The sequence below is a fragment of the Rhizobium sp. PK7-22 genome (genome assembly GCF_056530405.1).
Map to the genome: position 1 here is coordinate 167606 of NZ_CP096513.1, position 113434 is coordinate 281039.

The 113434-nt window shown below is 59.3% G+C and carries 106 protein-coding genes and 2 pseudogenes; 54 read left to right on the forward strand and 54 right to left on the reverse strand.

Translation table 11 applies throughout. The features are described 5' to 3' along the window. Positions 1-777: 777 nt before the first annotated feature. The 6 genes from M1E10_RS00915 to M1E10_RS00940 form a co-directional block, all read right to left on the reverse strand. The gene (locus M1E10_RS00915) at positions 778-1005 is read right to left on the reverse strand and encodes a hypothetical protein (protein WP_499173143.1); all 228 of its coding nucleotides are present in this window, start codon (positions 1003-1005) and stop codon (positions 778-780) included. 77 nt (positions 1006-1082) lie between these two features. Then, a complete protein-coding gene (locus tag M1E10_RS00920; protein WP_499173144.1) occupies positions 1083-1421 on the reverse strand; it encodes a hypothetical protein in 339 nt (112 codons plus the stop codon). A 209-nt stretch (positions 1422-1630) separates the two neighbouring features. Next, complete coding sequence (locus tag M1E10_RS00925) at positions 1631-1981, reverse strand: hypothetical protein (RefSeq protein WP_499173145.1); 351 nt, start codon at positions 1979-1981, stop codon at positions 1631-1633. Positions 1982-2268: 287 nt separating this feature from the next. Continuing rightward, positions 2269-2625, reverse strand: coding sequence for a DNA-binding transcriptional response regulator (locus M1E10_RS00930; RefSeq protein WP_499173146.1), 357 nt, complete (start codon positions 2623-2625; stop codon positions 2269-2271). 97 nt (positions 2626-2722) lie between these two features. Next, on the reverse strand, positions 2723-3022 hold the full coding sequence (locus M1E10_RS00935) for a hypothetical protein (protein WP_499173147.1): 300 nt from the start codon (positions 3020-3022) through the stop codon (positions 2723-2725). Between the two features lie 90 nt (positions 3023-3112). Beyond that, positions 3113-4075: a PAS domain-containing protein gene (locus M1E10_RS00940; RefSeq protein ID WP_499173148.1), complete on the reverse strand. Its 963-nt coding sequence runs from the start codon at positions 4073-4075 to the stop codon at positions 3113-3115. 994 nt (positions 4076-5069) lie between these two features. Between M1E10_RS00940 and M1E10_RS00945 the strand changes: the two genes are divergently transcribed. The 3 genes from M1E10_RS00945 to ligD all read left to right on the forward strand — a co-directional run bounded on the left by M1E10_RS00945 (position 5070) and on the right by ligD (position 7303). Further along, entirely contained in the window at positions 5070-5339 is a 270-nt protein-coding gene (locus M1E10_RS00945; protein WP_499173149.1) for a hypothetical protein, read from the forward strand. 108 nt (positions 5340-5447) lie between these two features. Further along, positions 5448-5723, forward strand: a complete 276-nt coding sequence (locus M1E10_RS00950) for a DUF6894 family protein (protein WP_499173150.1) — start codon at positions 5448-5450, stop codon at positions 5721-5723. A gap of 533 nt (positions 5724-6256) precedes the next feature. Further along, the gene (ligD, locus tag M1E10_RS00955; RefSeq protein WP_499173151.1) at positions 6257-7303 is read left to right on the forward strand and encodes an ATP-dependent DNA ligase; all 1047 of its coding nucleotides are present in this window, start codon (positions 6257-6259) and stop codon (positions 7301-7303) included. A gap of 1155 nt (positions 7304-8458) precedes the next feature. Here ligD and M1E10_RS00960 read toward each other — a convergent pair. Beyond that, the gene (locus M1E10_RS00960) at positions 8459-8785 is read right to left on the reverse strand and encodes a hypothetical protein (protein ID WP_499173152.1); all 327 of its coding nucleotides are present in this window, start codon (positions 8783-8785) and stop codon (positions 8459-8461) included. Next, on the reverse strand, positions 8785-9027 hold the full coding sequence (locus tag M1E10_RS00965; RefSeq protein ID WP_499173153.1) for a hypothetical protein: 243 nt from the start codon (positions 9025-9027) through the stop codon (positions 8785-8787). The genes M1E10_RS00960 and M1E10_RS00965 overlap by 1 nt, the downstream gene beginning before the upstream one ends. Positions 9028-9396: 369 nt before the next feature. On the opposite strand from M1E10_RS00965, the gene M1E10_RS00970 reads away from it, so the two are divergent. Beyond that, a complete protein-coding gene (locus tag M1E10_RS00970) occupies positions 9397-9927 on the forward strand; it encodes a helix-turn-helix domain-containing protein (protein ID WP_499173154.1) in 531 nt (176 codons plus the stop codon). Positions 9928-10010: 83 nt separating this feature from the next. After that, positions 10011-10673 (forward strand): cyclodeaminase/cyclohydrolase family protein, encoded by a 663-nt coding sequence (locus tag M1E10_RS00975; RefSeq protein ID WP_499173155.1) that lies wholly within the window; start codon positions 10011-10013, stop codon positions 10671-10673. A gap of 50 nt (positions 10674-10723) precedes the next feature. Here M1E10_RS00975 and M1E10_RS00980 read toward each other — a convergent pair whose 3' ends face one another. From M1E10_RS00980 to M1E10_RS01025, 10 genes are all read right to left on the reverse strand, one after another. Next, positions 10724-10990 (reverse strand): hypothetical protein, encoded by a 267-nt coding sequence (locus M1E10_RS00980; RefSeq protein WP_499173156.1) that lies wholly within the window; start codon positions 10988-10990, stop codon positions 10724-10726. Positions 10991-11013: 23 nt separating this feature from the next. Next, on the reverse strand, positions 11014-11697 hold the full coding sequence (locus tag M1E10_RS00985) for a lysophospholipid acyltransferase family protein (protein WP_499173157.1): 684 nt from the start codon (positions 11695-11697) through the stop codon (positions 11014-11016). A gap of 119 nt (positions 11698-11816) precedes the next feature. Further along, positions 11817-12533, reverse strand: coding sequence for an autoinducer binding domain-containing protein (locus tag M1E10_RS00990; protein ID WP_499173158.1), 717 nt, complete (start codon positions 12531-12533; stop codon positions 11817-11819). A gap of 467 nt (positions 12534-13000) precedes the next feature. After that, positions 13001-13414 carry a response regulator gene (locus tag M1E10_RS00995; RefSeq protein WP_499173159.1) on the reverse strand — a complete coding sequence of 138 codons (414 nt, stop codon included), beginning with the start codon at positions 13412-13414 and terminating at the stop codon, positions 13001-13003. Positions 13415-13678: 264 nt separating this feature from the next. Continuing rightward, the gene (locus tag M1E10_RS01000; protein WP_499173160.1) at positions 13679-13843 is read right to left on the reverse strand and encodes a hypothetical protein; all 165 of its coding nucleotides are present in this window, start codon (positions 13841-13843) and stop codon (positions 13679-13681) included. Positions 13844-14223: 380 nt separating this feature from the next. Next, positions 14224-14556, reverse strand: coding sequence for a DMT family transporter (locus M1E10_RS01005; RefSeq protein WP_499173161.1), 333 nt, complete (start codon positions 14554-14556; stop codon positions 14224-14226). Positions 14557-14956: 400 nt separating this feature from the next. Next, positions 14957-15163 carry a hypothetical protein gene (locus M1E10_RS01010; protein ID WP_499173162.1) on the reverse strand — a complete coding sequence of 69 codons (207 nt, stop codon included), beginning with the start codon at positions 15161-15163 and terminating at the stop codon, positions 14957-14959. A 90-nt stretch (positions 15164-15253) separates the two neighbouring features. Then, complete coding sequence (locus M1E10_RS01015) at positions 15254-15490, reverse strand: DUF6894 family protein (protein ID WP_499173163.1); 237 nt, start codon at positions 15488-15490, stop codon at positions 15254-15256. Between the two features lie 82 nt (positions 15491-15572). Continuing rightward, entirely contained in the window at positions 15573-15860 is a 288-nt protein-coding gene (locus tag M1E10_RS01020; RefSeq protein ID WP_499173164.1) for a hypothetical protein, read from the reverse strand. A gap of 197 nt (positions 15861-16057) precedes the next feature. Further along, complete coding sequence (locus M1E10_RS01025; protein ID WP_499173165.1) at positions 16058-18673, reverse strand: PAS domain-containing hybrid sensor histidine kinase/response regulator family protein; 2616 nt, start codon at positions 18671-18673, stop codon at positions 16058-16060. A gap of 413 nt (positions 18674-19086) precedes the next feature. On the opposite strand from M1E10_RS01025, the gene M1E10_RS01030 reads away from it, so the two are divergent. The 5 genes from M1E10_RS01030 (at position 19087) to M1E10_RS01050 (ending at position 27976) form a co-directional block, all read left to right on the forward strand. Beyond that, complete coding sequence (locus tag M1E10_RS01030; protein WP_499173166.1) at positions 19087-20256, forward strand: 2-methylaconitate cis-trans isomerase PrpF family protein; 1170 nt, start codon at positions 19087-19089, stop codon at positions 20254-20256. Between the two features lie 84 nt (positions 20257-20340). Further along, positions 20341-21579 (forward strand): acyl-CoA dehydrogenase family protein, encoded by a 1239-nt coding sequence (locus tag M1E10_RS01035; protein WP_499173167.1) that lies wholly within the window; start codon positions 20341-20343, stop codon positions 21577-21579. 11 nt (positions 21580-21590) lie between these two features. Next, positions 21591-23663, forward strand: a complete 2073-nt coding sequence (locus M1E10_RS01040; protein ID WP_499173168.1) for an acetate--CoA ligase family protein — start codon at positions 21591-21593, stop codon at positions 23661-23663. Further along, a complete protein-coding gene (locus M1E10_RS01045) occupies positions 23627-25726 on the forward strand; it encodes a fatty acid beta-oxidation multifunctional protein (protein ID WP_499173169.1) in 2100 nt (699 codons plus the stop codon). The genes M1E10_RS01040 and M1E10_RS01045 overlap by 37 nt, the downstream gene beginning before the upstream one ends. Positions 25727-25885: 159 nt before the next feature. After that, positions 25886-27976: an acetate--CoA ligase family protein gene (locus M1E10_RS01050; protein WP_499173170.1), complete on the forward strand. Its 2091-nt coding sequence runs from the start codon at positions 25886-25888 to the stop codon at positions 27974-27976. 67 nt (positions 27977-28043) lie between these two features. Here M1E10_RS01050 and M1E10_RS01055 read toward each other — a convergent pair whose 3' ends face one another. Continuing rightward, on the reverse strand, positions 28044-28445 hold the full coding sequence (locus M1E10_RS01055) for a PaaI family thioesterase (protein WP_499173171.1): 402 nt from the start codon (positions 28443-28445) through the stop codon (positions 28044-28046). A gap of 180 nt (positions 28446-28625) precedes the next feature. Between M1E10_RS01055 and M1E10_RS01060 the strand changes: the two genes are divergently transcribed. From M1E10_RS01060 to M1E10_RS01070, 3 genes are all read left to right on the forward strand, one after another. Beyond that, positions 28626-29075, forward strand: coding sequence for a tripartite tricarboxylate transporter TctB family protein (locus tag M1E10_RS01060; protein WP_499173172.1), 450 nt, complete (start codon positions 28626-28628; stop codon positions 29073-29075). Next, positions 29075-30601 carry a tripartite tricarboxylate transporter permease gene (locus M1E10_RS01065; RefSeq protein ID WP_499173173.1) on the forward strand — a complete coding sequence of 509 codons (1527 nt, stop codon included), beginning with the start codon at positions 29075-29077 and terminating at the stop codon, positions 30599-30601. Before M1E10_RS01060 ends, M1E10_RS01065 begins: the two co-directional genes overlap by 1 nt. A 64-nt stretch (positions 30602-30665) precedes the next feature. Next, a complete protein-coding gene (locus M1E10_RS01070) occupies positions 30666-31619 on the forward strand; it encodes a Bug family tripartite tricarboxylate transporter substrate binding protein (protein ID WP_499173174.1) in 954 nt (317 codons plus the stop codon). 64 nt (positions 31620-31683) lie between these two features. On the opposite strand, the gene M1E10_RS01075 is transcribed toward M1E10_RS01070, so the two are convergent. Genes M1E10_RS01075 through M1E10_RS01090 form a run of 4 tightly spaced genes read right to left on the reverse strand, consistent with a single transcriptional unit; the run spans position 31684 to position 35152 of the window. Continuing rightward, positions 31684-32235 (reverse strand): carboxymuconolactone decarboxylase family protein, encoded by a 552-nt coding sequence (locus M1E10_RS01075; protein WP_499173175.1) that lies wholly within the window; start codon positions 32233-32235, stop codon positions 31684-31686. An 8-nt stretch (positions 32236-32243) separates the two neighbouring features. Beyond that, positions 32244-33242 carry a D-2-hydroxyacid dehydrogenase family protein gene (locus M1E10_RS01080; RefSeq protein ID WP_499173176.1) on the reverse strand — a complete coding sequence of 333 codons (999 nt, stop codon included), beginning with the start codon at positions 33240-33242 and terminating at the stop codon, positions 32244-32246. Between the two features lie 16 nt (positions 33243-33258). Then, a complete protein-coding gene (locus M1E10_RS01085) occupies positions 33259-34296 on the reverse strand; it encodes an AbrB family transcriptional regulator (protein ID WP_499173177.1) in 1038 nt (345 codons plus the stop codon). Positions 34297-34354: 58 nt separating this feature from the next. Next, positions 34355-35152, reverse strand: a complete 798-nt coding sequence (locus tag M1E10_RS01090) for an SDR family NAD(P)-dependent oxidoreductase (protein ID WP_499173178.1) — start codon at positions 35150-35152, stop codon at positions 34355-34357. 183 nt (positions 35153-35335) lie between these two features. Between M1E10_RS01090 and M1E10_RS01095 the strand changes: the two genes are divergently transcribed. The 5 genes from M1E10_RS01095 to M1E10_RS01115 all read left to right on the forward strand — a co-directional run bounded on the left by M1E10_RS01095 (position 35336) and on the right by M1E10_RS01115 (position 40778). Continuing rightward, positions 35336-36265 carry a LysR family transcriptional regulator gene (locus tag M1E10_RS01095; RefSeq protein WP_499173179.1) on the forward strand — a complete coding sequence of 310 codons (930 nt, stop codon included), beginning with the start codon at positions 35336-35338 and terminating at the stop codon, positions 36263-36265. Between the two features lie 115 nt (positions 36266-36380). Beyond that, positions 36381-37172, forward strand: coding sequence for an SDR family NAD(P)-dependent oxidoreductase (locus tag M1E10_RS01100; protein ID WP_499173180.1), 792 nt, complete (start codon positions 36381-36383; stop codon positions 37170-37172). A 146-nt stretch (positions 37173-37318) separates the two neighbouring features. Next, positions 37319-38662, forward strand: a complete 1344-nt coding sequence (locus M1E10_RS01105; RefSeq protein ID WP_499173181.1) for an MmgE/PrpD family protein — start codon at positions 37319-37321, stop codon at positions 38660-38662. 36 nt (positions 38663-38698) lie between these two features. Beyond that, on the forward strand, positions 38699-39511 hold the full coding sequence (locus M1E10_RS01110) for an enoyl-CoA hydratase/isomerase family protein (protein ID WP_499173182.1): 813 nt from the start codon (positions 38699-38701) through the stop codon (positions 39509-39511). A gap of 85 nt (positions 39512-39596) precedes the next feature. Next, the gene (locus M1E10_RS01115; RefSeq protein WP_499173183.1) at positions 39597-40778 is read left to right on the forward strand and encodes a CaiB/BaiF CoA transferase family protein; all 1182 of its coding nucleotides are present in this window, start codon (positions 39597-39599) and stop codon (positions 40776-40778) included. An 11-nt stretch (positions 40779-40789) separates the two neighbouring features. Here the strand turns inward: M1E10_RS01115 and M1E10_RS01120 are convergent, their stop codons facing one another. Beyond that, complete coding sequence (locus tag M1E10_RS01120) at positions 40790-41773, reverse strand: NAD(P)H-quinone oxidoreductase (protein ID WP_499173184.1); 984 nt, start codon at positions 41771-41773, stop codon at positions 40790-40792. Positions 41774-42044: 271 nt separating this feature from the next. On the opposite strand from M1E10_RS01120, the gene M1E10_RS01125 reads away from it, so the two are divergent. The 3 genes from M1E10_RS01125 to M1E10_RS01135 all read left to right on the forward strand — a co-directional run bounded on the left by M1E10_RS01125 (position 42045) and on the right by M1E10_RS01135 (position 45503). Beyond that, positions 42045-43694 (forward strand): thiamine pyrophosphate-binding protein, encoded by a 1650-nt coding sequence (locus M1E10_RS01125; RefSeq protein ID WP_499173185.1) that lies wholly within the window; start codon positions 42045-42047, stop codon positions 43692-43694. A 59-nt stretch (positions 43695-43753) separates the two neighbouring features. Then, the gene (locus tag M1E10_RS01130; protein WP_499173186.1) at positions 43754-44704 is read left to right on the forward strand and encodes a Bug family tripartite tricarboxylate transporter substrate binding protein; all 951 of its coding nucleotides are present in this window, start codon (positions 43754-43756) and stop codon (positions 44702-44704) included. Positions 44705-44777: 73 nt separating this feature from the next. Then, positions 44778-45503, forward strand: a complete 726-nt coding sequence (locus M1E10_RS01135; protein WP_499173187.1) for an RraA family protein — start codon at positions 44778-44780, stop codon at positions 45501-45503. A gap of 32 nt (positions 45504-45535) precedes the next feature. Here M1E10_RS01135 and M1E10_RS01140 read toward each other — a convergent pair whose 3' ends face one another. Beyond that, a complete protein-coding gene (locus tag M1E10_RS01140; RefSeq protein ID WP_499173188.1) occupies positions 45536-46420 on the reverse strand; it encodes an IclR family transcriptional regulator in 885 nt (294 codons plus the stop codon). Between the two features lie 32 nt (positions 46421-46452). Here M1E10_RS01140 and M1E10_RS01145 point away from each other — a divergent pair, with 32 nt between their 5' ends. The 8 genes from M1E10_RS01145 (at position 46453) to M1E10_RS01180 (ending at position 55587) form a co-directional block, all read left to right on the forward strand. Continuing rightward, positions 46453-47637: an acyl-CoA dehydrogenase family protein gene (locus tag M1E10_RS01145; protein WP_499173189.1), complete on the forward strand. Its 1185-nt coding sequence runs from the start codon at positions 46453-46455 to the stop codon at positions 47635-47637. Position 47638: 1 nt separating this feature from the next. After that, a complete protein-coding gene (locus tag M1E10_RS01150; protein WP_499173190.1) occupies positions 47639-48412 on the forward strand; it encodes an enoyl-CoA hydratase/isomerase family protein in 774 nt (257 codons plus the stop codon). Position 48413: 1 nt separating this feature from the next. Further along, positions 48414-49607 (forward strand): CaiB/BaiF CoA transferase family protein, encoded by a 1194-nt coding sequence (locus tag M1E10_RS01155; RefSeq protein ID WP_499173191.1) that lies wholly within the window; start codon positions 48414-48416, stop codon positions 49605-49607. After that, positions 49607-50731: a thiolase family protein gene (locus M1E10_RS01160; protein WP_499173192.1), complete on the forward strand. Its 1125-nt coding sequence runs from the start codon at positions 49607-49609 to the stop codon at positions 50729-50731. Before M1E10_RS01155 ends, M1E10_RS01160 begins: the two co-directional genes overlap by 1 nt. Then, positions 50728-51135: a Zn-ribbon domain-containing OB-fold protein gene (locus M1E10_RS01165; RefSeq protein ID WP_499173193.1), complete on the forward strand. Its 408-nt coding sequence runs from the start codon at positions 50728-50730 to the stop codon at positions 51133-51135. Before M1E10_RS01160 ends, M1E10_RS01165 begins: the two co-directional genes overlap by 4 nt. Before the next feature lie 75 nt (positions 51136-51210). Continuing rightward, on the forward strand, positions 51211-51657 hold the full coding sequence (locus M1E10_RS01170) for a tripartite tricarboxylate transporter TctB family protein (protein ID WP_499173194.1): 447 nt from the start codon (positions 51211-51213) through the stop codon (positions 51655-51657). Continuing rightward, positions 51657-53156, forward strand: coding sequence for a tripartite tricarboxylate transporter permease (locus tag M1E10_RS01175; protein WP_499173195.1), 1500 nt, complete (start codon positions 51657-51659; stop codon positions 53154-53156). The genes M1E10_RS01170 and M1E10_RS01175 overlap by 1 nt, the downstream gene beginning before the upstream one ends. Positions 53157-53466: 310 nt before the next feature. Further along, entirely contained in the window at positions 53467-55587 is a 2121-nt protein-coding gene (locus M1E10_RS01180) for a putative bifunctional diguanylate cyclase/phosphodiesterase (protein ID WP_499173196.1), read from the forward strand. A gap of 655 nt (positions 55588-56242) precedes the next feature. On the opposite strand, the gene M1E10_RS01185 is transcribed toward M1E10_RS01180, so the two are convergent. From M1E10_RS01185 to M1E10_RS01200, 4 genes are all read right to left on the reverse strand, one after another. Further along, on the reverse strand, positions 56243-56533 hold the full coding sequence (locus M1E10_RS01185) for a hypothetical protein (RefSeq protein ID WP_499173197.1): 291 nt from the start codon (positions 56531-56533) through the stop codon (positions 56243-56245). A 189-nt stretch (positions 56534-56722) separates the two neighbouring features. Then, positions 56723-57652 (reverse strand): amino acid ABC transporter substrate-binding protein, encoded by a 930-nt coding sequence (locus M1E10_RS01190; protein WP_499173198.1) that lies wholly within the window; start codon positions 57650-57652, stop codon positions 56723-56725. A 12-nt stretch (positions 57653-57664) separates the two neighbouring features. Then, positions 57665-58597: an amino acid ABC transporter substrate-binding protein gene (locus M1E10_RS01195; RefSeq protein ID WP_499173199.1), complete on the reverse strand. Its 933-nt coding sequence runs from the start codon at positions 58595-58597 to the stop codon at positions 57665-57667. 10 nt (positions 58598-58607) lie between these two features. Next, complete coding sequence (locus M1E10_RS01200) at positions 58608-60650, reverse strand: putative bifunctional diguanylate cyclase/phosphodiesterase (protein WP_499173200.1); 2043 nt, start codon at positions 60648-60650, stop codon at positions 58608-58610. A 636-nt stretch (positions 60651-61286) separates the two neighbouring features. Here M1E10_RS01200 and M1E10_RS01205 point away from each other — a divergent pair. The 3 genes from M1E10_RS01205 to M1E10_RS01215 all read left to right on the forward strand — a co-directional run bounded on the left by M1E10_RS01205 (position 61287) and on the right by M1E10_RS01215 (position 65930). Next, positions 61287-61943, forward strand: a complete 657-nt coding sequence (locus tag M1E10_RS01205) for a hypothetical protein (protein ID WP_499173201.1) — start codon at positions 61287-61289, stop codon at positions 61941-61943. Between the two features lie 23 nt (positions 61944-61966). Next, entirely contained in the window at positions 61967-63382 is a 1416-nt protein-coding gene (locus M1E10_RS01210) for an O-antigen ligase family protein (RefSeq protein WP_499173202.1), read from the forward strand. Between the two features lie 265 nt (positions 63383-63647). Next, entirely contained in the window at positions 63648-65930 is a 2283-nt protein-coding gene (locus M1E10_RS01215; RefSeq protein WP_499173203.1) for a tetratricopeptide repeat protein, read from the forward strand. 259 nt (positions 65931-66189) lie between these two features. Here M1E10_RS01215 and M1E10_RS01220 read toward each other — a convergent pair. Continuing rightward, positions 66190-66607: pseudogene (locus tag M1E10_RS01220) on the reverse strand (IS3 family transposase); the annotation flags it as partial. A gap of 66 nt (positions 66608-66673) precedes the next feature. On the opposite strand from M1E10_RS01220, the gene M1E10_RS01225 reads away from it, so the two are divergent. After that, positions 66674-67761 (forward strand): IS3 family transposase gene (locus M1E10_RS01225; protein ID WP_499173204.1). Its coding sequence is split into 2 segments (ribosomal slippage): positions 66674-66929 and positions 66929-67761, totalling 1089 coding nucleotides; the frame shifts between segments, so codons are not numbered across the junction. A 283-nt stretch (positions 67762-68044) separates the two neighbouring features. Here M1E10_RS01225 and M1E10_RS01230 read toward each other — a convergent pair. Next, positions 68045-68836, reverse strand: a complete 792-nt coding sequence (locus M1E10_RS01230) for an SGNH/GDSL hydrolase family protein (RefSeq protein ID WP_499173205.1) — start codon at positions 68834-68836, stop codon at positions 68045-68047. Then, the gene (locus M1E10_RS01235) at positions 68837-70123 is read right to left on the reverse strand and encodes a hypothetical protein (RefSeq protein ID WP_499173206.1); all 1287 of its coding nucleotides are present in this window, start codon (positions 70121-70123) and stop codon (positions 68837-68839) included. It lies immediately after the preceding gene. A gap of 15 nt (positions 70124-70138) precedes the next feature. Here M1E10_RS01235 and M1E10_RS01240 point away from each other — a divergent pair, with 15 nt between their 5' ends. Beyond that, positions 70139-70918, forward strand: a complete 780-nt coding sequence (locus M1E10_RS01240; protein ID WP_499173207.1) for a WecB/TagA/CpsF family glycosyltransferase — start codon at positions 70139-70141, stop codon at positions 70916-70918. Between the two features lie 41 nt (positions 70919-70959). Here M1E10_RS01240 and M1E10_RS01245 read toward each other — a convergent pair whose 3' ends face one another. From M1E10_RS01245 to M1E10_RS01285, 9 genes are all read right to left on the reverse strand, one after another. Beyond that, entirely contained in the window at positions 70960-72171 is a 1212-nt protein-coding gene (locus tag M1E10_RS01245) for an acyltransferase family protein (protein WP_499173208.1), read from the reverse strand. After that, the gene (locus M1E10_RS01250) at positions 72168-73403 is read right to left on the reverse strand and encodes an O-antigen ligase family protein (protein WP_499173209.1); all 1236 of its coding nucleotides are present in this window, start codon (positions 73401-73403) and stop codon (positions 72168-72170) included. The genes M1E10_RS01245 and M1E10_RS01250 overlap by 4 nt, the downstream gene beginning before the upstream one ends. Before the next feature lie 2 nt (positions 73404-73405). Then, on the reverse strand, positions 73406-74587 hold the full coding sequence (locus M1E10_RS01255) for a glycosyltransferase (protein ID WP_499173210.1): 1182 nt from the start codon (positions 74585-74587) through the stop codon (positions 73406-73408). Between the two features lie 4 nt (positions 74588-74591). Continuing rightward, positions 74592-75938 carry a UDP-glucose dehydrogenase family protein gene (locus M1E10_RS01260; protein ID WP_499173211.1) on the reverse strand — a complete coding sequence of 449 codons (1347 nt, stop codon included), beginning with the start codon at positions 75936-75938 and terminating at the stop codon, positions 74592-74594. Continuing rightward, positions 75935-76915: a UDP-glucuronic acid decarboxylase family protein gene (locus M1E10_RS01265; RefSeq protein WP_499173212.1), complete on the reverse strand. Its 981-nt coding sequence runs from the start codon at positions 76913-76915 to the stop codon at positions 75935-75937. The genes M1E10_RS01260 and M1E10_RS01265 overlap by 4 nt, the downstream gene beginning before the upstream one ends. Positions 76916-76951: 36 nt before the next feature. Further along, positions 76952-77665 carry a sugar transferase gene (locus M1E10_RS01270; RefSeq protein WP_499173430.1) on the reverse strand — a complete coding sequence of 238 codons (714 nt, stop codon included), beginning with the start codon at positions 77663-77665 and terminating at the stop codon, positions 76952-76954. Between the two features lie 350 nt (positions 77666-78015). Then, positions 78016-78420, reverse strand: a complete 405-nt coding sequence (locus M1E10_RS01275) for a hypothetical protein (protein WP_499173213.1) — start codon at positions 78418-78420, stop codon at positions 78016-78018. A 253-nt stretch (positions 78421-78673) separates the two neighbouring features. Further along, positions 78674-80803, reverse strand: coding sequence for a GumC family protein (locus M1E10_RS01280; protein WP_499173214.1), 2130 nt, complete (start codon positions 80801-80803; stop codon positions 78674-78676). Between the two features lie 295 nt (positions 80804-81098). After that, positions 81099-81239 carry a hypothetical protein gene (locus tag M1E10_RS01285; RefSeq protein WP_499173215.1) on the reverse strand — a complete coding sequence of 47 codons (141 nt, stop codon included), beginning with the start codon at positions 81237-81239 and terminating at the stop codon, positions 81099-81101. 411 nt (positions 81240-81650) lie between these two features. On the opposite strand from M1E10_RS01285, the gene M1E10_RS01290 reads away from it, so the two are divergent. Both M1E10_RS01290 and M1E10_RS01295 read left to right on the forward strand, forming a co-directional pair. After that, positions 81651-82199, forward strand: coding sequence for a transglutaminase-like domain-containing protein (locus M1E10_RS01290; protein ID WP_499173216.1), 549 nt, complete (start codon positions 81651-81653; stop codon positions 82197-82199). Between the two features lie 322 nt (positions 82200-82521). Continuing rightward, entirely contained in the window at positions 82522-82740 is a 219-nt protein-coding gene (locus M1E10_RS01295; RefSeq protein ID WP_499173217.1) for a hypothetical protein, read from the forward strand. Between the two features lie 78 nt (positions 82741-82818). Here M1E10_RS01295 and M1E10_RS01300 read toward each other — a convergent pair whose 3' ends face one another. Continuing rightward, entirely contained in the window at positions 82819-83130 is a 312-nt protein-coding gene (locus tag M1E10_RS01300) for a WGR domain-containing protein (protein ID WP_499173431.1), read from the reverse strand. Between the two features lie 137 nt (positions 83131-83267). Continuing rightward, positions 83268-84179: a nucleotidyltransferase and HEPN domain-containing protein gene (locus M1E10_RS01305; protein ID WP_499173218.1), complete on the reverse strand. Its 912-nt coding sequence runs from the start codon at positions 84177-84179 to the stop codon at positions 83268-83270. A gap of 259 nt (positions 84180-84438) precedes the next feature. Between M1E10_RS01305 and M1E10_RS01310 the strand changes: the two genes are divergently transcribed. From M1E10_RS01310 to M1E10_RS01330, 5 genes are all read left to right on the forward strand, one after another. Next, a complete protein-coding gene (locus M1E10_RS01310) occupies positions 84439-85230 on the forward strand; it encodes a shikimate dehydrogenase family protein (protein ID WP_499173219.1) in 792 nt (263 codons plus the stop codon). Between the two features lie 10 nt (positions 85231-85240). Continuing rightward, entirely contained in the window at positions 85241-86062 is an 822-nt protein-coding gene (locus tag M1E10_RS01315; RefSeq protein WP_499173220.1) for a sugar phosphate isomerase/epimerase family protein, read from the forward strand. Between the two features lie 136 nt (positions 86063-86198). Next, complete coding sequence (locus tag M1E10_RS01320; RefSeq protein ID WP_499173221.1) at positions 86199-87998, forward strand: FAD-dependent oxidoreductase; 1800 nt, start codon at positions 86199-86201, stop codon at positions 87996-87998. Continuing rightward, positions 87988-89742 carry an FAD-dependent oxidoreductase gene (locus tag M1E10_RS01325; RefSeq protein ID WP_499173222.1) on the forward strand — a complete coding sequence of 585 codons (1755 nt, stop codon included), beginning with the start codon at positions 87988-87990 and terminating at the stop codon, positions 89740-89742. Before M1E10_RS01320 ends, M1E10_RS01325 begins: the two co-directional genes overlap by 11 nt. Next, positions 89729-90340 carry an NIPSNAP family protein gene (locus tag M1E10_RS01330; protein ID WP_499173223.1) on the forward strand — a complete coding sequence of 204 codons (612 nt, stop codon included), beginning with the start codon at positions 89729-89731 and terminating at the stop codon, positions 90338-90340. Before M1E10_RS01325 ends, M1E10_RS01330 begins: the two co-directional genes overlap by 14 nt. Before the next feature lie 119 nt (positions 90341-90459). Here the strand turns inward: M1E10_RS01330 and M1E10_RS01335 are convergent, their stop codons facing one another. The 3 genes from M1E10_RS01335 to M1E10_RS01345 all read right to left on the reverse strand — a co-directional run bounded on the left by M1E10_RS01335 (position 90460) and on the right by M1E10_RS01345 (position 92928). Then, positions 90460-91278: an IclR family transcriptional regulator gene (locus M1E10_RS01335; protein WP_499173224.1), complete on the reverse strand. Its 819-nt coding sequence runs from the start codon at positions 91276-91278 to the stop codon at positions 90460-90462. Between the two features lie 85 nt (positions 91279-91363). After that, positions 91364-91933: an NIPSNAP family protein gene (locus tag M1E10_RS01340; protein ID WP_499173225.1), complete on the reverse strand. Its 570-nt coding sequence runs from the start codon at positions 91931-91933 to the stop codon at positions 91364-91366. A gap of 95 nt (positions 91934-92028) precedes the next feature. Next, entirely contained in the window at positions 92029-92928 is a 900-nt protein-coding gene (locus tag M1E10_RS01345; RefSeq protein ID WP_499173226.1) for a helix-turn-helix domain-containing protein, read from the reverse strand. Positions 92929-93047: 119 nt separating this feature from the next. On the opposite strand from M1E10_RS01345, the gene M1E10_RS01350 reads away from it, so the two are divergent. The 3 genes from M1E10_RS01350 to M1E10_RS01360 are packed head-to-tail and all read left to right on the forward strand — an operon-like array spanning position 93048 to position 96263. After that, positions 93048-94739 (forward strand): FAD-dependent oxidoreductase, encoded by a 1692-nt coding sequence (locus M1E10_RS01350; RefSeq protein ID WP_499173227.1) that lies wholly within the window; start codon positions 93048-93050, stop codon positions 94737-94739. Next, entirely contained in the window at positions 94736-95515 is a 780-nt protein-coding gene (locus M1E10_RS01355; RefSeq protein ID WP_499173228.1) for an SDR family NAD(P)-dependent oxidoreductase, read from the forward strand. The genes M1E10_RS01350 and M1E10_RS01355 overlap by 4 nt, the downstream gene beginning before the upstream one ends. Then, positions 95508-96263, forward strand: a complete 756-nt coding sequence (locus tag M1E10_RS01360) for an SDR family NAD(P)-dependent oxidoreductase (protein WP_499173229.1) — start codon at positions 95508-95510, stop codon at positions 96261-96263. Before M1E10_RS01355 ends, M1E10_RS01360 begins: the two co-directional genes overlap by 8 nt. A gap of 99 nt (positions 96264-96362) precedes the next feature. Here M1E10_RS01360 and M1E10_RS01365 read toward each other — a convergent pair whose 3' ends face one another. The 6 genes from M1E10_RS01365 to M1E10_RS01390 all read right to left on the reverse strand — a co-directional run bounded on the left by M1E10_RS01365 (position 96363) and on the right by M1E10_RS01390 (position 102120). Beyond that, positions 96363-97085 carry an ABC transporter ATP-binding protein gene (locus M1E10_RS01365; RefSeq protein ID WP_499173230.1) on the reverse strand — a complete coding sequence of 241 codons (723 nt, stop codon included), beginning with the start codon at positions 97083-97085 and terminating at the stop codon, positions 96363-96365. Position 97086: 1 nt separating this feature from the next. Then, a complete protein-coding gene (locus M1E10_RS01370) occupies positions 97087-97854 on the reverse strand; it encodes an ABC transporter ATP-binding protein (RefSeq protein WP_499173231.1) in 768 nt (255 codons plus the stop codon). After that, positions 97851-98825, reverse strand: a complete 975-nt coding sequence (locus tag M1E10_RS01375) for a branched-chain amino acid ABC transporter permease (protein WP_499173232.1) — start codon at positions 98823-98825, stop codon at positions 97851-97853. Before M1E10_RS01375 ends, M1E10_RS01370 begins: the two co-directional genes overlap by 4 nt. Then, the gene (locus M1E10_RS01380) at positions 98822-99700 is read right to left on the reverse strand and encodes a branched-chain amino acid ABC transporter permease (protein ID WP_499173233.1); all 879 of its coding nucleotides are present in this window, start codon (positions 99698-99700) and stop codon (positions 98822-98824) included. The genes M1E10_RS01375 and M1E10_RS01380 overlap by 4 nt, the downstream gene beginning before the upstream one ends. Before the next feature lie 100 nt (positions 99701-99800). Continuing rightward, a complete protein-coding gene (locus tag M1E10_RS01385) occupies positions 99801-100928 on the reverse strand; it encodes a type 1 periplasmic-binding domain-containing protein (protein ID WP_499173234.1) in 1128 nt (375 codons plus the stop codon). Between the two features lie 292 nt (positions 100929-101220). Then, positions 101221-102120 carry an NAD-dependent epimerase/dehydratase family protein gene (locus M1E10_RS01390; protein ID WP_499173235.1) on the reverse strand — a complete coding sequence of 300 codons (900 nt, stop codon included), beginning with the start codon at positions 102118-102120 and terminating at the stop codon, positions 101221-101223. Positions 102121-102339: 219 nt separating this feature from the next. Here M1E10_RS01390 and M1E10_RS01395 point away from each other — a divergent pair, with 219 nt between their 5' ends. Next, positions 102340-103413 (forward strand): Gfo/Idh/MocA family protein, encoded by a 1074-nt coding sequence (locus tag M1E10_RS01395; protein WP_499173236.1) that lies wholly within the window; start codon positions 102340-102342, stop codon positions 103411-103413. Between the two features lie 106 nt (positions 103414-103519). Here the strand turns inward: M1E10_RS01395 and M1E10_RS01400 are convergent, their stop codons facing one another. Continuing rightward, a complete protein-coding gene (locus tag M1E10_RS01400; RefSeq protein WP_499173237.1) occupies positions 103520-104785 on the reverse strand; it encodes an FAD-dependent oxidoreductase in 1266 nt (421 codons plus the stop codon). A gap of 184 nt (positions 104786-104969) precedes the next feature. Between M1E10_RS01400 and M1E10_RS01405 the strand changes: the two genes are divergently transcribed. The 9 genes and pseudogenes from M1E10_RS01405 to M1E10_RS01445 all read left to right on the forward strand — a co-directional run bounded on the left by M1E10_RS01405 (position 104970) and on the right by M1E10_RS01445 (position 112373). Next, complete coding sequence (locus tag M1E10_RS01405) at positions 104970-105890, forward strand: LysR family transcriptional regulator (protein ID WP_499173238.1); 921 nt, start codon at positions 104970-104972, stop codon at positions 105888-105890. A gap of 12 nt (positions 105891-105902) precedes the next feature. Then, positions 105903-106811: an alpha/beta hydrolase gene (locus M1E10_RS01410; protein WP_499173239.1), complete on the forward strand. Its 909-nt coding sequence runs from the start codon at positions 105903-105905 to the stop codon at positions 106809-106811. Next, positions 106801-107748: a LysR family transcriptional regulator gene (locus M1E10_RS01415; RefSeq protein WP_499173240.1), complete on the forward strand. Its 948-nt coding sequence runs from the start codon at positions 106801-106803 to the stop codon at positions 107746-107748. The genes M1E10_RS01410 and M1E10_RS01415 overlap by 11 nt, the downstream gene beginning before the upstream one ends. Positions 107749-107894: 146 nt before the next feature. Next, entirely contained in the window at positions 107895-108917 is a 1023-nt protein-coding gene (locus M1E10_RS01420; RefSeq protein WP_499173241.1) for an ABC transporter substrate-binding protein, read from the forward strand. 52 nt (positions 108918-108969) lie between these two features. Continuing rightward, the gene (locus tag M1E10_RS01425) at positions 108970-109737 is read left to right on the forward strand and encodes an ABC transporter ATP-binding protein (RefSeq protein ID WP_499173242.1); all 768 of its coding nucleotides are present in this window, start codon (positions 108970-108972) and stop codon (positions 109735-109737) included. Beyond that, complete coding sequence (locus tag M1E10_RS01430; RefSeq protein ID WP_499173243.1) at positions 109730-110581, forward strand: ABC transporter permease; 852 nt, start codon at positions 109730-109732, stop codon at positions 110579-110581. Before M1E10_RS01425 ends, M1E10_RS01430 begins: the two co-directional genes overlap by 8 nt. 95 nt (positions 110582-110676) lie before the next feature. After that, a pseudogene (locus M1E10_RS01435) lies at positions 110677-111012 on the forward strand (alcohol dehydrogenase catalytic domain-containing protein); the annotation flags it as partial. Positions 111013-111036: 24 nt separating this feature from the next. Then, the gene (locus M1E10_RS01440) at positions 111037-111645 is read left to right on the forward strand and encodes a zinc-binding dehydrogenase (RefSeq protein WP_499173432.1); all 609 of its coding nucleotides are present in this window, start codon (positions 111037-111039) and stop codon (positions 111643-111645) included. Further along, positions 111642-112373: a hypothetical protein gene (locus M1E10_RS01445; RefSeq protein WP_499173244.1), complete on the forward strand. Its 732-nt coding sequence runs from the start codon at positions 111642-111644 to the stop codon at positions 112371-112373. The genes M1E10_RS01440 and M1E10_RS01445 overlap by 4 nt, the downstream gene beginning before the upstream one ends. A 152-nt stretch (positions 112374-112525) precedes the next feature. On the opposite strand, the gene M1E10_RS01450 is transcribed toward M1E10_RS01445, so the two are convergent. Further along, positions 112526-112891 carry an ATP-binding cassette domain-containing protein gene (locus tag M1E10_RS01450; protein ID WP_499173245.1) on the reverse strand — a complete coding sequence of 122 codons (366 nt, stop codon included), beginning with the start codon at positions 112889-112891 and terminating at the stop codon, positions 112526-112528. Positions 112892-113434: the final 543 nt, after the last annotated feature.

Consider the following 113434-nt stretch of genomic DNA (forward strand, 5'->3'; position numbering starts at 1 on the left):
GCATTGCCTCTCGCTCCGTGCGGAGAGGGCAGCGAGTTCGTCCTTGCCGTTGAAGGCATTATATCCCCTCCAGGCGCTGCGGCGTTGAACCCCGCTCTCGACCGCGTCCGCGGCGAGACGCCCACCCTCAGCGAAAAGTTGACCATCGCCGAAAGCCGGCTGGAAGGTCTCGGCGCGGCGACGGATCCTCGAGGAGGTGGTGCTGGCCGGTGCGCAGGGGTGCATCCGCTATCGGAAGTGGACGCTAATCCAGACGTTCTTCTGGCGCGTGCGTGTTCGCACGGAGCTCGGGGCATCATCGCCAAGAACCGGGACCGCCCTATCGGTCCGGCAGCAATGGTGAGTGGCTGAAGATCAACGCGTGCAGAGAGATACGTTCGCCATCGTCGGCGACAAACCGCCGATGGGCGTGCCAGGCGCAATAGGAAGCCTATTGCTCGCAGCGCTCCGACTTCGTCCACCTGGGAAGCGCCGGCACTGGTTTCAGCCATGAGCAGTCGCGGGACCTGAAGAAGCAGCGTGATGCGGTGGAGACCTGCGTTCCACCAATTCGCGTTGCTCGCAAACACCTCGTGCTGACAGCGCCGGCCCTCCTTGCTGAAAGAGAGTTTCGCCTGGACCCTCATGGGATCAATTCGACACCCGCCGTTCAAACGGCTGAGGGAAGCAGCGGACTGGGCACAGGATCTGCCGGGTCTACTAAACGTCTGGGGAGGTAACGCAGTTCAGCCAAAACAGGTAGTTGGTCCTGAGGGGCCGCCTGCAACAAGCGCAGCACTACCATCCTGCGACATCAACTACAGTGGTGGAAACGCCCTTCAGACGCTTGAGGATCTCGACGATATTTCGCTCACCTTCTAGGACCTGCCTTACGTGCTGCGCGAGATCGTCCTTGGCCTCAGGGGGGTCTGTTTGAAGCCCCGCGTTTGTGAGAAGCCCAAGCTCGTACTCAAGGCGGTCTAGATGGGCTTCATGCCTTGCAAGCATGTGTTCTTTACTGGGCATCGCAACCTCTTCTAGTCACGCCTCGATCTGCCTCCCTTAAGCGGGCGACTCAGAATTCGCAATCCGGCTTTTCATAACTAGTCGGCCTGCAAACGACGAAGGCTGTCGACCCAGCCTTCGATCTCTCGCCAGATGCGCATCGTCGTCCCCGGGGCGCGGAGAAACTCAACATTGCGACCTGCAATCTCTTCAACGTTGCTGTCCGAGGGCCAGATGCCGAACACCTGTTCAATGCACCAGGCGCTGCGGACGCTGAGGCCCGTTGGTGGCACACGTTCAGATATGCAAAATTTATGGCGGCTGAGGATGTACCTAACCGAAGCCACAGAAATTCCCTCTGCAGTAGCAATCGTCGGAATGCTGCTGCCTCTCGCTCTGCGCCGGATGATCCGGTTATTTCGCTCGATGTTGCTCATTGTTCGGAACCTTGAGCCGTCGCTCCAGTCAAAGGGCTGCCTTGCTAGCAAAAAACCCCGCACTAGAATGAGCGGGGCATGAGGTAGGGGATGCCCGGCTTTTAGACCGACGCCGGACCTATCGCATGGAATGGCGAGGGAGGCGAGGGCGGTTTGCGGCAATCCGGTACTGCCGAAGCGAGGTGCTCAACGTTTGTCACGGCAGTCGGTCATCCGGCATCGGCAGTTTTCCCCTCCCTCTTTTGCTCAGTTTCCTTGGAGGTCTTGGAGTCGTACTGTTTCCAGCTGTGCAGGTCTCCAATCATCTTGGAGGCACAGTTTAATGCCTTGGCTACCTCATCGAGTACGACAATGCCTTGCATGACGCGGTTCTGAACGTTCTCAAGATCGAGCAGCGGATCTTTCGCATACCTTTTCAGCCGAAAATTCAAGGAGCCGCGCATCTCCCGCACAGTGATCAGCGACCGCTCAAGAAGATGTGCCATCTCGTAGGCGTCCAGCTTCTCCACCTCGTTTGCTGCCTGCACCAACTCGGTGATGAGGTCTGTGGTGGTGCTCACTGCATTTCTCCTCCGACGGTCTCCGTCACGGAACGGATCGAGCGCGCCCGGATCCTCTTATGAAACAGGTTTTGGAAAATGCGAAGCGACGACCGCATAGCATCCTCTTGCATTTCGCTCGTAACCCTCGACCGCGTGGAGGCGGACGTGGAAACACTGGTAGAAGCGCGGCGCTTAAGATCCCGTCAGTTTAAGGCCTCTTTTTACAGGCGCTTTCCCTACCCCGGTGATAGTCCCCATCATGCAATGAAACTAAGAAGTGTGACAGGGGTTGGGCAGATCAGGCCTCAGTCATTGCGGCGCATGAAGCTGGGAGAGGACCGCGTGTAGCATCTGTTCGGAAATCGGTTTGGCGACGAAACGGGCGCCGATCGGCAGCATCCCGTGCTGCGGGATGTATCGACGACGATCGAACAGTCGGGCCACCGCTTGGCGGTCACGGCAGCAAGCTCGACACCATTCATCGAGCCTGGCATGTCGATGTCCGTCAGGAGCATTTCGATACCCACCTCCTGCTCCAGAACCGCCAGTGCCTGATCGACGTTGACCGCCTCATGCACGTCGCAGCCGGCGTCAGTGAGGGTGTCTACCAGATCGAGACGGATCAACCCGTCGTCTTCAACAACAAGAACTGTTTTCGGCATTGGTGCTCCTTCTGGAACGTCTCGAGGTCGGATGTCACATCACAGCGCAGCCCGGAAACGTCATAGGCAAGCGACACGCGACTATCCAGAGTGCCATTCAATCCTGCAGAAAAAAGCCGCGTCCTGATCCTGCGAACGTAGGCGGCTCGACAATGGGCCCCCCTGCTTCTGCCCATGTCATTTCAAAGCGATCGCTCATCTCCCCGCCGACGCGCCATCGCAGCTCTATTCTTCCGTCTGCAGATGACAAAGCGCCATACTTCATAGCGTTGGTAGCAAACTCATGCAGAATCAGCGACAGTGACAGCGAGGGGCGCGATCCGATCTTGAGGTTCGGCCCTGAGATCATGATCCGGGGATTGGCGGGATCATCAATCATCTGCTGGACCAACTGCATGACCGTCGATGCGCCTCGACCACCTTCGAGGATGACGTCATGGGCGCGTCGCTCAGGACGCAATGCGCTCTGAAAGCCGGCGCCTGGCAGTCACAAGGTCAGGGGCGCTTCGAAGCGTCTGTGATGCGATGCCTGCACCATGGCCAGTTGGTTCTTCAGCCGATGGCCGAGCTCATGCGACAGAAGTTCTCGGCGGTCCTCTTCGGCGCGCCGTTCCGTCACGTCCCTTGCCTGAACCAGGATGCCGCCGGTTCTGCCGGCATCGTTCGTCATCGGTTGAAACACGAAGTCGAACAGGCGGCTTTGCATTTCGCCGTCAGGACCCCGGTTCAGCTCAATGCGCATATCTTTGCAGACGAGAGGCTCGCCGGCGCGGTACACCCTGTCCAGCAGGTCGATAATGCCTTGCCGCACCACTTCGGAAAGGGCTTGCGCAACCGGCTTGCCGATGATGTCGCGGCCGAGACCGACCATGGAATGGTACTCCTGGTTGGCGTAGTCGAAGACATGGTGAGGGCCCACGAGCATGGCGATGCCGCCGGGGCTCAATTCGAAGACCTGCCTGAAGCGTTCCCTTTGTGTCCGTTCCTCCCGTCGCGTGGCCACTTGGGTGGTGATCTCGCTGCAGGCGCAGAACATCCCCAACACGGCGCTCCAGGGATCGCGAACCGGCGTGTAGGAGAAGGCGAAATGGGCCTCTTCCGGGTAGCCGTTGCGATGCATGGTAAACTCGATGTCGTCCATCGCCGTGCCGTGGCCTTGCAAGGCGGCATCGATGATGGGCTCGACTTGGTCCCAGATGTCATGCCAAAGAGAGCGGAAGCTTCCACCGAAGGCCGATTGGTGTCGGCTGCCGCACATGGCCGCATAGCCATCGTTGTAAATCGTCGTCTGCGACGGGCCCCAGACGATCAGCATCGGCTGGAGTGATCCCATCATGACGCTGATGAGCGTGCGCAACTCCACAGGCCGCGCATCGATTGGGCCAAGGGGTGTGGCTGACCAATCATGATCACGGAAAAGCTGGCCGCAATCCGGGTTCGTAAGCTGCATATCGACTGCCTGATTCATGCTGCCGCAACACATAGCTTCCTGAAAGAGGGAGTCTAGACGGGAAACTGGCCGGATGTGCTGGAACATGTCACTGCCGGAGACGCCACGCAACCGAAGGGGAACCTTCCGGCGCGCCAGACGCGATAACCAGTCGCGCGATAGCGTCTGCGACCTCTTCCCACACGACAGGATGATGGCTTTCCTTACAATCAGTCACCGCTTTCCCCGTTATTCACAGGCGGCACACCCACCTCCCTTCGTGTTAGCCGTTCGTACATCATTGGTTCGCAATGGTTCTACCCTCTCGCGCCACTGCTAAAACAGCAGTCTCTACATCATCGTCGCCCGTCAGATGATGTCTAAGCACTGGCAAACGTGTTTGAGGATCGGGGTCTGCTTGCGGAAAGAGAGGACATGCACAGGCATCCTGGACTTCCACGTCCGCAGCCATGACGCCGGTGATGAGGATCCTGAAGGGGCCGCGCCCGCTTTGTTCGAAGCTGCCGCGATGAGGCCTTCCTTGGGGCTCGCGACACCCGCGCGCCTGGTCTGACCGAAGAGGTAATAGACGGACCGACGCCCCAGATCACCGCTGGAACAGATTGTGCTTGCCCACCGCTTTGGCAGTGTTGTGACCAAGAGGACCGACCGGCAACCGACACGAATCTCGATCCTCTGGTTGATAGGATGGGCTTGTTCCGGCTGGAGCACCGTCGAAAGGAGATGGCTCCGTATGCGATGATGCAGACGAGGCACTACGTTTTGTCTGCCTGGAGCATGGACCGCTCCCCAAAGGCTAATCTGCCTCAGGGGAGCCCGCGATGACGAGCCATCTGACGATGGGGCGGCCCCGCGCCCGTTCGATAGGGGAGAGGGATGGACTCGTCTCTGGATCGGCCTAAGGTCGGTCTATCGTTACCAACCGACTTTGTAGGCAGTGACGATCGAGGGATATTGTGTGCTTCCACCTGCTGAGACAGAGGAGCCATTAGCTATGTCCCTTTCCGAAGGCACCGGTGCATCCACAACGTCTCCATTGCTGAACCTGCTGCGTAACTGGGCAAGGCGATACACTCCCCTGAAGCCGTTGAGCGAAGGTATTGCCGGACGCACCATCAGCCTTTTGGCCGCCAACCCGGAGCTGATCGAGGGGCGCGATCTGCGGTTGAGCGTTTTCCGTGTGCTCCATCGGGTGGCGCTGGAAGATCTGATGCTAGTTTTGCGAACGAAGCAGGCCAATGAAGAGCCAGAACCAGCGCCTTGAGCGGATCAAGAAGGGGAACATCTCCACGTCGGCGGTGTGCGCTTCCGCACAGAAACATCCTCCAAACCTGTCAGTTCGATGTTTGCACCGAACAGGGAAAAGGTTACTATGCAACGCTACTTCTTCAATCTGGACTTTCCCGGCGAGCAAGTGAGCGATCCGGAGGGGGCGGAACTTGCTGATCTAAAGGCCGCAAAATGCGATGCCCGTGAGGCCATTCGCGATATCTCCGTCCAACACATCAAGTCGGGAACCCCGCTCATGCTTCGAAGCATCAGCATTTGCGACGATGTCGGACGGACCCGCGCGAAGGTTACCACGCGTGAGGCTCTGGATGAGATCATAGCACCGGTGATTTCGGCGCCCGAAAACGGGCACGCTTGATCGCACCATGTGCTGCGCCTTTCGCGGTGGCAAGGGCGGCTTCCAGCGTTCACGCGCGACACTTGGATGTGGGGTTTGCCGGCCGACGATCCGTTTGTCGGCTCGCAGGTCTTCGTCCCACGTGTCGTAGACCTCACCGAGGAGGGTGTCTGGGAAGAGTTCGAGAGCCCGAAAGAAGCGCTGTCTCAAGATCCGTCAGGCCAACCATATGTCATCCGGGAGGTGTGGTCTCCAATGCCTCCGCAGGAGGCAAGAGTGGCACCAAAGGCTCAACCACCTCGCAGCGCTTAATCAAGTAGACGGACGTCTGCGCTGTCCGCGCAGCGGCCGGTCATTCGTCGGCGGGGTTCTCTCATCCCGATAGGTTGACAGTTTCTCGCTCAGCCAACAGACATCCCCACTGGATGTCGAGGCCACGGCCAAGGCAATGCCAACACTGCCGATCAGGGCCGGATTTGATCATCTTCGTCAGCATCGATCGGCCCCCCCGCAACGATTACCGTATATTAAGCCGTTGATGATGCAATGGCGGCATGACCAAGCGCCCTCGCAAGCCCAACGCTCCGCTTCTGGTGGAAAAGAACCTTCCCCTGAAGAGCGGACCAGTCAGGAAGCGCGACCCGCAACAACCAGAGCTGCCGTTTGATCACATGCCGGACCGGATCGAGCCATGTCTGGCAAAGCTGGTCAGCCAGCCGCCTCAGGGTGACGAGTGGTCCTATGAGCTGAAGTGGGACGGCTACCGCCTGGCGGTTCACATCGAGCCGGACAGGGTGCGGATCATCACCCGCGGCGGCCATGACTGGACCCATCGCTTTCCGAGCATCGAAGCCGCGGCACGGGAGTACATGCCAAACACGATGATCCTAGACGGCGAGGCGGTGGTCCTGGACGCGCAAGGGCGCTCCGACTTCGGGAAACTGCAGAACTCTCTGGGGGGTCGCGGTGGCAGGCTGCCGGCCAGCAACGCGATCCTCTACGGCTTCGACCTATTGTACCTCGATGGGCACGATCTGACGAAGATGGACTATGGCGCACGGCGGTCACTCCTGGAGGAGATCGTGCCAGCCCACCAGGAGGGCAGCATCAGGCTCTCGCAAGAGTTCGTCGTCGATCCCGATTTGCTGCTGGCCCATGCCTGCTCGCACGCGCTCGAAGGGATCATCGCCAAGAACAGGGACCGGCCCTATCGCTCTGGCCGAAATGGCGACTGGCTCAAGATCAAGTGCGTGCAACGCGACACGTTCGCGATCGTCGGCTATGAGCCGTCCAGGGCAGCGCCAGGTTCCATCGGGAGCCTCCTGCTTGCCGGCCTGAAAGGCGCCGACTTCGTCTATGTCGGGAGCGTCGGCACAGGGTTCAGTCACGACCAGGCGAGAGATCTGAAAAAACAACTGGATAGGCTGAAGACGAGTGTTCCGCCCGTTCGTCTCCCCGGGAAGAGCCTGGTGTTGACGGCCCCGGCGTTGTTGGCGGAGGTGGAATATCGTGCCTGGACTCACACCGGCACACTTCGTCATGCGTCGTTCAAAGGGCTGCGAGAGGCTGAGGACGGGGCGGAGATCTATCGGCTGGGATAGCGGCGGCTGGCAAGCGCCTTGTGTAAATCCTGCGGCTCATTGAGCGCGGGCAACAGACGGTCCAGCGCAACGGGCGAAGGCGAGTTCTGGCAGAAAGGGTCCGTGAACGCCTAAGTGGTGCAGCAACCATCAGTCCGGCAAGTCTTGCGCCCATGGGATGCCGCAGGCCTGAAGGACGAGCATGATGCGTCGGCCGATCTCGTCTGCCGATCGATGGGGGTGAAGTTGCGAAAGACGCTCGGCGACCGATCGAATGTCAGCAGTGCGCAGAACGCGGGCCCTTAGGCGATCAACCTCAAAGTTTATCGCAGCCATTAGGGCCTCATCACGGGACTGCTTCATGCTCTCCCCACAATGGGAAAAGGCCGCGGCAGAAAATGCAGCGACCTTCTTTTGCGCCAACAGTGCCGGTACATCCGCGGTCACATTCGAACGCCTGACGAGAAATATAGATTTTTACGATCCGTCGGACAAGCAGCGGCGCACAAAATCGAATGTTCAGTACGATCGCAGACAGAGCGACGGGCCTGGACGCAGCGCAGGTTCCTCCATCAAGCCAGCAGAAAGCCGTTGGAGAACAAGTTGCGGTACCTGGTGACTGGCGATGCTGTTCTAGACGTCCAGGGCTGCGGAGGTTCCCCTACGGCAGGTTTGCGTTCCAGCGCCTGGCGGACGCTTGGGCAGCAGCTCCGGTCGAAACACCGGTCGGGCCAGGCGTCACGAGCCCAAAAAAAAGCCCCGCACTGGAAGAGCGGGGACCAAGGTAGGGGTTTGCCCGGCTTTCGTTCGGACGTCGCTTCTATTGCACGGTACGGCATGGGCGGCGAGGGCGGTTTGGCTCGATCCGGTACGGCTGATGAGTTCTGGTCTATGTTTCCGTTTCGAGAGTGATGTGCAGCTGCCCGATGATGCCGGCGGCGGCAACGCGTCCCGTACGACATCTACAGTCCCGGTCGTCGCGCCCCTGCCTGCAACGCACGACGTAAGCCTCACAATCCTTCGGCATCGTCTGGTTCGGACAGTACGTCACTTATATGCCGCATAGGGCGAACCGTGGCGATGTTACAAGAAAAGACTTCCGCCCGCTATACGTCCGGCAGGTGCTCGGCGTGGTTCGCCGCCCGCACCAGCCCTGCAATAAGTTCGTCAGCTTGCTCAATGCATCGTTCCTTCGCCGGCATCAGTTGCCGTTTGAGTGTCTACGGCATTGTGCAGCGCGCGGATCAGGTCGGCGGCGTCGAGAAGGGCTGCTTGGAAACGATCCGGTGTGCGCTTCGCGCGTGCCGACGCGACCCGCGTCATGCGCAGATGGGCGATGTCGTCGGCAGGCACTCCGCTCGACTGCAGGGCCAACTGCTCCCGTATGTCGTGTATCGTTGTGATTGCTCGATCCAGCAACCGCACCTTCTCGTATGCACTCAGCTTTCCCACGTCATCCGCTGCCAACACCAACTCTGCAATCAAGCCTGTGATGGAAGACATCAGTCGAAATCTCCAATCCTTCCGGTCGTGTAGATGACGACAGGTGGCCCAATCTCCCCGATAGCGGGCTCGGCGCGTCTGGACCAGGCGACAACCCCGGCGGCCGTCGATTGTAATTGTTTCGCGAAGCGGATCGCATCAAGCGCCGTTGGAACCTGCGTAGGCGCTGATGACTGGACGACCTGGCCCCGATCATCCTCGCGAAATGCCACAAAGAAGAAGCTGTTCATCAACCCCGGCATGGATCCTCCCAAGAAAGCTGATGGCTGACGTAGAGCGCTCCGCTCGCGTGTCTAGACGAGCGGCGCCGTGAGGCAGGCGGAATGGGGCGATTTACTGCGAGCGCAACTGCGACGGCCGCCGCACCGATGAGCGCGATTGGACCGCCATTCGCCGGCGCGTTTGCCGAAGCCACTCATTGGAGCGGGACTGGCTTTAGAAAACCAATAGATGGTGACCGGGCGCGGGCCCATCAGCGGACGAGGAACCCGTAGCGGCAAGCCAACCGGTCAGCACGAGTATCCAGGGGTCACCGGACGCGGGAGGGAATGGCTAGCAGAACGGACAGAAGATGATGTAAGAAGGCCCGGTCAGGCAGCGGATGGCAGAATATGAACAAGAGTTTGGACAGTCAAATCTCGGAGCGCCGGCTGGTTCGCACCATCGATCCGGACAATGAAAAACCGGTCTACCGGCAGGAGGGATGGTCTGGCATTGCGACTTTTGACGAGCTCGACGCGCGGCTTGGCGATGCCTTGCGGAGCTGCCGGCAGGACAAAGGGCTCAGCCGGGCCGAGCTGTCGACCCTTGTGGGCCTGAGTGAGCAGGTCTACGGCCGCTACGAACGCAGCTCGTCGAAGATGACGGTCAGTCGCCTCATCCACCTGAGCGAAGTGCTCGGCGTCTCGCCGCTGAAAATGCTGTTTGCAGCGGCTCCGCATCTGTGGGGCGATGATCAGCAGGAAGCCGAGAGCCGCTTCCGGATGATGAAGCTGATCGAGGACCTGCCCGCCGAGACCATGGCATCTGTGGTGAGCCTGCTGGAAACGGTGGCTGTGCTTCAGGCCAAGAACCAGGAGGCAGACAGCCCAGCGGTAAGCTCTGCGTTGGATGTCGCCCGTTTGCCAGCACAGCCGAAATAACGCACTGCGGCTGAAAGATAACGGGAACGTATCGGATCACGGCCGGTTTCGCGTGAGGTTCGTGAGCGCGAAAGGTAAGCATCGTGGATCTTGTTGATCAGCCACTGCAAACGGTTCTTGACGGCGCCGGCCATCGCTCGCCGGAGTTGGGTGGCAGCACCGCGTCGATCCTAGCGGCATTGATCGGCCTGTCTCTGATCCGGATGGCTATAGAGGTCTCGCTTGGAAGCCAGGGCGGCAGCAACGAGCTCGGCCTAGCGCTCGACAGACTGGACCGGCAGTCTTCCGTACTGGCCGATCTTGCCGACGCCGACCAGCAGGCGTTCCAGGCCTATCTTGCGGCACTGAAGGGCCGGCGCGGCTCTACCCGAAGCACGGCAGACGATCACGCTGATCCGGCAGTGCGGGATCAGACCCGTCGCGGTGAGGACGCCGTCCGCCGGGCCGAAACCCTGGCGACGCAAATGCCGGTGCAGGCCGCACAGGTGATCGTCGAGGCGCTGGAGCTTGCAGCGGCAACCGCTGAGAAGATCAAGGCGAGCGTGGAAAGTGACATCTTTGGAGGCGCAGCATTGTTGAATGGGGCCCTTACTGGCGTGCTTCTGGCTGTCGACATCAACCTGAAGTCAGGGCAGCCGGAGTCTTGCCAGTCCCTTTCCAGCAGCCGTAGCGCTATATCTGCTCGAGGCAAGACAGCCTTTGCAGCGCTAGCTGCGCGCGCCCAGGCGGGCGGATATCAGCTCTAATGCGACCTGCAGCCCGTGACGGGGGGCAGGGCGCTGGCATCTATCTGTCGCTAGAGAAAGTCTGATACAGACTGCATCACCGTCTCGGTCGCCTCACGGTCCAGACCGATCCGAGACTTGATCAGGAAAAGGCAGAGGTAGAGGAGCTTGATCTGCGCGTCCGGGTTTGACGCGGGTATATGCTTCAAGAGCCGGCTGCGAAGACGTTGTTCCTGTTCAAGGCGGTCACTCTGGCCAAAGCCGCCGCCCTCGGCAACATGAACTGCGGCAGCCAGACCGGCATGTTCTTGCAGGAGGCGCCACAGGGATCCATCCATTGCATTGTCTCCCGCTCTCCCGGTTACGCTCGTGACATCTGCGAGGGCTGAGCCATGGCGCTGCTGGACTGCTGCAGCTCTTGGCTGGTAGGTTGCGGCGGTGCCGCGCCGAGGTCCAGCAAGCCGTGGGTATCGGGCCGCAGCGCCCGCAACTGCCTGGCGCTGACAGGCAGCAGACCGGCGACACCCCATGTCACGCCCATAGGCTGCGGCGGACCGAGCCGCGACAGCACCCAGCCGGCGCGCCTGAGGACGCGCTCCATCCGCAGGTCGACCACCGCAACGACTCCTGCGTATCCGTGCTGAAGCGACCATTCTACCATCGCCGCAAACAGGCTTTGCGTGGCGTCATGCAGTCCGTGTCCGCTGCGATGGCGTCGGGTCTCGACGCAGAAACGGGATGCCTCGACGAAATGGCAAAGGTCGAGGATCCTTCGTTCGTCCAACAGCTTAGAAAAGACCGTCGACAGCATCGTCGGGCCATCTACAGGCAGCAGCCGGACGCATCCGACGACGGTATCGTCTCGCGTTACAGCGGCGAGATAGGTGGGCTGCAGCCGATCGAAAATGTCGCGTTCCTGCCCGCCCGACACCCGGACGTCCCAGTGAAGGCGGCCATCGAACACCTCTGCGCGCAGCTTGAAGCTTTGCCGAAGAAGATCTTCCGTTCGCGCCGATTCCGTACCGTCGAAAGCAATGACCTGCATGCTCGCCTCGCGACTCTGCACTTAAACGATACAGCGCCGCCGCTTCCGCCGATATTCCCGAAAACGGGTAGAAAATGACAAAACTGCGCCGGGCTTTGCGCCTCCGACCTCACGTGAGATTAGATCAGGATCTCGCGCCGCCTGATCGCCGTCACGACGGTATGCACCCTATTGGCTGCGCCCAGTCGCGCGCGACTGTCCTTCAGGTGGCGCTCGACAGTCTCTTTCGCAATGCCGAGGATGTCGGCGATCTCGGTGAGGGGCTTGCCTGCCGCCACCCAGTCACAGACTTCTGCCTGACGTTTGGTCAAAACAGGTCGAACTGACGCCTGTCGAATGCGACCGAGCTTCTGATAGCTGCAGTAGCCGGCCGCCTCGATGACGAAGCGGGCGCGGCGTGAGTGTTCGAGTGACTGGCCGGCCAAGGAGATGACGCCGATCTCGCCGGTGGCTCCATGCACGGGCAGGCAAAAGCCATCCCGAAGCCCGAAATCTGCAGCGGTCTCCATGACGGCACGTTCCTCGCGCTGAAGTCGCTTTTGCGCAATGCTGCGCCAGCTGAACAGCTGGCTGGACCGAAGGCACTGTGCCGCGCAGGGATCGCGTGCCACCAGTCCTTTGGAAAAGTAGTGCTTGGACCAGGCGCTGGGCCAACGATCGACGAGGATGGCGGGTTCCGGCGAGGGTGTCGTCGTCGGCGCCAGCTGGGCAACCAGGCACGCCTCAACGCCGAAGGGTTGCAAGGCCCGGTGCAAGGCCTCAGCCACCGCGCGCGCGGTGTCGGCACTGGCCAGAAACTCGGAAAAGATACCTAACGCGTCGAGGGACTTCTGCATCGTGTCATCCGCCTACAGCTGCCGCCACTTTAACGGGATTGGTGCCCCTTCACAATTGGCTTGTGTTCCCCTCCCGGTACGTTGCTCGCTTGGCCTGGCACGCGCCACTTGAAAACATCGTGGCGTCACTGCAAGCGAGGTTCGATAGCTGCTGATACGGCAGACTGACAGGAATTGGGCGGGCGCAGGCCGTGGTTGATGTGCGTTCCATGAGGTGAGAAACGGCAAGCGGACAACGGCAAGAGCGGCTGCAACGACCCGGGACTTTGCGTCACCCCCTCCACAGGGACGGCAGGGAATGATCAGCAGGGAATGCACCCACCCAGCCGGGGCGGAAAAGGCGGCGACAGATCGAGGAAACCGGAAGAAGGGCGGCCGCGGCGCAATGGTTGCGGCCATCGGCTCGCTCAGCAGTAGGTCAAGCGGTCAATGACCCAGCCACCGAGACCCGACGATCATATGTTGCTCTAAGGAGAGGTCGGTTGCGCAGCAGCTGACAGGCGTCCGGCATCAATGGTCGCGTTTTTCAGACACTGCGACAGGGCGTTGAGCAGGTCTCGCGGTTCGCAGAGCTTCGGCACCCAGATCCCCTTCAGGAAGACGGTATCGAGACTTGCGTCGGAACGGGTGCGAGCACTGTGAACGACAAACGGCACCCCGCGTCTCGACAGCGTCTCGGCCACTTGGCCCGAATCCCCATCCGAAACACTGATATCGAGTACGGCGACGTCAGGGGAATGTTCTTCAAGCCAGGAGGAGGCCGCCGCGCAAGTGGAGGCCGTAAAGGGGTCTGCCAGTGCCGCCTCGCGGATCAAGTCCTCCAGTTCCAGAGACAGGAGTGGCTGGTCTTCCAGAAGCAGTACCTTGGGTGTTCCGGCCATTCCGCAGCCTCCTGTTGCAAGTTATCGTTATCAAATCCGAGGCTGCCATGGAAGTGTCTGCCAGCGTACGGGGCCCTAAGCTGCGGGCATCGCGGCAGGTGCTGCTGACATTGAAAAAGGCAATGCGCCGGCCGTCGCTGTTGGCCCCCCAAAGCTACCGACAGATTGGCGAGGGGATGTTCATGAGATCATGGTTGAACCCTGGGCGGATAAGGTTCCCGCAGGCGGTGGCGTCGGTCCGATGAAGGCGCCACTGACAATCACCTACTTGGTGATCGCGTCTCGCGTGCCTTGGCCGCCCGGCCGACGTCGGGCATCCTCAATCTCCTGTTCAGGAGTCTTGGTGACATCCACCCTTTCAACGAACCGTCTATGGCCATCCTTCTGGACCGTTTCCTTGTCGACGTCGGGGATCATTTTCTCTGCCATTATCGCTCTCCTGGGCTGCCACCTGCTTAAACTGCGTCGGGGGCAAAAAGATGCCGGAGCGCGTCAGGACGCTTGATCGGCTGTAAATCATATTACCGACGGCCCCGGGAACATGCCTCGGACCTGATATGCGGTGAGGATCAACAACCCAGGCGGAGGCGCTTTCTTGGGCAAGCCGTCTCAACCATGCCACCGGCTGCTGCTGCGCAAGGACGGCGAAAAAATAGCCCGCCTGGAAGGAAGGCGTTGGGGAGAGAACCATGCGGGCACTCTCAATATGGCAGTGAGGGAAGAGACAATCACCTAGGCCGCTGCACTGGTTTGTATCATAGGGCCGCTTGGCGAAGAGGCAGCGGCACCCGACGTCCAAGAGGGGGTTGTTAGTGACCCCCGGCTTTCGACACGACGTTCATCAACAGCACGCCGACGATGATCAATCCCATCCCGACAACAGCTGGCGCATCAAGCTTTTGCTCAAACCAGAAGCGACCGATCACAGCGACGAGCACCACACCCGCACCAGACCAGGTCGCGTATGCAATGCCAATGGGGATCGCTTTCAAAGTAAGCGAAAGAAAGAAGAACGCGACGCCGTAGCCGATCAAGACAACCAGGCTCGGAAGCAGCTGTGTGAACCCCTGCGAGGCTTTCAGCGCACTGGTGGCGATGACTTCACCGACAATAGCAATCCCGAGAAACACAAAATTCAGCATAACGCGCTCCGGCTTGAAACCTTTGAACAACAACCGGTTGAAGCGTTACGCGCAACTGTTGGTGAAGCCAAGCGTCCCCGGTGCGGAGAAGAGCTTGGCAACGTCCATCTGTGACCGTGAAGTATACCATTAATCGCTCTCATGCGCGTAGCTCGAGCTGCGCAGCGGGCTGGTGCGGCTCTATTTGCGAACAGGTTTGAACTGCAACGTCCGCAGAGAGAAATACGGCGATCGCCGGCATCGCACCAGCCCGATCAGCAGATGGTCGAGTTGGCCTGCGCAGCAGCTTTACCGTGTCACCGCGGGCCGGCAACCGACCACCATTCAGAGTGACCTGGAAGCCCAGTGGCGGCAAGAGGTGATCTTACGGCGACCCTTTTTGCGGGAGATCCGTCGCCTCCTAGACCTCCGTCTTTATCGCGTGCTGCCCGTCGCCGTCGGTGGTCTCGCTGATATCATTGACGTCCGTCGACTGCGACCGCTGATCCTCTTTCGTGCTCCTGCCCTTCAACTCTGCGTCGCTGCCAATTCGGGCCGTCTCCTCATCATGGATATCAAGTGCTCCACCGCTCGTGGCCTTCGGTTTCGTCGTCTGTGGATCGGTCATCGGCATCTCCTATTCTGGCAGATCCAACAAGGGTCATCGCCACAGGTTCCATCGCATTGCAGCCCGGGTCGTGCCAAAAGGCGAGCTTGGCTATTCCAGCCGCAGAGCCGATTTGAAGGGAACGCTTCGCAGCACGGTGCCGTCCTCGGCGGTGATCTCGAAGGTTTGCCCGTCGATGACCTCATCGGACAAAAGCTTCTCCGCCAGGATCTCACGCGCGGCTTGAACAGCCTCATCGCAGGCCTCATCAAGGGTCGCAAATTCGCCGCCCTCCGGGTCCTCTTCCAGAGCATCGTGCTTGCGCACGTGAAAGAAATATCTGGCCATGTGGTCTCCCTAGAATCGCCGCATCCCAACCAGACCGACGCGGCAAGGTTCCCGTTGGCCGAAGCCGAGATGGCTGGCGCAGCTACTCGATGGTCCCCACTTGCTCCAGCTGATCGACCAACACCTCCGGCAATTCCCGCCGCTTGTTCAGCACGGGCATCAGCAGCTCCAGCGTCAACGGCTTGAGGCGCACCTCGTACAAGCAAATTGGCACCACGACACCATCGTATTCATCATCCAGAGCCTGATCCCTGGCCAGTTGCTGGCGATGCGCCGCCGCTTCGGACACGGCGTCCTCCAGGGTCGTATAATAGGCAAGCAGCTCATCGGAGCCTGGGATAATCTGGAAGGCGAACAGGATAGGCAGCATATCGGTCCTTTGGATAAGGCTTCCACGGCGCAGGCTTGCAGGAACTCATCGCAGGGAAGGGTCGAACGCCTTTTCGGCATGGAGTTGGATGGAAGACAAGTGCCGCATGACGCTCTGTCATTCGATCCGTTTCGCCTCCTGTCTCGACACCTCCCTGGCCGGAGACCGCGGGTCGGCCCCCGGCCAGATGCCTGCCACTATTCCTCGCCGTTGATGATCTCTTTCACGCGCCGGGCGAGCGCTTCTTGCGAAAACGGCTTCGTCATCACCTGCATGCCACGCTCCAGATTTCCGTGGTTGAGGACGGCGTTTTCAGCGTATCCGGTAATGAACAGCACCTTCAACTCCGGCCGTGCCAGTCGTGCGACATCGGCAAGCTGGCGACCATTCATGCCATTGGGCAGACCCACATCGGTCAACAGCAGGCAGATGTCTGGATGCGCCTGAAGGACCTTGACCGCCGAGGGACCGTCATCGGCCTCCAGGATATGATAGCCGAGCTCACTCAAGATCTCGGAAGCGACCATTCGCACAAGAGGCTCGTCGTCGACCAGCAGGATGCTCTGTCGCTGAGATGCCCGCGGCGCCTCCGCCTCATGCTCGATTTCTTCTTCGGCAGGCGTTTGCGACATGTACCGCGGGAGATACAGGCAGACAGCCGTTCCCTGGCCAAGTTGCGACGTGATCCGAACGGTTCCACCGGATTGCCCTGCAAAGCCGTACACCATGGACAGGCCCAGGCCGGTGCCTTGGCCGGTGGGCTTGGTCGTGAAGAACGGATCGAACGCGCGCGCAATGACGTCCTGTGACATGCCTGTGCCCGTATCGCTGACACAGAGACAGACATAGTCGCCAGGCGCGAGCCCCTGGTCTCGAGCCGCCCGGCCATTCAGGGCGCAGTTTCCGGTTTCGATCGTCACCGTGCCGCCGTCCGGCATGGCATCGCGGGCATTGAGGCAGAGGTTAAGGAGCGCGTTCTCAAGCTGCCCGATATCAACGAAGGTCGCCCAGAGGTCATCGGCCGCGACGGCTTGCACTGCGACAGCCGGACCGACGCTGCGGGTCACGAGATCATACATGCCCGCAACCAGGCGATTGAGATCTGCAGGCTTTGGATCAAGCGTCTGTCGCCTGGAAAAGGCCAGCAGGCGTTGGGTCAACCCGGCCGCCCTCTTCACTGCCGCCTGCGCCAATTGCAGGTATCGCTCGACGTCGCCGATCCTGCCCTGGGAGAGGCGCGTCTTCATCAGCTCAAGGCTGCCGCCTATCCCGGCCAGGATGTTGTTGAAGTCATGCGCCAGGCCGCCGGTGAGCTGGCCGACCGCCTCCATCTTCTGGGAATGACGAAGGGCCTCCTCCGCCTGAACCAAAGCGGCCGTGCGCTCTTCAACGCGGGCTTCCAGCGAGGCATTCAGTTCGGCAAGGGCGCTGGCCGTGGAACGCAGCTCCGCTTCTGCCCTGACACGCTGTATGTGCGCCCAGGAGCGCTCCGTGACCTCGCGGATCAGAGCCAGTTCTTCCGGCGACCACGCATGCGCAACCTTGTCATGGATCGCCATCAGCGCCGTCAACTTGCCATCGCGGATGAGAGGCATGCAGATGGTGGCAGCGATGCCGATGTTTTGGAACGTCTGCGCTTCCTCCGGGGGAAGTTCGACAGCGTTATCGTTGATGACGAGAGGCAGACCACGCGTCAGGTTGCTGACAGCAAGCTTGCCAAAGGCAGCGAGACGATAGCGGCCGACGATGGAGGGGGAGCCTTCTGCCGCCCAGTCGCCGCGGATGGTAAAGCCATCTTCGTCATCGTCCATATCGGCGTAGGCACAGTTCGACAGCGTCAGATGCGTGCCGACCATTCTCGTCGTGACAGCAAGGATCATATCGGCGTCGGCACTTTTGCCGGTTTCCCTGGCCAGATCGTCGAGGAAGCGCAACCGCGCCTCCGATTGCCGCAGCGCTTCTTCTCCGGCGGTTCGTTCGGTCACATCGGAGCCGGACACGAATATATTGGTGATCTGCCGTCGCGCGTCCCGGATCGGTTGGAAGACAAAATCCAGATAGCGCTCCTTGGCCTGATCCTGGGCCGAGAAGCTTTTGCCCGTGGCGGCATAGGCCTGTCCTGAAGCCAGCACCTCCTGCAGAAGCCCGAGATAGCCTTGTGCGCCCGTCTCCGGCAGCGCTTCGGCGACCGTCTTGCCGATGATGTCCCGGTTTCCGATGATCCGCATATAGGCCGGATTGGCGTATTCGAAGCGGAAATCCGGCACACTCAACATCACCATGAAGCCAGGAGCATTGTCGAACATCTGCCGATAGCGCTCCCGTTCGGACAGCAGCGTTCTTCGGCCATGAACGGCTTGGGTGGTCTCGATGGCGGTGTCCAGCATCGCCACCACGGTGCCGTTTTCATCGCGGATCGGGGAGTAGCAGAAGGTGAAATAGGCCGTTTCCGGATGGCCGTGCCGCGAGATCTGAATGGGAAAGTCTTCGTAGTAGCCAGCTTCGCCTGCCAGCGCTTGCTGCGCAATCGGCCTCAGCGCCTCCCAAGTTTCGCTCCAGGTGACCCGCATGGGCTGGCCGAGCGCTTCATCCTTGGCACCGAGGATCGGCAAAAAGGCATCGTTGTAGATGGCGATCAGGTCGGGTCCCCAGAAGAGACATTGGGGAAAGCGCGATGCCACCAGCGCGTCGACTGCAATCCGCAAAGCGGGCGGCCACGAAACGATGGCCCCTAGCGGCGTCGCTTCCCACGAAAAGGAGCGGATCTTGTCTGCCAAAGGGCCTGTTGATGATGGAAAAATTGTTGATGTCATGGGCCCAATCCGCTGCGCTGAAAACCTAGTGCTCACACTCCCAAAGTGAAGTGTCCAATAGCAGTTTGAATATGACTATTTGCCGATCCAGATGGGCGCCCGGCTGAGGACAATATTTCCAGTTGGCTTGTCGAGAGCTGTCCCGGGCCCACCCCCGTCTGGTCGGCATCTTCTTTGGGTGAACTTAGGAGCTGCGCCCGAGGGGGTGTGACTGGTGGGGTGGGTTGCCGATCGCGCACGATGACTTCCAAAGCCGCCGATCGTTCGATAAGAGATGCGCTATTGCAGAGGCATCAGGTCGGCGCTCGCAGTTCAAACTTGCGCTTGGCCCGAGGCAATGAATCATCAGGTTTCTGATTGGGATCTGAAGGCTATTGAAGCTCAGCGGGTTATACCACCTTAGGGAGCGCCACTTGGTTATCCATCCACCCTTCAACATGCAAGCGATCTCCGCCAGGATCATCCGTGGCGGCTCCTCCAAAGGTATTTATCTTCGACGAGATGAACTGCCCCCTGAAGGTGATGACCTCGATTCCTGGGTCCTTCGCATATTTGGCTCACCCGACCGGCGGCAGATCGACGGCTTGGGCGGCGCCGACAAACTGACCAGCAAAGTCGCGGTTATGGGATCGCCCACCCGATCCGACTGCCATATCGACTATTACTTCGGGCAGGTGAATACCGAATTGCCCCGCGTTGATTGGGCGGCCAACTGTGGCAACCTCTCTGCCGGCGCCGCACTTTACGGTACCCTAGAAGGCGCTTGCGATGTCACGGACGGAATGGCGACGGTCCATATCCATCAGGTCAACACCGGGCGCAGGCTGACGGCATCCGTGTCGTTGGAAAATGGCTATCCCGCGGTCGACGGCGACTTTTCCATCGGTGGCGTGCCGGGCACCGGCTCCCGCATTGATCTCGATTTTGGTGACTTTGCCGGCTCTGCTCTTGGCGGAGAACTACTGCCGACTGGCCAGCCGGTCGATCGACTGATGATCCCAAGTATCGGCGAGATTGATGTCAGCGTCGTGGACATGGCCAATCTCCTGATTTTCGTCCGCGCCGCCGACATCGGCATGGATGTGCAGGCCTCGATCTATGACATGCAGGCCGATACGGGATTGGTCGGACGCCTTGAGGCGGTGCGCAAGGCGGTGTCTGCGCAAATCGGCTTCATTGTAGGACCCGACACCGACGAGCAACTGCGGATCAGCACCAATCCGCTGATCTTTGCCGTCGCGCCGGCGCTGACGTATCAGGCGACCAACAGCATCGGTATTCGATCTACCGAGTACCACCTGTTCTCTCGCTCGCTTGCCCGCTTTGAGTTTTCCAAGGCTTATCCGGGATCAGGCGCCGCCGGTACCGCAGTCGCCGCAGGCATTCCAGGAACGCTTGTTCATGAAGCCGTTGGGGAGATCGGTCAGGGCTCTGGTGCTTACGACCTGCGTGTCGGACATCCGGGCGGTGTCCTGGAAGCCGCCGCCAAGGTATCGGCGGGCGCGGGCGCGATCCGGGTGAAAAAAGCTCTAATCGGCCGGACCGCCCGTCTCCTGATGGATGGCAAAGCCTATATCCGCTAGATCAGGACGCGCATCCTTGACGTCATTCCGTCTCCGACACGCCCGGCAAGAACTGCCGGTGGAAATAGATCCGCCAGTCCAGACATGAGCTTAGGTTATGCCAGCCTAAGGTCTGAGAAGTTGTGTTCGACCCTCCCTGTGGCACAACAGTATCGTATTGATCAGGGAGGTCGCATGTATTTACCCCTTAGCCCGGAACAGGCGGAATGGGCCAACAACGTTCGCAGGTTCGCGGAAAAAGAGCTTGCTGATGGAGCCTTGCAGCGTGCTCACGCGCGGGAATACCCCTGGGATGTCGCCACAAAGCTTGCCGCTATGGGGCTCCTCGGCATCACCATGAAAGAGGAGGATGGCGGTGTCGGCGGCAGTCTGATGGATGCCGTCGTGGCGATCCAGGAAATTGCAAAGGTCTGCCCAAAGAGCGCCGACATCGTCCAGGCTGGCAACTTCGGACCGATTCGAACTTTCGTAGAGTATGCAAGCGACGATCAGAAGCAGCGCTATCTGGCGGATTTGCTTGAAGGTAAAGCCCTCATCTCACTGGGCATGACGGAGCCAGATGCCGGCTCCGCCGTGACCGAGCTCAAGACCAAGGCGACGGAGGATGGCGACCATGTCGTCATCAATGGCTCGAAGGTCTTCTCTACTCACAGCCCGGAAGCAAAGCTCTTCCTGATCTACGTGCGCTTTGGACCGGGCACCGGCGGTATAGGATCCGTATTGGTCGAGCGCGATACGCCTGGATTTACGATCGGCGAGCGCTCAAGCTTCATGAGCGGCGAGGAATGGTGTCCGCTTTATTTCGAGAACTGCCGAATTCCGAAAGCCAACGTGCTGCTGGGGCCAGGCGGTTTCAAGAAGCAGATCGCCGGCTTCAATGTCGAGCGCATCGGCAATGCCTCGCGTGCTCTCGCGCTTGGTCAATATGCCTTTGAAGTGGCAAGACGCTACGCGCTTGAACGCAAGCAGTTCGGCAGGCCCTTGTGCGAATTCCAAGGACTGCAGTGGAAATTCTCCGAGATGGCGGTCAAGCTGGAAGCGGCGCAGATGCTCCTCTACCGGGCGGCCTCTGTTGACAGCGGCGAGCTGCCGAGCGCCTACGACACAGCCGTCGCCAAACTTGCCTGCAATCAGGCCGGGTTCGAGGTGGCCAACGAAGCCCTCCAGGTGATGGGTGGCTATGGCTACAGCTCTGAAAGCCTTGTCGAGTATTGCGTCAAGCGCACCCGCGGATGGATGATCGCCGGCGGTTCGATCGAGATGCTCAAGAACCGCATCGCCGAACATGTCTTCGAGCGACGGTTCGACCAGCGCGCCAGTTAGGGAATCTCGTGATGACATTTAGCTCAGCGGCGCTTCTTCGGCCGCAATGCGTCGCCCTGGTCGGCGTCTCCGACGATCCTTCCAAGACCGCGGGACGTCCGCTGCAATACCTGCGGAGTTCCGGCTTCGCCGGAGAGATCTTTGTGATCAACCCGCGTCGCGAGACCGTGCAGGGGGAAAGGGCCTATGCTTGCCTGACCGACCTGCCGCGCCTGCCTGACCATGCCTTCATCCTGACGGATACGGAAAAGGCGTTGGACAGTCTGGAGGAATGCCAGCGACTGGGCGTTCCGGTTGCGACCATGCTCTCCAGCGGATTTGCCGAGTCGGGCACAAGGGGCATTGCCAACCAAGCCCGGCTGAACGCCGTTCTTGCGCGTGGTGGCATCCGGTTGGTCGGACCCTCCAGCATCGGTGTCGTCAATCTTCACAATGGACTGACCCTGACGGCCAATGCAGCCTTTGCCGAACCGGATCTGCCCAGGGGCGGCATATTTGTCGGATCCCACAGCGGCAGCCTGATCGGCGCGCTGGTGTCGCGCGGCAAGCGCAAGGGCATCGGCTTTGCCGGCCTTGTCTCGGTCGGCGCCGAGACGGACCTCTCGATCGGCGAGATTTGCATGGCGACGCTCGATGATCCGCAGATCACGAGCTACATGCTGTTCATCGAGACCTTGCGCCATGCCGACACACTGCATGCGTTTGCGATCGAAGCCTCCAGGCGCGGCAAACCAGTGGCGGCGTTTAAGTTGGGACGGTCCGAGGAGGCCGCGGAGCTTGCCGTCTCCCACACAGGATCGCTTGCGGGTGCCGATGAAGTGGCCGACATCTTTCTTGCGCAATGCGGCATTGCCCGCGTTGAATCCTTTGAGGGGCTGCTGGAAGTCATGCCGCTGCTGCAGCACGTGCCAGCCTCGCCGACAGGACCGCGCAGGGGCCGTGTCGGGGTCGTCACGACGACGGGCGGTGGGGCTGCCATGGCCGTCGACCAGCTTGCCCTGCGCGGGGTCGATGTGATTCCCGCCAGCGAAGAAACCCGGGCGCGCCTGCGTGAAAAAGGCATCGAACCCGGTGACGGCCGCATCATCGACCTGACGCTCGCAGGTACGCGCTACGACGTCATGAAAGCCACGCTCGACGTTCTGCGCAGTGCGCCGGAATTCGACCTGATCCTGGCAACCGCCGGCTCGTCGGCGCGCTTCAACCCGGAGCTTGTCGTTCAGCCTGCCTTGGACGCCTCGGGCGAGCCCGGCCATCCGCTGGCCGTCTTCCTCGTACCAGATGCACCCGAGGCCGCGCGCCTGCTTGCCGGGGCGGGCGTTCCCGCCTTCCAGGACCCGGAAACCTGTGGCGACGCGATCGCTGCCGCGCTGCATCGGCGCCTTCCAACCCGGTCCGCGCCTCTCGACAACGTTCCCGTGTCTGGCGAAATTACCTCTTTGACTGAGGCTGACTGCTATCGCTTGCTCAGCCGACATGGCCTGATGCCTGCACCGCATATGGTTTTGAGAACAACGGAGCCGGTGCCGGACCTGCCGTTCCCATTTCCGGTGGTCGCCAAGGTGCTCCATAATGCCATCGCCCATAAGAGTGATGCGGGCGGCGTGGTGCTGCACATTGCTGACAAGGCTGAACTGGCCGAAGCAATGGCGTCCATCGTCGCGCGCGTGCGTCTGACGACAGGCGTTGTTGTCACTGACATCCTGGTGCAGCAGATGACGCGCGGCGTGGGCGAAGTGCTGGTCGGATTTCGCCGCGATCCGCAGGTCGGACCCATGGTTATCCTGGCAGCCGGCGGCATCTTCACCGAGCTCTATCGTGACAGCACGATGCGGTTGGCACCGGTGGATCGTGCAACCGCGTTGGAGATGATCGGGGAGATCAAGGCCAGCCGCATCCTTGCGGGCTACCGCGGCGGCGCCATCGGCGATCTTGACGCGCTGGCAAATGCCATTGTCTCGGTCTCCCGACTGGCGACGGAGACCGCGCCACGCGTCGAGGAACTTGAGATCAATCCACTTCTGGTTCTGCCGCGGGGCCACGGCGTATGCGCCATCGACGGATTTGGAAGGATCGTGCAGTGACTGGAACCGTGCATCTGGAGCGAGACGGCAATGTCGCCATTCTCGTGATCGACAATCCCCCGGTCAATGCCGGCTCCTCCGATGTCAGAACCTCGCTTCTGGCGCGGATCGCGGAGGTGGAAACCGATGCCAGCATCGCCGGCACCGTTCTCATCGGGGCGGGCAAGACATTCATCGCCGGTTCCGACCTGCGCGAATTTGACTTGCCGCTCGACCCGCCTCAACTGCCGCAGGTGATCGCGGCGATAGAAGCGTCGAGTAAGCCGTATGTTGCAGCCCTTCATGGCGCGGCACTGGGAGGCGGCTATGAATTAGCACTGGCATGCGACGCTCGGATTGCTGCGCCGGGCACGGTGGTCGGCCTACCGGAGTGCACGCTCGGGATCATTCCCGGTGCGGGCGGAACGCAAAAGCTTCCACGGCTGGTGGGGAAGGCGAAGGCCATCGACCTGATCTGCACGGGCGGCCGGGTCTGCGCCCGCGACGCTTTGCAGCTCGGAATGATCGATGCCATGTCCGGTGAAGATCTGCGCGCCGATGCAAGTGCCCTGGCCCAACGTCTGGCAGGACAAAAGCGCCGTGTAATTGATCGTCCCGTTCCGCACGAGGCAAGCGAAGCCATTGAAGCTGCGGCTACGAAGGCAGCAACCGGCGGCCGAAATCGCCCGCACATCGAGGCCGCCATCCGTCACGTCCTGTCCGTTGGAACGGTCCTACCCGGCGAGGGACTAGCGGCAGAGCGGGCCGATTTCCAGGAGCTGCGCGCGTCATCAGAGGCAAAGGCTTTGCGCCATATCTTCTTTGCCGAACGCGAGGCGGCACACGGACACTTACCACCCAGCGTAAAAGGCCGGCCCTTCAGAAGCTTCGGCATTGTTGGTGCCGGAACGATGGGTGCCGATATCGCAACGGCTACCCTGCAATCTGGGTATCGCACCGTCCTGGTGGACAGCAACGGGGACGCGCTGGAGCGCGCTTCGGCACGCATCGCTGCAGCAATTGACAAGGGGGTGGCATCAGGCAAGCTGTCTGAAGAAGCTGGCGTCACAGCCAAGGCACATCTGGTGACGGCGGTCGACCTCGATGCGCTGGCGCAGTGTGATGTGCTAATCGAGGCGGTTTTCGAGGACAGCGACACAAAAAGAGCCGTGTTTGCTCAACTCGACAAAATTGCTGGAGCTGATGCACTTTTCGCCACCAACACCTCCTATCTCGACATCGACGTGATCGCTGCCGCCACGACGCGACGCAGCGACCTGATCGGGCTGCACTTCTTCAGCCCGGCGCACATCATGAAGCTTCTGGAAGTCGTGGTGGGGACGGAGAGCTCGAACGAAGCGCTGGCCACGGGTCTTGCCGTGGCCAAGGCACTGGGCAAGCAGCCCGTCCAGGCCAAAAACGGATTTGGGTTCATCGGCAACCGCATTTATGCGGCCTACCGCGCAAGCTGCGAGTTCATGCTCGAAGACGGCGCGTTTCCGCACGAGGTCGATGACGCGATGCGCAGCTTCGGCTTCGCGATGGGCCCGTTTGCCGTTGCCGATATGTCGGGCCTCGATATTGCTTGGCGCATGCGCCAGCAGCAGGCCGCGACCCGCGATCAGTCGTCACGATACGTGGAGATCGCAGACCGACTTTGCGAGATGGGCCGTCTCGGTCGCAAGACCGGCGCGGGCTACTACGACTACGACCAAAACGGCCGGGCGATGCGCTCGGCTCGGGTTGAGGAGCTCGTTGCCGAGGCGTCGCGCGCGAAGGGTATCGCGCGTCTCCCGCTGACGGTCGAGGAGATCCACACCCGTGCAATGGCCGCTATCGTCAACGAGGCCTGTCTCGTTCTTGAAGACAAGGTTGCAGCGCGTGCGAGCGACATCGATGTCGTGCTCGTCAACGGCTACGGTTTTCCGCGATGGCGCGGCGGACCTCTGTACTGGGCGTCCCGGCAGGATCCGCAACGTCTCGCCGCCGATTGCGCTGCCTCTGCTGCCGAGGTCGGACCATCGAAAAGACAAGCAGACATGGCCGCGATCTTTCAATCCCGGAGCGGCGAAAACTCAAGGTAGAGCCAATATCGCTTTGGCTGCCCTCCTTGAGCCCAACCCGTCGTCGGGAAGGTCGGTCGATTAGTCAGTTGCCGTTGCGCGATCCGCCACGAGATTGCCGCGGAAAATAGAAGGATGTGCGGCTCAGCCGCTCGTCTTCTGGACGGTGAGGAGAACTGGATGTCCGATACTACTGCCGAACGCGTCAGCGCCCTGAATGCGTTGTTCTGCCCTTCTAGCGTTGCCATTGTGGGCGCGTCAGCCGATCCGAACAAACCTGGCGGGCGTCCTGTCGGCTACCTGATCAAGCACGGCTTTGCCGGACGCATTTATCCGATCAATCCAAAAGCGGAAACTGTCTGCGGCCTTCAATGTTACGCATCGGTTGACGATCTTCCCGAAGCCCCCGACGTGGCAATCGTCCTGTTGGGAGCCGAGCGGGCGCATTTTGCCGTCAGGCAGCTGGCGGCGCGCGGGACCAAACTCGCCATCGTGCTCGCCAGTGGCTTCAGTGAAGCCGGCGAGGCGGGCATGGCGCGACAAAAGTCTTTGCTCGAGGCAGCAGGCACGATGCGCATTCTTGGCCCCAATACCATCGGTGCCATGGACCTGAGGAAGAACATCGTCCTATCAGCCAGCGGCGCACTCGAAGTCGGCGACTTGCCGGTCGGTGCCATTTCCGTGGCTTCGCAAAGCGGTGGCATCCTTGGGGCTCTTTTGTCGCGCGGAGCGGCTCGCGGTATCGGCTTCAGCAAGCTCGCCACCACCGGAAACGAGGTCGACATCGATCTGGCCGACCTGATTGACTACTACGCCGAGGACAGCGACACCCAGGTGATTGCCGCCTATGTCGAGGGTATCCGATCGGTCGATAAATTCCGGCAGGCTGCCGAAAAAGCAAGGCGGGCCGGCAAGCCGGTGGTCGTCTTCAAGGTTGGGCGGTCTGCTTCGGGGGCGCGGGCCGCCGTGTCGCATACGGGGGCAATGGCCGGAGAGGACCGAGTCTACGACGTGTTGTTCAGGCAGTGCGGCATTATCCGGGCGCAGACCTTTTCGGAGCTTCTCGATGTGCCGGCGATGCTCGTGACCGGTCGCAAGATGCAGGGACGAGCTGTGGCTGTGCTGACCTCCACCGGCGGCGCCGGCAGCCTGGTGGCCGACAGTTGCGGCATCGGCGGGCTCGACGTGCCGCTGCTGGACAAAGCAACTGCCCAAAGCCTCGCAGACATCCTTCAGGCCGATGAACCGATGACGGCAAACCCAGTCGATGTGACGCTGGCGGGCGTCAAGCCCGACGTGATGACGGCCTCCACGGAGATACTCCTCAATTCCCCGGGGATCGATGCCGTCGTCGTGATCGTCGGCTCTTCTGCGCTGGCGCAGCCAGAAATCGTCGTCGGTGCGATCAAGAACGGGGCGGCGAAGAGCCAGAAGCCGCTGATTGCCTATGTGAGCCCCTACGCACCCCATATTGTGAAAGAACTCAACCGCCAGGATATCCCCGCCTATACGGATCCCGAGACCTGCGCCGTTGCGCTAAAAGCAACGCTGCCCATGCCGGCACCGCAGGCTGTGCGGACATCAACTGAGGTGAAAGCCGTCCCCGACTGGCTCGCATCGGGGACCCTGAACGAGGCACAATCCCGCGAAATCTTCGGTCATTACGGCCTCTCGGGCACCGACCAGCGCATCGTGCAGACCTCTTCGCAAGCGGCAGAAGCTGCAAGGGAGCTGGGCGGACGGGTTGTCCTCAAGGTCCTGTCCTCCCAGATCGCCCACAAGTCTGACGTGGGCGGTGTCAAGGTCGGCCTCTCGGCCACCCATGTCGGTCAAGCTCTGACCGACATGGCGGCAGCACTCCGATCGCAAGGATTGCCGAAGCCGGAGGGTTTTCTCGTTCAGAAAATGCTGACCGGTGGCATCGAGGTCATTCTTGGGCTGCGCCGTGATCCGCAGCTTGGACCGCTGGTCCTGCTGGGAGCAGGCGGGATATTTGCCGAGCTGGCTGACGATTCCACCATCCGGCTGCTGCCGATCAAGCAAGCGGACGCCCGCGAGATGGTTGCTGAACTGCGTCTGTCCCGGATCCTCAACGGTTATCGTGGCGGTGCTCAATACGACACGGATGCCCTGGTCGAGGCGATCCTGTCGCTGGCCAGCATGGGAGAAAGCCTCGGTACGCGTTTGCTCGAGGCTGAGATCAACCCGCTCTTCGTCATGCCGAAGGGCGAGGGGGTCGCGGCAGCGGATGCGCTTGTCGTCATTGAATAGCCAATAGAACAGCTTGCGACGATGGCGTGCCGGCCGGCACGCCATCGTCGCGTAGGCTGACATTCGGTCAGGTCTTGGTGCTGGCCAGTCTCCAGACGCCCTGCGCCTGCACGATGGTTTCACCGTCACACATCACACTTCCCTCAACAAAGGCCATTCGCGTCGTGAGTTTTGCGATGCGCGGGGTGAGCGTCGCGAACGTGCCGATCTTGAGCGGCGTCACGAACTGATGACCGAGAGTGACGGTCGCTGCTTTTTCGGCACCGCTCGCCAACCGGCAATGCATGCCGAAGGCCCTGTCCACAAAGGTCATGATCATGCCCCCGTGAATCACGCCGTTGCGGTTGGCGTGGATGTCGCGGGTGATGAAGCCGTAGTGCTCGCCGGCCTCATCGGCACGCCGCCATAGACCGCCGATATGGGCGATGAAACCGTCGGCTGGGTCGAACAGCCATCCATTCTGCGTCAAGGAATCTTCCATAGCTATCGTCATGACGCAGGTAACAGTGATTGGCAATTACGGTGACAGAACATTCCACTCTGACCTTTTGTTATGCCTGCATGCGTTTTTGAAGGTTGAAACCGGAGCAGATTGTCCGGAGGATTGGGGTTCGCTGAAGCGCGCATCAACTTAAAGGGAGGAGATCGCATGCCCAGTATCGACTACCGCGATGCGGTAGGAGGCGCATTGCTCGTGGCTGTTGGCGCCGCGTTCGCCATCTACTCGTGGACGCATTACTCGATAGGCACCGTGACCCGCATGGGTGCCGGCATGGTGCCGTTCGGCCTGGGCATTATCCTGGCAATTTTTGGCATCATGGTTCTGGTGGCAAGTACCGGGGCAGAAGGCAGGTTCCCCGAGGTTCGAGTGGCCACGCCGCTTGTGGTTCTGGGAAGTGTCGTTCTTTTTGCATTGACTATCGGCACTTTCGGGCTTCTGCCGGCCGCATTTCTTGCAACGATGACGGCGGGATTTGCTGATCTTGCCTTCAAGCCTATTCGCAATATGGCCCTCGCAGCCGTGCTGACGCTCATCGCCTATCTGGTCTTTTCGGCCGGACTGCGGCTGCCACTTCCTCTGTTTATGTGGCCCTTCTGATGGACATGTTCTCCAATATCGCGCTCGGTCTCGAAACGGCTCTGACGCCGGTCAACCTGCTGTACTGTTTCCTGGGCGTCTTCCTGGGAACCTTCATCGGCGTGCTTCCCGGCATCGGCGCGCTCGCTGCCATCTCAATGCTGTTTCCCATCACCTACCATCTCGAGCCGACGACGGCGCTCATCATGTTGGCCGGTATCTACTACGGCACCGCCTACGGTGGCAGCACGGCGTCCATCCTGCTCAACATCCCGGGCACATCTTCCAGCGTCGTAACCTGCCTCGACGGCTACCCGATGGCGCAGCAGGGCAGGGCCGGCGTGGCGTTGGCCATGACGGCTTTCGGATCCTTTTTCGGCGGCATCTTCGGTATCCTGGTGCTGAGCATGTTCTCGCCGTTGATTTCCGGCTATGCCCTGTCGTTTGGACCTGCGGAATACTTCACGCTGATGGTTCTAGGCCTGATTGCCGCGTCCGCCATTACCGAGGGCTCCGCTGCCAAGGGACTTGCAATGGTCGTTCTGGGTATTCTTCTGGCGACCGTTGGTATGGATCCCCAAAGCGGGACCCCGCGCTTCACCTTCGGTACGCTCAACCTGATGGATGGCCTAGGCCTCAGTGCGCTCGCCATGGGTCTATTCGGCATCTCTGAAGTCATCACATCCATCAGAAACAAGCACGACGCACCCGTAGAACCGATGGGTCGCACGGTTTCCTTGCGCTCCCTTATTCCGACCCGCGACGACGTGCGTCGAAGCTGGATGCCAATGTTGCGCGGGTCGACGATAGGATCATTCTTCGGCGCTTTGCCTGGCACGGGTCCCTCGATCGCCTCCTTCGTCTCCTACGCGGTCGAGAAACGCGTCTCGAAGACACCGGAACGTTTTGGCAAGGGTGCTGTCGAGGGCGTCGTGGCGCCAGAGACAGCCAACAACGCCGCAGATCAGACCGCCTTTATTCCCACCCTGTCGCTCGGCATCCCCGGCAGCGCCACCATGGCCCTGATGATCGGGGCGATGATGGTCCACGGCATCCATCCTGGGCCGCAGATGATGACCGAGCAGCCATCGCTGTTTTGGGGCTTGGTGATGAGTTTCTGGGTCGGCAACGTCCTTCTCATCGTTCTCAACCTGCCGTTGATCGGGTTGTGGGTTCGACTGCTGACCATACCCTATCACCTGCTATTCCCCGCCATCGTGATGTTCATTTCCATCGGGGCCTACTCCGTTCGCTACAGCGCCTTCGATGTGCTGACGGTGGCCAGTTTCGGAGCCCTTGGATACGTGATGCGGATTTTTGCCCTGCCGGCGGCGCCGCTGCTGCTCGGCTTCGTGCTGGGGCCGCTGATCGAGCAGCACTTCCGCCGCGCCATGGTTCTGGCGCGGGGCGATCTGGTGGCCATCGTCGAACGGCCCATCAGCGGCACCTTCGTCGTCATCAGCGTGCTCTTGCTCGGCTGGAGCCTGTGGTCGACGTTCCATGCGGCCCGCAAGAAGAAGGCAGCGGAGGACCAACCCTTACCGTGATCGGCATCAGGTGCAGCCGGTCACGTGAAAGCAAGACAAGCACTGAAACAAGGAGGAGAGAAGCATGAAGATTTTTGCCGCAGGCGCTCTGGCATTTGCCGCAGCGACAGGAACCGTGGGGGCGCAGGAATTTCCGACCAAGCCCGTAACGATCATCATCCCCTACAGCGGCGGCGGTTCGACGGACCTGATGGCCCGATCGCTCGCCACTGAGCTTCAGGAGATGTGGGGACAGCCAGTCATCGTCGAAAACCGCGCCGGTGCCGGCTCGATGATCGGCACGGCCTATTTGTCCCAACAGCAGCCCGACGGATACACATTGCTGGTGAACACGGCTGCCCATTCGACGGCTCCAGCCGTGCAAAAGGACCTGCCATTCGACCCGAAGACGGACATCACACCCATCGGCATGGTCGCCACCAGTCCCTATGTGGCGGTCAGCGGAAACAGTGTGAAGGCCGATGGGTTCGACGCCTTCGTCGCGGAAGCCAAGGAACGCCCGATGTTCTTTGCCACCGCAGGCGTCGGCAGTTCCAGCCACTTCGCAGCCGAACTTCTTATCCAGCAGGCGGGTCTGCCCGCGGAGGTCGTGCACTACTCAGGCGGTGGCGAGGCTCAGGTCAACCTGATGGGCGGCCATGCGGACGTCTACATCAGCACGACGGCGTCGGTCATGCCCTATGTCAATAACGGCCAGGTCAAGGCGCTCGTTGTTTTGGCGCCAGAGCGTTTCGATCTTCTACCCGACGTCCAGTCCAGCGGCGAAAACGGAGTCGAAGGCATCGAGATCGATGGCTGGCTTGGGCTATTTGGCCCCGGTGGCATGGATCCGGCTCTTGTTGAGAAGATCAACACGGACATGAACACTGCAATTGCCAACGATGGCTTCAAGAAGGTCCTTGCCGACAACTTCGTGGTCGCTGGAGACACGACCGCGGCCGAGTTCAAGGAGCAGGTCGAAAAAGAGATGGATCTCTGGGTCGGTCTGGCGAAGGAACGCAACGTCGTCGCCCAGTAGGCCAGTTTGTTTTCCCATATCGTCTTTAAAAGAAGAGGCCGTCTCACAGAGGCGGCCTCTTCTGCTATCGGGCTGTCAGTTCATAAGTCTCGCCATCAGGCAGCGGAACCTCGAAGGCGTTCAGCGTCATGGAGATGAGCGTGTAGTAGCCGCACAGGCCGACCAGATCGACAAGCCGATCATTGCCCAATATCGTATGGGCTTCCTCGTAGAGGTCCGCGGGAATCTTGCGTTCTATGGAGAGGACAAAGACCACGTCATGGACGACGGCTTCCTCCGGGTCGCGAAAGGCTGGCCGCCGTCCGGCTTTTAGGGCGTCGGTGATCTCGGGTGCAAGACCGGCCTCCAACGCGATTGGCTTGTGCGCCCACCATTCGAACTCCGACTGCCAGACACAAGCCATGCAGAGAATGGCAAGCTCCGACAGCTTCGGATCGAGTGAAGAGCCGTATCGGCAATAAGCGCCGAGCGCCTGCGCGGCTTGCGCCAGTTCCGGCCGATGCAGCCAGATCGCCAGCGGCCCACGGACGCGGCCGCGCGGGCCCGCTGCAATGACGTCGTGGACCCGCTTCTGGTCAGCTGTCATGGATTGAGGATCGGGAGGTGCAAGGCGCATGGAAACTCCTATTTGGCTCCGACCAGGCGGATTGGACGACCATCGAGCCAGCTCTCAAGGTTTTCGACCGTTTCGCGATAAAAGCTCTCGAAGGTGTCGCGGACGGAATAGCCAAGGTGCGGCGTGACCAGGGCATTGGGCAGGGTACGAATGGGATGGTCCGCCGCCAGCGGCTCGCGATCAAACACATCGATGCCAGCGCCACGGAGGCGGTTATGGACAAGCGCGTCCAGCAAAGCCTGCTCATCGACGAGCGGACCTCGCGCGGTATTGATGAGGATCGCGTCTGGCTTCATCAACGCCAGATCGTCCTTTGCGAGAATGCCGCGGGTGCTCGGGCCCAGCACCAGGTGCAGCGACACGACATCCGCCGAAGACAAGAGCGTCTGCTTGTCGCTGTATAATGCGCCGGCTTCGGCGGCGCGCTCGGGCGTCAGGTTAGGGCTCCAGGCCACCACGTTCATGCCGAAGGCTTTCGCGATAAGCGCCATCCGCGCACCGAGCTTGCCAAGCCCGATGATGCCGATGGTCTTGCCAAACAGCACCTCCCCGAGGCGGGTCTGCCAGGCGCCTTGCCGCATGGCAGCGCTCTCTTGCGGAATATGGCGCATGAGGCCGAGGATCAGGCCCCAGGCGAGTTCGGCAGTTGCATAGATGCCGTTGCCGCTTCCCGTCGTCGACATCACCGCTATACCAAGATCGTGCGCCGTCTTATGATCCAGCGTCCGGTTGCGCTGTCCGGTGGCAACGATGGCCTTGAGGCCGGGCAATTGACCGATGAGCTCGCCTGGAAAGGCCGTGCGTTCGCGCATCAGACAGACGGCATCATAGTTGCTCAATTGCGTCACGCCCGCCTGACCGCCGAGGATGGGTTCGTGGAGAAAATCCACATCGGCGCGGGCCTCGATGGCGGACCAGGATGCCAGTTCTTTTGCCACCCCCATATAGTCGTCGAGGACGGCAATGCGGGGCCGTCGGTCGGTCGGCAGCGGACGGAAGTCAGTCATGGCTTTTCTCCTCGCTTCAAGCATTTCGTCGTTCGTATCTGTTGATCAGGGCGACAATCCAGGGGATGTTTGGCATGAACAGAAAGATACGGGTCAGGTGGAATGCCGTAACGATCGTCACGTCCTGATGCAGGTATTTGGCGGTGAGCGCCATTTCGACCACGCCGCCGGGAGCAGCACCGAGGACCACGAGACGCCAGTCCATCCCGGAAAGGTGGCTCATCGCCACGGCAATGGCTGCGCACAGCGCAAGCAGCACCAGCACGGCCAGCACGCATGCCAATGTCAGCCTGCCTGCAGCGGTCAGGATATCGCGGCGGAATGTGGAGCCGAGCCAGGAACCCAGCACGATCTGAGCCGCCGACAGCACGAGGAACGGGAACGGCGAGATGCCATGTCCCGTGGCAGCCAGCAGAGCGGTCAAGGTCAACGGTCCGAGGAAATTCGGATTTGGAACCCGCAGCAGACGAAACAGGGCCATGCCGCTTAAGCCAACAAGCGCCAGGACAGCAATGTCGAAGAAGTCGAAAGCCTGTGGCGTGTTGCCCATACCGCGAGATTCCGGCCAGCCTTCCAACGCGTACATGGCAAAGGGTACGATCACCACCACCGCAGACAGGCGAATGGTCTGGGAGAAAATCACCGGCATGGGATCGACCTTGCTCTCCACTGCCATGGCTGCCGCCTCGATTGGACTGGTTGGCACGGCCGAGAGGAAAGCCTGAGCAAAGGTAAGCCCGCTGACCTTGGCGAAGATTGCCGCTACCGCAAAGATGCACACGAGACTGGCCACCGCAGTGCCGACGATGACGGGGGCATGAAGCAGGAGTTTCTCAAAGGCGGAGGGTGTAAATGTCAGGCCGACCTGACAGGCGACGATAACTTGACCAAACGGCCGGATCCTGTTGGGCACGCTGACCACCAACAGGCGACTGATGCAGAGAAAAGCGGTGACCACCAGCGGGCCGATCATCCACGGCAGCGGCGAGCCGAGCCATTGGAACGCGGCTCCCGCCAATGTGGCGAGAAGGAAGAGCAGGCCGAGCCTGGCCAACGGCTTGCCGTGCCGGGCAAACCGGCCGTGTCCTCCAGGCCCCGATGGCGCTCGTTCGTCAATCACAGCGTACGGACATCCCGCCGTCGACGACCAGCTCCGTTCCCGTCACGAACCGGGCATCGTCGGACGCAAGGAAGAGGGCCGCGTTGGCGGTATCGCGTCCGTCACCCATGAAGGGAAGCGGGATGCGGCTTTGACGCTGGGCCAAAAGTGCGCTGACATCGCCGCCGGCACGTTGGCTGGCGAGGCGCGCCTCGACCATGGGGGTATGCATCTGACCCGGCACGACGGTGTTGACCCGGATGTTGAACGGGGCATACTCGACCGCGGTTACGCGTGAGAACTGGATCACGCCGGCCTTTGCGGCGGCGTAGGCCACCTGCGCGGCGCCGGTCCAGCGGATCCCGGACGTCGAAGCCGTATTGACGATGGCGCCGCCGTTCTGGTCCTTCATGACCGGCAGGACATGCTTACACATCAGAAAGACACTGGTCAGATTGTAGTTGATCTGGGAGAGCCAGAGCTCTTCGGTCATCTCGACGGCACCACCCCTGGCGGAGCCGCCGACATTGTTGACGAGAATGTCAATCCGGCCGAACCGGGAAAGCGTGTCCGCGACCAAACTCTCGATAGAGGCGCTGTCGGTGACGTCGCAACGGGCAAGGTGATGCACGGCGCCAATTTGCCGGAGCATTTCGCCTGTCTCGTGCATGGCATTCATGTCGATATCGGTACCGACGACGGACGCGCCTTCTTGAGCGAACACAACGGACGCCGCCCGTCCATTGCCCCATCCGGGTGCCACGCACCCTGCGCCGGTAATGATCGCCACCTTGCCTGCTAACCGCCCCATCGTGTTTCTCCCGCTGGTCGCGTAGAGCCTGTCGTCGAGTTTGCTGCAGACCGGCGCCGGGCGTTTAGGATTTCCGGGAGATTTGCAGAGCGTGAGACAAGCCGATATTGGTGTGGCGTCGACTTTAGCCTAACCATAGCGGAAGTTGACTGGCTTTTCGTCGCTCTAGGGAAACCTGCGCTTATGCAAGAACAGAGACTCAACCTGCCGCTCAATCCGTTGCGGGCATTTGCGATCGCCTCGCGACACAAGACGTTTACAGCCGCTGCGAAGGAACTCGGGGTCAGCCAGGTCGCCATCAGCCGCCAGATCGCGATTCTCGAGAACTATCTGAATGTCAGCCTATTCGAGCGCGGCACCCGATCGGCCAAGCTGACGGATATCGGCCGCGCCTTCGGACTGGAAATTGCCGGCCTGTTCGACGAGCTCGAGCATGCCACGCACCGCATCATCAGCCAGGAAACCCAAAGCACGGTCAACTTACGCGTCCATCCGACATTCGCGCACCACTGGCTGATGCCGCGGCTGCCGGATTTCATGCAAAAGTTCCCCGACATCAAAGTGCGGTTTGATACCCGTGTGGAGCCGCTTGATTTTCGTGGCACGCATCTCGATCTTGCTGTGCAACTGGGTTCGGGAAATTGGAAGGACGCCAAGGCGCGTAAGCTTTGGGAAGAGGAAATCGACGTCGTCTGCAGCGCAGAATACCTGGAGAAGGTCGGCCCCCTCGAGACGCCGCAAGATGTCACGCGCTGCGACCTGTTGCATGCACGCTATCGCCGCCGGGCCTGGGAGCACTGGGCTGAGACGATCGGTATTCAGATCGAGTACCATCGCGGCATGGAATTTGACACGTCGCTTCTCACCTTTTCCGCGGCGGAGCAGGGATTTGGGCTTGCTGTCGGCCAATTGGGCCTGTTGGACGAGACGGTCAGCCAGGGACGGCTTGTCCGGCCGTTCGGGATGCAGATCGCAACGGGCGCCTCCTTCTACGTGACATGGCCGACCACTGCGTCGGTCAACGTCAAGACGAAGCGTTTTATCGATTGGCTGCTTGGCCAGGTGGGAGAGCCTGCCGAATTCTTCACTGCGTCCAAAGGGACGCATGGCTAGCCCTGAGCAGTTCTTAGCAGAACTGAACTCTGTATCACCTAACGTTTGATCAGGGTCTTGGCCGGCCGAGCGGTGCTATCCCTCAAGCATCACGCAAAGGCGGATGGAGGAGCGCATGTCAGGTCGTCTGGAGGGCAAGGTTGCAGTGGTGGTCGGAGCGGGGCAGCAGCCCGGCACGACTGTCGGCAACGGGCGCGCCGTTGCCATGCGGTTTGCACAGGAAGGTGCCACCTGCCTGCTGGTTGATCTGGTCGGGGCATGGGCAGAAGATACGCGCAAGCTGCTGGACGGCGCCCCGGCAAGTGTCTTCGAAGCGGACGTGACGAGCGAGGACGCCTGCAAGGCTGTTATCGACGCCGCCGTCGACCGCTATGGACGCGTCGACATCCTGCACAACAACATCGGCATGTCAAAGGGCGACAGACCCACCTGGGACCTCGACGTGGAGGCTTGGGACCGCATCATGACGCTGAACCTCAAGAGCATGTTCATGATGTGCAAGCATGCGTTGCCGGTGATGCGCCAGCAGCGTTGTGGCTCGATCATCAACATCTCGTCCACCTCTTCGCTTTCGATGCGCCCGACGCTCGCCTACAAAACGTCCAAGGGCGCGATCAACACGCTGACCCAGCATGTTGCGGCTGAGAATGCCGGGCATGGAGTGCGGGCCAATGTCATCGTTCCGGGACTGATCGACACGCCAATGGCAATCGAGCGCCGCGCCACGGAGACTGGGCGCACCCGCGAGGATATCAGGGCCGAGCGAGACGCGCTGGTGCCCATGGGTTTCATGGGGGAGGCAAAGGATGTCGCCAATGCTGCCGTCTTTCTGGCTTCCGATGAAGCCAGATACGTGACGGGTGTCCTGCTGCCGGTCGACGGGGGCCTCTTGCTCAAGCGCGGCTGATGTCGATCTTCGGTTTGGTTCCGGTGCTTGTTGGGCCGGCCAAACCGACAACCGGGTGGAATGAGACGAGCGGCAACGGGCGGTCACACGGCCTTGCAAGGCAAGCGAAGAAACAAACTGAAGGGTGAAATGGCATGGAAAATCCTTTGATCAGACTTGCGGAGGCCGCCGCGCGCTGGAATACCGTCGCTCTTGCGCAAGACGTCGATTGGGAAACGCGCCGCACCATCCTGGACTGGTTTGGCGCAATGCTTCCGGGCTGCCTGGACGGGCCGGCGCCCCTGCTCGCCAAGGCCCTGGCCTCGGGACGCGGCGAAGGCCATTCGGTCAGCTACGTCGACGGGTCGCAGGGCACCTCGCGGCATGCGGCTCTTCTCAACGGGGTAACGAGCCATACTGCCGAATTCGACGATATTTTCAGGGATGGAGGTTACCACCCCGGCAGTCCGACGATTTCGGCTGCGCTGGCCGTGGCACAGGAGAGGGGCGCGTCCGGCGAGGCCTTTCGACGCTCGGTCATCGGGGGCTATGAAGTGGGATGCCGCGTCGCGATGGCGCTGCAGCCCAGCCATTACCGGGACTGGCACATCACGGCCACGGTCGGCACCATCGGTGCGGCCGTTTCCACGGCCATGCTGATGGGCGGCACGGCCGAGACGATCGCTCACGCCATCGCTATTTCCACGAGTTTTGCCGGCGGGCACCAGGAAAATCTCCAGGGCCTGGGCAATACCAAGCCGCTCCATTGCGGGCACGCGGCGGAAGCCGGCGTTCTGGCGGGACTTGCCGCCTCCGCCGGCGTCACGGGCTCGCTCGACAGCCTGCACGCGCCGCACGGCTATGCGGCAGCTTCCAGCGACACGACCGGCAACTGGGCAGCGGCGCTCGACGGATTGAATGCTTGGACGCCGATCACCCGCATGACCTTCAAGAACCATGGCTGCTGCGGTCACATCTTTCCAGCGCTCGACGCAATGCGGGCGCTTCATGCGCAGATCCCCTTCACCGGCGACGATATCAGGACAATTACTGTACATGGCTACGGGCCGACAGCGGCCATCTGCGACCGGCTCCAGGTGGAAACGGCGAGAGACGCGCGGTTTTCGGTGCAGTACTGCATCGGTGCGCAACTTGTACTGGGACGCGTGCGCATGGATGCTTTCACGCCGCAAGCCCTGGCGCGGGAAGACATCCGGTCCATCATGGCGAGGATCACCGTGCTGGAGGATCCAGAGATCGCTGCGCAATACCCCCGCCGGCGCATGGCTAAACTGCGGGTCGAACTGAAGGACGGCCAGGTGCTGAATCACGTCCAGCAGACCCGCAAGGGCGATCCCGACGATCCGCTGACTGACGCAGAGCTCGTGGAGAAATTCGACGAACTCGCAGCCGTCGCTTTGGATGATCGCGAGCGGGACAACCTCCGCGAACTGGTGCTTTACGGCGACCGTGTCCCCGGTGTGCTTGCGCTTTCCCGCCGCCTCGTCTGACTGCATCGTAACTCAATTCGACAAGGGTTTTCATACATGTCTGCAAACGCCAAAGAAATGATTCCTCCCGTTGCAACCTTTATCGTGACCGACGTCGTCAATGGCATCGCCACGATCAAGCTGAACAGACCAGATGTGCGCAATGCCATCAACGATCAGATGCGTGCGGAACTGATTGCCGCATTCGAATGGGCAGATAGCTGCCGGCAGGTGCGCGGGGTGATCTTGACCGGAGAAGGTAAGGGCTTCTGCTCGGGGGGCGATATCGGTGGCATGCGGGGTCGACTGGACGCGCCCGCCGGCGAGGTTGCATTTAACGGCTGGCTTCGCCAGAAGCAGACCCATCGGGGGATCAGCGTCATCCGCAACATGACCAAGCCGGTCATCGCCGCCATCAACGGCTCGGCCTTCGGATTGGGGCTCGACATGGCGCTCGCGTGTGATTTCGTCATGGCAGCTTCCGGCTCGAAATTGTCAATGAGCTTCATCAAGCGCGGCTTGGTCTCTGATGGGGGCGGCATGTATTTCCTGCCGCGCCGGGTTGGGCTCGTGAAAGCCAAGGAACTCATCCTGACGGGACGCGTAGTCGAGACGGATGAGGCGTTGCAAATTGGAATGGTTGACCGTGTTTGTGCCCCTGAGAGATTGCAGGATGCAGCACAGACCTGGGCTGAAGAGCTTTGCCAGGGTGCGCCCGCAGCGATCGCGCTGACCAAAGCAATTCTTGATCAATCGTTGGAGAGTTCCGCCGACCAGATCTTTACACTGGGCCGGGAAGCGCAAGCGATCTGCTATACCACCGCCGAGCATCGGGCATCGGTTGAAGAATTCTTGAACAAATCGAAGTGAGGCTCAAGCTGCGTCAGCTCGCGTGGCGCTTTGAACGCATCGAGAGGCAGGGACGGGGGTAAGGCCAGTGAATGCATTTCGTCCCTTGCAAAGGATACGTGTCCTTGACCTGACCAACGTCCTCTCCGGGCCGCTCGCCTGCTATCAGCTGGCCGCTCTTGGAGCCGATGTCATCAAGGTTGAGCCGGTCGGGCAGGGGGATCTGGCGCGGCAATTGGGTGATGATGTCGGTCTGAACCACGCCCGGATGGGAGCTTCATTTTTGGCCCAGAACGCCGGAAAGAGATCCCTCACGCTGAACCTGAAGTCGCAAGAGGGCGTGGAGATCTTCCTCAAGCTGATGAAGACGGCCGATGTGGTCGTCGAAAACTTCCGTCCTGGCGTGATGGATCGACTGGGACTGGGATATCAGCGCCTCAAGGCGGAAAAGCCAGACCTGATTTATTGTGCCATCTCCGGCTTTGGCCAGACCGGTCCCCTGAGCGACCGCCCCGCTTATGACCAGATCATACAAGGGGCGGCCGGGATCATGTCTGTCACCGGGGAAAGTGCTGAACGGCCGCTGCGTGTGGGATATCCGGTCGCCGACTCCATCGGAGGACTGACGGCTGCCATGGCAATCTGTGGGGCGCTCGTATCGCCCAGTCGCGGCGCCTTCATCGATGTCTCGATGATGAGTTCAGTCTTGGCGACAATGGGATGGGCCGTTTCCAACTGGCTCACCGCCGCAACGGTACCGCGCCCGATCGGAAACGAGAATTCGACGTCTGCTCCATCGGGCGCTTTTCGCTGCGAGGACGGGCTTCTCAATGTCACGGCGAACAAACAGGAGCAGTGGGAAGCGCTCGCGCAGTACCTGGGGCTTGGCGAGATGATCAAGGACGAGCGCTTTCGCACCCGCGACGACAGGAAAAGGAACAGAGCTATGCTTCTTCCGCTGATCGACGCCAAACTGGCGGAGCGCAACGTAGCGGAATGCGCAAAAGACCTTACGGCCCTGGATGTCCCGGCGGGGGAAGTGCTGACCGTCCCGCAGGCTTTGGCCCATCCCCAGACGGTCGCACGACAGCAGATTGCCGAGTATGAGGGGATATTGGACGAGGGGCGAAGCCTGCAGGTGCTGAGGCCGGGATTCATGGTCGATGAAGAGCCGGTTGCCACCGGTCTTGCCCCTCCACGTCTTGGCGCCCATAACCAGGACGTGCTTTCGGATCTGGGCTTTACGGCAGATGAGATTGAGTCTCTCCAGGCTCGCGGCGTGATCTGAACGGGCTCATCTCATCGCGCGGTGTCCTCGACACGCAACATGACTTTGCCGATATGAACGCCTTCGTCCATATACCGGTGGGCCTCTTGAACGGTCTCCAGCGTATAGACACGGTCGATGACGGGGCGCAGCGTTTGGCTGACTTGTGGCCAGATCCGATCACGGATGTCTTTTGCGAGGAGAACTTTCTTTGCAAGCGGATAGGCCCGCAGCAGCGCACCCGTGATACGGGCCCGTTTGGCCATGATGTCATTGAGGGGCACTTGGAAGTCCGGGGCGGCTGTAGATAGATGCACGACACGACCGTCGCAGGCCAATGCGGCAAGGTTCCGGCCGGCATAGAGGCCTCCGACGGTGTCGAGGATGACGTCGACGCCGCGCCCGCCGGTCAGCGTCTGTATCTCCTCGACAAAATCCCGGGTGCGATAGTTGATGGCGCTAAGGGCACCTCGTTTGATACAATGCTGACATTTCTCCTCTGAACCCGCCGTCACCACGACGTTTGCCCCCAATTGCTTGGCGAAGGGTATCCCTGCCATTCCGATGCCGCTGGTGCCACCATGGATCAGCAGCCACTCGCCCGGCTGCAGATGTGCCAGAGCCACCAGATTGAGCTGCAGCGTAAAGAGCGCTTCGGGCAGGGCCGCAGCCTCCACGGCACTGAGATCCTCTGGCCAGTCAAAGACAAGCTCGGTATCGGCGAGGACATAGTCTGCGTATCCCCCGCCATCAACCAGGGCTGCCACGCGTCGGTTGATCAGCGCTCCATTACCGTCCGGGCCTTCAGCGACGACATGACCCGACACTTCCAGACCAAGGATGTCCGTACTTGCGGAGGGGCCATGCCCGCGGCTGCGTTGATTGAGATCGTGCCGGTTGATCCCGGCGGCTGCAACGCGGATCAGAACCTGTTGTTTTGCAGGGGATGGGATCTTGCGCGTCACGAGTTCCAGAACCTCGGGTCCTCCGGCTTTAACAGGTATAACGGCTCTCATAGTGATCGTCCTCCTCCAGCAACGGGTACCGCGCAGCTACCGAAAAATGGCCCAACCAGACGTCAGGCTTTCAGGAGCAAAAGTCAGGCTTCGAGCCGTGCCCGATGAGGCAGGATGCCCGGACCGACACCTTTCATAGCGCGCTGCAATACATCACTATCTGACATATCGCAGCGCAAAGCGATACATCAAGTTGATTTTAAACCTGGGGTGCCGTAGGTAGTCGACAGGGAGAAGGTTGAAAAACCGGCGCAGCAGGGAGGCCAGCGCATTGTCCGAAGCAAGAATCTATGAGGTTGCAGCGCGCGCTTTTCACGCCGAGGGCGTGAAGGTCCTGTTCAGTCTCACCGGCGACGGAAACATGCATTGGGAAGCGGCGCTTGCTGCCCTTCCCGATGTGCGAAGCTTTCATGTCCGACATGAGCATGCGGCCTGCGCAATGGCGACAGCCTATGCTCGGGCAAGTGGGGACGTCGGTGTCGCCTCGGTGACCTGTGGCCCTGGCCTGACACAGATCATGACCGCCCTCGCGACGGCGGTTCAGGCGCGGATCCCTCTGGTTTTGCTGGCCGGTGAGGCGCCGATCCACGCGACCTGGTACAACCAGTATATTGACCAGGCCCCGTTGGTGACGGCGACCGGTGCAGTCTATCTCGCGGCGCGGTCAAACACTGTGGTGCTAAGCCGCATCCAGGAGGCCTTTATAACGGCGCGCACCCGTCAGGTTCCGGTCGTGCTCGGACTGCCACTGGACGTCCAGCAGGAGCTTGTCAGTGACAGCCACTATGTTCCCTCCCGCGACCTGTTGCCCCCAACAGTTGCATTTGGCCCAAGCACAGCCCTGACCCAAAAGGTTGTGGAGCGGATCAAGAATGCCCGCCGGGTGATCGTGCTGGCGGGCCGCGGCGCGCTCGGCGCCGTCCAGGAATGCCAGCAGCTTGCAGAACGTGTCGATGGTGGGCTGGCGGCCACCTTACCGGCCAGGGGAATTTTCAACGGTGACCGTCGGGATCTTGGGATTGCCGGGGGCTTTGCGCATGAGGCGGCCCGGGAAGCCTTTTTGCAAGCCGACCTCGTCATTGCCGTGGGAACCAGCCTGACGCGTCACACGAGTGATCTCAACACGCTGTTTAAACCTGAACAAGTGATCCAGATCGACAATGACCCGGTGTTTTTCAAGCACGGACAGGTTCCCGCTTCACTGCATGTGGTCGCCGATGCGCGCTTGGCGCTGCAGGCAATCTTGGCGCAGCTTGAGGCGGACGATCGTGCGGCTTCCCCATGGAACATTGCATCTGTCTCGAGACGTGTGTCGAGCGAACCGGCAGACACGGCCGAGTATCCCGAGCCGCTTGATGCGCTCGACCCGAGGGATGTCGTCTCGCACCTTGACGCCGCCTTGCCGAAGGATTGGGCCATGGTCAGTGCTGCGGGCCATCAGTCCTATTTTGCGTCGCATTTCTACGGCCGGGACGCGAAAGACTTCCTTACCATCCGCGAGTTTGGCGCAATTGGAAACGGCTTGTCCTATGCCATCGGTCGTGCCGCTTATCGTCCGGAGCAACCCGTCGTATTGATCGAAGGCGATGGCGGTTTCCTGATGCATGTCCAGGAACTCGAGACGCTGGTTCGCTGCGGCCTTAAAATCCTAATCATCATTTTCAACGACGGTGCCTATGGATCGGAGATCCACAAGCTTCGCGCCGACGGAATTTCCGAGCAGGGAGCAATCTTTGGTTTCGGAAACCTCGCATCGGTTGCGCAAGGCTTCGGCCTTGCAGGCCACGTCGTCACCAATCCTGCTCAATTCCCGGACCTGAGGCGCTCCTTTGAGGAGGGGAGCGGTTCTGCACTTTGGGATGTGCGGATATCTGATCGGGTCATGGCTCCGACCATGCGTCGGCAGACACGACGCCAATAGCATCAGACACAGACGGCGAAGATTGTCTTCGACGACTACAAAAACGGGAGGAAATGCACATGAAAATTCTGTCTACCATCCTGATGACGCTCGGCTTGTCGACCACGGCCGCGATCGCGCAAGAATTTCCCAGCCAGACCGTCACCATCGTCGTCCCCTACAGCCCGTCTGGCTCGGCCGATCCGGTGGCGCGCTATATTGCCGGTGAACTGCAGGAGAAGTGGGGGCAGTCGGTTATCATCGACAACCGCCCCGGGGCCGGATCGACGATTGGAACCGCCTATGTCTCCCAAGCGCCGGCAGACGGGTACACCATCCTTTTGACGACCTCGGCCTATACCACCGCCCCGGCTGTCTATGATGATTTGCCCTATGATCCGCTCGCCATGGTGCCGGTCGCCATGCCGTCAAAGTCGCAGTTCGTCATCACCGTCGGGTCGCAGGTAAAGGCGACGACAGTTGAGGAGCTGGTGGAGGAATCCAAGTCTCGGGATCTCTTTCTGGCGACCGCGGGCCTTGGGAGCTCGACGCATTTTGCCGGCGAGTTGTTCACGGCCGCGACGGGAACCAAGGTGGAGCCTGTCCACTACAAGGGCGGCTCTGAGGCCATGGTGGATCTGATGGGCGGGCGGGCCGACATTTATGCCGGCTCAATGACGGCAGTCCTTGGGAGCGTCAAAGGCGGCCAGATACGGGCTCTGGCCGTTATGGGTGACGAGCGGGGCGGCGCGTTGCCGGATGTGCCTTCGACGGAAGAGCTTGGCATTACGGGCGCAAGCTCTGGCTTCTGGCTTGGGGTCTTTGCACCGGCCGGCACGCCCGATGACATCGTTCAAAAGCTGAACAAGGACATCGTCGCAGTCCTGTCTGACGAAGACGGCAAAGCGTTTCTCGCCAGGCTCGACTCCACCGGCGTCGCGATCAGTCCGACCGAGTTCAAGGAACTGGTAACGTCGGAGATCGAGCAGTGGAAGACGCTCGCCAAAGAGCGCGGTATCTCTGCCGAATAACCCAAGCGTTGGGCCGGGGCCAGGCAACGGCCCCGGTTCTCCAATTGCCAAAGTTTCTAAGACAGGGTGCTTCATGAAACGCCTCACGGGAAAGATCGATGCCGAGCATATCCGCTTGGCGACGGTGCCACGCGCACCGCAAGGGATCATCGAACGGATCCGAGCCATTGGCTGCGATAGCAGCCTCATCTCCGACGCCATGGACTATCTGGGGCTATTCGGAGCCTTGCCAGCTTCCCTCTATCGCCCCACGATCAGCGGGGCAGCGGTCGTCGGCACGGCAACAACGGTACGAAATCGCATGTCCGCATCCGTGCCGACGCCGCATGAGCGCGCCCGTTCCGGCAAGAACGGCATGGCGGAAATGGAAGCCCACAACCAGGCAAGCGACGGCGACATTCTTGTCATCGAGGGTGTCGAAGGTCTCTCCAATATGGGAGGCATTTCAGCACTGATCGCCAAGCGGCAGGGGATCGTCGCTGCGATCGTCCGGGGCGGCATCCGTGATGTCGGCTATTCCCGGGAGGTCGAATTCCCGCTGTGGTCGACAGAAATCAGTCCAGTGACCGGCAAGTGGAGGCTGGAAACGGTGGAAATCAATGCGCCTGTTCAACTGCATGGGATCGGCATCCATCCTGGCGACATCATTGTCGCCGACGATACCGGTGTCTGCGTCATTCCCCGCAGCAGGGCCGAGGAGATCGTTGGTCTGGCTGAAGATCAGCATGCGCTTGAAGCGGCGCGTATCCAGGCGGTTGAGAGCGGCGCCCATATCGCCGACCTGCCGGGAAAGCCCTAAAAATGAGCCTTAAGTCCCGACAAAATCAAAGCTTAGGAAGGCGTCATTTCCGCCGCGTTGCGGAAAACTGTTCCGCCCAGACTGATCGTCGCTTCCTCGGCCAGTTCCACCACCTTTGCTCCCATGGATGCAAAAGCCTGAGGCGGCAATTCATCCTCTCCGGCAGTGAGAACGATGGAGCCGAACGGCAGCGGACCATCTGCCCAGACGGGAGCCGCAACGGAATTGCGACCTTTTCTTACGCCGCCCTGCGAGACCGCGTACCGGTTCTGGCGCACCTCCCGGGTGATGGCCTCGATCACGTCGGGCGAGACGCCTTTATAGGGCATGTAGCCGGTCCAGTCGGTGGCATCTCGGGTCAGGGCCTGGCGCATCGTCTGAGGCAGGTAGGACAGGATAGCCTTGCCGGACGCCGTCGCCGGAAGCGGGATCTTGGTTCCCAGTTCCGCCGAGTGTGGTGGGCTCCTGACACCCTCGACGCGTTCGAAATACGTGACGAAGGGGAAAGCCAGCCGGGCGAAGAAACAGGTATATCGCGTCGCCTGACTGCCCAGACGCAGCGTTGGCCGCAGAAGCCGGCGCGCGCTGTTGTCGGCGATCGAGCGCATCCCAAGTTCCCACAAACAAATGGTCAACTGGTACTTTCGGCTGCCTTTCGGCTGCTCTGCATAACCCCCGGCGACAAGCGCATTGAGATGGCGCTGGACAGCACTCTGGTTCATGTCAAGGCTGCGCGCGAGGTCCAGAAGCCCGCGCGGCTCGGAGCTGTGCGCGAGCGCCTCGAGCACCTTCAGGCCCTTTCCCAAAGTCTGAGACATCGTTTTACCCCAAATTCCCTGTGGCGGCTTCGTCACCGGGTCCCAATAAATCACATAATGACACAGCGCCTCTATAGGTGACGCGCCTTTCTTGTTCAACTGTGTCTTTGGACGCTAAGGATCACTAACAGATGACAACGATTGCAATGGCAGTGTCAGGCGCGGATCCGTCCCTGTCGGGCGCGTGGGAACTCCCTGACCATTTCGTCATGCTGCGCGACACCATTCGCCGCTTCATGACGGAGGAAGTCCGTCCCGTGGAAGAGCGGCAACCGCACGATTGCTACGCGCTTCCGCAGCCTGAACTGGACGCCCTCCGCGCCAAGGCGAAAAATGCCGGTCTGTGGTGCATGGCATCGCCGGAAGCCTACGGCGGCGGCGGCCTTGGGCTTCTGGGACAAGTCATCGTGGCAGAAGAAGCTGCAAAGTGCCGCATGGGCGCTTACGTCCCCGCCTGCGGCGCATTCGGCATCGACCCTCCTTCGGTCATCTGGCTGGGGACAGAGGAACAACGCCGAAGATATGGGATCGCGGGGATTTCCGGCGGCAAGAAGAACTTTGTCGCGATCTCAGAGGCGGCAGGCGGATCCGATCCAGCGCGCAAAATCGAGACCACAGCCGTGCGTGATGGCGAGAATTTTATCATCAATGGCACCAAGCTGTGGATCACCGGAGCCGACAAGGCGGACTGGGGCATCGTGTTCGCCAAGGGTGAAAAGGGCATTTCCGCCTTCATCATCGACCGGGAATCGCCAGGCATCACCTGTCGCGAAATCGGTGTCATTCGCTCCTACGCCCCTTACGAGGTGCATTTTGACAACGTGCGCGTGCCGGCCGCAAACATCTTGGGAATTGAAGGCAAGGGCTTCGACATCTGCCAGTCTTGGCTGGTGCACGCGCGGGTTCCTTACTCGGCGGCGGTGATTGGGATTGCCCAGGCGGCACTTGATATCGCCATCGACTATGCCCGACAGCGCCACGTCCACAAATCGCTCCTCTCGGACAAACAGTCGATTCAATGGATGATCGCCGACAGCGAAATGGAGCTGCGCGCGGCGCGCCTGCTGGTCTGGCAGGCCGCCTGGAACGGTGATCTCGGTCGCGACATCAAGACGGATGCATCGATCGCCAAGGTTGTCTCCACGGAAACCGCCGGTCGCGTCGTCGACCGCTGCATCCAGATATTGGGTGCCATGGGTGTTGCCCGGGAAATGCCACTGGAGCGCTGGTACCGCGAACTCCGCATCAAACGCATTGGTGAAGGACCCTCTGAAGTTCATCGGATGGTTCTCGCTCGCGAACTCCTGAGGAGATGACATGTCGATAGATCTTGATATTCACGAGGGTGTGGCCACCGTCAGGATCAACCGCGCAGAGAAGCGAAACGCTCTCGATGCGGAGCACTACGAGGGGCTTTCTGCAGCCTGGTCCGAGGTGCGCGACAATCCCGACATCCGCGTCGCCATCATCACCGGCGCAGGAGAGAAGGCGTTTTGTGCCGGCGCAGACCTGAAAAGCTGGATCGGCCGTGACCAGCCGCTCTCAGACATGTGGCTAACCCAGAAGGGGCAGTTGCTCAACCGCGGCCTGGAAGTCTGGAAGCCGGTGATTGCTGCGGTCAACGGTGTCTGTGTCGGTGGTGGGACCACCCTTCTGCTTGGGACTGATCTGCGCATCGCTGTGCCGGAGGCGACCTTCGGGCTGACCGAGGTGAAGCGCGGCATTATTGCCGCCAATGGCGGGACCCAGCGGGTGATGCGCCAACTGCCCTACGCCGTGGCGATGGAGATGCTGCTTCTGGGGGAGACCATGGATGCCGAGACTGCCTTGCGCTGGGGGTTCATCAACCGCATCGTTTCCCGCGATCACTTGATGCCCGCCGCACAGGAAATGGCGGCGCGCATCGGCGACAATGCGCCGCTCGCGGTTCAGGCCGCCAAGGAGCTTGCCGTACGATCCTTCGAGATGAACATGGCCGAGGGTTTACGTTTCGAGCAGTTCGTCAACCGCATCCTGTCGCAGTCCAACGATTGCGTCGCCGCGCGTGAGGCCTTCGCCGAAAAGCGCAAACCGGTGTTCAAGGGTGAATGATATGCAGTCTGGATTGCCACTTGCCGGCATCCGCGTCCTGGATCTGACGCAGATCTACAATGGCCCCTATGCCACCTTCCTGATGGCTATGGCCGGCGCTGAAGTGATCAAGGTGGAACCGATCGGCGGTGAGTATCTGCGTCGACGCGATGCCTCCTCCGGAGCGGCCATGCCCTTTGCCATGCTCAACGCTTGCAAGGAATCAATTTCGCTCAATCTGAAGTCGGCACGCGGGCGCGAGATGTTTCTCGAACTGGTGCAGACGGCAGATGTCGTTGCGGAGAACTATTCCCCTGGGGTCATGGATCGGCTGGGCATCGGCTGGGAGGTTTTGCGCGAGATCAACCCGCGACTGATCTTTGCCAGCGGCTCGGGCTACGGTCAGGACGGCGCCTATCATGACATGATGGCGATGGACCTTACGGTTCAGGCCATGTCCGGCCTCATGAGCGTCACCGGCCAGCCTGACGGCCCGCCCATGAAATCAGGCGCGGCGGTCTGTGACTTCGGAGGCGGCGTCCATCTCTACGGTGCCATCATGACCGCGCTCTATGAACGAACCAAGACCGGCAAGGGTGGTCGCATCGACGTCGCCATGATCGATACCGTCTTCATGATGATGGCGTCCAATATCGGCATGCTGTTTGGCGCGCGCAAGGATATCCCCTTGCGGACCGGCAATCGTCACGGAGGCCTGAGCCTCAGTCCCTATAGTGTCTATCCGACCAAGGACGGACACATCGCAATCATCTGTAACAATGACAAACACTGGCAGGCGCTGTGCGCCTGCATGGATCGCCAGGACCTGGTGAGCGATGAAAGGTCTCACAGCAACCGCGCCCGCGTCGATAACATGGCCTTCGTCGATACGGTCATCACCGAATTCTCAAGCCTCTATGCGACCGCAGACCTGGCTGACAGACTGCGCCTTGGCAAAGTCCCAAGCGCGCCGGTCAGGCCACTGCCTGAGGTGATGGACGATCCTGCCTTGCATGAGCGTGGCCTGCTCCAGCGGGTCGACCATCCGCAGTTCGGCGAGGTGAGCTTGCCGCGCTCGCCCATACGGCTTGGTGGTGCGGCCCAGGCGGAATACCGCGTTAATCCGGAATATGGCGCCGACAATGCGCGCATCTACGCCAAGCTGGGCATCGGCCCGGCGGAGATCGAAGCACTGCAAGCAGAGGGGATCATTTGATGCGCGGCAAAGTCTCGATTACCGGCACGGGCCATACCGCATGGGGCAAACATCCCGGACGTGATCGCGTCGCATTGATCGTCGAAGCGGCATCCAAGGCCATTGCTGACGCAGGGCTTGAAAAGGACGAGATCGACGCGGTTCTGGTCAAGCAGGCAAATTCGGCGCCCGGTATCCTCTATGGACAAAAGGTGGCGGAGGCTTTGGGGCTGCAGCCGTCGATCGGGCTCAATCTTGACCAGGGTGGGGCGGCCTGCACCTCCCTGCTGCAATACGGATCACTCGCCATCGAAGCGGGCATGATAAAAAATGCCTTGATCGTTTACGGCGATACGCCGCGCACAGGGTCACGGGCGGCGTTGCACCGCCCGCGCGGCGACGATGCCATCATGGGTTGGTACTCCGTTGCTGCCGGCTACGCGATGATCCATCAGGCCTATCTGCAGCACTATGACAGCCGACCGGAGGAATTCGGGATCATCGCCGTTCAGGCCCGTGCCCACGGCGCCGCCAATCCTCACGCACATCTGCGTCTGCCGCTGACAATGGACCAGTACCTTAACGCGGATCAGTTGATCGAACCACTGCGAAAAGATGACTGCTGCCTCGTTTCCGACGGCGCTGCGGCCATCGTGATCGGCGCGACGTCTGCAGCACGCGACGCCGCTCGGGCCGTGCCGCTTCTGGGGATGGGGCAGGGGCAGGAGAGTTGGGAGGTGCATCTGCGCCCCGATCTCTTGCGCACGAAGGCGCAGGATTCAGCAAACATGGCGTTTAGCATGGCCGGCATCAGGCGCGAGGACATCAGCTTTGCCCAGATCTATGACTGCTTCACCGTGACGGTTCTCCAGACGTTGGAGGACTACGGGCTGGCCCCGCGCGGGGCGGCCGGAAAGAAGGCTTTGGCAGAGGGTATTGGCCTCGATGGCTGGCTACCGCTCAATACCTCCGGCGGATTGTTGTCGGAATCGGGGACCCCGGGCCTACAGTTGATCATCGAAGCCGTCCGCCAGATGCGGGGCGAGGCGACCCTTCAGATCGACAATCCAAAATACGGTCTGATCTCAAATCAGGGAGGCACCATGCACACGCACGCGACCATTATCGTAGGAGCGCCATCATGAGCTTGCCCCTTCCGGAGATCACCGACGTCAACCGACCCTATTGGGAGGGTTTGACGGCAGGCCATTTGCGTTACCAGCACTGCAGGCATTGCGGCAACAACTGGCTGCCGGCGCGCGAGCATTGCCCGCAGTGTCTGTCGGCGGGACCCGATTGGCAGACAGCCTCGGGCAAAGGGTCCATCGTCTCTTGGATCGTCTACCGGCACGCCTATGCGCCGCATCTGGTAGACCGTCTGCCCTACGACGTTACCATCGTCCAACTGGCCGAGGGGCCGCGGATTCTCACCAATATCGTCAACGGAGACGCAGGCAAGAAGTTGACAATGGGCGCCGCCGTCGAACTGGCAATCGAAGTGGAGGAGGGGCAGAGCCTTCCTCGATTCCGTTTGGTGAAGACGGATTGATCCACAGGCAGTCGTCCGGATGGGAGCCGGGCGATCCGTCAGACGCCTTTCTTGAGGGGCAACAGGGAGGAACCAATGGTGAAGATTGACAAGACGGACCTGCTGTCGGGCATCGTCGTCCTCACGATCAGCGGCTATTTCGCCTATGGGGCGCTCGATTACCGGTTGGGGACCGTCTCGCGCATGGGCCCTGGGATGGTGCCGTTTGCGCTTGGCTTGCTCGGCATGACGCTTGGCGCTGCGATCATTATCACCTCTCTGGGCAGGGCGGGAGCACTTGAGGCTTTCAGATGGCGCATCGTATTGCCCATTGCCGCTGCAATCGCTGCTTTTGCGGTTCTTCTTCACAATACGGGCCTTCTGCCCGCCGCCTTTTTTGCTGCTCTTATCGCAACGCTGGCGTCGGAAAAATCGCGCCTCCTGCCCTCAGCGCTTCTCAGCGCCATGGTCACCGTCTTTGCCTGGCTGTCGTTCGTGGTGCTGCTGGGCCTGCCAATTCCTGCCTTTAGGAGCCCCTTCTAATGGACATCTTAAATAATGTCGCCATCGGGTTCGAAACGGCATTCAGCCTGACGAACTTGTTTTACTGCTTCGTCGGCGTGTTTCTCGGCACCTTGCTCGGGGCGTTACCGGGCATTGGCGCGCTGGCAGCCGTTTCGATGCTGCTGCCGCTGACGATCGGGCTGGACGCGACGACGGCATTGGTGATGCTGGCGGGTGTCTATTACGGATCCGAATACGGCGGGTCGACTGCGTCAATCCTGCTCAATCTTCCCGGGACGCCGACCAATGCGATTACCTGCCTCGATGGCTATCCGATGGCCAAACAGGGCCGGGCGGGCGTTGCGCTGTTTGCAACAACCGTGGCGTCCTTCTTTGGCGGCTCCGTGGGCATTGTCCTCCTCTATACGCTCGCTCCTTTCCTGGCGACATGGGCCATCGCCTTCGGTCCCTCGGAATATTTCGCATTGATGGTCCTGGGTCTGGTCGCGGCAGCCGTCACCCAAGATGCGCCTCTAAAGGGACTGTCCATGGTAATATTAGGCATGCTTCTCGGGACGGTCGGAACCGACGTCGACAGCGGCGTGGCGCGATATCACTTCGGGCTGTTTGAACTGCGCGACGGCATCAGCTTCATCGCGCTTGCCATGGGCATTTTCGGGGTGACCGAAATCCTCCACTCTCTGCGGGATATTTCCGGCACACCGCAGGTGCAAAATGTGACCCTGCGTTCGATGATGCCGACCAAGGACGAGTGGAAGCGTTCGCGAATGGCGACGGTGCGCGGCACGCTGATCGGCAGTGCGTTTGGCGCCCTGCCTGGGATTGGCTCCACCATTGCAACGATTATCGGCTATGCGGTGGAAAAGCGCATCGCAAAAGATCCCTCAAGGTTTGGAAAAGGAGCGATTGAAGGGATCGTTTCCCCCGAAGCTGCAAACAATGCCGGTGCACAGACAGCCTTCATCCCGACGCTCTCCTTGGGCATCCCTGGAAGTGCGACCATGGCGGTAATGCTGGGCACATTGATCATGAACGGCATCGCCCCTGGCCCCCAGTTGATGGTGACCCATCCTGAAGTGGTCTGGGGACTGGCCGCCAGTTTTTGGATCGGCAATGTTCTGCTGCTCGTTTTGAACATTCCGCTGATCGGCCTCTGGGTGCGTCTCCTGAGAGTGCCATATCACCTTCTCTATCCCGCGATCATCGTCCTGATCTGCATCGGGGCCTACACGATCAGATCGAGCACCTTCGACATCATGTTGGTTTTGCTGTTTGGTGTCTTCGGTTACTGCCTGCGCCTGCTGCGGTTCCAGCTGGCACCGGTGTTGATCGGGTTCATATTGGGCCCGATGATCGAGGAGAACTTCCGGCGTGCCATGCTGTTTGCCCGAGGCGATGTGACTGAGATTCTGGCACGCCCGCTGAGTGGGATAGCGCTGGCGATTTGCTTGGTGTTGATCATTTGGGCCGTCTATAGAAGCATACGGCCTAAGCCACTCGTGAGGCTTGACGGCTGATTTTCGGCTGCCAAACAGCCCCTGCAGTTCGGCCTCGGGCTGGTGCGAAACTGAGCGTGTGGCGGGCGTCTAATGCCTATTAACGGTGACCTCATAGCCTCATCCTTGCGGGCAACGCGTCGGCAGGCGCTCTTGCTTCTCGCCACCATGCAGCTTGCCGCCAGCCAAATTTAAGGATGCGGTAACGGTGCCGGTTGGCCGCCGCTTAACCACCCATGTTTTAGAACGTAGGCAGATGCAAATGTTCGGTGTTGGTATGGCTTCTATCCTTCGTTCGCGGGTCTTTCTCTGTCTAGGATTCCCGCTGCTGGTGTCTCTCCTGGCAGGATGTCTGGTTCTGACCGCCCTACTGTGGGCGGCAACCGAAAGCGATGCCGTGGCCGCCAAGCGCCAGCAGGACCTCGTCAACCTGATCGTGTCGAAGCTGCAGAGCGGTGTGGCTCACGATCAGGAAAGCGCAACCGTCTGGGACGACGCGGTGCTGAAGACGGCAGAGGCTGACGGCGAATGGATGGAGATCAACCTGGGAAACTGGATGAACTCCTATTTCGGTCATGATGCGCTTTTTGTCCTTCACCCAAAGGGCAAGCCTTTCTACCATTATCTCGCGGATACGGCCGGCGCCACCGAGCTAGCGCAATACCAGGATGCTTATGCGCCGCTTGCGGCGCGGCTGCGGGCCCGGCTGTTGGCCGGCGACGACACCGGGGTAACGGACAAGGTGCTGACGATTGGCGAAAGCGATCTGGCCGTGGTCGGTGACCGGCCGGCGATTGTCAGCGTCAAGCCGATCGTCTCCGACACCGGTGAGATCGCGCAAGATGCCGGAAGCGAAAACCTCCACGTCGCCGTTCGTTTTCTCGATGGCAGTCTTACCGCCATGACCGGGGCCGAATATCAGCTGGCCGATCTGCACTTCTCCTGGATACCGTCGCGCAAGGAGGGACATGCACAGGTGCCGCTGACTGCCCGCAACGGTGCTGTGGTCGGCTATCTCACCTGGCAGCCCTTCCAACCGGGGACAACCGTCCTGAAGGCGACGGTCCCGGCCATGGTAGTCGCCGTGACAGGGATTTTCGCCGCCTTCGTCGCGCTCGGCTCGCTGCTGTTGCGCCGGTCCGCGCGGTTGGCAGCCAGCCGCGATGAACTCCAACACCTGGCGCACCACGATGCTTTGACTGGGCTGCTGAACCGCGCCGGTTTTGGCGCCACGCTCTCCAAACGCCTCTCAGCATCGTCGGTGGACCAGCCCCATGCGGTGTTGTTTCTTGATCTCGATCGCTTCAAACAGGTCAACGACACCTTCGGGCATCCCGTCGGCGACCGGTTGATCGTTCAGGTCGCTGAACGGCTGCGGCGTGCGCTGGGCCCGGTGGCCATCGGCAGGATCGGTGGCGACGAGTTTACGGTGCTGCTGCAGGATGCCACGGAGCAGCAGGTCGCCACGATCTGCGAAGACTTGGTGACCGCCCTGGGTGTACCGTTCGAGCTCGATGATACCCTGGTCCAGATCGGCGCCAGTATCGGAGCGGTGCTGGTCACCGGCTCAGCTGACGCCACCGAGATCGTCCGCCGCGCCGATATCGCCCTTTACCACGCCAAAGCCGCCGGGCGAGGCCGCTTTGCGATCTTCGGAAAACACATGGATGAGGTGTTGCAGGCCCGCCGGGAGCTGGAGCGTGATCTGCGCGCGGCGGTGCAGAACCGGGTCCAGATCGAAACCGTCTATCAACCGGTCTATGATGCCGTCTCACAGAAGCTGAGTGGCGTCGAAGCCCTGGCCCGCTGGCGCCATCCGCAAAAAGGCGTCATCGGTCCCGACGTCTTCATCCCGCTGGCGGAAGAACTGGGGCTGATCCAGTCTCTCGGCCAGATCGTGCTGCGCAACGCCTGCGAGACCGTCGCGCGCTACGGAGACCTGAAGCTTGCCATCAATGCGTCGCTTCTGGAGCTCCACACGGCATCCTATCCGATCCACATCCTTTCCACCCTGGCGCAGTTCCAGATCGACCCGCAGCGACTGGAGATCGAGATCACCGAAAGCCTGCAGCTGGACGGCAGCCGGATCAGCGAGAGAGCAATCGCGGTCCTGCGGCAGGCCGGGGTGCGCTTCGCCATCGACGATTTCGGAGCCGGTTATTCCTCCTTCGGGCGTTTGCAGGATCTGCATGTCGACCGGATCAAGATTGACAAGTCGTTCATCGATGCGCTGGGACAGACCGGCAGTGGCGCGGTTGTCGAGGCGATGATCTCGATGGCGCATGCCAAGGGGCTGCAGACGACCGCCGAAGGGGTCGAGACGGAGGAGCAGAGCACGCTCCTGCGCCTAGCCGGCTGCGACCAGCTGCAAGGATATCTGCTGTCACGACCATTGCCCGGCGAGGCGCTGCATCGACTGCTCGGGGGCGAAGCGGTCGCCGCCGTCGCATGAGCGGTGCCTCCTGAGGAGGGGAGGGGGCGGGTTACGACCTTCCAGTCCCGGCTGTTGGTCGACTATTCACGGCAGAAATTAGGACGAAAGTCTGAGGCCTGTGAGGGATAGGTCTGATGGTCCCTTTGCACTGGAACGGCAAAGCCGCTCCGGTCTTTTGTTACCGTAATTTTGAGATGGAGGTCTTCATGGATAACAGTGTTTATCAGGCGCGTTGGATCCTGCTGCCATTGCTGGGCTGCTTTATCGGCGTGCTGGGTCTCGGCGTCCTGGCTGCCGGCTGACCTTGAGCCCAATTCCTGCGCTCCCCGTCCCTTCTGGCGCAGAACTTTCCCGCCGACCCCTGCTGGTCGGCGGGCTTTTTCCTGGAGGCAACGCCGATGTCTCGGTGTTGTCGGTAACCTCAAGCCCGACCATCGCCCAGCGGCGGATCATCCGACGACAACGGCGAGGACGAACCGCGGATACAGCTCCCCCTCTTCCACCGGCGAGGCTCTCGGGAGGTTTCCGGTGAGGACGAGACACCTATCTGGTCGAAAAATCGTCAGCAGTTTCGATCGGAGATTCGCATCCACTGAGATAGCCGAAGGATTGAACGCGCCACCCGCTCGACGCCTGCCCAGACCGGCGGGCTGATCGAGAGGTCTGCCCAAGATCACAAAGCTTGTCTGCCGAAGATCTTGTCGATGGCAAGTTCAATGGCAAGCCGTTTGGGCTCAGGGCAGGGACTGGAGCGAGCCGTCGGATCTACCCTGTTGTGGGCCAACCGCGTGGTCAAACCTCTGTCGGCCAGGACATGTGTAATCCATTGGCTTTCAGCCATGAAACCTGCCGTTGCCAGAACTTCTGTCTTGATCCGCCGGTAGAGCGCCACAGCTGAAACCTCCTGGTCTGCGGGAGAAACACAGCGTTGTCGTTTACCCGCTTGAAGCAGATGGACAGTCATCACCTCTCAGTCCGCGCCTGCCATCTAGACTACTGGTGCGAACTGCAACTGAAAAGGATTCGCCGCGAATTTGCCAGTGCGGCCACGCCGTCCGTCCGATCGGGGCCAGGCGGTCCCCAAGGCAGTCGGTCCAGAGCCGGTGCGGCCGAGCCTGCGCCTGACTGGATCCGATCGTAGGTGACCCTGAGATCAGTCCCCTGTTTCTTCCCGCGGCTGTTCGAGTGCCTGCTGCAGACGAGGGCTCATCGGCTGGCGCAGGTCGACGCTGTGAGGGGGAATCGGCGCCTCGAACCAGCGGCGATAGATCTCCACCATCTTCGGGTCACGGTAGATCTGCGTCAGCGCGGCGTTGACTGCTTCCTTGAATGCGTCATCGCCGAGCCGCATCATGAACCCGTAAGGTTGAACCGCAGACACCAATTCGCTCGACAGCGAAAAATCCTGCGGCCGGCTGCTTTCCGCGATCATCGCGCTCAACAGGACGTCGTCCATGGCAAAGGCCGACACCTGCCCGTTCGCCACCAGATCAAACGCCGCTTGCAATCCATCGGCGGGGACGATCGAGAGATTCAGTGCCCTGTCGCGGTTGAGCTCGTTGATCTGCCCGACATTGACGGTGCCGAGCGCGACGCTGAGGCTGCGCCCACGCAGATCGTCGAGCGTTTGCAGGCCGTGACGGGTGAGCGAGACATAACGGGTTGAGGCGTAGAAGTGGCTCAGCGCAAAGGCGGCGCTGCGGCGGCGCTCGTCGCTGTTGGTGCTGGCATTGCATTCGATGTCGATCTTGCCGTCGTTGAGCAGTTGAACGCGATTGCGCGGCGTGCGGTGGACGTACTCGATTCCAAGGCGCGGCAGCCCCAGCTGGGCACGCAATATTTCGGAGACTTGCTTGCAGAGATCGATCGAGTAGCCGACCACCTGACCATCGGGCAGCCTATAGGAGAAGGGCGCGGTGTCCCCATAGCCGATGCGGATGCGGCCGGTGTCGCGGATGCGCTCCAGTGTCGAGGGCACCGTTGCAGGCTGGTTACCAGGCCCGACTGCCAGGGCCTGGGTCGTGCAGAAGATCACTGTGACTGACGCGATCGTGCGAAAAAGAGTCTTGAGGCTGAGCGGCATCACGGCCTCCTTCTACGGTTGGTAGGATTTCGGATTGTCGAACACACCCTGAAGCTCGGCGGAGACGGGCAGGTTGAGGTTCTTTCCGTCCGGTGGGATCGGCGCGTTGAACCATTTGTCGTAGATCTGGCGGATTTCGCCGCTGCTGTAGAGCTCCTCCAGGGCCGCGTCGACGACGGCATGAAAGGGTGCATCATCTTTCGGCACGAGGATGCCGTAAGGCTCTGGTGGGCCGAATGTCTCTGATGAGATGGTATAGGCCTGCGGATCTGCCGAGGAGGCTACCAGCGCCGCCAGGAGAATACCGTCCATGACAAAGGCGGAAGCGCGTCCGGCTTCGACCAGAGCGAAAGCCTGAGGATGGGCCTTGGCCAACATGACCGAGATGTTAAGGCTCTTGGCGCGATTGAGCGCCTGCAGCTGCTCGATGTTGACAGTGCCGGTGGTGGAGGCGACCGAGCGGCCGGCCAGGGACTGGATCGTCTCCAGGCCGTCCTTCTTTTTCGACACGAAACGGGTGGCGGTGATGAAATGGGGATAGGAGAAATCGACCAGCTTGCGCCGTTCCTCGGTATTGGTGGTGGTGGTGCATTCCAGGTCGACAGCGCCGGATTTGACCAGCACGAAGCGGGTCGCGGCAGAGGAGGGGACATAGGTTATCGTGAGCTCGTCCAGTCCGAGCTCGATCCTGATCTTCTCGGCGATGCGTTGGCAAAGCTCCGTCGAGTAGCCAATCACAGTGCCATCAGGACCGCGATAGGAGAAGGGCACGGCATCCTCGCGGTGGCCGATGGTTACCGTCTTAGTCTGGGCGATCCTGGCCAGCGCCCCTTCGGCCGCGGCAACTGGCCAGGCGGTACTCGCCAGAAGCGCCGCGCCGAGGAGACCGACTATCCGGCGTCGCCTCTCCCCAAGCGAAAGGTACCCATTCCGCATGCTTTCCATCTGCTGGCTCCTAACCCGTTGCACTGGATAATAGCGCGCGGTCGCCGGCCGCGCGCAGCGGCTCCGGCCGCCCAAAATGATAGCCCTGGGCATATCCGCAACCTGTCTGCCGCAGAAAGGCGTGCTGTCCCTCGCGCTCGATCCCTTCGGCGGTGATGGTCAGCCCCAATTTGGCGGCAAGCTCGATGAGGCTGGTAACCAGTACCTGCTGGTCGTGGTTGCTCTCCAGCTCAGTGACGAAGCTGCGGTCGATCTTGATGCCGTGGATCGGCAGCTGCAGGAGGGTGCCGAGCGTCGAGTGCCCGGTCCCGAAATCGTCGAGGCAAACACGCACGCCGAGCTCATGGAGTTGCGTCACAGCCGCTTGTGCCGCTTCGCCGGTCAGTGCCAGGCTTTCCGTCAGCTCGATTTCCAGCCGCGACGGCGCCAGTCCACTGTCGCGCAGGGCTTGGCTGACCTGGGTGACGAAGCTCGGCTGATGAAGCTGCGCCGCCGAGACGTTGACCGCCATTGTCAGATGCTGCGGCAAGGTGGCTGCCTTCCGGCAGGCTTCTTCGATGACCCATTGTCCGATGGCAATGATCTGACCACCGTCCTCTGCCAGCGCGATGAAGTCGGCGGGCATGATCAGGCCCAGCTCGGGATGCTGCCAGCGCAACAGCGCCTCATAGCGGACCACTGCACCATCTGCGACGGCGACAATCGGCTGATAGTGCAGCCGCAACTCGCCGCGCTCGACGGCAAGTTCCAGGTCCCGCTCGAGGGCGTAGCGGTTGGCGCCAGCCATCACCATGCCTTCCTTGTAGAGCCGATAGGTCCCCCGTCCCGCCGATTTGGCGGCATAAAGAGCGATATCGGCGCACTTCAACAGGCCAGTGGCAGCCGCACCCTGGCGCGGCGCCTTGGCAACACCGACGCTTGCGCCGATCGAGACCTGATGGCCCAGCACTGTAAAGGGCATGCCAAGTGCCTGCACCAGCGCCTTGGCGAGCATGCTTGCCTCCAGGATCGGGTCCTGTCTGACGCGCTGGATCAGCGCGAATTCGTCGCCTCCCAGCCGCGCCGCCAAGTCGCGCGGTCCGCGAAGCAGCGACATCCGTTCGGCCGCGGCCACCAGCAGAGCATCGCCGACTGCATGTCCGAGGCTATCATTGACCGGTTTGAAACGATCGAGGTCGAGCAACAGGAGATTGACCTGCGGACCGTTGTTGCCGACGTCCTCCAGCGCCTCGATCAGCTCCTTGTTGAAGAATGCACGGTTGGGCAGGCCGGTCAGGGAATCATGGTGGGCAAGATGCTCAAGCTGTTTTGCCCTTTCCCTCACCTGGCGAAGGGTTTCGCGCTCCACGACGGCGGCGCGCAAAGCTTCGATGGCGACTGCAAATCGACCGATCTCGTCGCGTCGATCCTGGAAGGGTGTCGGCGCGCTGGTGTCGTCCTCAGCAATGCGCGTCAGCGCCGCCATCAACGCCGGCAGCGGCCTGAACACCTTGCGGACCAAGAGCGTGACGAGGATGCCGGTGACCAGCAGGATGGCGATCAGGACCACGAAGGCATTCAAGAGGAGGTTTCGTTGATGCTGCAGCAGGTCCTCGGCACGGCCGATGCTGGCGACCACCAAACCGAGCGGCTCGCCGGCACGCGTGACAACGGGGAGGGAGGCGACATAGTGACGGGTGCCACCGATCTCGGCAAAGCCGCGGAAGAAGCTGTCGCTTTGCGGCTCCCCAAGCCAATTCAGCACGTCGCCGGCGGCACCATGGGTGGCATCGGTGAGACTGATGAACGATCCTGCCGCGGAACGCTGGAACAGCCAGATCTCATTCTTTGTCTGCGCCGCCGCCAGAGCCAGGACATCGGCGGGGTTGAAGCCGGTGTCGAGCACCGACTGATCGTCCCCGAGCGGCCGCTCGCTGACGATGCGCAGGATCTGTCCCGAGGCATCTGTGTCGACGGCCACGAAGGTGTAGATGGTGCGAATGGTAGAGCTGGTGATCTGGACGTTCATCTCCGCCTGGCGCTGCCACTGAGCCTGTGAATTGGTGCGCAGCATCAGCCATCCGGCCGAGGCGCCAACACAATAGGCAATGACGGTGGCTAAGGTAAGAAACAGCGTTGTTTTGCCCAACAGCGAGCGGTGCCAGCAAAGCCTGGGCGAGGCCTCTTGCTTTGCCAAATCCTCCCCATGCCCAACGTGTTGTCCGCTCCCGTGCATATGTCCGTGTCCTCAAAACCCGAGAACCGCAGTATCAGCACAGGCTTAATTGTCCGTTCGAAGGACATGGTCTCGCCGGAAAAGGGATCCGAAAGTGGCCAGTTTCACGTGTGGTGGTTAACCGATCCTGCAGCCGGAACCGGAGCCTTGCGCTAAACAACCGTGTTGAGGGACACCACCTGAGGTGCTTGCGGAAACCGAAAACGGGGGACAGACCCACGAGCCGTTGATCTTGGTGTGACGGCTGCTCATGCAAAGCGGATCCTGCGTGCAGAGGGGGCTTTGCCGTCTGGAGAAGTCGATTTCCAGCCTGGCCGCAGCTCATGCGGTCCGGAGTCGGAGGTCGATCGCCAAGCAACGTGGATAAACAGTCACCCGTGCCGCCGCCGCACCGTAAAGCATGATGAAAGAAAGCCCTTGCCGTGGAAGGGGAGGACGCCTAACCACATTCCATCACCGTCGCTGCAGGGCCGAATGCGTCAGCTCAAATTGTTCTCCATGTCGTTTGCCTGCCTCCTTGCAGTGATCGCCAGCGTATCGCTCCTGCGCCAGGAGGTCGGTGTGCTGTTTCAGCCGCAGCGGGCAGAAGCCGGGTTTTACGACCACATCGCTTCGGGCAGCATGCAGTATGCGCAGTCCGGCTATTCCCGCAACCTGGCGATGAGCGACTGTACTGTTGCCCTCCTGAACATCACGCGTGCCGGCGCAAACGACCAGCAATCGGCCCTGGCGCGAAGTTGCGAGCACATCAGCCGCGAGATCGACGCCGTGATGCCGACGAATTCGCAGGCGTGGTACGTCAACGCCCTGGCCCATGCGCGGCTTGGAGACGTAGGCAAGTTCCGGGCGAGCTACAGGCGTTCGCGGGAAACCGGACCCAACGAACAATGGATCGCGGAAAACCGCGCGCGGCTGGCGGAAGACATGTTTGCTGAGCTGGACGCCGATAGTCTCGCCTATCACGAGGCAGACCTGACGATGCTTGCCAGCAGCCGCCGCGGCACCCGAACGCTCGCAGAGCGCTACGCTTCGGACGAGGATTTCCGAGAGCGGATCATCAATGTCGTCTCAAGGATGCCGCCCGAGAGACAAAGAGCCTTTTTGAACAACGTGCGGCGCGTCGTCCGGTAAGAACTGCCACGGGGATTGAAGGAATGAGGGGAACTGCCAGTTCGACCTTGCGCTACCGGCTCAACAACTGGAGCGCTGGCGTTGTTGCCGCCGTCGTCCTGCTGACGCCCGTCGCACTGGGCGGCAACCGACCGGCGATCTGGGCGCTATCGGCGCTTTGCCTCTTCGCCTGGAGCATGGTCTATTTCGCACGGCTCGGGTTTGCAGAAGCAAACCTGAGGGCAACGGCATCGCTCTATGCGGTCCTTGCCTGGCTCTTCTGGATACTGGCGGGCTACATGGTGTTGCAGTTTCTGCCGATTGCAGACCTTCTCCCCCAATCCTGGCTCCACCTTCCCGGTGGCGTCGACGCGGGCACGCGGATCTCGCTCACCCCCGGCGACACCCTGCTCGGCCTGCTTCGCTGGCTGAGCTATGGCCTGATGTTTTATCTCTGCCTCCAGATCGCCGCCAACAGTTCTCGATCGACCGCCTTCCTGAAGGTGCTGTTCTGGATCGTCGTCGCGCACGCGGCCTTCGGGCTTCTGCTGTTCTTCGAGTTCGAGGACGCCATCCTGTTCATTCAGAAATGGGCCTACCGCGGTTCGGCCACCGGCGGCTTCGTCAATCGCAACTCCTATGCCACCTTTCTAGCCCTCGGGGCGGTGATCGGTGCCAGCTTGCTGGGCAACACCCTGTTTTCGCCACGGGAGGCGGGGCGCCAAAGCCGGCTGCTCGAAATCCTCGAGGGAAAGAACGGTGTGATCCTGACGCTCGCGGGATGCCTCGTCATCGGCGTCACCCTTGCGCTCACCACCTCTCGCATGGGATTTGCGGCGGCCGTCTGCGGTGTCGCGGTCGTCCTGCTTCTCAGCGCCTGGCAGGGCCAGCGGCATCTCAGCATCGGGGCGCTCTTCATCGGCGCGGTGGCTATTGGCGCCCTGCTGGCAGCCCTGCTCTTCCTCTATGGCGGGAGCTTGGTGGAGCGACTGGCATCGGTGGAGTCTAACGCAGACGATAGAGCGAACGTATATTGGCAGGTGTGGTCGATGATCGGCGACCGGCCGCTTCTCGGCTTCGGCGGCAGCAGCTTCGAATACGTCTATCCGCTCTATCATCAGGCGCCGGTGAGTTTCGACATTGTCTGGGACAAGACCCACTCAACTTATCTGGCGCTTTGGACAGGCTATGGTCTGCTGTTTGGCAGCATTCCGCTGGTGATGGTCGGCTGGTGTCTGTTCCAGCTCATCGGCATCCTCCGGCGCCGCCTTGTGGAGGATCCGGGGACAATCGCGGCCTTCGGTGCCGTGGTTGTGGCAGCCGTTCACTCCACGGTCGACTTCAGCCTGGAAATCCAGGGCGTCACCTATCTCTTCGTCGCCGTGCTGGCCGCCGGCCTCGGGTCATTGGCACGCCGCAACCGTTTACAACGAAAAACGACTCTACTTAGCTCGACCTAGAACCAATCGGCTGTGCTTCTGGCTCTGATCACAAGCTTAAGCGACTGAGATGGTGATTGAGCCTTTTCGTATATGCCCATTGTCCGGTCGAAATGGGGTTCCGTTCCAAAACCAGGTGCATCTGTGGCGTAGCGGCGGTGGGATCGTGAGAGATTCATTCACGCCCAGCTGAAGCGCTAAAATCGCTAGGTCAGCGTGCCAGCTCTTTCCATTTTTAACAAGATCAGCGAATATGCACCATCTTTGATTGGGGATTTGTTCGAAAATGGTACGTACAAGCTACTTGATCGCCACAGCATTTCTGGCTTCTTCCTTAGCCACAGCTCAAGCAATGGATTCTGGGAAACTCTCCAGCGAAGAGATCGAAGCCGTCGAGGCTGCTTTGTCAGCGAATTCCAGCGTAGCAGTTGAGCAAGCAGTGACGTCTCTCCGTCAAGCAGGTAGTGAAGGCGATGCTCGTGCGCTGCAGCTACTGGGCAACTTCTATGCTGGGAAATTCGGACGTCTCGAAGTAGTCGACGCAGCGCGCGCTATAGAGGCTTATGAGAATAGTGCCCAGATCGGCAACAGTTACGCTCTCAACTTGTTAGGAGATCTCTATCGTGATGGAGAAATTGTCGACAAGGATTTTGAAAAAGCACAGTCCTATTACGACCAAGCAGTTGTTGAAGGCCGTTCGGACGCCCTAATACGCCTCGGCGACCTAGCCCTAGCAGATGATATGGATCACTCGAGCCATAATCGCGCTGTCGCGTATTACAATCAGGCAATTGCTGCAGGAGATAGCAAAGGGAAGTTGCGGCTCGGACAACTTTATCTCCAGAGCGGCAGCGAAATAAGTAATGAACACAGAGGACTTGAGCTAATCCAGGCTAGCGCCGATGATGGCGACTCGTCGGCGCTTCAAGAACTGGGTGATATTTATTCACAGGCTAACTACGGCAAGTTGGATGGCAGGAAGGCGATCCAGTACTATTTGGACAGCGCTAAAGATGGAAACAACTACGCGTTAGTAAAGGCGGGTGAAATTTATCTGCGAGGCGATCTGATAGAACGCGACGTGGAAAAGGCCCGCAGCCTATTCCTAGAAGCATCCTCAAAAAACGTAGCTGCTGCTAGCTTCCACCTAGGAGAATTATACAAAAACGGCCAGTTTGTCGAAGGCGATTTGCAGACCGCCACTGAATACTTTGCGAAAGCGGCGGATGAAGGTGACCTTCGCGCCAAAGTCCGCCTCGCACAGTTCCTCGTTAGAGGGGAAGGGATAGCAAGAGACATCCCAACCGGCATCAAAATGTTAACCGATGCGGGTGAGGCAGGTAATGCCGGCGCACTTCAGGCTCTAGGCGATTTGTTCTCTTCTTCATCGGCACCCGTAGAGCCGGACGGCTCGAAAGCTACCGAGTACTACGAGAAAAGCGCGTCTTTGGGCAATGCTTACGCCCTTGTACGGTTAGGTGAGTTGTATCGAGATGGGATACTTGTCACCCCAGATTACGAGCGCGCCTTTTCTTACTTTTCAGAAGCAGCAGAAGCAGGGAATGCGACCGGACAAATCCGCCTCGGCCAAGCATACGTCACTGGCCTCGGCACTGATCGAAAGGTAGAAGAGGGACTTTCGCTGTTGAGAGACGTAGGGACAGGCTACGCGCTACAGACCCTGGGCGACATATTGGAACGAGGTGTATATGTCGATACGGATGATAAAGAGGCCATTTCTGTATATGAAGAAGCGGTTTCTAAAGGTAGCACCGCCGCCATGGAACGACTTGCTAAGATCCACTTGAATGACAACGTAGGTTCCGCTTCATTGCGGCAATCCAAGGCGCTTGAGTATCTGGACCGAGCAGCGTTGCTCGGATCTCTCTCCGCGAAGCGTTCTCGCGCAGAAGCCCATTTGCGTGGGAAATTCGGCTCATTGTCGGATCCGTCCAAAGCTATAGCTGAACTCCGAGATCTAGAGGAGACTGGCGACACCCAGTCTACGATCCTGCTGGCGAATGCCTATGCGTACGGCTGGGGAGTTCCCGCACAGCCAAAGGAAGCGCTGTCGATTCTCGAAGAGGCGACGAAAAAAGGCAATACTTCAGCTGCTTTGAAACTTGTCGCCTTCTACAGAGACGGCACCGGCGGTGTGGTTGCGAAATCACCTAAAAGAGCGTCCGACATTTTGGAGCAGGTCAGAGCGGACCTAGACCCAAGAAGGTATGATCGAGAAGCCCTCCTGCTAGCGGCCGCTCAAGCGAAAGATCTGGCTGAACTTTCCCCTATCTCTGATATGCTGGATAAATTCCCCGCAAAGGAACGGCCCGCATTGATATCCTCCATCCGGTGGGTCAACGCCAACGCCTATGTTTTCATTGCGCAACGCCGTTTAAGCGAGGCTGGGTTATACTCCGGTAAGATTAATGGCTTACTGACTGCTTCCACAATTGAAGCGATCAACAAACTTTGCAGAACAGGCCCTAGCGCGCGCAGGTGCGTAAGAGGGCCGCTGCATGGGGAGGCCGTGCGCCAGATTGCAACGCTCTTAAACGAAAGTACCTAAGAGAACTTCCATCGGCCGTGGCGGTTCATCTTTTACGCACACGAGATTTTTGGGCTTAACCGAAGCCGCAAGGACATGATCCACAACGAATTAGCCGAGCTCTAGTCTAAGGGGGCCGTGAAGATTGGGCCGAATGCGTTTAGGCATCGGCTGCGAAGGGCGCGAACTGACGGTTGGAGTGAGTCCTGACATGAACGAAAGTAAACCTGCCCTGATGCCCCCCTGTTGAGCGGGCTCCGCAATAGGATCCACGCTGCCATTTAAGCTTCCGTGCAGGCATTCCCACGACACCGGTATTGGGTGGTTCGGTTTTTGTAGGTCCAGCCAACGCGGCTCTGATTCCTGCGCCTCGCCATTGATGTATTGGCGCGCCATTCATGTCAGACGGTGCAGTTGTAGCGCTCAACAGATGCATTCTGCTGTGGCTTTACCAGCCGGATGTGGATCTAAACAAATTCTTGTGTTACTGCCCATTCTTCAGTTTTCCACTGACGTACTCAGGACTGTAGCCACACAAATGGCAAACGGTTTGCCGCACAAGCGATGATCTGGTTGAGGCTTCGGATACGGGCTCGGCGGGTAGCGACGTTAACCTTGATGCCCAGCACATTACGATTGAAGTCGTCTCGGACGTTCAGCAGTCTAATTCGCCGAGCATCCTCCAAACGGTCTGGTAATCCCCCCGCCAATTAACGGGCTTCAAAAGTAGAATTTTCTCGGGCTTTATGATCGAGGAGATTTTGATGAAGACGAGCAGATTTAGCGAACCCCAAATCCTTGCCATTCTGCGCCAGGCAGAAGGCGGCATTCCTGTGCCGGAGTTATGCCGGGAACACGGGATGAGCACCGCCTCCTTTTACAAGTGGCGTTCGAAGTATGGCGGTATGGACGCCTCGATGATCAGCCAGATGAAGGCTCTGGAGGATGAGAACCGTCGGCTGAAGAAGATGTATGCCGAGATGAGCATGCAGGCAGAGCTACTCAAAGAGGCTCTAGGAAAAAAATGACGCGGCCATCTCAACGCCGGGAGATGGCCGGGAAAGCAGTGGCGTTGCGCGGGGTAAGCATTGCGCTTGCCTGCCGCACGTTTGTGGTCAGCGAGACCTGCTATCGTTACAGCGCCAAGCTGAACGAAGAGAACGAGCAGATCGCCGATCTCCTGATCGGACTGACGCGGGCAAAGAAGACCTGGGGCTTCGGTCTGTGCTTCCTTTACCTGCGCAATGTCCGGGGGCATCAATGGAACCATAAGCGCGTCTACCGCATCTACCGCGAGCTGGAGCTGAACCTCAGGATCAAGCCACGCAAGCGCTTGAAGCGCGACAAGCCCGACGCTCTGACTGTGCCGGATGCCCCAAACCTGGTCTGGTCGATGGACTTCATGGCAGATCGTTTGGAAGACGGCCGGCAATTCCGGCTATTGAACGTCCTGGACGACTTCAACCGCGAGGGGCTGGGCATCGAGGTGGACTTTTCGCTGCCTGCTGAACGCGTCATCCGCAGCCTGAACCAGATCATCGAATGGCGCGGTAAACCGTTCGCCATTCGTGTGGATAACGGACATGAGTATGTCAGTGGCAAACTGATGGAATGGGCCGAAACGCAAGGAATTGTGTTGAGCCACATCCAGCCCGGAAAGCCGCAACAGAACGCCTATGTCGAGCGCTACAACCGCACCGTCCGACATGAATGGCTTGACCAGTACATCATTGAAAGCATCGAGGAGGCGCAGGAATTCGCCACACAGTGGCTCTGGACCTACAACAACGAACGGCCCAACATGGGCATCGGGGGCATAACGCCCGCACAGAAACTGAAAATGGCCGCGTGAATTCTACTGCGGAGCCCCGTTAAGAATGGGGGGATTACCGTCTGCCATGAAATCTGACGCCCGAACCAGGTTTGGAGCATCCGGCACAGTAAGAGCGTTGGGCTGGTCCCGCTCCAAAAACTTGCCGGCTTGTTCCTAAGTTCAACTCCAGTTAGCGTTAGATGAGGAGTCGCGCTTATGGTTCCAGCGATCTTCTCAGACATGCTGCAACCAACGAGGCACAGATCAAAATCGTACGTCCTTGACGAAAACGTCGAATGCAAACCAATAGAGAACTTGTTCGTTAATTTTTCCGGACCTCTGAGATTTGATGGTGATTTGAAAGGTACGCACTCAGGAAGGCGTACCCTTCTGCACTGAGGTGCAGGTGGTCGTTGAGAAAATAGGAGCAGACGTTATCGGGCCAAAGCCACATCATCATTCTCTCTACTATATTGCGCGGCATCATTCTACAATCTAGACCCTCCGGTGGTGGAATATAAATTATCCCAGAATTCCGCGCAGCTAGATCGGCTATAAGTCCATTCACCTCGGCAATTTTTTCCTCATGGTCGTCAAATTTCGCTCCCCGAGGCAGTATTCCGAGGACGTATATTTGTTTTAGATTCGACCACTTCTTTTTCATCTCAGAAATAACCTTTTCCAGCCCAAAGAATATGCCGCAGACATCGTTCACCTCTGAAAGTTGGTTTGTCCCCAATAGTATCATGGCCTGGCTAGCGGATACATCACCAGTTGGGATCCGCGACAGACGCCAGAGCGCCGTCTGAGTTCGATCTGAGCCTAATCCAAGGTTCGCGACTGTTTTCCCCGGGAAGATCTCCTCCAAATTTTTCGTTGGCCAACGCTCCACGATGGAATCGCCAAGCACAATCACTTCAGAACTTACCTCGGCAAACTCTTGATGTTTCTCAAATCGCTCAAGTGCCCAGCTTCGTTGGGGAGGTATTGGGGTTGTCGCAACGCGAACCTCACCGGCAGGACAAGCAGGTGCGCTGTTAGCCGCGGCAGCAGTAGAGGAGATAGTAGACGCTGCTGAGAGCAGAAGCAGTGAAAAAAGCAACCTTAAAAACATTTATTCCCCACGATGTTCCACGACGGATTTCTTATACTCGATATAGAACCCGGCGCAAACCAAGCACGTATACAGGACCGACGGCAGGATCATCAATGTGATCAACAATAGGCCACTCTTTGTGTAAAGATATCCTAACCACATTATTGCCGATGTGGCGCCAGCGAAGTAAGCGGCCTTCGCCAACCCTTTGAGATTCTTCTTTGCTTGTTGGAATGTGAATAGGGGCATTCTGGCAGCGAGGAGAGCACTAAACACGCCCATCACTACTATCCATTTAATGAGATTTTCACGATCGTAACTTACATCTAGGAAGCCGATCCAGACGGGCATGAGCCATATCACGAGCACGAGGTTCAACGCGACGACAGCTAACCCCATGCCTGAACTAAGGAGTGCTCGGTTCGCAGCAGAAAATGACATGCCTCGCCTTATTTTTCTAACAAAGACAGTTCTCTGAACTATGTTAAGACCATTAAATAAAATAGACAAATGCCTGTAGAAAAGCGACGCTACATATATATTAGCCAGCAGTGACAGGTCATCAAGTGCGCTCAGCACGTACACATGGCCGTTCTGCAAGATCTCAGAGGGCAGAACACCGGAAAGACTATATGCGCCTTTTGAACGGAACTGACGAGCAAAAGATCGCCACACAGAATATGATGCAATAAACTTTACGCGTGAGTGTAGATATCCGATGGCAACCACCGGCATGATCAGTACGGCCAGCATCCATACTATATCAGAGGCAGTCAGCGACAGATGCAAAAAAAACGAGGCAGCCAGCCATACAACAACTGGAGCGGTGCCTGCGACCTCTAAGACAAACGATAGGAGGTTCTTCTGATCGGCGATTTGAAAACCACGTTGAAAAAAGCGGACAAGATATAATACGCTATAGACAGCAATCGGCAGCGCGAAGTCTGCCGAGAACATGAAGCCACAGGTTGATGAAATTGCAAGGGCTAGCAGCAATACCAGACAAAAACATTGTGTCCCGTAGCCCGATTTCAAGACGTCAGCGCGCCGAGAGCCATGTTCAGAAATGTTGTTGAGCGAGTACGGCAACAGTACGGTCGCGCTGATTATGGTCGAGGCGGTTAATAACGAAGCACTCGAAAATGCAATTTTTGCTAGCTCTTCAGGGGTTAATAGTAAAGCAGCAGCTAGTGCAGTGCAGAAATTATTCCCACTGAACATAATTTGCGAAAGAACACCATAAAATGAACGGGATGCGTTTTTTTTATAGAACGACCTTAGTTGGATTAAACCAAATTGACCCATGGAAAGTACACCTCTATGAATCTGTCGGGCACCGGCAAACTCCGCACATCTTTTGGCGCGTCATTTGACTTGCTGGAATTCAACGAACTGTTAGCCTTGATTGAGAGAGCTGTCACGCGTCGAAGGAGGTGTATTATTGGTTATACCAATCTCCACGCAGCCTTCCTTCAAGAACGAAGCGATCTTCCGGATTTTTTTCGACAGGCTGATTTTGTGTATGCAGACGGATTTCCCCTCGTCCTTTGGAGGAAGCTGCTTTGGGGGGATTGCTCCCTGAAAAATCGGTTTACATTGTCGCAGCAATTGCCGGATTTTTTGGAAACATGTTCTCGAAACAAATGGCGACTGTTCTATGTCGGGAGCAGCGAAATGGTAGTGGACGACGCTGCTACGCGGCTGAGAGCCCAGTATCCCCGGCTTGAAATGGACGTTCATCATGGATTTTTTGACAAGACTCGGGACGCTGGTGAGAACTTAGTCTTGGTCCAACGAATTAACCAGTTCTCTCCGGATATCATAATGGTGGGAATGGGAATGCCGATCCAGGAGCGGTGGATTCTCGAGAACGCAGACAGGCTTAAAGCTCCGGTGCTATATGCCTGCGGGGCAGCTATTGAATATTTCTCAGGTCACCTCGCGCGGCCTCCGCGGTTGATCAGCGACATAGGTCTCGAGTGGGCATTCCGCCTCATCTCCCAACCCCGCAAATTGTATCGGAGGTACCTGATCGAACCCGTGTTTCTATTGCCAGCTGTCGCTCAGGATATAAAGCGACGATTCGGGCGAGGTGCCTAACTCAGGCGTTTCGGTCAGCTCCTCAATTTAACGGACCAAGCCTAGTTGCTAGGAGGGGTAGCTGTAGACGGTGTCCGCTGGAGTCCTAGCTTAGTTATAAGAAACGCTGAAAGGCGCTTCTCAGACGGCACTTCCACGCTCCTCCAAAGCATCCACGCAGCAAACAATACAGCTGCTAGGTACAACACCAAACACAACAATCCTAATGATCCTTGCAGAAGAACAACCTGGTCAGCGCCGTTATAACCGAATGCACTAATTGGACGTAATTGCACTCCGTCCACTTTGCTCGAGAGGAGGCGAAGGACTTGGAAGAAAACCAAATGGATAAATGCATGCAGGATATATATAGAAAAAGAGATCTTCCCAAGGAACTGGACGCTGCCGGTGCATAGAAACGCCGAAATATACCCTTTACCTCTAGAAAAAATTAAGACCAAAATAGAAAAGACAAAAGGTGCCCCAAAACTCAGTTCGTTGTCCCCAGCATAATAAACGAAGACCATCGAAACTAGGGTAATACAAACCTCAGCAACCGTTGGCCAAGGCATCATTCGATTAGCTAGAGCTCCATGGAGCCGATAGGTAAAACAACCCAGGAAGAACCCGAGAAAACACCGGAGCAAGCCTAAGTTGTTGCCGACGAGAAGGAACTGCGGCGAAAAGATCATCAACAACAGGAGCGAGATAATCACCAACATCACTGCAACTTGCGGAAAAACAGCGCGCCAGGCTAAGAGCAAAAATCCGAACAAAATGTACGTCCAGAACTCTACTGCGATCGTCCAGCTTGGGTAGTTCCATGTTAGCGTGCTGTGTAGACCAAGCGGATGCACGAGCAGAATATTAGTTAATATAGATATAGAGCTATAGTTTCCTGTGAATGGAGTCTGGTGCAACGGCAACCCCGCTCGCAAAAGGAAATACGAAATTATTTGAGTAAATACAAATAACGACAAAACAAAAAAATGGTTCGGCCAAAGACGTGAAAACCGTTTGATCATGAAAATAGTCAAATCAGATGTTGATTGAATTCTGCGGGAGTAGGCATGCATTAAGACGAACCCGCTAAGCACGAAAAAGAAATCTACGAAAAGGGCGGCATGCCGAATAATTACAAAGTCAAAACTGGGATTGTACACTTTGAAGTGCAGAAGAGACACCATAACCGCGGCTATTCCTCGCCATCCATCAAGCGCGGAAAACCTTGTATCATGTAAGGGTCGAAACGTTAGAAGCGGAGGAGCTTTCATGTGCGTATCCGGCCCGTATTTACGGCAGATCCCCCTGAAGAGCTTGTCAAAAGCGAAACTAATATAACCCAGAAAAACGCTCGCTGCCCGATGAGGTTACTCTCAAAAACATTAGTCAGCACAATGTAGACCACAAGCGAGAGCGCTACAGTAGAGGATGCTAAATCGGTGCGCGCAATCCGGATAATTTTGACCACACCGAATACGAGCGCAAATACGAGGCACGCCATCCCGACCCACCCCAACTGCAGAAGCACATCCACATAGCCGTTGTGCGAATTAACCGGTACCCAAGCGAGCATCTCCCAGAGGAGCTGAATGCGGTGGCTACTTGGATCCCAAAATGCACCGTAGCCGTAACCCAGCAATTCACGGCCATCAAGCATCTCAAGTAAGTTTACCCAAAGAGGTATGCGGCCTGTCAACTCCAGTTCATCAAACCAGCCAGCCGAAAAGGGATCTAGCCAAAGGAAGACTACCACATAGCTCATCATACCGAAGAAAGTGAGCAGACGCATCCCTAGGAACTTCGAGTAAGCGAACCACAAGAAAATGATGCATAAGATCGCGATAGCTATCGATGCCTTCGATTGGCTAAACGCTAACTGCGTCCCTGCAACTAGCAACCACCAGTACTTTCGCGGCTCGCTGCTCTTTGGAGCTCCGAAAAATAAGAGGACCGCAAAGCCGACTAAGATGCCCAAGACATTTTTTTGATTAAATATGCCTCGAAAAGCACCGTGGTTGACGCCCGACTCGATGGATATGTCAGGAAGTAAAAGTACGATTAAGTTGGCAACAAGGACGATCTTAAAAAACAGTCTCAAGAAGCTGAGAAGCTTCGGAAGCGGCAACCATGTCGCGAGGCTGATAGCGAACGCCATCGATAGCACGAACGAGATCGTGCGCCGCGCACTTATTCCAGGAGCAGCAGACCATAGAAGGGATGCGGTGATGAGCACAACAAGTGGCGTTATAAAGCTCCCGTTCCTGAGAGTTTGAAACGGTGCCCCAACGAATTTGAAGCTAATTGCGCAGAACATAGCAACAATGGTGGGAAAGCTGACGGCGTTAAACGTATTTCCGGATTCAAGCGTTCTCTGTCGCATTTCCTCTGAAAGAAAGATCCCCGTGAACGCGTTTGTCAAAAGGATGAGCATTATCAGGGCCAATACACTTAAAATAAAATCCGCTCCGGCACTCCCTCTATTGCAATCGTCTTCTAATTGCATCTTCATCTTAAGCCAAATATCTTTTCATACTCATCAACAGCAGACTCGAGAGTAAAGTCTCGCGCCCTTGCTTTTTGAGCGACGGGGTCCAAAGGATTCTCGATGCGGTGAACAATGGCATCCGCCAGTGCTAATGGATTTTTTACTTCGACCAGGTCTCCGAACACCCCGTCGGCCAAAATCTCCCGCGGGCCTGATGGGCAGTCAGTCGACACTATCTGGCAACCACATGCAAGAGCTTGAACCAAGACGTTCCCGAAACCTTCCCAATCAGAAGCAAGAACAAACAGATCTGACTTCGCGAACCATTTGAACGGATTTCGGTCTGCTCCCGGCAGATCTACACAATCGTTAAGGCCCAGTTCAGATATCAACGTTTCTAATTGTGCGCGTTCTGGACCATCCCCCAACAATATGAACTTGATTTGGGGATCGCGTTTCACCGCCAATGCGGCGGCTCGGAGCAACAACGAAAAGTTTTTTTGCGCAACAAGACGACCCGCAGACACAACCACTTTATATGGCCCACCAATCCAGGGGTGATCGACTTCAGCGAGCGACTGGGTATCGATTTCTTCACTATACGCCGGATTGTATATGACTTTAATGCTGCTGAGGGGGATTTTTGAGAACCGCGACAAGCTCAGTGCTGTGCCTGCCGACACCGCAACTATCTTATCAGCCAGCCGATAAGTCAACGGGATCAGTAATATCGATAATTTGTAAAGGCTTGCTTTGGTATTCCTGTACTCTTCATATGTGTCGCTACGTTCGGAAATCGTAAGGCGCGTCTTTCTCCCTGAAAGCAGTACCGCGGCAGCGGCAACAGCATTACAGTTCGGGACGGCTGTATAAAGAACCTTCGGTTTATTATTTCGAAGATATTTGAAGAGGGCGAATGTCATCGCGGTTGTCTTAGTGGTCCCTAAGTCCACAATCCTGACGTTTTCGCTTAGCTCGGTGCGGAACGAGTTCTGCCTCTCCCCTACGACCATTTCTACGTTGTAGCCTCTTTCCGCGAGACCATTTGCCAGGCGCACCATCATGTGCTGAACGCCGCCTAGGCTCATGTTCTTATAGAAAAGAGCAACATCAACTTGCCCAGAGGAAGGCAATGCTTCTTTATCAACCCATGTCGGAGTGATGACACTCTCTTTTGCAGGTGACGCTTTACGTTTCCACATCAAACTACTCAGCCGCGATGCTTGTTTTTTCAAGAAAAAGCGGATCGCTCATTCTCCCAATACACCAATAGGCGAAACCAGCATCGGTTACCGCATCCTTCGACAGCGTGTTACGAAGGTCTACGATTAGAGGAGCGGCAACTTGCTTCCTCAGCATGCCTAGGTCTAAGTCCGCATACTCTTTCCATTCGGTCATAATCACTACTGCATCGGCACCTGAGGCAGCAGCAATGGCGCTATCACAGAAGGTTACATCTTGAAAAATCGCCGCAGCGTTTTCCATAGCCTCAGGATCATGGGCGCGAACCGTCGCTCCAAAATCCTGTAAAGCTTGAATGACTGGAATAGCCGGAGAGTCTCGCATGTCATCGGTGTCAGCTTTGAAAGCTAAGCCCAAGACAGCAATAGTCTTTCCGCGTACAGATCCTCCGCACGCATCCAGAACCCTCAGGGCCATCGCTCTTTTGCGATTATCATTGACTTGGATTACGGTTTCGACCGTTCTGAGCTGGATCCGATAGTCGCGCGCCGTCTTAGAAAGCGCTAGGGTGTCCTTCGGAAAGCAGGACCCGCCGTAGCCTGGACCGGCGTTGAGGAACTTTGCGCCAATGCGACTGTCCATTCCAACTCCGTTCGCGACGTGTCGGATGTCGCCGCCTACCGCCTCGCACAGGTCAGCGATCTCGTTGATAAATGTGATCTTCATCGCCAGGAAGGCATTAGCCGCGTATTTGATGACTTCTGCCGAGCGCCTGGAGGTGTGAATAATATTGGCACCTGCAAGACCGTCAACTTCGTAGATCGCAGACACGACCTTTCTTGCCCAATCGTTTTCGCTCCCGATGACAACCCTATCCGGACGCAAGAAGTCCGCGATGGCGACACCTTCGCGAAGAAACTCGGGGTTCGAGACGACCGCCAATTTGAACGGACGATCAGCATCCAGAAGGATCTGCTCGACCTCGTCTCCCGTGCCTACCGGCACAGTAGACTTGTTAACGACGACTAGCTCCCCTGTTGCTTTCTCTGCAATCTCACGAGCGACTGCGTAGACATACTTCATGTCTGCATGGCCGTCGGTGGGGCGGGGCGGTGTGCCTACCGCGATGAAGGCCGCATCAGAACCGCTAAGGGCATCAGCGAGATCGGCTGTGAAATTCAGCCGCCCCGTCTCGTGGTTCTTCGTGACCAGCGCATCAAGGCCAGGCTCATAAATGGGGACGTGGCCCTTTTTGAGGGCCTCGATTTTTCTTGGGTCGTTATCGACGCAAACCACGTCGTGACCAATCTCTGCAAAGCAGGCACCTGCAACGAGACCGACGTAGCCGGATCCAATAACTGTGATCTTCATGCACTTGCCTCCACGCGAGACGCTCCGCCGATACGGCTTGAACTGAAAAGTTGGTTGTCAAAAAATTCGATAGTTTTCGCTACGCCTTCCCTTAGCTGCACATTTGGCTGCCAAGCCAAGTGATCCTGAGCCCTGGAAATATCCGGGCAGCGCTGGGTCGGATCATCCTGGGGAAGGGGAAGGGTAATCAACTTCGACTCTGAGCCCGTCAACTCAAGCACCACCTCTGCGAGCTGCCGAACGGTGAACTCATTTGGATTGCCAATGTTGACCGGGAAGGTGATGTCATCCGGCGCGTTCATCAATCGGATGATGCCCTCAACCAAATCGTCGCGATAGCAGAACGACCGCGTCTGGCTGCCATCACCATAGACGGTCAGATCCTCGCCTTTGAGTGCTTGCACGATGAAGTTGGAGACAACGCGACCATCCTGCGCATTCATGCCCGGACCGTAGGTGTTGAAAATGCGCACGACTCGGATGTTGACGCCATGCTGACGATGGTAGTCATAGAACAATGTCTCGGCGGCACGCTTGCCTTCATCATAGCATGCGCGAATGCCAATCGAATTCACGTTGCCCCAATAGGTTTCCCTCTGAGGATGAACCAGCGGGTCGCCATAGATTTCTGACGTCGATGCCTGAAGAATCTTGGCATTATACTTTTTCGCAAGGTCTAGCATGTTGATAGCACCGACCACGCTGATCTTCATCGTGCGGATAGGATCAGCCTGATAATGTGGCGGCGAGGCCGGGCAGGCGAAGTTGAAGATCTCATCGACCTCGATATCAATGGGGTCGCAAACATCCCATTCCCGAAACTCAAAATTAGGGTCGGCGAGCAGGTGCTCAATATTTGCTTTCGAACCCGTATAAAGGTTGTCGAGACACACGACCTTATTACCGGCAGCAAGCACGCGTTCGCAAAGGTGGGCGCCTAGGAAACCGGCGCCACCGGTGATCAATACATTTTTCATGGGTTCCCCGATCCTGAAGACAGAAATCTTCGGATATTAAAATCCAGTCCCACCCTTCAATTCAGAGCTGACGGTCCAAAATAAAATCTTGAAGTCCAAAAGCAGATTGAAGTTGCGAACATAGTAGAGGTCTGAGTAAATCCGCGCCCTTGCCCTTGACTTTCGTGTCGTGGGGCCCCGATAACCCCTCACTTGGGCGAGACCAGTAATGCCTGGCTTCACAACATGTCTTTCGTGGTAAGTCGGCACCAAAACCTCATAAGGAACGCCAGCGGCCAGCATTCCGATTGGATGGCATCTTGGACCGACGAGTGACATTTCCCCGATTAGGACATTGATGAGCTGCGGAAGTTCGTCAACGTTGGTTCGACGAAGCAGCTTTCCGACACGAGTGACGCGCGGGTCGCCCTCAACTGTCTGCGCAACACCGGAGACATCGCAGAGGTCATTTCGCATAGAGCGAAATTTGAAGACCCTGATGCGAGATCCTCCCTGACCCCAGCGCGTCTGTGTGAATAGCACCGGACCAGGGCTCTCCAGCTTTATGAATGCCGCAACGACCGCGAAAAGAGGCAGGAGCAGGACCAAGGCGAGGGCGGATACTGCCATGTCAATCATCCGCTTTACCGCCAGCTGCTGCGCAGAAGGCGAGGGCATTGACAACCCACTCGGGGAAACTATCCCGTTCGCTGCAGCATGATATTGTAGAGGCGGTTCCGCGGCGGCATCAGCGAATGCTCGGGCTTCCATCATGGCGAATACTCAAAACCTCGTTAACATGATGTTAATGTAATCCAGATTTTGCTGCGTTGCAAACCAGTTTCTACGCCTTCCGTAGTATTGGTTAACTTGCAAGCCGCCATGTCATACTCCTGCAACACTGCACTGGAGAACGCTGTTGAGCCTCTAGGCATATATCCCCTAGACCACGATACAGATACGATAAAGCGGCAAGTATGCGCGGGGCCAGTGAGCACTACAGATGCCATAAAGCGGGGTTTATGCTGCCCAACATCCGGTTTAAGTCTATACGGAACAAGCTCCACAAACAGAAACAGCCCACCAATTCTGGCGGGCTGCAACTCTGCTGGCTAGTTGACTTAGTTTGGAGAAACCGAAATCGGCTCGGACGGGCTGTTTGCCGCCTCGCTCGCTTCGCCATCAACGCCGCCGACGCCAGTGTCACCGCCAGCTGCTGCACCGCCAGCAGCGGTAGCCTCAGTGCCAGCAGATGCGGCGGCTGCGATCTCGTCCGCTGCAGCAGGGGCGGCGGCCAGTGCGACTCGCACAATTTCATCAGCCTCGGCCGGATTTGCTGCGATAGCGGCTTCGACAATAGCGCCAATTTCCGCGTCCGAAGCTCCAGCAGCCACAGCAGCACTGACGGCCTGGCTTACAGCAGCTGGCGTCGAGGGGACCTGCGCAAAGGCAGGCGCAGCAAAGCTCATAGCCGCTGAGATAGCAGCCGCGGAAAACAACAGGCGCGATTTCGAAAATACACTCATACTTCTATTCCTTTTGACTCGACGGCCCGATGTAGCCACTATCCCTAAGTCGTAACGAGGGAACCCGAAGGATGCGCCTCTATCACCTTCGTATATGCCACATCCTGGAGAAAAAGCAATAGGAGGACGTGGCGAATTAAGAAGAGATTAACTGTACAATGCCTTGGAGTGGCGAGTTTTTACCAACGCGACATCTACACATATGTAGTGCATGCTGTGGATACATAGATGTCGGCGCGCTGATGTGAAGCTGTCACTCCACGTAATACGCCGAGTACGACGAGTAACCAAACATCCTCCCCCGTTCCTGCTGGTTGAGAACAGCTAGAATGGGAACGCCTTCAGGCGAATTGTCGCGCAGCGCAGCAACTGCCCGCTTGGCACTGCTCTGGGGCGTGGCTGCCCATTTCACTACGAAAGCGATGACATCCGCATGGCGTGCGAGATAGAGACCATCGACAACTGGCTCCACAGGCGGCGTATCCAGGATGATATAGTCGAAGTTGCGGCGCGCGACAGCAATGAGCTTTGCCATTTCCTGTCCCATCAGCAACTGGTCAGTCGGCGTGTTGCCTCGCCGCCCACCGAGCACCACGGTCAATCCCGTCGAGGGGTCGGCGGTTGTCAACTTAGGCAGAGGTCCCGCATCTCCACCCTGCAGATAGGTAACGAGAGTGGTATCAGGCGCGAGACCCAAGTGCCGATGAATGCTTGGCTTGCGCAAATCGCAATCGACAATCAGCGTGCGCTTTCCCGAAAGAGCATAGGTTCGAGCCAGCGACAGGGCTATGGTAGACTTGCCTTCATTGGGCAAGGCGGATGAAATCATTACCACAGTTCCGCCGCCATTCTCGGTGGGTGGCGCATTCCTTTTATAGAGATATTGATCAATTGCCACACGGATGCGGCGCACGGATTCCGTGAACATGGACATCGGCGAGCGGATGATCGTGTCCGACAGGCTATGCCCCTCGCCCTCGCTCTGGCCGGGCTCTTCTGCCGCTCTGGGAGCGATCGACGCAAGCGGCAGGCGCAGCACCGTCGCCACCTGGTCTTCGTTGGTGAATCCGCCGACGAGATACTCTCGCACGAAGGCCAGCCCAATACCAAGGCCCAGCGCCATCACAGCGGCCAGCGGAAGGACTAATCTCTTCTTGGGAAATGAAGCGTCCCGCGGCGGCAGGGCTTCAGAGACGACGCGACTGTCGGCCATCTGAAGCGCGGCCTGGGTGTCGAGGCGCTGCAAGCGGGCGGACAGATTGTCGAACTCCCGACGCGCTCCTTCTGCGGTTTGGCGCAGACTGTAGAGGTCTGTCAAAGTTTCATTTGGTAAGTTACTGGTCAGGACGGCTTCAGTAAGATTTGTGCGCACCGAAGATTCCTGCTGCTCGAAGTTCTGAACCTCGGAACGCAGCGACGTGAGCGCGCGCCGTCCTTCTTCCGCAATCGATTCATCCAGCTTTTGCAGTTCGGCGCGAAGATCGATGGCGCTGGCGGGAGTGGCGGACGCCAGTTGACCTGCCAAAGCCTCCCGCTGCCGTTCCAGTTCTTCCGCAGCCTGGGTTTCCAGGGTCTGCACCAGGGTGGCCAGATCATTACGCTGTAGCGTCTGGTCGATGGTTTCGGCGCGGGTCAGGCCCTCACGGCGTTCCTGCTGAATCCGCGTCAGCTCGTCATAGAGGACCCCGACATTTGATGAGCCCTGCTCACGAAGGGTGTTGATGTTACCGAGAATGAAATCATCGACGCCGCGCGCACTGTCGGCAATTGTCGAACGCGCTGCATCCACCCGCTTTTGCAGGATATCCCGAGAGGCGAGGGTGGCAGAGACTTTGGAATCAACCTGCCTACGAATGTATGTTTCAGTGACGGCGTTGGCGAGCTTCGCCGCCTTTTCCCGGCTCCTGGATGTCACGGTTACGTTGATAAGGTAGGTGAGGCCGCGCCTGTCGGCACTAACTGCACCTCGGAAACTATTGAGAACGCTAGCGACCGCCTCCGAGGCATCTGGAGGCTCTATGGTCTTGAGACGGATCATCTCCAGGAAACGATCTGTCAGCCCCACCTTCACTCCGAACTCATCGTCGGCAACAAGGTTCTGGCTGTTGATCACATCGAGTAGCACGCCGTCGGATTGGAGAATTGCCACCTCACTCTCGACTCTCGCGTTGTCGGTGCTGCCGTTCTGGCTTCTTCCGTCAGTCTCCAGAATATCCTTAGAGGCGGTATCGACGAAGACGAGCGCGGAGGCGGAGTAGCGAGGCTCAATCGAGTAGACGATAATCCCTGCAACAGCAGTCAAGCCTACGACGAGAGACAGGATGAGCAAGATCTGACGGCGGAAGATACCCAGCAGACTGCGCAGATCGATATCGTTGTTCATGATGTTCCCGAGGAGAGGACGGTGTAACCCGACCAAATGTGAAGCACTTCACCTAGTAATCGGTTAACTAAGTCTCCTCATCTCCTAGCTCAGCCGGAGCGAAGAGTCATCAAGAACGTTTTTGTTAGGTTAACTCGCGTTAGACAGCGGGTGAGGCTCTATCAGGGATTGTTAAACCCCCTAAGCCATCTATCTCGATACGGGGGGTCCATTAGGACCGTCATCGTGTTTTTGGCTCGGTTCCGTGGTTGCTTATAGCCATTAAGCCGACCTCAGCGCGACGCAACAAGTCGTTCTACTTGATGCTCGCCGTGATCATCCCATCAATGCCGGGACGTGCGGCATCATAAAGGGCGACGGATGCCTGGATAATCATAACCCACATCGAGATGGATACGCCGAAGGCGAAGAAAATATTTCTGAGGCGGCGGGACATGATGCTCTCCTTTGAGAATTAACATCGTCCACAGCGGTTCCCGTTTAGTAAATCATCACGGTTATCAAACAGTAGTCTGGCCCACTGGTAAACATGTACGTAACAAAATTCCTCAATATAAATCTACTTTCCGCTAAGCCCCTATAGCTGCACACTTGGCATTTTCAATATACATGCCAGGAGACAAAGCCGATGTTGGATTAGTGCGAACCAATGAACAGCGTTTTTGTGAGACATGACCCAAATATCAGCAGATCCTGAAAACTTTAACTTTCCTCATAAGTCGTCCTAAACGCTTCCCCTCCATGATCGCTTAACACGCCGAGCACCGTAGCTTCGCATTCAGTGTCCGGCACAGCAGCGCACGCAGCGATCAGAAAGGCATTTGGGAACATGTTCAGAAAGCTTAGTTTGGCTCTCGTAGCCCTTGCGACCATGGCCACGTCCGCGGACGCCATCAGCCTCGGTACGACGCGCGCCCTGAAGCCGAAGACCACGCAAAGTCTGGCCGCTCCTGTCGGCTACCAGATCTTCTGCATCAAGTTCAAAGGCCAATGCCAGGGCGGAGGCGGCTCCGCCGTCTCCTATACATCGAGCACAGCGGCCGTCATGCGCCGGGTGAACGACGGCGTGAACCGATCAATGCGCTACCGATCCGAACGAACAGAGGAATGGCGAGTTGGAGGCAACACCGGTGACTGCGAAGATTTCGCGCTCACCAAGCGGAGCCAGTTGATCCGCGCAGGCCTGCCCGGGGGCGCGCTGCGGATGGCAACCGCACGCACGGCAAGAGGCGAGCTCCACGCGGTGCTGATTGTGAAGACGGACAAGGGTGACTTTGTGCTGGACAATATTCGCAAAAACATCGTTACCCGCGGCCAGTCTGGCTACCGGTATCTGAAGGTCGCCACGAGCAACCCGGCGGTGTGGCAGCCTGCCAGAGGTGGTCGAGAAATCTAGCCCCGGCGCTATCTGCCCCGTCTGCAGCTATATCGGGGCGCACCACGTTGTCCGACTCCCTGCCAAACTTGGCAACATTGCAAGTGGCGATGAACCATCCAGCCAACGCTCCGTCTTTCTGCGCCTAAGCTAGGCGCAGAAACCCGACTGCAACGGAGACATATTTCACGTTGATCGGAACCAACGAATGCAGACCGCTGAAGAAATCAGAAGAGGGCGCCAACGGGTTACAGCGACTTCTTCGCGTTTGGAGAAGATGCCAAGTTAAGTCGAGTGTGACACCAAGGCTGAACCCTTATGAAGACGTCCGATCGGAACCCTGATGGTCGAAGCTTTCCTCCACCTCCTGGGCAATCTCACGCAGCGCAAGAGCGATGTCACCTCGAGACCAGCCCTTTTCCCCGAGTTGGAGGACCAGGCGCCGAACAGGCGCGCGAATTCCAAAGTCGAACTCCAGCCCCCGATCATCGGCCAGCCGCGAACTCATCAGATCTGTCGTAAAATCTTTCATATCGCCATGAACAACAGCATCAAACCTTGAATGCAACAATTTCCTTTTGTTAAGGTTGGCGAGAAAGGTTAAGAACAAATCAGCGGTGCCCCAGATTGAAACAGGTTTTCAAGCATTGGACCTGGACGATGTTGTTGACCTGCTGGTTCTTGGTATCACAGCGGGCACGGGCCGCGTGTTGCATGGCGCATATCCGCGTTGGCGCTTTTGCCGCAGCAGGGACAGGAACAAGCGCAAAGCCTGCTGTTCGTCGGAACAGACGTCGATGCGCTGCTGCCCTCGGCTGCCAACCCGTCCCCACGCCCTGAGCAGAGATATTTCTCCAAACAGCGTCTTTTGGATCGACAGGGCATAGAAGCGAGCCATGTTTCTGGCCCCATCGATGCGTCGGACATGAACATGATACGATTGCTGGCTCATGCCCGGAGAATCGCGCAACAGGGTGACCACGTCCAACGAGACTTATGAATCGATCAAGCGCCACCGATTCAAGATCGTGATGCAATTCCCTCTCCAAGGCGCCGGCTTGAGCAGCTTACGCAACCAAATAGGTTGCGCTAGCCTCCATCTGGGTCCAGCCGCGTCAGATGCTCCTCGCAGACGAGCTTCACGCGTTGATGAAGGACAGCCGTGCGCTCGCTCAGCCAAGTCAGGGCTTCTTCGCTGATCTCAAAATGCTTCGAATATCTTGCTTTGACATAGGCCTCGTTCAGGGTGTTGAACCAAGCCCGCTCGCGATGCTGATCGCGGGGGAATGCATCTGCTAAGCGCCGATCCTGTTCTTCCGCAAGTGAGCGGAGAAATTTGACGTTGTGCGATGGTGGAGCGTAATTCGTCAGCGTCAGCAGGAGGCAGGAATAAGCTTGCTCAAGAGACTGATGAAGTTCAAACGAGGCCACCTTGTAGTCATGCTCACTAAGACAAAACTTGGAGACCTTCAGGAATGTCTGCGAGAGCGCAAAGCGCTCGTTAAAATGCTCCTTTGCAACCCGCAGCCGATCCTCAGGCGTGAGCACGCCCGGTTCCGCCAGCGGTTCGTCATCGAGCTCATAGAGGATAATCCCCTCCTTGCGGATGTCGGAGAAGAAGTACTGTCCTTCTCTGAGATAGGCGTTCACTTCACGCCTGGAGTGAACAATGAAGCTCACCGGCGTTTCAATTGCCTTGTCGCGGATCAGCCGGTGGGCGGCCTTGTGCCAGTATTCAGCAAAGTCGCAGAGCTTGCGATTGTTGACGATGATCAGCAGGTCGAAGTCGGAGCGATAGCCTTTCATCGTGAACGGCTCGTCCACCCAGCCGCCCTTGGCGTATGAGCCGAACAGGATGAGCTTCAGGATCCTCCCACGCTTCTTGAAATCTGCAGTTCCCGCTTTCAGCGCATCCTCAAACTCCTCGTGCAGGATCTCCAGAACCCGCGCGAGTTCCCTCTGCTTGCGAAGCGGCATGTGGTCGAGGGACGATTTCATCATGTGAAATGTTCAGCAGCTTAATGAGGTGTGACGGAATAAGGCCGGCGGCACGGATGCATCCTACATAAAATGCGCAGGATCTCAAACTATCACCCACTCGAAGTCGGCCCGTCTGCATACCGGGCCAAGGAAGGCTCAACGACCTCATCTACATCTTAAGATGCCGACAGAATTCCTGCCGAGACATGCGTCTTGTCTCTGGACGTCGCTGTTATGGAGATATATTCCAAAGTTGAATGAAATTCCACAGGAGGGGCATATGAGTTTCGATCTTGACGGTGCAACGCAGCTTTACTTCATCATTGGAGACCCGATTGCTCAGGTGAAATCGCCTCGCGGCGTGACCGAGATGCTGCAAGCGCAAGGCCATAACGCAGTCTGCGTCCCCGGTCATGTCGCGCCGCTGGACCTCGCATCGTTCTGGGAGGGAACCGTGCGTCTGCAAAACCTCAAGGGTACCATCATTACAGTGCCGCATAAGCTCGCGGCAGTTCACCTGGCTGATCGGCTCTCGGAGCGCGCCGCCTTCCTGGGCGCGGTCAATACCTTACGTCGAACGCCAACAGGTTGGGAAGGTGACATGGTCGACGGGGTGGGCCATGTGGCAGCGCTGCAAAAAGCCGGCTGTGTGCTCGAGGGCAAGCGGGCACTGATCGCTGGCGCGGGTGGTGCAGGAAGCGCCATTGCTCATGCCCTGGTGTTGGCCGGCGTTAAGGAACTTGCCATTCACGAATTCGACACGGCGCGCCGCGAAAGCCTGATCGAACGGCTGGGATCACTGGGCCTTGCGCAGGTTACCGTCGGAAGCGCCGATCCGACGGGTTTCGATGTGGTGGTGAATGCAACACCGTCAGGCATGAGAGAGGGGGATCCGTTACCATTCGACGGCGACAAGCTCACCGCGGAGATGTTCATTGGCGAGGTGATCACCCACCCCCCAGTGTCGCCGCTTGTTGCCAGAGCCCGTGACATCGGCTGCAGTGCCATCACTGGCATCGACATGTTTGTTGAGGTTCGTGACCTGATGGTCGACTTCCTATGCGAGACGTGAGGACAGGATCATGACGCGCAGCTACTCCCTCTCCTTTCTCACCGTTGCGGATCTGGCGCCTGCCGATGCCATCAGGGTGGCGGCCAGGGCGGGTTACGACAAGGTCGGCCTCCGCCTCCTACCGGCGGCCACAAGCGGTGAGGCACCTTATCCCATCCTGAGCGACCCCAGAGTTCTTGCCGACGCACAGACTGCGATCGCAGAAACCGGGATCGGAATCAGTGATGTGGAGATCGTTCGGCTCAACCCGCACACAAAGGTCGACGAATTTCTGCCCTTCCTGGACTGCGCGGCAGCCCTTGGTGCTTCAAAAATTCTGGTCGCGGGTGACGATGCCGACCATGCACGCCTGACGCAGATCTTTGGAAAATTCGCGGAACTCGCCGGTCGCTACGGCATGACCGCGGACCTGGAATTCATGCCCTGGACCGGGGTCCGCAATGCGGTTCAAGCCAATGCCATTGTGCAGGCTGCGGCTGAACCCGCCGGCGGGGTTCTTCCGGACGCGCTTCATTGGGATCGCACCGGGGGAAGGGTAGAGGATCTCACATCGATACCACGGGAGACGATCCACTACATCCAGCTTTGTGATGGACCCGTCGCTTATGATCAATCGGACGCCGGCCTCATCAGCATCGCCCGTGGCGGGCGTTTGATGCCCGGCGACGGAGGCATCGATCTCTTGGCCTTCCTCAGAGCCTTGCCCAGCGATGTGCCGATCAGCGTCGAGATCGCGTCTCTGGAACTGACGAAGCAAATGCCTGCAGATGAGCGAGCAAGAACGGCCCTGCGCAAAGCGAAGGCGATCGTCGCGGCTTTAGAAAAGGAATGAAATTATTTTATTGAATATCATTCCAATTTATTGCGAATGATGCGATGGCTAGATATGGCCGATACAGCCACGGTCACCGCGCCACTCTTTTTGTTCTCAGGCAGCGGAGATCTGGGTCGAGGGGAGGGCAATAACCATGGCGGGAGCGATTCCAGACATTTGTGCCGTCGGGCCTGTGGTGGCACCGAGCCCAGAGGACAGCCCTCAGGCTGTGGAATGCGATGTCCTCGTCGTCGGCTCCGGGGCAGGTGGCCTGTCGGCTGCGGTGGCGGCCGCGCATTTCGGTCTGTCAGTCATCGTCGCCGAAAAAGCTGACCTATTCGGGGGAACCACAGCCTATTCGGGCGGCTGGCTCTGGATCCCGAACGCCCCGCATGCCTTGGTGGCCGGGAAGGGCGAGAGCCCCAACAACCCTCGCCGTTACCTGAGGCATATTCTTGGGAACCGCTACGATGAAGAGATGATTGGCGGCTATCTGGATGCCGCGCCGCGTATGATTGCTTTCTTCGAACGGCATACGGCGATGCAGTTTAATCCGGGAGCCAGTGCCCCCGATTTTCACGGCAACGTTCCGGGCGCGGCCACTGGTTGGCGCTCCGTGGTTGCGGCCCCCTATGACGGGCGCGAACTGGGGCCGCTGATCGACAAACTTCGTCCGCCGATTGCCGAAACCACCTTTCTCGGCATGGGGATCGCGTCAGGCGCCGACATGCGCATGTTCCTGACAGCGATGCGATCCGCAAGTGCTTTCGGCTATGTCGTAAGGCGTGTTGTCAGCCACTTGTGGGATCTGGCTACTCATCGCCGCGGCATGCACCTGGTGAACGGCAATGCGCTGGTGGCGCGGCTTCTGCGCTCGGCGGCGGACAAGGGGGTGACCCTGTGGGCAGGAGCCCCGGCGCGCCAGCTGTTGCCGGGTGGAGGGCGCATCCAAGGTGCATTGGTCGACACGGTTGATGGCCCCAAAGAGGTGAGGGCGCGATGCGGCGTGGTATTGGCAACGGGTGGTTTTCCCCATGACTTTCGCCGCCTTCACGACATGCTGCCGCATGTCCAGGCAGGCACCCAGCACCATTCCGCAGCCTGCGAGAGCAACAACGGCGATGGCCTGCGTTTGGCGGAAAGCATTGGCGGCCAGATATCGGATATGCAGGTGGACGCGGCAGCCTATGCGCCGGTATCGCTGGTGCCACGACCCGGCGGCAGTGTCGGTCGTTTTCCGCATCTGGTGGAACGTGGGAAGCCGGGCATCATTGCTGTCAATGCCGCCGGCCATCGGTTTGTCGATGAAGGTGGCCCCTATCATGACTACGTTAGAGGGATGATCGCGGCCACGCCCGAGGGGCAGCCAGCAGTCTCCTGGCTGATCTGCGATCACCGGTTCCTTCGCCGCTATGGGCTGGGTGCAGTCAAGCCCGCCCCAGTTCCCTTTCGCCGCTGGCTGTCGAATGGCTACCTCCTGTCCGGCGCTACGATCGAGGAACTGGCGCAACGCTGTGAGATCGACGGCGCGGGTTTGCGCGCCACGCTTGCGGCCTTCAACTGGCACGCCGAGCGGGGCGAGGATCCGCAATTCCATCGCGGCACCACGCCCTACCAACGGGCCCAGGGCGATCCCGACCACATGCCCAACCCCTGCCTCGCGCCGATGGCCCACCCACCCTTCTATGCAGTTAAGGTGGTGCCTGGCAGCTTGGGCACCTTCGCAGGCATAAAGACCGATGAACGAAGCCGTGTGCTGGATGAGCGTGGCCAACCTATTGCTGGCCTCTACGCGGCCGGCAACGACATGAACAGCATCATGGGCGGACATTATCCAAGCGGCGGGATCACGCTGGGTCCCGCCATGACGTACGGGTTTCTTGCCGCTGAAACCATCGCCAGAGATGCTGCAGCGACAGGTGAAGATCACGGGAGGAAAGAACATGTCGTCTAAGCAAACATTCGGTGCCATGCAGGAAGTCGATCTGCTGGTGTGTGGCGCAGGCGCCGGCGGCATGACGGCGGCGCTTGTCGCCGCATTGGAGGGTTTGCAGGTCGTTCTGTGCGAGAAGACCGCTCAAGTCGGCGGCACGACCTCGACGTCTGGTGGCACGACGTGGGTTCCAGGGACACATCTTTCCGAACAGGCGGGTGTTCCGGACAAGGTGGAGGATGCCAGGGCCTTTCTCGATCATGTGGTCGCCAACCGAAGTGGAGTACGCCTACGGGAGGCCTTTCTCCAATCCGGCCGGCAGGCAATCGAGGAACTGGACCGACGCACGGACGTCAAATTTGTCGCTGCCGCCGCTCACCCGGATTATCTGGACGGGCCGGGCTCGGCCTATGGTGGACGCGCACTTGCGCCAATCACCTTTGACGGACGGCTGCTCGGCCGGGAAGATTTTGCCAGAGTTCGCCCGCCACGCCGTGAGTTTCTCGGGCTTGGCGGCATGATGGTGGGACGCAACGAACTCGATGGTCTGTTGGAGCCGTTTCGCTCCGTGGCAAACCTGCGCAGCGCCCTGACAATCGTTGGACGCTACGTCATCGACCGTTTTAGCTATCGCCGGGGAACCCGTCTCTTGATGGGCAACGCCTTGGTGGGACGATTGCTCTACAGCCTGCGCAAGGCGCAGGTTCCGATCGTGTTTGACAGCGCCATCAAAGAACTGATGGTTGAAGAGGGGCGCGTTGTCGGCGCTGTCCTGGAAGGCCCGGATGGCCTCGTCAAGATCCGTGCCCGCAAAGGTGTGGTGCTGGCAACCGGCGGCATTTGCTGGAACCGCAAGATCCGCGAGCGGCTGTTTCCCCCGGGAGCACGCGACTATGCTTTGGCCCCGGTCACCAATACCGGGGACGGTGCCGATGTGGCATTGGCGATCGGGGCCCAGTTCGAGGATGGCGGTGCGAGCCCCGCGCTCTGGATGCCTTGCTCGTCCTATCAACGACCTGATGGCTCACTGGCCGTCTGGCCGCACATCATTCTGGACCGTGCAAAGCCAGGACTGCTGGCCGTCAACGCGGCGGGCAGACGTTTCGTCAACGAATCTGACTCCTATCATGATTTTTCCATGGGTCAGATCCGTGACGGTTCGATGCCGGCGCACCTCATCTGCGACGCCATCTTCATGAGGCGTTATGGCATCGGGATGATCCTTCCGGGAGCCAGGAACCTCCGTTCCATGGTGAAGGCAGGCTATGTGATAGAGGCAAACACACTTCCCGAACTTGCCGCAAAGATCGGTGCGGATGGCGCGGTTCTCGCCGCAACAGTGGAGGCTTACAATCGCTCCGCTGCCACAGGTGTCGATGACGCCTTCGGTCGCGGCGGGTCGGTGGTAAACCGTTTCAACGGCGATAGCGCGGTGCAGCCAAACCCCTGCATTGGCCCGGTCGCAGAGGGGCCCTACTATGCGGTGGCCGTGCGGCCAGCCGATCTTGCCTCCAGTGCCGGATTGTCAGGAGACGAGTTCGGCAGAGTTCTCGATGAAGCCGGGGAGCCAATCACAGGTCTTTATGCCTGCGGCAATGATCTCGCCTCGATCTTTCAAGGCACTTATCCTGGCCCTGGAACGACGCTTGGCCCAGCTGTGGTGTTTGGCTGGCGCGTGGCAAAGCATGCTGCTGGAAAACTGAACGATACGCCGGTGAGCGCCGGCGCGACAAAATACGAAGGGACAGACAATGCAACGCTATGAGATCGCAACACTCTCAACCACAATGGGCGCCGCCTCCAAGGCGGCCCCCGCGGTAGAAGCTTACGCCGCCGAAGGGAAAGGGCGTTTGCTCGGGATTTTCTACGCCGATATTGGCGCGCTCAACCGCGTGCTGGTGCTGCGTGGGTTCAACACCGTCGCCGACTTCGACGGTGAACGTGAGCGGACCCTGCATGCGTCAAACCCGTTCGGCTCCTCAGAGTGGTTGACTGGTCTGCAGCTTGAAGGCTACGCGCCTTTCCCTTTCCTTCCGCCGGTGGAAACCGGAAGTTTTGGACCTGCTTATGAATTCCGCACCTATGTGCTGAAGACGGGTGGCCTGGAGCCGACCATCCGCGCATGGGAAGCGGCGGTCCCGGAGCGGACCAAGCTTTCGAATTTGACGATCTGCTTGTACGGCATTGATGGAAAGCCGCGGATGACGCACATCTGGCCGTTCAAATCCGTCAATGAACGCGGGCAGATCCGCGCTGACTCAGTTTCCCAGGGCGTATGGCCGCCAAAAGGCGGCCCGGATTGGCTGACAACCGATATGCAGTCCACCATTGCATTCCCCACCGCCAATTCACCGCTCAAATAAATCAGCTGCGACGGAAGGTTGCGGCTTTTGTCGGCAACGTCAGACATCGTGCCTTCCGTCAATGTCGCCAAGAGGCGAAGATCCTGGAAACTGCCTTTGTCCAGCGGTGCAGGCTAACGTCAGCCTTTGCCGTGCAATCCCGGGAAATAGCGGGACCCGGTGGCTGCCATCCCGATTTCTTCGGCCGCTCTGGTCAGAGGATCCACCAATTGCTCCATCCGCTCCTGCGACATGCGCACAGCCGGACCGGCGATGGACAGGCAGCTGATGACCTGCCCGTTGCTTCTCACTGGAACCGCCATCGCCGTCATCCCCAGCGTGTAGCTGTTGCTGGAAACGGCAAATCCACGTTGCCGTGTGTCTGCCAGTATCTGCAGGAGATCCGTGATTGTCGCGGGAGCGCCCGGGCAAGGCGGGCGTTGCGAATTGATCAGGCCCTGCTGCGACACTTTCTGTAAAGCCTCATCATCTGACATTGTCGAAAGCCAGGCCTGACCGCCGGCGCTGCTGGCCAGATGAACGATCACGCCCTGCTCTGCCCCGGGATCATACCGCAGGCCACCTGTGGCACCTTGGGCCACTGCAACCCAGATGAGGTCTTCCGCGTCGATCACCGATAGCCGCACCAGTTCCCCACTCTTTTGCGCCAGCCGGTCGATGATGGGCTGGGCGACGTCGCCCACCCCTGTGCGCCCAAGGAAACCCACCCCCAGTGCCGCGAGCTTCATCGTCAGGGCGTAATCACCCTGATCCTGCACCTGCCGCACGTAACCAAGCCGGATCAATTCGTTGAGGGTCCTGTGGACGCCGCTTGCAGGCTGGTTGACCTGCTGCGCGATGTTGGACACCGACAGGCCAGCCGGACGCTCCGCCAGAAGTTGGATGATGGTAAGAGACTTCTCAAGCGTACTCATTGGGTTTCCATTGTGGACTGTCATTCCACTTTGGGCCTCCGGCGAGGATAGTCAAGTATCGTGCCGACCAACACGCTTGCAAACTCATGGTGCGGTGGACGCGCTGGGTTCAAAGCGGCGAGAAGCTCAACGGGCGCAAGACCACGTGGCTCGTCTGTTTGGTGCCAGGGTCCTGGAAGACCGGTTGCGACGCGCGTGGCAGCAACGATATTGGCCCGTCCTGCGCGCCGGACATGACCCGCCAGACTGCCACCGCGTGTTCAACCGCCTCGCCGCTGACCAAGCCTGCGCACGCGCTTGCAAAGAGCGGCGTGTCCCGGCTTCGAGCATTGTGCCCATCGCGTCGCCGGGTAAGGGCTTGCGTGAAAGAGGGCGAGGTGGCCGTCATGGCGAGGAAGCAGGTGTTCTGTTCCTCCACGAGCGCGAAGGCGCGCGGGATGAAGCCTTCCACCCATGCCTCTTCGGTGGCAAGTGACGTCCGGCAGGCTTCGCGTTCCGACCAGTCGGCGTAGGACCAGAGATGGTGGAGCGTATTGAGCGGTCCGGTTTCACCAAGCCAGTAGCCCATCAGCGGAAGATGGCGCGTGACAAGAGGGAAGCCTTCAGCGGCAAACATTGTCAAATATGCGGAAGTGGCGCCGGGCTTGAGCCTGTAGCTTCGCCATTCATGAATCATCATCTCGGTCCTGTCGTTGTTGCTGTCAGACCTTGCCACGCCAGTTGTGCCTGCAAATGGACGAACCAATGGAAAGATTGCAACATGAGGCGACGTGCCTAGCTATTGCGGCCCATGGCCTGCTTTCGGAAGGCGCCTGGCGACAAACCAACCCTCTGCGTGAAGAACCTGTTGAAATAGGCCGGATCGTCGAAGCCAGTAAGGTGAGCAACCTGGGCGACGCTGCTTTCTGTGTAGACGAGGTAGCGCTTGGCCTCCATGACAATGCGCTCATAAAGAAGCTCGGAAGCAGTCTTGCCGGCGCGCGCCTTGCAGGCGTTATTCAGACGCGTCGGCGTTATGGCAAGGGTGCCGGCGTAGAAGCCGAGGGAACGATCGCTTCGAAAATGCTCCTCCAGCAGCGCCCGGTAGCGGACCAACAGGTCATGGTCGCGGTCTGGCGCGGCGATCGCAGGGTCGTCGTGGGTGATATACAGTCGCAGCATTACCACCAGGACCCGCATGTATTGCGCAATGATAGCGGTCCTGCGGCCGGGTGCCGACCAAATGAAATCTCGGTGCAGCCATTCAAAGGTGTCGATGACCGCAGGGATGCTGACGCCCGTGCCGCTTAAGGGGTAAACTGCGGGGTGATTGGCGACTTCGACGAGGCGGGGATCAGAAGCCGCCGCCAGTTTGAGGCAACCCAGCGCTGCCGTCACCACATAGCCGTCCGTGCCGGGCTCGAAATCGATCTGGTGGATAATTCCGGCCGGAATGACGAGCATGCCGGGAGCCGGGATCGCCATGACCTTGTCTTCTAGCCAGATCGTGCCGCCGCCGGAGCGCACCAGAAGAACCTGCATGTGATCGGGATGACTGTGAGGACGAATTCTCCAGTCGTGTGGGCCGCTTCGGTCGCGAAGCGGCTCGATATGCAGGAAGTCGAGTTCGACATCTGCGCCTTGATCCCCATAGAGAAAGTAGTGCGGGATCCCGACCGTGGCGTCCGGCGGCATAAGCGTGTCCTCGATAAGCAGGATGGATAATTGTGCAACAAATGCGCGGCGGCGTCCATTGGTTCAGCCACTCTGCTGGACTAGCACGGAAGCATGGCACTCACCACAGGGAGGAACCGATGGAGCGGCCCACGCAGGAGCGCGTTTACGACGTGCTTGTCATTGGATCGGGGGCAGGTGGCCTCTCCACCGCAATCACCGCCAGGAAGCATGGCCTTTCGGTGATCGTCATCGAGAAGGAGGATGTGTTTGGCGGCACGACCGCTTTTTCCGGAGGCGTTCTATGGGTTCCGGGAAACCGGCACGGCAAGGTGAACAATCCGGCAGATACGCGAGAAGCTGCACTGCGCTACATGAAGGCTGAAACCGGCAACTGGTTCCAGGACAGCGCAGTGGACGCGTTCCTCGATGCCGGACCAAGGATGCTTGACTGGTTTGAGCAGGAAACCGACGTCAAGTTTGTGCCCACGCTTTATCCAGATTACCATCCGACGGTCGACGGTGGCGTCGACGTTGGCCGCTCGGTGCTGGCTGCACCTTTCGATACCAGCGTCCCTGGCGACAACCTGAAGCGGTTGCGGCTGCCGTTGGCGACGATCACCTTCATGGGCATGATGTTCAACTCGTCGAATGCCGACATCAAACACTTCTTCAATGCCACCCGCTCCGCCAAGTCGTTTGCCTATGTCCTGAAGCGGCTGGTTGCGCACGGGTTGGAGGTTGCCCGCTACGGCCGGGGTGTGCAGGTGACGAGCGGCAATGCGCTTGCAGCCCGACTGGCAAAAGCCTGCTTCGATCTCGACATCCCGATCCTCACGCAAACACCTGCACTGCATCTGATCCGGGCTGCGGAAGATCGTGTGACCGGAGCGATGGTCGGCGGCCCGCAACCGGGACCAATCCGGGCGCATCGCGGCGTCGTTCTCGCCTGTGGCGGCTATGCCAACGACCTTGCCCGCCGGGCCGGGATATATGCACACTTAAAGGCAGGAAAAGACCATCATTCACCGGTCCCGGCCGGAAACACGGGGGATGGCATCCGTCTTGGTGAGGAAGCGGGCGGGATCTTTGAGGCGCAATTCCCACAGCCGGCGGCCTGGATGCCGGTCAGCCAAGTTCCGGGCCAGGGCGTCTTCCCGCATCTGCTCGATCGATACAAGCCCGGTATGATTGCCGTGCTTTCAAACGGACGACGCTTCACCAACGAAAGCGACAGCTACCATGACGTCGGCGCAGCCATGGTGGCTTCCGGCGAAGCCTCCGCCTGGCTGATCTGCGATCACCGTGCCATCCGCAAATATGGCCTCGGCCACGCGAAGCCCGCGCCGATGCCTCTGCTCGCCTGGCTAAGGTCGGGCTATCTCAGGAAGGGTTCGACACTGCTCGAACTCGCCAGCGTCTGCAGTATCGATGCTGCCGGGCTGGAACAGACCGTTGCCGATTTGAACCGCGGTGCGCGGCAGGGGAGAGACGAAGAATATCATCGCGGTGAAAACGCGTTCAACCGGTATCTTGCCGATCCCGAGCATCGGCCGAACCCTTGCGTTGCACCGGTCGAACAGGGCCCCTTCTATGCGGTGAAACTGGAAATGGGCGATCTGGGAACCTTCGACGGCTTGAAGACGACCGTGCCGGGCGAGGTGATTGGCCGCGACGGTGGGGTGATCGCAGGTCTGTTCGCAGTTGGAAACGACCGGGCCTCGATCATGGGCGGCAATTATCCTGGAGCAGGCATTACCCTCGGCCCGGCGATGACCTTCGGCTGGATCACCGGCCGCTATCTCGCAGATGTTCATGGAGACACGGCATGAGTTGGCTGGAACTGGAGGGGAAAACGGCTGTCATCACGGGTGCTGGCGGGGGCATAGGCATGGCCCTGGCGCGGGCGTTTGCGGGGCAGGGGGTGCGAACGGTGCTGCTGGATCGTGATGAAATCCGAACGGCCCCCTTGGTGGCAGAACTCGGGCACGGCGCTTTCGCCATCGCGTGCGACATCTCCAATGCCGAGGAGATAGCGGTCGCGGCCAGGCGGGTCGAAGCGCTAGGGGGTGCAGACATTTTGATCAACAATGCCGGCATTTTGCGACCGGGACGGTTGGACAGTATATCTGAAGCCGACTGGTCGGCCATGATTGCTGTGAATCTGACCGGCTACCTTGCCGCAGCCCAGGCATTCGGTCGCGGCATGCTCTCCCGCGGCCGCGGAGCACTCGTCCATGTCGCCAGCATTGCCGGAACACAGCCGCAGCCGGCAAGCGGCGCCTATTCCGCATCCAAAGCCGCCATTTTGATGCTGTCGCGTCAGCTGGCGTATGAGTGGGGTCCGAACGGTATCCGCTCCAACACGCTGAGCCCCGGCCTCATCCGCACCCCCCTTTCGGAGGCATTTTACCAGGATGAGGATGTGAAGCTGCGACGCGAAGCCATGATTCCGGCTCGACGTATCGCCACCCCCGAGGACATGGCCGACGTCGCTCTGTTCCTCGCTTCGAGGCGCTCTTCCTATGTTTCCGGTCAGGATATCGTCGTCGACGGCGGGTTATCCCAAGCATTGATGGGGTTGGTTCCGAGGCCTGGCTATGCGTGAGATCCGGCATGCGCTTGTCACCGGTGGCGCCGAAGGGATCGGGTTTGCGATAGCCAGGGCGCTTGCAGCAGATGGTTGCCGCGTCACTATCGCAGATCTCGACGGCGTCAAAGCAGCCGATCGGTCTGCCAGCCTCGGCGTGGGCCATGCCGGCGTTGCTTGCGACATTACGGTGGAGGCCGATGCCATTGTCGTAGCGGCTTTGGCGCCTTTCGACATTCTGGTCAACAATGCCGGTATAGGCGACAGTCATCTGCCGACACTTGAGCAGGGGCTAGACGACTTCAAAAAGGTGCTTGACGTCCATCTTTCGGGAACTTTCCTCATGTCACGCGAGGTGGCCAAGGGCATGGTGCAACGACGCTGCGGTGCGATCGTCAATCTCTCCTCCATCGCAGGCCTGACCGGTCTGCCGAAGCGCAATGCCTACGGGGCTGCGAAGGCTGGCATTGTGGCAATGACAAGGGCGATGGCCTGTGAGTGGGCGGGCCGAGGTGTGAGGGTCAATGCCGTTGCACCGGCCTTCGTCGAAACCGCATTGGTGCGCAAGCTCGCTGATGCCGGCCGGGTCGACATCGCCACCATTTGCCGACGCACGCCCATTGGGCGCCTGATCCAGGCGGATGAAGTTGCTGCAGCCGTTGCGTTTCTTGCTTCCCCTGCTGCGTCGGCCATTACGGGAATTGTCTTGCCCGTCGATGGCGGCTGGACCGCGTTTGGAGATTTTGGAGATGCCGCGACGGCCTAATGGCAGTGGGTCGGCCGCTGCCTGCGCCGGAGCATATCATCCAAGGACAAAGGCCCGGCATCCAGGCCGGGCCTTTGTACCTGGCACCTTGGGAGGGTGTCATGCAGCAGTATCGATACTGCCCCCAAGAAAGAGCTGCCCGACCCGAGGATCCCGCAGGAGCTTGTCGGCCTTGTCAAACATCCGGGTTTGACCCAGTTCCAGCACCAGCCCATAATCGGACATAGCGAGCGCAGCCTTGGCGTTCTGTTCGACCATCAAAATGGTGACGCCCTGGTCGCGCAAGCGGATCAGGGTCTGGAAGACTTCCTGCACCAGGTTCGGCGACAGGCCGATTGATGGTTCGTCAATCAGGATCAGCTTCGGGTCGAGCAACAAAGCGCGGGCGACCTCAAGCTGCTTCTGCTGCCCGCCTGAAAGTTCGACCGCCTTTTGGTCTTTGCGCTCTCGCAGCATCGGAAACTGATCCATCACCTCTTCCATGCGACGCTTGACCCTTGTCTGGTCCTTTGCGGTGATGCCGCCAAGCTCGAGGTTGTGAAGTACCGAAAGCTGCGGCACGACATTGCGACCTTGCGGGACATAGGTGACCCCACGGGCAATCATCTCGGCGGGGGATTTTCGCGTCACGTTCTCGCCGTCCAGCAGGATCTCGCCGGACTGGATGTTCAAAAGACCGAAAACGGCTTTGAACACCGTGGATTTGCCAGCGCCATTGGGGCCGATGACGGTGGTGATCGAGGCCTTGGGGATCACAAAGGAAGTGCCGTTCAAAATAGTGACCCGACCGTAGCCCCCGGTGAGGTTCTTTACTTCAAGCATGTCAGCCTCCGAGATACGCGTCGATGACGATCTGGTTCGATCGGATTTCGTCGGGTGTTCCTTCCGCGATGATTTCACCCTGCGCCAACACGATGATGCGGGTGCACAGTGACATCACGAATTCCATGTTGTGTTCAATCACCACGAATGTTGTGCCGTGCTCACGGTTATAGGTGATCAACCGCTCTTTCAGGTAGCCTAGCATGGTCAGATTGATGCCTCCGGCAGGCTCGTCGAGGAGAACGATGCCCGGCCCGGCCATGAAGGCCATTGCGGCGTCGACGAGCTTCTGCTGCCCGTAGGAAAGGGATCCGGCCGGTGTATCGCGGTACGGCGTAAGGCGGAAGAATTCAATCAGCTGTTCCGCCTTGCCCGTGAGGCCGGCGTCCGACTTGTTGAACAGGCGCGAGAGCATCGATCCTTCGTGCTCTTGTCCGGCAAGGATAACATTGTCGAGTACGCTCATCTTCGGAAAAACGGAAAGCTGCTGGAACGTGCGGCCGACACCCATCAGGGAAAGATCCGCTGGGCGCACGCCATCGGTCGAGCGGCCATTGATCTGGCAGTGCCCCTCGGTTGGTCGAAGCTGCCCCAGGATACAGTTGAAAAGCGTTGACTTGCCGGAACCGTTCGGGCCGATCAGCCCCAGGATTTCGCCAGGCGCCACATCAAAGCTAACCCCGTTGACCGCTTTGATGCCGCCAAAGTGTTTGGAAATGTTATGGACCGAGAGGATGGGATTATGGGTGGGTTGGGAGTGCATGTTCATAGCTGAACCCCCTGGTTCAGGTCCCTGCGAGCTTCATTCTTGGGTCGAAACCGTTCAAGCAGCTTATGTCCAAGGCCAATCAGACCGTTTGGCGAGTACGCCATCAAAACGATGACAAGCGCGGAATATATGATCAGGTAGTACCCCTCGGTGAACCGCAGCAGTTCCGGCAGGAGGATGACCACCGCCGCCCCCAGCATCGGCCCAAAGAAGAAACCTGAGCCACCGACCACCACCATGAGAAGGATCTTCAAGGAGTGGATGAGCGCGAAGCTTCCCGGCTCGATGAACTGGACAAGCGGCGTCTGCATTGCTCCAGCCAGCCCGCCGAAGGCCGAGCCGATCGCGAAAGCGAGCAGGGTCTGCCGGCGGATATTCAGCCCAAGGCTCTCTGCGCGGATCGGGTTTTCGCGCAGCCCCTTGAACGCGCGACCCCAGGGCGAGCGCAGGATCCACCACAACACGCCGGTCGAGAGAAGGAAGCACACGAGGGAAAAATAGTAGAAAGGGAGGTTGCCGTCGGTGGCAACGCCGAAGAACGAAGGGCGCGGCATGCCGACAAGGCCGAATGAACCACCTGTGATTTCCTCTTCGTTGCGAAGAACGAGAAACAGCAGCAGGTTGAAAGCGAGTGTCACAAAGGCCAGGAAGTGGTGCTGGACGCGCAGCGCCGGGTAGCCCAATGCCAGGCCCACCGCAAAGCTACTGGCGATCGAGACGAGGGCGGCGAGGCTCCAATGAATGCCGTTCAGGGTCATCAACGCGGTAATATAGGCGCCGATACCCATAAAAGCGGCCTGAGCCAGGCTGACCTGACCGGCGTAGCCAAGCGTCAGGTTCAGCCCCATCGCGGCGATCGAGAAAATCAACCACGAGCAGAGTGTATAGATGATGTAATTGCCTTGGCCGAGCGGAGCGGCGATGAGCGCCGCAAATGCGAGTGCAAGGAGGATCACTTTGAAGCGCGTCATACGGTTCTCCCTTCCGGGGTGCCGAGCAGGCCCTGCGGCCGCAGCAGGATGATGGCGATGAGCAGCATGAGCGGCATGGCCGAACGATACTCGGAAGATACATAAACTGCGGAGAGATTGTCGATCACGCCAATCAGCAGTCCACCCACAAGAGCGCCGCGGATTTGGTTGAAGCCGCCTACGATGGCGGCGATGAAGGCCACGAGGCCGAGGGTCTCGCCGTTGGAAAATTTCGCAAGATAGATCGGCGAGATTAAAACGGATGCGATGGTCGCGAGCCCGGCGTTGATGAGAAAGGTATATAGAACCATGCGTTTGACGTTTACGCCAAGTATCTCGGCGACCGCCGGGTTCTGGGCAGTCGCCTGCATGCATCGGCCCGTTCGCGTGCGGTTGAGGAAGAGCTGCAGGCTGCCAATGGCGAACATGGAGACAGCCAGATTGCAGATGTCTTGGACCGATACGCTGGCGCCTGCGATATTATAGACCGTCTGGGGGAAAATCGCGGGAAACGGCTGCGCCGTTGCGCCGTAGAATTCCTTCACGCTCTCCTTCATCAGCAAGCCGAGCGCGATCGTCGCAATGACGAGCGGCAGTGTCCCATGGGGCAGCATCGGCTCGACAATCAGCCGCTTGAACGCAACGCCAAGGACCAGCAAAGCCAAAGCCAGCCCGAAGATGATGGCGATCCACATGGGCAGGCCGAATACACTCATGCCGATGAGCACGAAGAACGCCGGCAGCATGACAAACTCGCCCTGAGCGAAGTTAATGGTCTGGGATGCCTGCCAAAGAAGCGTAAAGCCGACTGCCGCGAGCGCGTAGATAGACCCTGCGGCAAGTCCGGAGATGAGAAGCTGAAGTAACTCGGCCATAATATCGTCCTGAGGGGCTGTGGTCGGCTATGCGAGTCATGAAGAACATGCCGGCGGTGGCGACAGCCGCCGCCGGCACAGCGTGAATTCTTGCCTTGGCCTAATTCGGCGGCAGCACAGCCTTGACCACCTGCTTGCCGTTCTCGACCTCAACGAAGAAGCTTTGGCGTGACATTTCGCCGGTCTCGTCCCAGCTGACGTCCATAAGAACACCGGGGCAGTCGGCAACTTTCAGCGTCAGGCCATGCAACTTCTCCGCGATGGCTTCACTGTTGGGCTCCCCGACCAACTCCGTCACGCATTTGAGCGCATAGGCTGCGGTATAGCCTTTGATCGCATTGTGGTCAGGCGTGTAGTTGAACTTCGACTTGAACTTTTCGACCATCTCGGTCATCGCCGGGATGTTTGCGTCCGGCGTCAGGCCCACGTGACCCATTGCGCCATTTGCCGCCTCTCCGGCCAGCTCGATCACCTTATGGCCGATCAACGTGGTTTCACCCACCAGTGGGATGGTCACCCCCTGCTTGCGCGCCTCGCGGAGGAAGCGCGCGCTTTCCTCTTCGGTGACGTAGACGAAGGCCGCATCGGCTTGAACCCCCTTCAGCTTCACGATGTCCGCGGAAAAGTCGCTTTGAGCCTGTTCTGTCGGTATATCGGCGACGATCTCAAAGCCATGGTTCTTGGCCTCTGTCAGGAAAGAGGTATGGCCACCTTTACCGAATTCGGTGTTTGCCCAGATGACGGCGACCTTCTTCACCTTCATCTCCTCAGCCATGTACTTTGCCATCTTCGGCACGCCCTTTTGCGATCCAAAGGCTGTGCGGAAGATGTAGGGATTGTTCATGGACGTGATTGAGGGTGCCTCGGAGCCGGTGAACTGCGGAATCCCGGCCTGGCGGGCGACGAGCATGTTGACGACCGTCGACGAGGAGAAGACCGTACCCATGATGGCATAGACTTCGTCGTCGATCGCCTTCTGTACCATCGCGCGCGACACCTGCGGGTCCGTCTGGCTGTCGTATTCCGTGATGTTGACCTGTTCGTTGAGGATGCCCCCGGCGCCGTTGATTTCCTCAAAGCCCATTTTTACGCCGTCACGGAAGTTGGTGCCGGCTGCGGCACCAGGACCGGACAACTCCACAATCGAGCCGACTTTCAGCTCTGCCATCGCCGGCGCGACGCCGAGTGTTGTAACGAGTGCCGTGGCATAGAGTAGTTTGTTGATCATCTGTTCCTCCCTGGGTGATCACTTGCGAAGAATCCGACTGACGACCTCTGGCGCAGTTCGGAACGCTGGCCGCAAAGCCTGCGGCTGCATTGTTGTCCCGGCTTCTCCTCCACGGGGGCTCAACTGACAGCCCCCGCCAACCGGTTGCTCCCGCCCCCTCCCATCGTGACAGGGCCGCGAGGCGCTTTATTTCATCGGTGGCAAAGTCCTCCTGGCGACAGAGGCTCCTCTTCCCCTCTCGCTAAATACCCGTAAATCAGGCATTCGCCACCGGGAAAATGGACGATACAACCTAAACATTAGATGATTCCTCGACCTTCAGGCCTTCGAGCGCGCCGAGGGAATGGCGGATGCCGGTGGCGATGCCCGTGACGAGCTGCGGCCCCAAAAAAGCAGGCACGGGATCGGACGTCAGATCTGCCGGTATGCGCAAGGGCGCGCCGCTGATGCTGATCTTTGACCAGCCAGACTGAGCACGAAGCTCGCTCACGAAGGACTCCATATCGGCGGTCTCGCCGGCCATCGTCAGGGCTGTGACGCCCTCGAGGGGGACGGTCATGGCCGCAGCCAGCATACGGCTTACGTCGTCGACATACACGAAGCCGACACGGCCCGAGAAGCGAATTTCTGCCGGCTCGCGCCGCACCGCAGCGGCGATGGCGATAGATGGACCGGCTGCGATACCGGAACTGATGCCGGGTCCATAGATGATGTAGGGGCGTAGTGCCAGGCTCGGAACTGCGTGATCGAGGAAGAAGGCGCGGGCCACGCCTTCGACAGCCAGCTTTGTCGCGCCGTAAATCGTCAAGGGCTTCGGATAAACGGCATCCCCGGGTCCAAACACTCCGGCTGTGCTCAGATATGCCACGGGCAGGCGCCGCTGCTTTGCCGCCTCAAAAACGTTGATGCTGCCAATCAGGTTGACATTGGCAGCCCGTACGGGATCGCGGGCGCAATCAAGTGTCATCAACCCGGCGAGGTGAATGATCCCGTCACATCCCTCGGCGGCAGCCGCTACTGCGTGTGGGTCTGCGATGTCGCCGGCGACGAGCTGCGCCGAGACGGAGGCCGGCAGGCGCTCTCGCCGTGGAGCGAGATCAAAGATACGAACGCAGTGGCCGACAGCCTGTAGAGCTGCAACCGTCCGCAGTCCTACAAATCCAGAGCCGCCCGTTACCAGTATCCGTTTCAATACGTTCCGCCTCCGCAGACTGTGGCGCATCCCCCTGTCGCTGTCACAGGTGATAAGCAGCGCCCCCGGTCCGTCCAACGGGAGTGGGGGATCTTCTCAGGCCTCAGTTCCTCTTCCTTCGCCACCCTACGCAAAAAATGGAATGACATTCAAGAATAAACTTTAATTCCGGTTCTGTTTTTGTATCCTCCTCCCAATGCAGTCAGGGAGGAGAGTCTTTTGGAAAAGATTGGCGTTGCAGTGATCGGTGCAGGTGCTATCGGCCGAACACACATCGATACTTTGATACAGATGGAGAAGGCGGGAAAGGGAGGGCTGTCATTCGCCGCCCTGGTCGAACCCGCACCGGTGGGGCAGGCTTTCGCGAAGCTGCATGGAGTGCCATGTTTTGCTGATGTCGCAGCGCTGATCAAGTCAGGCGTCGCGCAGGCTACCATCGTCGCCACGCCAAATGAGACCCATCTGCCAATCTCTGAAATGCTGTTGACGTCGGGCCTCCCGGTGCTTCTGGAGAAGCCGGTTGCCGAGTGCCTTGAGTCGGCACTGCAACTGATTGCCCTCGTGGACGATACTGGGGTACCGCTTCTGGTCGGTCACCACAGGCGCCATAATCCCATAACAAAGGCTGCCCATGCAGCGATACGCTCCGGCCGGATCGGCGACCTTGTGATGGCGACGGTGACCTGCTCGCTTGCCAAGACGCCTTCCTATTTTGACGCTGCCTGGCGTCATACGCCTGGAGTGGGCGGGCCGCTGCTGATCAATCTGGTGCATGAAATTGATCTGCTGCGTCACTTTTTCGGCGAAGTGGCAAGCGTGCAGGCGGTAGCCAGCAATCTCCGTCGTGGCTTCGCCGTCGAAGATACAGCGGCAGTTGTTCTTACCTTCGTGGATGGCGGGATTGCGACCTTGTGTATTTCCGACGCCGCCACTGGTCCATGGGCCTGGGATCTTTCCGCAGGTGAAAATCCTGTGCGTTTTCCGGCCCATGACGTCAGCGCACATCACTACGCCGGAAGCAGGGCCGGGCTCTCGCTGCCGGACCTGACGATATGGCAACCGGACGATGAACCCGACTGGACGCGCAAGCTCAAGCCATCACGGTTGAAGATGGAGCCAGCAGACCCGTACATGGAGCAATTGCTACATTTTGCACACCTCATCCGTCACGGTGGAGCGCCGCTGGTTGATGTGCGCGATGCCACGGCAAATCTCATTGTTCTGGACGCGGTTCGGCTGGCCGTCAAAAAGCAGCATGCGGTAGCGGTCGATCTGCGTGCGCTGGCAAAGTGACGTCGTACCGCAAAGTGTCGGGCAAAGCGGCCCAAGAGAGGGCATCGCGTTCAACCGGCTCCTGCGGCTCTTTTTTGGCGTGCGGTCGTGCGCACTTGCGTCCTGGTCAGACAAGTGCGCCCTGGTCCAGAAGATGACGCCGCACATCGTCACAAAGCGGCGTATTTCCCTGCGCGCGCAGAGCCGCAGCAATGCCGGCTGCATGACCGCTGGCAAAGGCGGTGCCCATCACGCGGACTGATCCGTAAGCTGCGCCGTCGGCGCCGGTGACACGGCCAGCCAAGTAGAGGTTATCCAGATCTGCCGACTGTATGGCGCCCATGGGAAGATCCGCAAATCCCTCTCCACCAATGTCGATGAACCGCGCCCGGCCGGGGGCTTCGTGCACTTCCATCGGCCAGGCGGCACGTCCCACGCCATCTGGGCGCCTCAAGCCGGCCTCAAGCATAGACCCGGTCATGTCCTGGCGCGACAGCGGTCTTCGGCTCTCCCTGATGCCGATCTGCGGCCCGCTTGCTGCCAGGTAAGCGTGCTCGAAGCCTGGCAGTTGTTTCAGCAGCCCGAGATTTCGCCACGCTTGGCGTCTCGCCTCGCGCTCAACGGTGCTTAAGCTTTCCCCGGTCAGTCCATCCGTTTCAAGATCAATCGCCATCCACCAAACATCGTCCGAAATCGGCAGCCGAGAAAGCACGCCGCCGTCGGCGCGCGGAATAGGCGTGTCAGCCGTGACATTGTAGGCGTTGATGATCTTAGCCATCTGAACGCGGTCGAATTCAACGTTCGGCGCGACGCCGCCGATCCTGACCGGCATTGAGGCGGGCTGCACGTGGTCGCCCCTCAAGCTGTCGACCGTCATTCGCGCTCCAGACATCCATGACAGGGTTGCCTCACCGCTGGCATCGATGAATGCCCGGGCATTGATGGTGGCGGTGCCCGCGTGGTCGGATATCGTCACCGAAGTCACATGGTCATTCTCCTTGACCACAGCCGACAGCTTGCTGTGGAGCAGCACCCGGACACCAGCCTTTTCGCACAGTCGATCAAAGGCAAATTTTACCGCCTCCGGGTCAAGCATGACAATCCAGTTGCCGCTGCGAGAGACCACAGGCGCGGCAGGTTGGCCGAGTGTAATCAGTTCTCTCAGCAGATCCTCGCCAATGCCGCGCACCGCTGCGACAGGTTGAGGACCTTTTTGATAGAACCCGCAATAGGCCAGAACCAAAGAGTTCGCCGCGGCGCCACCGAGAAACCCGTATTGCTCGACGAGTGTTACACGCGCGCCAAGTCGGGAGGCTGCGACGGCCGCGCTCATTCCCCCCGCGCCGCCGCCAATCACGACGACATCAGCCTGTTCCTGACGCAAACTATGCATGATCAGCCTCGAAGACATCCATGCCAAGAGTTGAGCCATTGATGACCAAAACGATGGTGGTGGTTGCGCCGCTCATGGTTCCGCTCCCTGACAAGGTCGAAGGGATAGGGGAACCAGGTCATTGACGCCAATACATATTACGCCAAGATGCATTAGCAGGATTTATAGGTGCCCGAGATCGTTCATGACTGAGCCGAAGCCAAAGCCGAAGTTGAAAGAGCGCCATCTGGAAATCTTCCGCGCCGTCATGGCAACGAACTCCTTGACCGCCGCAGCGCGCCATCTCGGCGTCTCTCAGCCGAACCTGTCGATCGCCATCAAGCGGCTGGAGGATCAACTCGGAACCGCGTTGTTTGCCCGCATTTCCGGTCGCATTGTACCGACGCAGGAAGCGCAGCTGATCCTTACGGAGGTGGAACGCGTCCATCAGCAGTCAGAAATGCTCTCCGACGTTGTCTATTCCATTGCACGTGGCAAGGGCTCGACATTTCGCTTTGGCGCCACCCCCAGCATCGGCATGCGCTTGCTTCCCAAGGCCTTGCGCCAATTGCAGCTGAAGGGCGCGGCCAGCACCTACTACTGCGATTCCCTCTCGCAGCGTGACATCAGGGATTATCTCCTGTTCGGGCAAGGCTCCTGCGTGGCGACCATTGCCACTGTGGAGGATCCCTTGATCGAGACGGTCAAGATCCGGGAGGCGAAGCTCGTCTGCGTCGTGCCCAAGAACCACGTTCTGGCATCGCGATCCTCAGTCACGCCGATGGATCTGGCTGGCGAAACCTTGATATCTTTTGCTGCCGCGACCACCCACGGCCTTCACATCGACGAGACATTTCATCGCTGGGGGGTGGTGCGGGAAACGTCCGTCTTTGTTCATTTCGTGGATGCGGCTTTGTCTTTCGTCGCCGAGGGCATCGGGATCACGATCCTCGACGCGTTTTCCGCGATTGACTGTACAGCGAGCGGTCTTGTCGCCATACCGATCGAAAACAGTGTGGCGATTTCGGCCTATGTTCATTCCTGCCGACTGCGCCCCCGCCCACCGGCAGCCGATGTGCTCATCGCAGAACTGCGCGCGGTCGCTGCTTGTGTGGGCGACGATTGAGGAGAGATAGACGTGGAAGACAAGGCAGCAACGCTTTTTACGGGCTTTTCCCAGATGTTCATCGACACACCGGACGCAAGATTGGCCGTCTTGTCCAAGGGGCAGGGGCCTGCGGTCCTGCTGCTGCATGGCTACCCTCAGACGCGGGCGGCCTGGCATCGGGTCGCCCCGCAATTGGCGGAACGCTATCATGTGGTCGTCCCGGATCTACCCGGCTATGGCCGAAGCCGCGTGACCGCCAACCGGGAAGGTGCCGGGTCGAAGCGGCGGATGGCAGCAAGCCTGGTGGCCATGATGCAAGCTCTTGGTCACGAAAAATTCGTCGTCGTCGGTCACGACCGAGGCGGCCGGGTCGCTTATCGCATGGCCCTCGACTTTCCAGATATAATCCTAGCGCTGGTCTCGGTGACCGTCGTCCCGACTGCGGAAATGTGGGAGGGCGCGAATAAGACTTTTGGCATGGGGGCGTGGCACTGGTTCATGCTGGCCCAGCCAGAGCCTCTGCCTGAAAGGCTCATGAGTGGTGATCCTCGGTTCCTGCTCGACACTACGCTGACGAAGATGGCAGGTGACCTGGCGCATCTGCATCCTGAAGCTCTGGCCGATTACCGCGCCTGTTTCGACGAACCTGACGTTCGCCACGCCATGTGCGAGGATTACCGCGCCGGCGCCACCCTTGACGAGGCTGATGATCTTGCCGATCGGGCGGCCGGGCGGCGCATCGCTGCGCCGGTGCTGCTTTTATGGGAAGCCGGACGACGGTATGGAGGTGGGCGCGAGCCACTTGAGATCTGGCGTGTCTGGGCATCTGAGGTTGAGGGTGAGGGGCTGGTCGGCGGGCATCTGCTGCCGGAACTGGCGTCAGATCAGGTTCTCGATCATGTTTTCAAATTCCTAGGGAAATCACATCTTGGCGCGTAGCACTCTCGATCACCACGGCAAGGGTCCGGGTGAGACGCTTCTCAGCCTTCGCCAGATCGAGGTGTTCCATGCCGTTATGAACGCCCGGTCGATCACCGGCGCATCCAAGGTCCTCAATATTTCCCAGCCGGCCCTCAGCCGAACCATCAAGCGGATCGAAGATCTTCTCGAGATCGCCCTGTTCATGCGCGACCGAAATGGGCTTGTGCCGACCTCGGAGGCCCTGGAAATCTACGCCGAAATTGATCCTGTGCTCCGGCAGCTGGCGGGTGTCGATGGACAGATCCAGCGTATAGCTCGGGGTGAAACCGCGGTTTTCAGGGTTGGTTCAACCGCCAGTGTGGCACGCGCGCTGGTGCCACAGGCCCTGCGACTGTTGTCGCAGGAAGTGCCAGGCATCGAGCTGTTTTTCGACGTGCTCCCGGTTGATCAAATCGAAGATTACCTGACCTCTGGCCGCGGCGAGGCGTTGGTGACCATCGCGTCTCCAGTCCATCCTTTGATCGCGGTCGAGCCGGTTGGCCATGCCGATCTCGTGGCCGTCGTCCCACGTACCCACGCACTTTCGCAAAGGCGTGTGATCAGGGCGTCCGACCTGGGTGGCGCCGACTTCGTGGCCTTTGCAGCGGGTGGCGCGCACCAGACTGTGGTCGACACTTTTCTCGACCGCGCCATGGTGAAGGTCAATGCCCGTGCGGTCGCCCGTTTTTCCGATACTGCCCTTGCGCTTGCTAATGAAGAAATGGGGATCGTATTGGTTGACTATATGACGACGCTGGGGCCGTTGGGCAGCAATCTGGTGGTGAGGCCAATCGAGGATGCCCCAAAATTCGAGATCTCTGTTTTGTGGAACCGCCGCCGCCCCCATTCCGCCAGCCTGCAGAAGTTCATCGCGATCCTGCGCGAGAAACTCGCCAGCCTGCCGCCGCTCGTCTGATGCAGCGGAAAAACAGCGTACCACACCCTCGGTCCATGCCTCTGGGACATGGGAGGCATAATCATTATGGGTTGTCATCGCAATTTGCGGGTGGCAGTTAAGCGTCTAGGCGCCGGGGAGGCGTTCTCTATCGGGAGGAACACGCAATGCATTTCACCTTAAATCGCCGTCAGACACTCTTGGGGATGGGGGCCGTTGGCGCAGCCGCCGCCTTTGGTCTGCCTGCCCGTGCTGCGGCACGCAATCTTGCGGTGCTGCATCTGGCCAGCCATGCGCCAAGCTTCATTGCGTTTGAGCGCGGATACTACAAGGACGCCGGGCTCGATATCGAGCTGAAGTTCTTCGAAGCGGCCCAGCCCATGGCCGTGGCAATTGCGTCCGGCGACGCCGATTTCGGCGTGACAGCCATGAGCGGTGGCCTGATTAGCCTCGCCCAGAAGGATGCCGTCAAGGTGATTGGCGGTGCGCTCACCGAAGAGAAAGGCATTACCGGCGCTATCGTGCTGGCGTCCAACAAAGCCTTTGAGGCTGGCCTTACGGACACTTCCAAGCTTGCTGGAAAGACGTTTGGCATCACCACCGCCGGCTCGTCCTTTCACTTCATGGCGTACAAAATCGCCCAAGCAAACGGCGTCGCGCTATCCGACATTGAACTGCGCCCGCTGCAGAAGCTCGGCGCGATCATTGGCGCGTTGTCGACCGGTCAGATTGACGCCTGGGCAATTCAACCGTCCGTCGCCAAGAAGATGATACGCGAGGGCGCGGCCAAGCAGATTGGCATCGTATCGGACTATGCTCCGAACTACCAGGTGACGACCGCATTCACATCGACCAAGAACGCCAAGGACGAGCGTGCAATGACGGAATCCTTCGTCGCTGCCTATTCCAAGGCGATCGCCGACTACAATGCCGCTTTCGTCGACAAGACGGCAGACGCCGCAGAAGTCGATCAACTGGCCCAGATCGTTCACAAATATGTTGAAAGTGACAGCCCGGCAGAGGCGGCCAAGCAGAACCTCATCGACGGTGCCATGCGCATCAACCAAGGTCTGGCGCTGTCGCTCGACAGCTGCGTCGAACAGCTCGAATGGTTCAAGGCCGAAGGGATGGTCAAAGACTCGATCTCCAACGAGCAACTCTTCGACACAAGCTACGTAAAGACGATCTGATCACCGGCAGATCGAGACTGCGGAGGCCCCATGGCCTCCGCCAGGAGGCTCCATGGACCTGAGACTCAACAACGTAAGTCACTACTATGGGGCCGTCGAAGTCCTCAAAGACATCTCGCTGGACATACCGCAGGGACAGATCGTTTGTCTGATCGGGCCGTCGGGCTGCGGCAAGTCCACGCTTTTGCGTTTTCTTGGCGGGCTCGAGCGCCCGACGACGGGGGACGTGCTCCAGGTCGGTGATCCACCCGCCGATTCTCTCAACCCGCTAACCTATGTTTTCCAGCATTTTGCGCTGCTGCCGTGGCGCACCGTTGAAGGAAACATCAAGCTTGTTCTCGAGGATCATGGCCTCAGCCGCGGGGAAAAGAACGATATTGTCACCGACGTCCTGGAACGCACTCGGCTTTCTGACTTTCGAACCGCCTTCCCCAAGCAGCTTTCAGGCGGTATGCGCCAACGCGTGGCTATCAGTCGGGCGCTCGCGGTGCGACCGGCCGTGATGCTGATGGATGAACCCTTGTCCGCCCTGGATAGCCAGACCCGCGAGCTGCTGATGGACGACCTGATTTCTTTGTGGACCCGGCAACCCTTCACGTCTGTCTATGTGACGCACAATCTTAATGAGGCAGTGCGGCTTGGTCATCGTGTCGTGGTGCTGTCGCGTCGTCCGGGTCGCATCCGCGAAATTGTTGACATCGATATTCCGCTCTGTGAGCGCCATCTCGGGAACTCGGTACTGGAGGCGAAGCAGCAGCAGCTTTGGGATTTGATGCGCGATGAGGCGATGGCGGCCGACAAGGAGCTGGTCAATGTCTGATGTCACCACAGCGTCTGGCGACATCGCCCCGACGCACCCACCCAATCTGGCTACAGGCCGCACCAGGACGGTCAACTTCCGCGGCGGCGGCTTCGCGCCGGCGCCGATACGCGGCGTCGGCCTGATCGTTTTCGTGGTGCTAATCGCGCTCGCGGAACTGGGGACGCGCAGCGGCTTTATTTCCAACCTCACCCTGCCGCGACCGTCAGCGGTGCTGGACACCTTCGTGCAGCTTTGGGAAACCGGCCTGCTGTGGAAGCACTTGATCCCTTCCATGCAGCGCCTCGTCGTTGGCGCTTTCCTGGGTATCTCTTTCGGCATCGGTCTCGGTGTCATGATTGGCCTGTTCAGCTACGTTCGGGCCGGGCTGGTGCCCCTCGTCGCCGCGCTGTTTCCAATCCCGAAGATCGCCCTGTTGCCGCTTTTCGTCATCTGGTTTGGCATCGACGAGATGTCCAAATACATGCTGATCGCCTTTGGCACGTTCACCCCCACGGTTGTTGCCACCTATGGCGCCGTCGACAATGTCGATCGCACGCTGATCCGCATGGGGCAAAGTTTTGGCCTCAGCTGGTGGTCGATCGTGCGCAAGATCGTCCTTCCCGGTGCGTTTCCGGCAATCCTTTCTGGACTGCGCGTTTCGGTCTCCATTGCGATTATCCTGCTGGTGGCGGCCGAAATGTTGGGGGCGCAGTATGGCGTCGGCTCCTATATCCTGGAAGCGGGCTCGCTCTACGATCTTGAAAAGCTCTTCGCCGGCGTAACGATCCTGTCGGTTCTCGGCTTGCTCGTAAGCTTCACCATTGGCCGGATCGAGAAGCATTTCCTCAGCTGGCGTGGATAACCGTCCATGCCGCATTCCCAGGAGATCACAAAGTGCTAGCACTGCAAAAAGTGCGGCCTGCCAAGGGCTTGGAATACCTCAGGCCTGACGAACCGGTGCCGCAGGAGGGCGAAGTAATTGTCCGGGTTCATTCTGCGGGAATCTGTGGCACGGATATTCACATCGCCGAGTGGGCGCCCGGGTACGAGACGATGGAAAGGGCCATGCCCGTCACGCTCGGCCACGAATTTTCCGGCAGGATCGAAAGGGTTGGACCGGGTGTCGCAGAAGACGTCGTTGGTGCGCGGGTTACAGCACGGCCGTCAGTGACCTGCGGCCGGTGTGCTGCCTGTCTTGCTTCCAACGAGGACAGTTGCAGCAGCCGGAAGGGGATCGGTATCGGGCGCAACGGTGCCTTTGCCGAGCTGGTGAGCGTGCCCTACAGGAATTGTCACGTCGTGCCGGCAGGCCTGGACATGGAAATTGCGGCACTCACAGAGCCCATGACTGTGTGCGCCGAGGCTGTTGCCACGGCGCAAGTCAGCCGCGGCCAGACGGTGCTGGTAGTGGGACCTGGCTTCATTGGCCAGGGGATCGCCATCCTTGCTCGGGCGCAAGGCGCCGCAGTGGTTGTCGTCGGCAGGGATGACCCGACACGGCTCGCGGCTTTGGCAAGAATAGGGTTCCCGCACCTGATTGACACCAAACACACTGGACTGGAAGAGGCGCTTGGGCCCTTTCAGCCCTTCGACGCAATCATAGAGGCGGCGGGCGTCCCGTCGCTGGTCAACATCTGCCTGCCGTTTCTAAAAAAACGCGGGAACTTCACGATCGTCGGCATTCATCCCAAGACGGCGGAAATTGACCTCACGGCGCTGGTGCGGATGCATCAGCAGATCCGCGGCTCATATCGGGCTTCGCCCGAGACATGGGATGAGATCTTGGCGTTCCTCAACGGTAATCAGGAAATGATGCGAGGCCTGGTTTCCCATCGGTTCCCGCTCGCAGAGGCTCTTGACGGCTTCGCGCTTGCTCAGGAGCGTGTCGCCTCGAAGGTTATGTTACGGATCGCGGCGGGTTCATGACAACGGCATTTCTCGCACTATGGAACGACTATCCTCTGGCCCTCGCCGAGGAATATGAAGCTTGGCATACGTTTGAACACGTGCCGGAGAGACTAACGTCCCCAGGCATTCTCTCGGCGCGTCGTTACGCGTCGAAGGGCGATGAGGAAGTGGACAGCTACTTCACCCTCTACGAGCTCGACGATCTCGATGCGCTTCAGCACCCGGACTATCTTGATCTGGTGCGCAATCCCACACCTTGGTCGGCGAAGATGCGCGCCAATTTTTCCAATGTTTTGCGTATTCCGGGCGAGTGCATCGCCTCCGGCGGGAGAGGAGCTGGCGCCTATGCTTGCGTTCAGGCCTTCTCCGTAGGCCGCAGCCACGCCAGCGCGTCCTGTCTGCAAATGGGGCTGCTGCTTCAGGACCTGGTGTCTTGCGGACAAGCGCTCTCCTACAGGATCGGACTTGCTGAACCCAACCAACGATACGAGGTGTTCGAGCAGGAGCCGCAGACAGCGGATAGACTCATTGTCGTAGTCCTTGTTGAAAGCAGCAGCCCCGGTGGTCAGGCGCAACTTCAATCTACAATGACGGCGGCGGCTCAAGATGTGCTCCGACCGGCTGAAACTCTGCGCGAAGGGCAGTTCAGACTTCTCGTGAGCTTTACTGCCGGCGAGGCTCCCAGCAATCGATCCGAGATCCGTGCCGGCGAGATGCTAAGGTCGCAGTTCGCCAGCAATTGCTGAAGAGACCTGAAGGGAGCCCAAGCCGATTGCTGACCCTCGGAACAACTCAGGTAACGGCCGCTGACAGGCAATGCCTTGGTAACGACCTCTCGCGTCAAGTCGACCCGTCAGACACTACTGCTACAAGACTGCAGACGGCCTATGCCGTTTTGTCAGTTGATCCTTATGCCGGAAGTCGCGTCAAATAGGTGGACTGCGTCCATGTTCGGGCGGACATGGATCAGGTCACCGACCTTGATCGCCATGGACCGCGCGAACTCGACACGCGACATGCGTGGCTCGCCGATCTCGACATAGCCATAGGTCTGCCCTCCAAGACGTTCTGCGACCGCAAGTTTGCCGCTGAACCAGGCCTCTTCCCGTGAACAGATGATGTGATCCTCCGGGCGGATGCCGGAGGTGACAGGCCCTTGCGGTACCGCGCCTCCGGACAATCCAGCCAGTGGCGGGATTTTCTCGCCGAAGCGTGTCGCCGTGCCGTCTCCAGAGGAAACCACCTCTGCGGGCATGGTGTTCATCGTCGGACTGCCGATGAAGCGCGCGACGAAAAGACTTGCAGGGCAATGGTGGAGGTCGAGGGGGGAGCCTCAGCTAATTTAGGTTCCTGGGAACCATAGGGAAAGACGCATCTACATGCGAAGGCTTAGATCTCAAACCGTCATGATCTCTCCAGTGTCAGCCTACCGGCCGACAATCCGCTTGTATACCAAAGCCACTACCAACACGACTGGCGCGATGAGCGCGGCAATGACCAGGACGTCGGCGCGATCGGCCGCAACCTGCTCTTCGAGCTTGATCTCAGCCGGGTCCAGACGAGGCATTCCTCATGAGCGGCGCCCGCTGGGACGTCACGACAAGCGTCGCCGGCAGTCGCCTCAGCTCGATCCGGCGGATTTGGCATGTATTTCTCCAATGCCAGCAAGGACGACAGGGCTCACCCTATCAACAGACTACAGGATGCTGCCCCGGCGCTCCAGACCAGTATCCCCCCAACCAAGCCCTGAACAAAGCCTGCATCGGTTGGGCGAAGCTGGCAGAGCCTTTCCCTGAGCCTGCCTCGA

What these genes read in the sequence shown, in the direction of transcription:
- M1E10_RS00915 (WP_499173143.1), bottom strand. Translation starts at nt 1,005, where the DNA reads ATGCCCAGTAAAGAACACATGCTTGCAAGGCATGAAGCCCATCTAGAC.
- M1E10_RS00920 (WP_499173144.1), bottom strand. Translation starts at nt 1,421, where the DNA reads ATGAGCAACATCGAGCGAAATAACCGGATCATCCGGCGCAGAGCGAGA.
- M1E10_RS00930 (WP_499173146.1), bottom strand. Translation starts at nt 2,625, where the DNA reads ATGCCGAAAACAGTTCTTGTTGTTGAAGACGACGGGTTGATCCGTCTC.
- M1E10_RS00935 (WP_499173147.1), bottom strand. Translation starts at nt 3,022, where the DNA reads ATGCAGTTGGTCCAGCAGATGATTGATGATCCCGCCAATCCCCGGATC.
- M1E10_RS00940 (WP_499173148.1), bottom strand. Translation starts at nt 4,075, where the DNA reads ATGCAGCTTACGAACCCGGATTGCGGCCAGCTTTTCCGTGATCATGAT.
- M1E10_RS00945 (WP_499173149.1), top strand. Translation starts at nt 5,070, where the DNA reads ATGTCCCTTTCCGAAGGCACCGGTGCATCCACAACGTCTCCATTGCTG.
- M1E10_RS00950 (WP_499173150.1), top strand. Translation starts at nt 5,448, where the DNA reads ATGCAACGCTACTTCTTCAATCTGGACTTTCCCGGCGAGCAAGTGAGC.
- ligD (WP_499173151.1), top strand. Translation starts at nt 6,257, where the DNA reads ATGACCAAGCGCCCTCGCAAGCCCAACGCTCCGCTTCTGGTGGAAAAG.
- M1E10_RS00960 (WP_499173152.1), bottom strand. Translation starts at nt 8,785, where the DNA reads ATGTCTTCCATCACAGGCTTGATTGCAGAGTTGGTGTTGGCAGCGGAT.
- M1E10_RS00965 (WP_499173153.1), bottom strand. Translation starts at nt 9,027, where the DNA reads ATGCCGGGGTTGATGAACAGCTTCTTCTTTGTGGCATTTCGCGAGGAT.
- M1E10_RS00970 (WP_499173154.1), top strand. Translation starts at nt 9,397, where the DNA reads ATGAACAAGAGTTTGGACAGTCAAATCTCGGAGCGCCGGCTGGTTCGC.
- M1E10_RS00980 (WP_499173156.1), bottom strand. Translation starts at nt 10,990, where the DNA reads ATGGATGGATCCCTGTGGCGCCTCCTGCAAGAACATGCCGGTCTGGCT.
- M1E10_RS00985 (WP_499173157.1), bottom strand. Translation starts at nt 11,697, where the DNA reads ATGCAGGTCATTGCTTTCGACGGTACGGAATCGGCGCGAACGGAAGAT.
- M1E10_RS00990 (WP_499173158.1), bottom strand. Translation starts at nt 12,533, where the DNA reads ATGCAGAAGTCCCTCGACGCGTTAGGTATCTTTTCCGAGTTTCTGGCC.
- M1E10_RS00995 (WP_499173159.1), bottom strand. Translation starts at nt 13,414, where the DNA reads ATGGCCGGAACACCCAAGGTACTGCTTCTGGAAGACCAGCCACTCCTG.
- M1E10_RS01000 (WP_499173160.1), bottom strand. Translation starts at nt 13,843, where the DNA reads ATGGCAGAGAAAATGATCCCCGACGTCGACAAGGAAACGGTCCAGAAG.
- M1E10_RS01005 (WP_499173161.1), bottom strand. Translation starts at nt 14,556, where the DNA reads ATGCTGAATTTTGTGTTTCTCGGGATTGCTATTGTCGGTGAAGTCATC.
- M1E10_RS01010 (WP_499173162.1), bottom strand. Translation starts at nt 15,163, where the DNA reads ATGACCGATCCACAGACGACGAAACCGAAGGCCACGAGCGGTGGAGCA.
- M1E10_RS01015 (WP_499173163.1), bottom strand. Translation starts at nt 15,490, where the DNA reads ATGGCCAGATATTTCTTTCACGTGCGCAAGCACGATGCTCTGGAAGAG.
- M1E10_RS01020 (WP_499173164.1), bottom strand. Translation starts at nt 15,860, where the DNA reads ATGCTGCCTATCCTGTTCGCCTTCCAGATTATCCCAGGCTCCGATGAG.
- M1E10_RS01025 (WP_499173165.1), bottom strand. Translation starts at nt 18,673, where the DNA reads ATGACATCAACAATTTTTCCATCATCAACAGGCCCTTTGGCAGACAAG.
- M1E10_RS01035 (WP_499173167.1), top strand. Translation starts at nt 20,341, where the DNA reads ATGAGCTTAGGTTATGCCAGCCTAAGGTCTGAGAAGTTGTGTTCGACC.
- M1E10_RS01040 (WP_499173168.1), top strand. Translation starts at nt 21,591, where the DNA reads ATGACATTTAGCTCAGCGGCGCTTCTTCGGCCGCAATGCGTCGCCCTG.
- M1E10_RS01045 (WP_499173169.1), top strand. Translation starts at nt 23,627, where the DNA reads ATGCGCCATCGACGGATTTGGAAGGATCGTGCAGTGACTGGAACCGTG.
- M1E10_RS01050 (WP_499173170.1), top strand. Translation starts at nt 25,886, where the DNA reads ATGTCCGATACTACTGCCGAACGCGTCAGCGCCCTGAATGCGTTGTTC.
- M1E10_RS01060 (WP_499173172.1), top strand. Translation starts at nt 28,626, where the DNA reads ATGCCCAGTATCGACTACCGCGATGCGGTAGGAGGCGCATTGCTCGTG.
- M1E10_RS01065 (WP_499173173.1), top strand. Translation starts at nt 29,075, where the DNA reads ATGGACATGTTCTCCAATATCGCGCTCGGTCTCGAAACGGCTCTGACG.
- M1E10_RS01070 (WP_499173174.1), top strand. Translation starts at nt 30,666, where the DNA reads ATGAAGATTTTTGCCGCAGGCGCTCTGGCATTTGCCGCAGCGACAGGA.
- M1E10_RS01075 (WP_499173175.1), bottom strand. Translation starts at nt 32,235, where the DNA reads ATGCGCCTTGCACCTCCCGATCCTCAATCCATGACAGCTGACCAGAAG.
- M1E10_RS01080 (WP_499173176.1), bottom strand. Translation starts at nt 33,242, where the DNA reads ATGACTGACTTCCGTCCGCTGCCGACCGACCGACGGCCCCGCATTGCC.
- M1E10_RS01090 (WP_499173178.1), bottom strand. Translation starts at nt 35,152, where the DNA reads ATGGGGCGGTTAGCAGGCAAGGTGGCGATCATTACCGGCGCAGGGTGC.
- M1E10_RS01095 (WP_499173179.1), top strand. Translation starts at nt 35,336, where the DNA reads ATGCAAGAACAGAGACTCAACCTGCCGCTCAATCCGTTGCGGGCATTT.
- M1E10_RS01100 (WP_499173180.1), top strand. Translation starts at nt 36,381, where the DNA reads ATGTCAGGTCGTCTGGAGGGCAAGGTTGCAGTGGTGGTCGGAGCGGGG.
- M1E10_RS01110 (WP_499173182.1), top strand. Translation starts at nt 38,699, where the DNA reads ATGTCTGCAAACGCCAAAGAAATGATTCCTCCCGTTGCAACCTTTATC.
- M1E10_RS01120 (WP_499173184.1), bottom strand. Translation starts at nt 41,773, where the DNA reads ATGAGAGCCGTTATACCTGTTAAAGCCGGAGGACCCGAGGTTCTGGAA.
- M1E10_RS01130 (WP_499173186.1), top strand. Translation starts at nt 43,754, where the DNA reads ATGAAAATTCTGTCTACCATCCTGATGACGCTCGGCTTGTCGACCACG.
- M1E10_RS01135 (WP_499173187.1), top strand. Translation starts at nt 44,778, where the DNA reads ATGAAACGCCTCACGGGAAAGATCGATGCCGAGCATATCCGCTTGGCG.
- M1E10_RS01145 (WP_499173189.1), top strand. Translation starts at nt 46,453, where the DNA reads ATGACAACGATTGCAATGGCAGTGTCAGGCGCGGATCCGTCCCTGTCG.
- M1E10_RS01150 (WP_499173190.1), top strand. Translation starts at nt 47,639, where the DNA reads ATGTCGATAGATCTTGATATTCACGAGGGTGTGGCCACCGTCAGGATC.
- M1E10_RS01155 (WP_499173191.1), top strand. Translation starts at nt 48,414, where the DNA reads ATGCAGTCTGGATTGCCACTTGCCGGCATCCGCGTCCTGGATCTGACG.
- M1E10_RS01160 (WP_499173192.1), top strand. Translation starts at nt 49,607, where the DNA reads ATGCGCGGCAAAGTCTCGATTACCGGCACGGGCCATACCGCATGGGGC.
- M1E10_RS01165 (WP_499173193.1), top strand. Translation starts at nt 50,728, where the DNA reads ATGAGCTTGCCCCTTCCGGAGATCACCGACGTCAACCGACCCTATTGG.
- M1E10_RS01170 (WP_499173194.1), top strand. Translation starts at nt 51,211, where the DNA reads ATGGTGAAGATTGACAAGACGGACCTGCTGTCGGGCATCGTCGTCCTC.
- M1E10_RS01175 (WP_499173195.1), top strand. Translation starts at nt 51,657, where the DNA reads ATGGACATCTTAAATAATGTCGCCATCGGGTTCGAAACGGCATTCAGC.
- M1E10_RS01185 (WP_499173197.1), bottom strand. Translation starts at nt 56,533, where the DNA reads ATGACTGTCCATCTGCTTCAAGCGGGTAAACGACAACGCTGTGTTTCT.
- M1E10_RS01190 (WP_499173198.1), bottom strand. Translation starts at nt 57,652, where the DNA reads ATGCCGCTCAGCCTCAAGACTCTTTTTCGCACGATCGCGTCAGTCACA.
- M1E10_RS01195 (WP_499173199.1), bottom strand. Translation starts at nt 58,597, where the DNA reads ATGGAAAGCATGCGGAATGGGTACCTTTCGCTTGGGGAGAGGCGACGC.
- M1E10_RS01200 (WP_499173200.1), bottom strand. Translation starts at nt 60,650, where the DNA reads ATGCTGCGCACCAATTCACAGGCTCAGTGGCAGCGCCAGGCGGAGATG.
- M1E10_RS01205 (WP_499173201.1), top strand. Translation starts at nt 61,287, where the DNA reads ATGCGTCAGCTCAAATTGTTCTCCATGTCGTTTGCCTGCCTCCTTGCA.
- M1E10_RS01210 (WP_499173202.1), top strand. Translation starts at nt 61,967, where the DNA reads ATGAGGGGAACTGCCAGTTCGACCTTGCGCTACCGGCTCAACAACTGG.
- M1E10_RS01215 (WP_499173203.1), top strand. Translation starts at nt 63,648, where the DNA reads ATGGTACGTACAAGCTACTTGATCGCCACAGCATTTCTGGCTTCTTCC.
- M1E10_RS01230 (WP_499173205.1), bottom strand. Translation starts at nt 68,836, where the DNA reads ATGTTTTTAAGGTTGCTTTTTTCACTGCTTCTGCTCTCAGCAGCGTCT.
- M1E10_RS01235 (WP_499173206.1), bottom strand. Translation starts at nt 70,123, where the DNA reads ATGGGTCAATTTGGTTTAATCCAACTAAGGTCGTTCTATAAAAAAAAC.
- M1E10_RS01240 (WP_499173207.1), top strand. Translation starts at nt 70,139, where the DNA reads ATGAATCTGTCGGGCACCGGCAAACTCCGCACATCTTTTGGCGCGTCA.
- M1E10_RS01245 (WP_499173208.1), bottom strand. Translation starts at nt 72,171, where the DNA reads ATGAAAGCTCCTCCGCTTCTAACGTTTCGACCCTTACATGATACAAGG.
- M1E10_RS01250 (WP_499173209.1), bottom strand. Translation starts at nt 73,403, where the DNA reads ATGCAATTAGAAGACGATTGCAATAGAGGGAGTGCCGGAGCGGATTTT.
- M1E10_RS01255 (WP_499173210.1), bottom strand. Translation starts at nt 74,587, where the DNA reads ATGTGGAAACGTAAAGCGTCACCTGCAAAAGAGAGTGTCATCACTCCG.
- M1E10_RS01260 (WP_499173211.1), bottom strand. Translation starts at nt 75,938, where the DNA reads ATGAAGATCACAGTTATTGGATCCGGCTACGTCGGTCTCGTTGCAGGT.
- M1E10_RS01265 (WP_499173212.1), bottom strand. Translation starts at nt 76,915, where the DNA reads ATGAAAAATGTATTGATCACCGGTGGCGCCGGTTTCCTAGGCGCCCAC.
- M1E10_RS01270 (WP_499173430.1), bottom strand. Translation starts at nt 77,665, where the DNA reads ATGGAAGCCCGAGCATTCGCTGATGCCGCCGCGGAACCGCCTCTACAA.
- M1E10_RS01275 (WP_499173213.1), bottom strand. Translation starts at nt 78,420, where the DNA reads ATGAGTGTATTTTCGAAATCGCGCCTGTTGTTTTCCGCGGCTGCTATC.
- M1E10_RS01280 (WP_499173214.1), bottom strand. Translation starts at nt 80,803, where the DNA reads ATGAACAACGATATCGATCTGCGCAGTCTGCTGGGTATCTTCCGCCGT.
- M1E10_RS01285 (WP_499173215.1), bottom strand. Translation starts at nt 81,239, where the DNA reads ATGTCCCGCCGCCTCAGAAATATTTTCTTCGCCTTCGGCGTATCCATC.
- M1E10_RS01295 (WP_499173217.1), top strand. Translation starts at nt 82,522, where the DNA reads ATGGTCGAAGCTTTCCTCCACCTCCTGGGCAATCTCACGCAGCGCAAG.
- M1E10_RS01300 (WP_499173431.1), bottom strand. Translation starts at nt 83,130, where the DNA reads ATGAGCCAGCAATCGTATCATGTTCATGTCCGACGCATCGATGGGGCC.
- M1E10_RS01305 (WP_499173218.1), bottom strand. Translation starts at nt 84,179, where the DNA reads ATGATGAAATCGTCCCTCGACCACATGCCGCTTCGCAAGCAGAGGGAA.
- M1E10_RS01310 (WP_499173219.1), top strand. Translation starts at nt 84,439, where the DNA reads ATGAGTTTCGATCTTGACGGTGCAACGCAGCTTTACTTCATCATTGGA.
- M1E10_RS01315 (WP_499173220.1), top strand. Translation starts at nt 85,241, where the DNA reads ATGACGCGCAGCTACTCCCTCTCCTTTCTCACCGTTGCGGATCTGGCG.
- M1E10_RS01320 (WP_499173221.1), top strand. Translation starts at nt 86,199, where the DNA reads ATGGCGGGAGCGATTCCAGACATTTGTGCCGTCGGGCCTGTGGTGGCA.
- M1E10_RS01325 (WP_499173222.1), top strand. Translation starts at nt 87,988, where the DNA reads ATGTCGTCTAAGCAAACATTCGGTGCCATGCAGGAAGTCGATCTGCTG.
- M1E10_RS01330 (WP_499173223.1), top strand. Translation starts at nt 89,729, where the DNA reads ATGCAACGCTATGAGATCGCAACACTCTCAACCACAATGGGCGCCGCC.
- M1E10_RS01335 (WP_499173224.1), bottom strand. Translation starts at nt 91,278, where the DNA reads ATGACAGTCCACAATGGAAACCCAATGAGTACGCTTGAGAAGTCTCTT.
- M1E10_RS01340 (WP_499173225.1), bottom strand. Translation starts at nt 91,933, where the DNA reads ATGATGATTCATGAATGGCGAAGCTACAGGCTCAAGCCCGGCGCCACT.
- M1E10_RS01345 (WP_499173226.1), bottom strand. Translation starts at nt 92,928, where the DNA reads ATGCCGCCGGACGCCACGGTCGGGATCCCGCACTACTTTCTCTATGGG.
- M1E10_RS01350 (WP_499173227.1), top strand. Translation starts at nt 93,048, where the DNA reads ATGGAGCGGCCCACGCAGGAGCGCGTTTACGACGTGCTTGTCATTGGA.
- M1E10_RS01355 (WP_499173228.1), top strand. Translation starts at nt 94,736, where the DNA reads ATGAGTTGGCTGGAACTGGAGGGGAAAACGGCTGTCATCACGGGTGCT.
- M1E10_RS01360 (WP_499173229.1), top strand. Translation starts at nt 95,508, where the DNA reads ATGCGTGAGATCCGGCATGCGCTTGTCACCGGTGGCGCCGAAGGGATC.
- M1E10_RS01365 (WP_499173230.1), bottom strand. Translation starts at nt 97,085, where the DNA reads ATGCTTGAAGTAAAGAACCTCACCGGGGGCTACGGTCGGGTCACTATT.
- M1E10_RS01370 (WP_499173231.1), bottom strand. Translation starts at nt 97,854, where the DNA reads ATGAACATGCACTCCCAACCCACCCATAATCCCATCCTCTCGGTCCAT.
- M1E10_RS01375 (WP_499173232.1), bottom strand. Translation starts at nt 98,825, where the DNA reads ATGACGCGCTTCAAAGTGATCCTCCTTGCACTCGCATTTGCGGCGCTC.
- M1E10_RS01380 (WP_499173233.1), bottom strand. Translation starts at nt 99,700, where the DNA reads ATGGCCGAGTTACTTCAGCTTCTCATCTCCGGACTTGCCGCAGGGTCT.
- M1E10_RS01385 (WP_499173234.1), bottom strand. Translation starts at nt 100,928, where the DNA reads ATGATCAACAAACTACTCTATGCCACGGCACTCGTTACAACACTCGGC.
- M1E10_RS01400 (WP_499173237.1), bottom strand. Translation starts at nt 104,785, where the DNA reads ATGCATAGTTTGCGTCAGGAACAGGCTGATGTCGTCGTGATTGGCGGC.
- M1E10_RS01405 (WP_499173238.1), top strand. Translation starts at nt 104,970, where the DNA reads ATGACTGAGCCGAAGCCAAAGCCGAAGTTGAAAGAGCGCCATCTGGAA.
- M1E10_RS01420 (WP_499173241.1), top strand. Translation starts at nt 107,895, where the DNA reads ATGCATTTCACCTTAAATCGCCGTCAGACACTCTTGGGGATGGGGGCC.
- M1E10_RS01425 (WP_499173242.1), top strand. Translation starts at nt 108,970, where the DNA reads ATGGACCTGAGACTCAACAACGTAAGTCACTACTATGGGGCCGTCGAA.
- M1E10_RS01430 (WP_499173243.1), top strand. Translation starts at nt 109,730, where the DNA reads ATGTCTGATGTCACCACAGCGTCTGGCGACATCGCCCCGACGCACCCA.
- M1E10_RS01440 (WP_499173432.1), top strand. Translation starts at nt 111,037, where the DNA reads ATGGAAATTGCGGCACTCACAGAGCCCATGACTGTGTGCGCCGAGGCT.
- M1E10_RS01445 (WP_499173244.1), top strand. Translation starts at nt 111,642, where the DNA reads ATGACAACGGCATTTCTCGCACTATGGAACGACTATCCTCTGGCCCTC.
- M1E10_RS01450 (WP_499173245.1), bottom strand. Translation starts at nt 112,891, where the DNA reads ATGAACACCATGCCCGCAGAGGTGGTTTCCTCTGGAGACGGCACGGCG.